This window comes from Vibrio phycocola (genome assembly GCF_053850235.1).
Genome location: NZ_JBSQDJ010000005.1, coordinates 173,015 through 273,718, shown reverse-complemented (window position 1 = coordinate 273,718; position 100,704 = coordinate 173,015). Strand labels below are relative to the sequence as shown.

Annotated in this window: 108 protein-coding genes and 1 other RNA gene (1 of these 109 running past the window's edge); 49 read left to right on the top strand and 60 right to left on the bottom strand. The window is 41.1% G+C overall.

Annotated elements, in window-relative coordinates; translation table 11 throughout:
• Nucleotides 1–1,007: IS110 family RNA-guided transposase (locus ACWU4D_RS08915; protein ID WP_456051056.1), on the bottom strand; the 1,007-nt coding region annotated here is incomplete at its 3' end.
• A gap of 71 nt (nt 1,008–1,078) precedes the next feature.
• Nucleotides 1,079–1,906 carry a hypothetical protein gene (locus tag ACWU4D_RS08910; protein WP_456051055.1) on the bottom strand — a complete coding sequence of 276 codons (828 nt, stop codon included), beginning with the start codon at nt 1,904–1,906 and terminating at the stop codon, nt 1,079–1,081.
• A 521-nt stretch (nt 1,907–2,427) separates the two neighbouring features.
• On the opposite strand from ACWU4D_RS08910, the gene ACWU4D_RS08905 reads away from it, so the two are divergent.
• Entirely contained in the window at nt 2,428–3,555 is a 1,128-nt protein-coding gene (locus ACWU4D_RS08905; protein ID WP_456051054.1) for a hypothetical protein, read from the top strand.
• A 71-nt stretch (nt 3,556–3,626) separates the two neighbouring features.
• On the opposite strand, the gene ACWU4D_RS08900 is transcribed toward ACWU4D_RS08905, so the two are convergent.
• From ACWU4D_RS08900 to ACWU4D_RS08855, 10 genes are all read right to left on the bottom strand, one after another.
• Nucleotides 3,627–3,977 carry a hypothetical protein gene (locus tag ACWU4D_RS08900; protein WP_456051053.1) on the bottom strand — a complete coding sequence of 117 codons (351 nt, stop codon included), beginning with the start codon at nt 3,975–3,977 and terminating at the stop codon, nt 3,627–3,629.
• A gap of 310 nt (nt 3,978–4,287) precedes the next feature.
• Nucleotides 4,288–4,920, bottom strand: a complete 633-nt coding sequence (locus ACWU4D_RS08895; protein WP_456051052.1) for a GntR family transcriptional regulator — start codon at nt 4,918–4,920, stop codon at nt 4,288–4,290.
• 172 nt (nt 4,921–5,092) lie between these two features.
• A complete protein-coding gene (locus ACWU4D_RS08890) occupies nt 5,093–5,554 on the bottom strand; it encodes an arsenate reductase/protein-tyrosine-phosphatase family protein (RefSeq protein WP_456051051.1) in 462 nt (153 codons plus the stop codon).
• 13 nt (nt 5,555–5,567) lie between these two features.
• Complete coding sequence (locus ACWU4D_RS08885) at nt 5,568–6,296, bottom strand: amino acid ABC transporter ATP-binding protein (protein ID WP_456051050.1); 729 nt, start codon at nt 6,294–6,296, stop codon at nt 5,568–5,570.
• 7 nt (nt 6,297–6,303) lie between these two features.
• Nucleotides 6,304–6,897 (bottom strand): protein-tyrosine phosphatase family protein, encoded by a 594-nt coding sequence (locus ACWU4D_RS08880; RefSeq protein WP_456051049.1) that lies wholly within the window; start codon nt 6,895–6,897, stop codon nt 6,304–6,306.
• Between the two features lie 24 nt (nt 6,898–6,921).
• A complete protein-coding gene (locus tag ACWU4D_RS08875; RefSeq protein ID WP_456051048.1) occupies nt 6,922–7,962 on the bottom strand; it encodes a hypothetical protein in 1,041 nt (346 codons plus the stop codon).
• A gap of 34 nt (nt 7,963–7,996) precedes the next feature.
• A complete protein-coding gene (locus ACWU4D_RS08870) occupies nt 7,997–9,040 on the bottom strand; it encodes an amino acid ABC transporter permease (RefSeq protein WP_456051047.1) in 1,044 nt (347 codons plus the stop codon).
• A gap of 8 nt (nt 9,041–9,048) precedes the next feature.
• On the bottom strand, nt 9,049–10,191 hold the full coding sequence (locus tag ACWU4D_RS08865) for an amino acid ABC transporter permease (protein WP_456051046.1): 1,143 nt from the start codon (nt 10,189–10,191) through the stop codon (nt 9,049–9,051).
• Between the two features lie 248 nt (nt 10,192–10,439).
• Nucleotides 10,440–10,536, bottom strand: an RNA gene (ffs, locus tag ACWU4D_RS08860) — signal recognition particle sRNA small type.
• A gap of 179 nt (nt 10,537–10,715) precedes the next feature.
• On the bottom strand, nt 10,716–12,731 hold the full coding sequence (locus ACWU4D_RS08855; RefSeq protein ID WP_456051045.1) for a transporter substrate-binding domain-containing protein: 2,016 nt from the start codon (nt 12,729–12,731) through the stop codon (nt 10,716–10,718).
• A gap of 162 nt (nt 12,732–12,893) precedes the next feature.
• Between ACWU4D_RS08855 and ACWU4D_RS08850 the strand changes: the two genes are divergently transcribed.
• Both ACWU4D_RS08850 and tesB read left to right on the top strand, forming a co-directional pair.
• Complete coding sequence (locus ACWU4D_RS08850; RefSeq protein ID WP_456051044.1) at nt 12,894–13,196, top strand: MGMT family protein; 303 nt, start codon at nt 12,894–12,896, stop codon at nt 13,194–13,196.
• Nucleotides 13,197–13,300: 104 nt separating this feature from the next.
• Complete coding sequence (gene tesB, locus ACWU4D_RS08845) at nt 13,301–14,167, top strand: acyl-CoA thioesterase II (protein WP_456051043.1); 867 nt, start codon at nt 13,301–13,303, stop codon at nt 14,165–14,167.
• 12 nt (nt 14,168–14,179) lie between these two features.
• On the opposite strand, the gene ACWU4D_RS08840 is transcribed toward tesB, so the two are convergent.
• On the bottom strand, nt 14,180–14,638 hold the full coding sequence (locus ACWU4D_RS08840) for an Lrp/AsnC family transcriptional regulator (RefSeq protein ID WP_456051042.1): 459 nt from the start codon (nt 14,636–14,638) through the stop codon (nt 14,180–14,182).
• 118 nt (nt 14,639–14,756) lie between these two features.
• On the opposite strand from ACWU4D_RS08840, the gene ACWU4D_RS08835 reads away from it, so the two are divergent.
• On the top strand, nt 14,757–15,812 hold the full coding sequence (locus ACWU4D_RS08835; protein WP_456051041.1) for a PLP-dependent cysteine synthase family protein: 1,056 nt from the start codon (nt 14,757–14,759) through the stop codon (nt 15,810–15,812).
• Between the two features lie 94 nt (nt 15,813–15,906).
• Here ACWU4D_RS08835 and ACWU4D_RS08830 read toward each other — a convergent pair whose 3' ends face one another.
• The gene (locus tag ACWU4D_RS08830; RefSeq protein WP_456051040.1) at nt 15,907–16,776 is read right to left on the bottom strand and encodes a Tim44 domain-containing protein; all 870 of its coding nucleotides are present in this window, start codon (nt 16,774–16,776) and stop codon (nt 15,907–15,909) included.
• Between the two features lie 192 nt (nt 16,777–16,968).
• Between ACWU4D_RS08830 and ACWU4D_RS08825 the strand changes: the two genes are divergently transcribed.
• The 3 genes from ACWU4D_RS08825 to ACWU4D_RS08815 all read left to right on the top strand — a co-directional run bounded on the left by ACWU4D_RS08825 (nt 16,969) and on the right by ACWU4D_RS08815 (nt 20,453).
• Complete coding sequence (locus ACWU4D_RS08825) at nt 16,969–17,559, top strand: TetR/AcrR family transcriptional regulator (RefSeq protein WP_456051039.1); 591 nt, start codon at nt 16,969–16,971, stop codon at nt 17,557–17,559.
• 9 nt (nt 17,560–17,568) lie between these two features.
• On the top strand, nt 17,569–19,419 hold the full coding sequence (locus ACWU4D_RS08820) for an MFS transporter (protein WP_456051038.1): 1,851 nt from the start codon (nt 17,569–17,571) through the stop codon (nt 19,417–19,419).
• Between the two features lie 110 nt (nt 19,420–19,529).
• Nucleotides 19,530–20,453, top strand: coding sequence for a YeiH family protein (locus tag ACWU4D_RS08815; protein WP_456051037.1), 924 nt, complete (start codon nt 19,530–19,532; stop codon nt 20,451–20,453).
• Between the two features lie 24 nt (nt 20,454–20,477).
• On the opposite strand, the gene ACWU4D_RS08810 is transcribed toward ACWU4D_RS08815, so the two are convergent.
• The 7 genes from ACWU4D_RS08810 to ACWU4D_RS08780 all read right to left on the bottom strand — a co-directional run bounded on the left by ACWU4D_RS08810 (nt 20,478) and on the right by ACWU4D_RS08780 (nt 28,064).
• A complete protein-coding gene (locus ACWU4D_RS08810; protein ID WP_456051036.1) occupies nt 20,478–20,654 on the bottom strand; it encodes a hypothetical protein in 177 nt (58 codons plus the stop codon).
• Nucleotides 20,655–20,729: 75 nt separating this feature from the next.
• Complete coding sequence (menE, locus tag ACWU4D_RS08805; protein WP_456051035.1) at nt 20,730–22,175, bottom strand: o-succinylbenzoate--CoA ligase; 1,446 nt, start codon at nt 22,173–22,175, stop codon at nt 20,730–20,732.
• Nucleotides 22,176–23,162, bottom strand: a complete 987-nt coding sequence (gene menC / locus ACWU4D_RS08800) for an o-succinylbenzoate synthase (RefSeq protein ID WP_456051034.1) — start codon at nt 23,160–23,162, stop codon at nt 22,176–22,178. It lies immediately after the preceding gene.
• A 201-nt stretch (nt 23,163–23,363) separates the two neighbouring features.
• Complete coding sequence (gene menB, locus ACWU4D_RS08795) at nt 23,364–24,230, bottom strand: 1,4-dihydroxy-2-naphthoyl-CoA synthase (RefSeq protein ID WP_456051033.1); 867 nt, start codon at nt 24,228–24,230, stop codon at nt 23,364–23,366.
• A 24-nt stretch (nt 24,231–24,254) separates the two neighbouring features.
• Nucleotides 24,255–25,052, bottom strand: coding sequence for a 2-succinyl-6-hydroxy-2,4-cyclohexadiene-1-carboxylate synthase (menH, locus tag ACWU4D_RS08790; RefSeq protein WP_456051032.1), 798 nt, complete (start codon nt 25,050–25,052; stop codon nt 24,255–24,257).
• Entirely contained in the window at nt 25,039–26,763 is a 1,725-nt protein-coding gene (menD, locus tag ACWU4D_RS08785; protein WP_456051031.1) for a 2-succinyl-5-enolpyruvyl-6-hydroxy-3-cyclohexene-1-carboxylic-acid synthase, read from the bottom strand. Before menD ends, menH begins: the two co-directional genes overlap by 14 nt.
• Nucleotides 26,760–28,064: an isochorismate synthase gene (locus ACWU4D_RS08780; RefSeq protein ID WP_456051030.1), complete on the bottom strand. Its 1,305-nt coding sequence runs from the start codon at nt 28,062–28,064 to the stop codon at nt 26,760–26,762. The genes menD and ACWU4D_RS08780 overlap by 4 nt, the downstream gene beginning before the upstream one ends.
• A gap of 204 nt (nt 28,065–28,268) precedes the next feature.
• On the opposite strand from ACWU4D_RS08780, the gene ACWU4D_RS08775 reads away from it, so the two are divergent.
• From ACWU4D_RS08775 to ACWU4D_RS08765, 3 genes are all read left to right on the top strand, one after another.
• Nucleotides 28,269–29,483 (top strand): pyridoxal phosphate-dependent aminotransferase, encoded by a 1,215-nt coding sequence (locus tag ACWU4D_RS08775; protein ID WP_456051029.1) that lies wholly within the window; start codon nt 28,269–28,271, stop codon nt 29,481–29,483.
• 133 nt (nt 29,484–29,616) lie between these two features.
• Complete coding sequence (gene yfbR / locus ACWU4D_RS08770) at nt 29,617–30,201, top strand: 5'-deoxynucleotidase (protein WP_456051028.1); 585 nt, start codon at nt 29,617–29,619, stop codon at nt 30,199–30,201.
• A gap of 57 nt (nt 30,202–30,258) precedes the next feature.
• On the top strand, nt 30,259–31,590 hold the full coding sequence (locus ACWU4D_RS08765; RefSeq protein WP_456051027.1) for an anti-phage deoxyguanosine triphosphatase: 1,332 nt from the start codon (nt 30,259–30,261) through the stop codon (nt 31,588–31,590).
• Between the two features lie 19 nt (nt 31,591–31,609).
• Here ACWU4D_RS08765 and ACWU4D_RS08760 read toward each other — a convergent pair whose 3' ends face one another.
• Nucleotides 31,610–32,230 carry a tRNA-uridine aminocarboxypropyltransferase gene (locus ACWU4D_RS08760; protein WP_456051026.1) on the bottom strand — a complete coding sequence of 207 codons (621 nt, stop codon included), beginning with the start codon at nt 32,228–32,230 and terminating at the stop codon, nt 31,610–31,612.
• On the opposite strand from ACWU4D_RS08760, the gene rrtA reads away from it, so the two are divergent.
• Nucleotides 32,231–32,776 (top strand): rhombosortase, encoded by a 546-nt coding sequence (rrtA, locus tag ACWU4D_RS08755; protein ID WP_456051025.1) that lies wholly within the window; start codon nt 32,231–32,233, stop codon nt 32,774–32,776. It abuts the gene before it with no gap.
• 73 nt (nt 32,777–32,849) lie between these two features.
• On the opposite strand, the gene ACWU4D_RS08750 is transcribed toward rrtA, so the two are convergent.
• Nucleotides 32,850–33,017: an entericidin EcnAB gene (locus ACWU4D_RS08750; RefSeq protein ID WP_456051024.1), complete on the bottom strand. Its 168-nt coding sequence runs from the start codon at nt 33,015–33,017 to the stop codon at nt 32,850–32,852.
• Between the two features lie 303 nt (nt 33,018–33,320).
• On the opposite strand from ACWU4D_RS08750, the gene ACWU4D_RS08745 reads away from it, so the two are divergent.
• On the top strand, nt 33,321–34,781 hold the full coding sequence (locus tag ACWU4D_RS08745; RefSeq protein ID WP_456051023.1) for an HD-GYP domain-containing protein: 1,461 nt from the start codon (nt 33,321–33,323) through the stop codon (nt 34,779–34,781).
• Nucleotides 34,782–34,837: 56 nt separating this feature from the next.
• Here the strand turns inward: ACWU4D_RS08745 and ACWU4D_RS08740 are convergent, their stop codons facing one another.
• Complete coding sequence (locus tag ACWU4D_RS08740; protein WP_456051022.1) at nt 34,838–36,430, bottom strand: ABC-F family ATPase; 1,593 nt, start codon at nt 36,428–36,430, stop codon at nt 34,838–34,840.
• 227 nt (nt 36,431–36,657) lie between these two features.
• Nucleotides 36,658–37,719: a protease SohB gene (sohB, locus tag ACWU4D_RS08735; RefSeq protein WP_456051021.1), complete on the bottom strand. Its 1,062-nt coding sequence runs from the start codon at nt 37,717–37,719 to the stop codon at nt 36,658–36,660.
• Between the two features lie 78 nt (nt 37,720–37,797).
• On the opposite strand from sohB, the gene ACWU4D_RS08730 reads away from it, so the two are divergent.
• Nucleotides 37,798–38,538, top strand: a complete 741-nt coding sequence (locus tag ACWU4D_RS08730) for a YciK family oxidoreductase (protein ID WP_456051020.1) — start codon at nt 37,798–37,800, stop codon at nt 38,536–38,538.
• A gap of 69 nt (nt 38,539–38,607) precedes the next feature.
• Here the strand turns inward: ACWU4D_RS08730 and ACWU4D_RS08725 are convergent, their stop codons facing one another.
• Nucleotides 38,608–38,895, bottom strand: coding sequence for a SemiSWEET transporter (locus ACWU4D_RS08725; protein ID WP_456051019.1), 288 nt, complete (start codon nt 38,893–38,895; stop codon nt 38,608–38,610).
• Nucleotides 38,896–39,221: 326 nt separating this feature from the next.
• Between ACWU4D_RS08725 and ACWU4D_RS08720 the strand changes: the two genes are divergently transcribed.
• The 8 genes from ACWU4D_RS08720 (at nt 39,222) to ACWU4D_RS08685 (ending at nt 47,295) form a co-directional block, all read left to right on the top strand.
• A complete protein-coding gene (locus ACWU4D_RS08720; RefSeq protein WP_456051018.1) occupies nt 39,222–40,448 on the top strand; it encodes a helix-turn-helix transcriptional regulator in 1,227 nt (408 codons plus the stop codon).
• Between the two features lie 214 nt (nt 40,449–40,662).
• Nucleotides 40,663–42,408 (top strand): arylsulfatase, encoded by a 1,746-nt coding sequence (locus ACWU4D_RS08715; RefSeq protein WP_456051017.1) that lies wholly within the window; start codon nt 40,663–40,665, stop codon nt 42,406–42,408.
• 68 nt (nt 42,409–42,476) lie between these two features.
• Nucleotides 42,477–43,616 (top strand): anaerobic sulfatase maturase, encoded by a 1,140-nt coding sequence (locus tag ACWU4D_RS08710; protein WP_456051016.1) that lies wholly within the window; start codon nt 42,477–42,479, stop codon nt 43,614–43,616.
• A 129-nt stretch (nt 43,617–43,745) separates the two neighbouring features.
• On the top strand, nt 43,746–44,573 hold the full coding sequence (locus tag ACWU4D_RS08705; RefSeq protein ID WP_456051015.1) for a helix-turn-helix domain-containing protein: 828 nt from the start codon (nt 43,746–43,748) through the stop codon (nt 44,571–44,573).
• A 55-nt stretch (nt 44,574–44,628) separates the two neighbouring features.
• Entirely contained in the window at nt 44,629–45,267 is a 639-nt protein-coding gene (locus ACWU4D_RS08700) for a LysE family translocator (RefSeq protein ID WP_456051014.1), read from the top strand.
• 122 nt (nt 45,268–45,389) lie between these two features.
• Nucleotides 45,390–45,815, top strand: a complete 426-nt coding sequence (locus ACWU4D_RS08695; protein WP_456051013.1) for a hypothetical protein — start codon at nt 45,390–45,392, stop codon at nt 45,813–45,815.
• Nucleotides 45,816–45,843: 28 nt separating this feature from the next.
• Entirely contained in the window at nt 45,844–46,251 is a 408-nt protein-coding gene (locus tag ACWU4D_RS08690; protein WP_456051012.1) for a GFA family protein, read from the top strand.
• A 66-nt stretch (nt 46,252–46,317) separates the two neighbouring features.
• Nucleotides 46,318–47,295 carry a 2-hydroxyacid dehydrogenase gene (locus ACWU4D_RS08685; protein ID WP_456051011.1) on the top strand — a complete coding sequence of 326 codons (978 nt, stop codon included), beginning with the start codon at nt 46,318–46,320 and terminating at the stop codon, nt 47,293–47,295.
• A 68-nt stretch (nt 47,296–47,363) separates the two neighbouring features.
• Here ACWU4D_RS08685 and uxuA read toward each other — a convergent pair whose 3' ends face one another.
• Both uxuA and ACWU4D_RS08675 read right to left on the bottom strand, forming a co-directional pair.
• Nucleotides 47,364–48,545, bottom strand: coding sequence for a mannonate dehydratase (uxuA, locus tag ACWU4D_RS08680; RefSeq protein WP_456051010.1), 1,182 nt, complete (start codon nt 48,543–48,545; stop codon nt 47,364–47,366).
• Nucleotides 48,546–48,629: 84 nt separating this feature from the next.
• Entirely contained in the window at nt 48,630–49,406 is a 777-nt protein-coding gene (locus ACWU4D_RS08675) for an FCD domain-containing protein (protein ID WP_456051009.1), read from the bottom strand.
• A 393-nt stretch (nt 49,407–49,799) separates the two neighbouring features.
• Here ACWU4D_RS08675 and ACWU4D_RS08670 point away from each other — a divergent pair, with 393 nt between their 5' ends.
• The 7 genes from ACWU4D_RS08670 (at nt 49,800) to ACWU4D_RS08640 (ending at nt 58,835) form a co-directional block, all read left to right on the top strand.
• Entirely contained in the window at nt 49,800–50,804 is a 1,005-nt protein-coding gene (locus ACWU4D_RS08670) for a TRAP transporter substrate-binding protein (RefSeq protein WP_456051008.1), read from the top strand.
• 101 nt (nt 50,805–50,905) lie between these two features.
• Nucleotides 50,906–51,400, top strand: a complete 495-nt coding sequence (locus ACWU4D_RS08665; protein ID WP_456051007.1) for a TRAP transporter small permease — start codon at nt 50,906–50,908, stop codon at nt 51,398–51,400.
• Nucleotides 51,397–52,710, top strand: a complete 1,314-nt coding sequence (locus ACWU4D_RS08660; protein ID WP_456051006.1) for a TRAP transporter large permease — start codon at nt 51,397–51,399, stop codon at nt 52,708–52,710. Before ACWU4D_RS08665 ends, ACWU4D_RS08660 begins: the two co-directional genes overlap by 4 nt.
• Nucleotides 52,711–52,795: 85 nt before the next feature.
• The gene (locus ACWU4D_RS08655; protein ID WP_456051005.1) at nt 52,796–54,277 is read left to right on the top strand and encodes a mannitol dehydrogenase family protein; all 1,482 of its coding nucleotides are present in this window, start codon (nt 52,796–52,798) and stop codon (nt 54,275–54,277) included.
• Between the two features lie 8 nt (nt 54,278–54,285).
• Complete coding sequence (locus tag ACWU4D_RS08650) at nt 54,286–55,371, top strand: class I mannose-6-phosphate isomerase (RefSeq protein ID WP_456051004.1); 1,086 nt, start codon at nt 54,286–54,288, stop codon at nt 55,369–55,371.
• A gap of 172 nt (nt 55,372–55,543) precedes the next feature.
• Nucleotides 55,544–57,964 (top strand): EAL domain-containing protein, encoded by a 2,421-nt coding sequence (locus ACWU4D_RS08645; protein ID WP_456051003.1) that lies wholly within the window; start codon nt 55,544–55,546, stop codon nt 57,962–57,964.
• 106 nt (nt 57,965–58,070) lie between these two features.
• A complete protein-coding gene (locus tag ACWU4D_RS08640; RefSeq protein ID WP_456051002.1) occupies nt 58,071–58,835 on the top strand; it encodes a hydratase in 765 nt (254 codons plus the stop codon).
• Between the two features lie 88 nt (nt 58,836–58,923).
• Here ACWU4D_RS08640 and ACWU4D_RS08635 read toward each other — a convergent pair whose 3' ends face one another.
• The 3 genes from ACWU4D_RS08635 to ACWU4D_RS08625 form a co-directional block, all read right to left on the bottom strand.
• Complete coding sequence (locus ACWU4D_RS08635) at nt 58,924–59,379, bottom strand: DUF302 domain-containing protein (RefSeq protein WP_456051001.1); 456 nt, start codon at nt 59,377–59,379, stop codon at nt 58,924–58,926.
• A 237-nt stretch (nt 59,380–59,616) separates the two neighbouring features.
• On the bottom strand, nt 59,617–60,204 hold the full coding sequence (locus ACWU4D_RS08630) for a phospholipid scramblase-related protein (protein WP_456051000.1): 588 nt from the start codon (nt 60,202–60,204) through the stop codon (nt 59,617–59,619).
• Between the two features lie 121 nt (nt 60,205–60,325).
• Nucleotides 60,326–60,673 (bottom strand): DUF3465 domain-containing protein, encoded by a 348-nt coding sequence (locus tag ACWU4D_RS08625; RefSeq protein ID WP_456051069.1) that lies wholly within the window; start codon nt 60,671–60,673, stop codon nt 60,326–60,328.
• Nucleotides 60,674–61,076: 403 nt separating this feature from the next.
• Between ACWU4D_RS08625 and ppk2 the strand changes: the two genes are divergently transcribed.
• The gene (gene ppk2 / locus ACWU4D_RS08620; RefSeq protein ID WP_456050999.1) at nt 61,077–61,889 is read left to right on the top strand and encodes a polyphosphate kinase 2; all 813 of its coding nucleotides are present in this window, start codon (nt 61,077–61,079) and stop codon (nt 61,887–61,889) included.
• An 81-nt stretch (nt 61,890–61,970) separates the two neighbouring features.
• On the opposite strand, the gene ACWU4D_RS08615 is transcribed toward ppk2, so the two are convergent.
• The 4 genes from ACWU4D_RS08615 to ACWU4D_RS08600 form a co-directional block, all read right to left on the bottom strand.
• Nucleotides 61,971–62,528 carry a hypothetical protein gene (locus tag ACWU4D_RS08615; protein ID WP_456050998.1) on the bottom strand — a complete coding sequence of 186 codons (558 nt, stop codon included), beginning with the start codon at nt 62,526–62,528 and terminating at the stop codon, nt 61,971–61,973.
• Nucleotides 62,529–62,580: 52 nt separating this feature from the next.
• Entirely contained in the window at nt 62,581–63,810 is a 1,230-nt protein-coding gene (locus ACWU4D_RS08610; protein ID WP_456050997.1) for a DUF711 family protein, read from the bottom strand.
• A 50-nt stretch (nt 63,811–63,860) separates the two neighbouring features.
• Nucleotides 63,861–64,349, bottom strand: coding sequence for an AAA family ATPase (locus ACWU4D_RS08605; protein ID WP_456050996.1), 489 nt, complete (start codon nt 64,347–64,349; stop codon nt 63,861–63,863).
• 197 nt (nt 64,350–64,546) lie between these two features.
• Entirely contained in the window at nt 64,547–65,161 is a 615-nt protein-coding gene (locus ACWU4D_RS08600) for a DsbA family protein (RefSeq protein ID WP_456050995.1), read from the bottom strand.
• 157 nt (nt 65,162–65,318) lie between these two features.
• Between ACWU4D_RS08600 and ACWU4D_RS08595 the strand changes: the two genes are divergently transcribed.
• Nucleotides 65,319–65,795 carry an LEA type 2 family protein gene (locus tag ACWU4D_RS08595; protein ID WP_456050994.1) on the top strand — a complete coding sequence of 159 codons (477 nt, stop codon included), beginning with the start codon at nt 65,319–65,321 and terminating at the stop codon, nt 65,793–65,795.
• Between the two features lie 61 nt (nt 65,796–65,856).
• Here ACWU4D_RS08595 and ACWU4D_RS08590 read toward each other — a convergent pair whose 3' ends face one another.
• From ACWU4D_RS08590 to glmS, 8 genes are all read right to left on the bottom strand, one after another.
• Nucleotides 65,857–67,200 carry an MATE family efflux transporter gene (locus ACWU4D_RS08590; protein ID WP_456050993.1) on the bottom strand — a complete coding sequence of 448 codons (1,344 nt, stop codon included), beginning with the start codon at nt 67,198–67,200 and terminating at the stop codon, nt 65,857–65,859.
• Between the two features lie 54 nt (nt 67,201–67,254).
• Nucleotides 67,255–67,569 (bottom strand): DUF6693 family protein, encoded by a 315-nt coding sequence (locus ACWU4D_RS08585; protein WP_456050992.1) that lies wholly within the window; start codon nt 67,567–67,569, stop codon nt 67,255–67,257.
• A gap of 50 nt (nt 67,570–67,619) precedes the next feature.
• Nucleotides 67,620–68,015 (bottom strand): ACT domain-containing protein, encoded by a 396-nt coding sequence (locus tag ACWU4D_RS08580; protein WP_456050991.1) that lies wholly within the window; start codon nt 68,013–68,015, stop codon nt 67,620–67,622.
• A gap of 31 nt (nt 68,016–68,046) precedes the next feature.
• Nucleotides 68,047–68,556, bottom strand: a complete 510-nt coding sequence (locus ACWU4D_RS08575; protein WP_456050990.1) for a DUF2301 domain-containing membrane protein — start codon at nt 68,554–68,556, stop codon at nt 68,047–68,049.
• A 123-nt stretch (nt 68,557–68,679) separates the two neighbouring features.
• Nucleotides 68,680–70,251 (bottom strand): AMP-binding protein, encoded by a 1,572-nt coding sequence (locus ACWU4D_RS08570; protein WP_456050989.1) that lies wholly within the window; start codon nt 70,249–70,251, stop codon nt 68,680–68,682.
• Nucleotides 70,242–71,453, bottom strand: a complete 1,212-nt coding sequence (locus ACWU4D_RS08565; protein ID WP_456050988.1) for a glutamate mutase L — start codon at nt 71,451–71,453, stop codon at nt 70,242–70,244. Before ACWU4D_RS08565 ends, ACWU4D_RS08570 begins: the two co-directional genes overlap by 10 nt.
• The gene (locus tag ACWU4D_RS08560) at nt 71,450–72,820 is read right to left on the bottom strand and encodes a hypothetical protein (protein ID WP_456050987.1); all 1,371 of its coding nucleotides are present in this window, start codon (nt 72,818–72,820) and stop codon (nt 71,450–71,452) included. The genes ACWU4D_RS08565 and ACWU4D_RS08560 overlap by 4 nt, the downstream gene beginning before the upstream one ends.
• Nucleotides 72,820–73,230, bottom strand: coding sequence for a methylaspartate mutase subunit S (gene glmS, locus ACWU4D_RS08555; RefSeq protein WP_456050986.1), 411 nt, complete (start codon nt 73,228–73,230; stop codon nt 72,820–72,822). The genes ACWU4D_RS08560 and glmS overlap by 1 nt, the downstream gene beginning before the upstream one ends.
• A gap of 152 nt (nt 73,231–73,382) precedes the next feature.
• On the opposite strand from glmS, the gene ACWU4D_RS08550 reads away from it, so the two are divergent.
• Nucleotides 73,383–73,862, top strand: a complete 480-nt coding sequence (locus ACWU4D_RS08550) for an RraA family protein (RefSeq protein ID WP_456050985.1) — start codon at nt 73,383–73,385, stop codon at nt 73,860–73,862.
• A 107-nt stretch (nt 73,863–73,969) separates the two neighbouring features.
• On the opposite strand, the gene ACWU4D_RS08545 is transcribed toward ACWU4D_RS08550, so the two are convergent.
• Nucleotides 73,970–75,157, bottom strand: a complete 1,188-nt coding sequence (locus ACWU4D_RS08545) for an amino acid aminotransferase (RefSeq protein WP_456050984.1) — start codon at nt 75,155–75,157, stop codon at nt 73,970–73,972.
• A gap of 345 nt (nt 75,158–75,502) precedes the next feature.
• Here ACWU4D_RS08545 and ACWU4D_RS08540 point away from each other — a divergent pair, with 345 nt between their 5' ends.
• Nucleotides 75,503–75,685, top strand: a complete 183-nt coding sequence (locus ACWU4D_RS08540; RefSeq protein ID WP_456050983.1) for a hypothetical protein — start codon at nt 75,503–75,505, stop codon at nt 75,683–75,685.
• A gap of 8 nt (nt 75,686–75,693) precedes the next feature.
• Here the strand turns inward: ACWU4D_RS08540 and ACWU4D_RS08535 are convergent, their stop codons facing one another.
• Nucleotides 75,694–76,062 carry a VOC family protein gene (locus ACWU4D_RS08535; RefSeq protein ID WP_456050982.1) on the bottom strand — a complete coding sequence of 123 codons (369 nt, stop codon included), beginning with the start codon at nt 76,060–76,062 and terminating at the stop codon, nt 75,694–75,696.
• Between the two features lie 74 nt (nt 76,063–76,136).
• Complete coding sequence (locus tag ACWU4D_RS08530; RefSeq protein WP_456050981.1) at nt 76,137–76,847, bottom strand: SDR family NAD(P)-dependent oxidoreductase; 711 nt, start codon at nt 76,845–76,847, stop codon at nt 76,137–76,139.
• A 297-nt stretch (nt 76,848–77,144) separates the two neighbouring features.
• Here ACWU4D_RS08530 and ACWU4D_RS08525 point away from each other — a divergent pair, with 297 nt between their 5' ends.
• The 3 genes from ACWU4D_RS08525 to ACWU4D_RS08515 all read left to right on the top strand — a co-directional run bounded on the left by ACWU4D_RS08525 (nt 77,145) and on the right by ACWU4D_RS08515 (nt 78,610).
• A complete protein-coding gene (locus tag ACWU4D_RS08525) occupies nt 77,145–77,579 on the top strand; it encodes a hypothetical protein (RefSeq protein WP_456050980.1) in 435 nt (144 codons plus the stop codon).
• Nucleotides 77,580–77,800: 221 nt separating this feature from the next.
• Nucleotides 77,801–78,310, top strand: coding sequence for a superoxide dismutase, Ni (gene sodN / locus ACWU4D_RS08520; protein ID WP_456050979.1), 510 nt, complete (start codon nt 77,801–77,803; stop codon nt 78,308–78,310).
• A 6-nt stretch (nt 78,311–78,316) separates the two neighbouring features.
• The gene (locus ACWU4D_RS08515) at nt 78,317–78,610 is read left to right on the top strand and encodes a S24/S26 family peptidase (protein ID WP_456050978.1); all 294 of its coding nucleotides are present in this window, start codon (nt 78,317–78,319) and stop codon (nt 78,608–78,610) included.
• Between the two features lie 54 nt (nt 78,611–78,664).
• Here ACWU4D_RS08515 and ACWU4D_RS08510 read toward each other — a convergent pair whose 3' ends face one another.
• Together ACWU4D_RS08510 and ACWU4D_RS08505 are read right to left on the bottom strand one after the other, a co-directional pair.
• Entirely contained in the window at nt 78,665–79,204 is a 540-nt protein-coding gene (locus ACWU4D_RS08510) for a DUF924 family protein (RefSeq protein WP_456050977.1), read from the bottom strand.
• 43 nt (nt 79,205–79,247) lie between these two features.
• Nucleotides 79,248–80,156: a LysR family transcriptional regulator gene (locus ACWU4D_RS08505; protein ID WP_456050976.1), complete on the bottom strand. Its 909-nt coding sequence runs from the start codon at nt 80,154–80,156 to the stop codon at nt 79,248–79,250.
• A gap of 104 nt (nt 80,157–80,260) precedes the next feature.
• Between ACWU4D_RS08505 and ACWU4D_RS08500 the strand changes: the two genes are divergently transcribed.
• Both ACWU4D_RS08500 and ACWU4D_RS08495 read left to right on the top strand, forming a co-directional pair.
• Nucleotides 80,261–81,022 (top strand): SDR family NAD(P)-dependent oxidoreductase, encoded by a 762-nt coding sequence (locus tag ACWU4D_RS08500; protein ID WP_456050975.1) that lies wholly within the window; start codon nt 80,261–80,263, stop codon nt 81,020–81,022.
• A 438-nt stretch (nt 81,023–81,460) separates the two neighbouring features.
• Nucleotides 81,461–81,652 (top strand): hypothetical protein, encoded by a 192-nt coding sequence (locus tag ACWU4D_RS08495; RefSeq protein ID WP_456050974.1) that lies wholly within the window; start codon nt 81,461–81,463, stop codon nt 81,650–81,652.
• Between the two features lie 138 nt (nt 81,653–81,790).
• Here the strand turns inward: ACWU4D_RS08495 and ACWU4D_RS08490 are convergent, their stop codons facing one another.
• From ACWU4D_RS08490 to ACWU4D_RS08475, 4 genes are all read right to left on the bottom strand, one after another.
• The gene (locus ACWU4D_RS08490; RefSeq protein ID WP_456050973.1) at nt 81,791–82,531 is read right to left on the bottom strand and encodes a helix-turn-helix domain-containing protein; all 741 of its coding nucleotides are present in this window, start codon (nt 82,529–82,531) and stop codon (nt 81,791–81,793) included.
• A gap of 16 nt (nt 82,532–82,547) precedes the next feature.
• On the bottom strand, nt 82,548–83,009 hold the full coding sequence (locus tag ACWU4D_RS08485) for a carboxymuconolactone decarboxylase family protein (RefSeq protein ID WP_456050972.1): 462 nt from the start codon (nt 83,007–83,009) through the stop codon (nt 82,548–82,550).
• 187 nt (nt 83,010–83,196) lie between these two features.
• On the bottom strand, nt 83,197–83,964 hold the full coding sequence (locus tag ACWU4D_RS08480) for a DUF1499 domain-containing protein (protein ID WP_456050971.1): 768 nt from the start codon (nt 83,962–83,964) through the stop codon (nt 83,197–83,199).
• Nucleotides 83,965–84,086: 122 nt separating this feature from the next.
• Nucleotides 84,087–84,953: a LysR family transcriptional regulator gene (locus ACWU4D_RS08475; protein WP_456050970.1), complete on the bottom strand. Its 867-nt coding sequence runs from the start codon at nt 84,951–84,953 to the stop codon at nt 84,087–84,089.
• 133 nt (nt 84,954–85,086) lie between these two features.
• Between ACWU4D_RS08475 and ACWU4D_RS08470 the strand changes: the two genes are divergently transcribed.
• Both ACWU4D_RS08470 and ACWU4D_RS08465 read left to right on the top strand, forming a co-directional pair.
• Nucleotides 85,087–86,031, top strand: coding sequence for a glutathione S-transferase family protein (locus ACWU4D_RS08470; protein WP_456050969.1), 945 nt, complete (start codon nt 85,087–85,089; stop codon nt 86,029–86,031).
• 50 nt (nt 86,032–86,081) lie between these two features.
• A complete protein-coding gene (locus tag ACWU4D_RS08465) occupies nt 86,082–86,669 on the top strand; it encodes an FMN-dependent NADH-azoreductase (RefSeq protein WP_456050968.1) in 588 nt (195 codons plus the stop codon).
• A 92-nt stretch (nt 86,670–86,761) separates the two neighbouring features.
• Here the strand turns inward: ACWU4D_RS08465 and ACWU4D_RS08460 are convergent, their stop codons facing one another.
• Nucleotides 86,762–87,910 carry an alpha-hydroxy acid oxidase gene (locus ACWU4D_RS08460; RefSeq protein WP_456050967.1) on the bottom strand — a complete coding sequence of 383 codons (1,149 nt, stop codon included), beginning with the start codon at nt 87,908–87,910 and terminating at the stop codon, nt 86,762–86,764.
• A gap of 331 nt (nt 87,911–88,241) precedes the next feature.
• Between ACWU4D_RS08460 and ACWU4D_RS08455 the strand changes: the two genes are divergently transcribed.
• Entirely contained in the window at nt 88,242–88,496 is a 255-nt protein-coding gene (locus ACWU4D_RS08455) for a type B 50S ribosomal protein L31 (protein ID WP_456050966.1), read from the top strand.
• The gene (ykgO, locus tag ACWU4D_RS08450; RefSeq protein WP_456050965.1) at nt 88,493–88,633 is read left to right on the top strand and encodes a type B 50S ribosomal protein L36; all 141 of its coding nucleotides are present in this window, start codon (nt 88,493–88,495) and stop codon (nt 88,631–88,633) included. The genes ACWU4D_RS08455 and ykgO overlap by 4 nt, the downstream gene beginning before the upstream one ends.
• Before the next feature lie 114 nt (nt 88,634–88,747).
• Here the strand turns inward: ykgO and ACWU4D_RS08445 are convergent, their stop codons facing one another.
• From ACWU4D_RS08445 to ACWU4D_RS08435, 3 genes are all read right to left on the bottom strand, one after another.
• Nucleotides 88,748–89,116, bottom strand: coding sequence for a VanZ family protein (locus tag ACWU4D_RS08445; protein ID WP_456050964.1), 369 nt, complete (start codon nt 89,114–89,116; stop codon nt 88,748–88,750).
• Nucleotides 89,117–89,195: 79 nt separating this feature from the next.
• Nucleotides 89,196–90,182 carry an acyltransferase family protein gene (locus ACWU4D_RS08440; RefSeq protein WP_456050963.1) on the bottom strand — a complete coding sequence of 329 codons (987 nt, stop codon included), beginning with the start codon at nt 90,180–90,182 and terminating at the stop codon, nt 89,196–89,198.
• A gap of 284 nt (nt 90,183–90,466) precedes the next feature.
• Nucleotides 90,467–91,417, bottom strand: coding sequence for an acyltransferase family protein (locus tag ACWU4D_RS08435; protein ID WP_456050962.1), 951 nt, complete (start codon nt 91,415–91,417; stop codon nt 90,467–90,469).
• 450 nt (nt 91,418–91,867) lie between these two features.
• On the opposite strand from ACWU4D_RS08435, the gene queC reads away from it, so the two are divergent.
• From queC to queE, 3 genes are read left to right on the top strand one after another with little or no spacing between them, the layout of a single operon-like run.
• On the top strand, nt 91,868–92,575 hold the full coding sequence (gene queC / locus ACWU4D_RS08430) for a 7-cyano-7-deazaguanine synthase QueC (RefSeq protein WP_456050961.1): 708 nt from the start codon (nt 91,868–91,870) through the stop codon (nt 92,573–92,575).
• Between the two features lie 2 nt (nt 92,576–92,577).
• Nucleotides 92,578–92,934, top strand: coding sequence for a 6-carboxytetrahydropterin synthase QueD (gene queD / locus ACWU4D_RS08425; RefSeq protein WP_456050960.1), 357 nt, complete (start codon nt 92,578–92,580; stop codon nt 92,932–92,934).
• Nucleotides 92,931–93,629 carry a 7-carboxy-7-deazaguanine synthase QueE gene (queE, locus tag ACWU4D_RS08420; protein ID WP_456050959.1) on the top strand — a complete coding sequence of 233 codons (699 nt, stop codon included), beginning with the start codon at nt 92,931–92,933 and terminating at the stop codon, nt 93,627–93,629. Before queD ends, queE begins: the two co-directional genes overlap by 4 nt.
• Before the next feature lie 43 nt (nt 93,630–93,672).
• On the opposite strand, the gene ACWU4D_RS08415 is transcribed toward queE, so the two are convergent.
• The 3 genes from ACWU4D_RS08415 to ACWU4D_RS08405 all read right to left on the bottom strand — a co-directional run bounded on the left by ACWU4D_RS08415 (nt 93,673) and on the right by ACWU4D_RS08405 (nt 95,349).
• Nucleotides 93,673–94,092, bottom strand: coding sequence for a GNAT family acetyltransferase (locus ACWU4D_RS08415; RefSeq protein ID WP_456050958.1), 420 nt, complete (start codon nt 94,090–94,092; stop codon nt 93,673–93,675).
• Between the two features lie 75 nt (nt 94,093–94,167).
• The gene (locus tag ACWU4D_RS08410; RefSeq protein WP_456050957.1) at nt 94,168–94,860 is read right to left on the bottom strand and encodes a cupin domain-containing protein; all 693 of its coding nucleotides are present in this window, start codon (nt 94,858–94,860) and stop codon (nt 94,168–94,170) included.
• A 120-nt stretch (nt 94,861–94,980) separates the two neighbouring features.
• A complete protein-coding gene (locus ACWU4D_RS08405) occupies nt 94,981–95,349 on the bottom strand; it encodes a VOC family protein (RefSeq protein WP_456050956.1) in 369 nt (122 codons plus the stop codon).
• Between the two features lie 319 nt (nt 95,350–95,668).
• Between ACWU4D_RS08405 and ACWU4D_RS08400 the strand changes: the two genes are divergently transcribed.
• Entirely contained in the window at nt 95,669–96,493 is an 825-nt protein-coding gene (locus ACWU4D_RS08400; protein ID WP_456050955.1) for a CmcJ/NvfI family oxidoreductase, read from the top strand.
• Nucleotides 96,494–96,676: 183 nt separating this feature from the next.
• Nucleotides 96,677–97,195 carry a TetR/AcrR family transcriptional regulator gene (locus ACWU4D_RS08395; protein WP_456050954.1) on the top strand — a complete coding sequence of 173 codons (519 nt, stop codon included), beginning with the start codon at nt 96,677–96,679 and terminating at the stop codon, nt 97,193–97,195.
• Nucleotides 97,196–97,371: 176 nt separating this feature from the next.
• On the opposite strand, the gene ACWU4D_RS08390 is transcribed toward ACWU4D_RS08395, so the two are convergent.
• A complete protein-coding gene (locus ACWU4D_RS08390; protein WP_456050953.1) occupies nt 97,372–97,809 on the bottom strand; it encodes a hypothetical protein in 438 nt (145 codons plus the stop codon).
• Nucleotides 97,810–98,105: 296 nt separating this feature from the next.
• Between ACWU4D_RS08390 and imuA the strand changes: the two genes are divergently transcribed.
• The 3 genes in view from imuA to ACWU4D_RS08375 are tightly spaced (at most 12 nt apart) and all read left to right on the top strand, a layout consistent with a single transcriptional unit that may run on beyond the window.
• Nucleotides 98,106–98,807 (top strand): translesion DNA synthesis-associated protein ImuA, encoded by a 702-nt coding sequence (imuA, locus tag ACWU4D_RS08385; RefSeq protein ID WP_456051068.1) that lies wholly within the window; start codon nt 98,106–98,108, stop codon nt 98,805–98,807.
• Nucleotides 98,808–98,809: 2 nt separating this feature from the next.
• The gene (locus ACWU4D_RS08380) at nt 98,810–100,267 is read left to right on the top strand and encodes a Y-family DNA polymerase (RefSeq protein WP_456050952.1); all 1,458 of its coding nucleotides are present in this window, start codon (nt 98,810–98,812) and stop codon (nt 100,265–100,267) included.
• Between the two features lie 12 nt (nt 100,268–100,279).
• Nucleotides 100,280–100,704, top strand: partial view of an error-prone DNA polymerase gene (locus tag ACWU4D_RS08375; protein WP_456050951.1) — the start only. It continues 2,692 nt past the right edge of the window; 425 of the gene's 3,117 nt are visible here — the first part of the coding sequence; its start codon is at nt 100,280–100,282; its stop codon lies off the right edge, out of view.

Genomic DNA, 100,704 nt, shown 5'->3' with positions numbered 1-100,704 from the left:
TCAGTATCATTTTTTATTAATGCAAATGCCGTTCTGACATTTTTATTGGCTAACGCAACAGCCGCACACTTTTTTCCGCGCCTATCGATCAGCCCTTTTAACCAACTTTCTTTATTCGTTCTCGGCTCTCGCTTATTCACTTGTTGAACCACTGACATCGCCCCTGTAATAAGCAAGCTTCTCAGGCTAGTGTTCTTACGTTTACCAATTGTACCGAGCTTTACTTTACCGCCGGAACTGTGCTGCATAGGGGTTAAACCAATACAAGCGGATAAATCGCGACCATGTTTAAACTCACCAAATTCCTCGTTAGAAATATTGATGTACAGGTAGATGGCATTTAGAAATCCAATACCTTCAATTTTCAATAATTTCCGACAATCTGGTGTATTTGATATCCAATCTTCCAACGCTCGGTTATAACTATTCAGCGTTAAACTAACATGTCGATATAGCGCTAATGATTGACTGAGCATTTCCCTAAAAATCGCACTAAATCCATTTTCAGCATCCTCTAAAACTAGCTCAATAGAAGCAATGAGTTGACTTTCCCCATACCCAACAGAAATATTAAACTCCCGAAGCAATCCACCCAGTTGATTTTTCAAAGCCGTTTTCTGTTTAACACATTGTTCTCGTAAACGCAGTATTGCTTGCGCTTGCTGCTGATGCGGAGTTTTACTGCTAACGAAGTTAATGTCCGGTAACAAACTTGCCTGAACAATCGCTAGTGCATCATTTTTATCCGTTTTTTGATTTTGACGTATCGCCATCACTAAACGTGTCGATATCAATTTTGCTTCGTGTCCGACTGATCGACAATATTGCGCCCAATAGTTTGAACCACTGCAAGATTCAAATACGACAGTGCTCGGTGATTGTTGAAGTAGGAATTCACTGAACTGCTGAGGTGTCAGTTCCTTGTTGGATTGCACCTTTTTATTGGTGTAAATACACACTTGAATAGCTTTAGTGCCTAAATCAACGCCGATAATTGCCGTATTCATCGTCTTCTCCCAAACTCATTTGCTCACCTTTAAGGTTAGCTTCGTATTAGAGCGGGAGTCCAATTATCTTGTTAAGCAGTTACAATTTGGCGCAATTTTGACGCACAATATTCTTTAATAAGTTTAACATCTCTATCATTAGTATATTTACAGACATTCATTGAAAACACACTATCATCAGCCTCAACAAAATTTAATAAGGAAGTAATTGATTCTTTAACTGCGGGGAATTTTTTTGAGGCTTCTTTTAATTTATTTACAGTTTCATTTACAGAGGGTTGCTTTAGCGCCAAGAATATATCAAATGAGTCCCTTGGCCTTTTAGTAACTTGAGCACTTTTACATTTTGAAAAAATAAGACCTGACTCATCAAGCAAAGGCACATTTACTTTTTGTGGCTTTCCATTGCACATGGAGTGCTCGAACTCTACATTACTAAAGAAACCATCAAATAGAAATTTAGAAGATGGTAAGACAATAGACCTTTGTATTTTTGGAGTACTAGATGTGTCGTCTTCCGTGAGACCGAGATCAAAATGGTCAACCATTAGTTCAGGGTGTCTTAATGTTTCTTGCGGGTGTAGAAGGTCAATGTGGTATACAACATTTTTACCTCTGACATTCAGAGTTTTAAACATTTGAAAGTCATGCTTTGCGGAGATCATAAACCCATGATCTAAAAATGATTCAACAGCGCTGGCTATCTTACCTTTTATATCGCCATCACTAAACAGGATATCTACATCTTTTGTTCCTGGATGAATATATTCTGTCTTGTTGCGTAAATATGGTGACCATCCTCCGACAATTAAGTAATCGAGGTTAGTTGATTCAATAGCTGAAATAGCCTCGACTAAAAGACCTTTTGAACCATCAAGTATACTATTATAGATATGCATAATTTCCTTACTGCTTACTGCTTAACATTTTTAATAATATGCCAGCTCGTTTTCACAGGCTTACTTTATAGCCGAATAAACCAACAAACACCTGTTTTATATTGAATAAATTTCAAATTCGCACCAATTTACTACCAGGAAAACGAGCCAACATAAAACATCTTTCAATTTTGGCACGTTATCCCAATGGTGCTCATACTTAACCTAATAATATGTAACATATTTCTTATTTTACTACTAGAAAATCGAGCCATTAAAGGTCGATCATATGTAGACAAGAAGATATGACATAGCAGAAACAACGAAGTGAATGGGTTAAAAATCATTATGGTTGATATGACAAACGAAGGCGCATTAGACACAAAAAACAGGCCAATAGGGCTTTCATAGTGCCAAGCTCTGCCTCTCCCCTCCATAAGCCTCAACATGTATCCCAATTTTTATTAATTTGTTGAATATTCTATTAAAAACTCAATTAAATTCTTCTATACTCGCTTAAGGACTAAACAGGATGTTATTAAGTGTTGATATACAGAAACCACTTTTCTCAGTTAAAAATTAAGCACTTGGCAATGTCACAAGGTTTCGCCATCGTTGCGTTTTGTTCATTTAACGCACATGCGACTAGTCAGTTAGGTAATATGGTTGCCAGTGGTGAGCAAGCCGAACAATTAACCCAAACCGACCAGCAAGACGCCCCCGAAATCGTTGATCAACCCAAAAGCGTATGGTTCGATAAGACAGAGCAATATCTTGCTGAAACCATCAACAACGTTGGTATTTATGTCGACCACAAGTTGACAAAATCTGACGCGGAATCTGATGCGGATGAACTAAATAAAAGTCACCTAAAAATTAAGCTCAAAGCAGAATATTCTCACCTTGGTTACTTCGACCCTAAAGAGCGCATTAATGCTCGCCTCCACCTTCCTAATGTAAGAAAAAACTGGAAAATCATATTTGAAACCGACCCCAATGATTACGACACGTTAGAAGCTAAACAACGGGGCTTAGAATCCGTAGGCGTTGAGAACCCAACCAAGGGCTCAATAGGCGGTATCCGACTTGAAGAGAAGTTGTTCAAGCATTGGAGAACAAACTTAGACTTAGGCGTTAAGCTTCGCGCTTCTTTGGATCCTTTTACGCGTGCGCAGCTATGGCGAGTTGTTGATATTAATGACGAGCAAACATTCCGCGTTAAGCAGCAGGTTTTCCATTATCATTCCATCGGTACTGGCTACAAAAGTGAGTTGGAATTTTATTATGATGCTTTCGAGAATAATGATAACTTTTTTAAATATGGCATCAGTGGCCAATACCTTTATGAAGATAGAGGATGGGAATTACTTTCTCAACTTACTTATTACGACAAAATGGGCCCCGAAGGATTAATGGAATATTCGATGGGCATCAGCGCAAGCCCTAAGGATGACGATCCTATCTCCAATTATTGGTTAACAGCGACTTGGCATAAGTCGATCTATAAAGACTGGCTGTTTTTCTCTCTCTCACCTCAACTAGAATGGCCGAGAGAATTTGACTACCAATTCAACCCCGGCATCGTATTGGGTTTAGAGGCTTTTTTCTCTAAAAACAGTAGCAGAGGGTATTTAAACCGCTCTATTCCAAAATCAACAACGCGATACTAATTTTTTACCAACCCCATTCACCATAACCGAAAAACTCGTTTTTCTTGCTCAACGAGTTGGTATAACGCTGACTATTTTGAATCTCCCGCTGCAGTAACAGGAACAATAACGGAAGGATCGATTTTAGTGTTGATAGCAACAGAGATAAGCGCTTCCATCTGTTCGGCTGGCGCAGCTAAGATAGCGGCTTGTGCAATCGTCGTAGCGTTGTTGGGATAAGTTTCAATCAAGCTTGCCAGAATATCTTCAGATAGTTCTGGTTTTTGTTCCATTAAAAGAACAACTAACTCTTCTGGAGCAAGGTTTTGATTGAGAACAATAGCAAGATCGATCGCCTTTTGCTCTTGGTGTGTGGCCGCTGTTACGGGAATCAGAACTGAACAAAGAAGTAAACAATGAAGAAACATCGCCCAAATTTTCATTTTGCAACTCTCCAATACGCTTACGATAGACGCCATCAAGCATAACGATTTAGAGGATAAATAGCTGTTTCAGAGTTGAGAATAAGCTCTGAGATATTTGTGAGTTAAGTTATGTGTGATGAGTACCTGTGGGATATGTTGGAGAAGAGTAATAACCCTTAGAAAAAATGGCAGTGGGGAAACCGATTCCCCGGTACCAGTCACTGCATGTAATAACGATAGAAATGCAATTGAAACGATTTAAACGATTTAAACGATTTAAACGATTTAAACGATTTAAACAACGAATAAACCCAGTCTGATCATATTTTCAACAAGACTCAAACATCATTATTTTTTTTAACCTTGAAATCGATTCGAATTTTTCAGTGAGAAGTTCATTCGAGGTTTTACACGCATTCGCTAAAACGAGCTCTTTTTCAAGATTGTCGATGAGAACATCAAGACGATTCTCATTTCGATAAATAACATGCCTATATATACGAAAACTAATTAAATTGTAGCTATCAGAAATGAGGTCGTGATCGATATGAAAAGAAATCAAATTGTTAAATTGATAAGCGATATCCCAATATAATGAGAGAGAAGGATTCTCGCGTAAGGAATTGAGTAAAACAATAAGCCCAGCCAAGGTGACCTGATCATTCACTCCTAAAGGTATGTCGGTCTCTTTATTCGAAATAGAGAGCAAACCTTGGCAAGTTTTCATGTCTTTTTCTAAATCAAAGCGATCGTTTTCTACAACAACGGAGCCGACACCCGTCTTCGTTTCTATAAAGTGCTGAATCACCAATTTATGCAAAACCTGCCTAATCGGTGTTCTGCTGAGACCAAATTCCTTACCTAAAGTATTCTCGTGTATCACACTCCCACCGGCTATTTCACCAGTGCAAATACGCCGTCGTATCTCATCGCAAATTGAATCGAGATTTTGCTTATTCATTTATATCTCACAGAGAAGGAACGCGTCCTATCGGTGCTCCACTAGTTAATAATTGGCTTTAAATATTGTTATTTATGCTAGTTAAACCAAACAAAGCCCTTAAGTATTTATTATAAGGTAGTCGTTATAAAAATACATTTTAGTTATCTTTTATAAGCAGAAAACTCATAGACTAACTAATTAAAAATTCGTCCATTTTATTTAATTTATAACCAATAAGATCTTTTAACTTAACCGCAAGACCGAGATAAATGTCATACCCTTTCCCTATTGGGTCGGCGATATCAAAAGGGCCATTAAGTAATAATACTTTTGGATGCATGTCGAGTGCATGGTCGGTAGCGTCTAGCATACTATTCACTATATTGATGTGTTTTCGTTCCATAGCAAAAACAACATCAGCATTAAATAAGTGCTCAGTTGTAAGCCTTTTACTTTTGTGATCATAGGCAACATTCAAATTGGTCAACGCTTGACCTGCCTCTGGAGTAATATCCCTACTGGTTTCTGCCGAAGTGCCAGCGGAAAAAACGCTTATTTCTAGCTCTTTTTCTGCTGCAAGTTGGATAGCGATTGCCTCTGCCATTGGTGAGCGACAAGTATTTCCAGAGCAAATAAATAGTATTTTCGTCATATATGTTATGCCTTTAATGTGAGAAAACTTGCCCCAAAAATTTACGTGTTCTTTCATGCTTAGGGTTTTCGAATAGCTCATTAGGTGTGTTTTCTTCGATGATTTCCCCTGCATCCATAAAAATAACTCTGTCTGATGCACGTTTTGCAAAGCCCATTTCATGCGTCACACACATCATCGTTATTTTCTCTTCGGCTAGACTAATCATTACATCCAAGACTTCTTGAATCATTTCTGGATCAAGTGCGGAAGTTGGCTCATCAAACAATATCACTTTCGGTTCCATACAAAGAGTACGAGCAATGGCAACACGCTGTTGCTGTCCACCAGAAAGTTGATTAGGCATCTTTAACGCCTGATCAGCAATTTTCACTCGTTCCAAATAAAACATTGCCCTTTCAATTGCCTGTTGTTTAGGGATTTTTCTGACCCAGATTTGCGCAAGCGTACAGTTTTCTAGCACCGATAAGTGAGGGTAAAGATTAAACTGCTGGAAAACCATACCGACTTCTTGACGTATTTGATGAATGTTTTTCGATTCAGAATTCACCGCAGTACCATTGAATTCCACTAAACCGCTTTCATGAGTTTCCAACGCATTAATACAGCGAATGAGTGTCGATTTTCCAGAACCTGAAGGCCCACAAATCACGACTCGCTCGCCTTCTTTCACTTCAAGGTTAATGTTTTTCAAAGCGTGATAATCATCGTACCACTTGTTCAATTCATTAATTTTAATCATGTTGTTTTCATTTACCCTTACCTTTACCCTTACAGAGTACTCTTGCGAATAACTCTTTACCTACCCAACTCTCTTGCTCGGCTGTTTCGATGGCGTCGGCTTCGTTGCTCCGAACGAAATTAATCGCTTCGGTCGGATCCATTCCAGTTTCGTGCAACACTCTTGCCGCGAATGTTCCCGAACGACCTTTCCCCGATAAACAGCTAAGACTGATAGAACTTCCTTGTGAGAGGATGGTGTGAACTCTGGTTCTTAAATCAATCCAAAGCGCCTCTCCTTCTTCATCAGGAATACTGAAATCCTGAACAGGTAAGTTCACGACTTCAATCTCTAGCTTTTCTGTTACTTGGAGCAATTCACACATTGCATTTGGCGGCAACTCACTGCTGCTCGTCAGAATAACGATCATCTTGACGGAATTTTCAGCCAGCGTGTTCAACACATCATCCATCTCAATGGGATGAATATAAGACTCACCATCAACAGCAATTTCAAGCCCAGGGAAACTGGTCATAAATATCTTCCCGTGCTCTGGGTGCTTCTCGATAGTGAGCCCGACAAACGTTATTGGGGCACTAGGCATAATGTCTTTACCTTTCATATGATTACCCCTTAACTGTCTGATTTATCGAATTGGACTAGGGTACATTAAGCCGCCTTCAGAGCTTAACGCGTTGTTCGTCCCCACACGATCCATTCCAAATGTTGTGCTAGGACCAAGGTGACGATTGTACACTTCTGCATAATTGCCAACTTGTTTAATAATGTTGTAGCTCCAATCTTCTGACAAACCGATTTGAGCACCCATTTCTCCCGCCGCAGATTTATTACTGAATAAACGTTTAACGGCTTTCGGTTGATTCTCAATATCCGCCATGATTTGGTCTATATTTTCAGAGGTAACCCCTAATTTTTCAGCATTTAGCATGACTTGAAAGCCCCAATAAACGGCGCTTTCTAATGCTTGGTCAGGTTGCGTGACAAGAGTTAAAGGTTCGTTTGATATCACCTCTGGAAGTACCATGTAATCGTCAGGGTTATCAGCCAATAGTCGGTCAGAGTTCAGCGCAGTTCTATCGCTTGCGAGAACATCACATTTACCCGTATAAAACGCCTGCAAGCGAGCGGTTTTATCGGCGATGTTTTCAATACGATATTCGATGTTTCTATCACCAAACCAATCCGCGATATTTAAAAGCGTTGTTGAGCCTTCTTCAGCACAAACCGTTGCACCGCTTAATTCAGAAGCCGATGTCACACCCAGTTTTTTCGGGATCAAGAAACCTTGACCATCATAGAAAGTCGTAGCGACGAAGCTCATGCCAGGGTTAGCATCACGCGTACCTGTGCGAGTAATACTACGAGAGGCAAGATGTGCTTTCTTTGCCACAATAGTCTTCATGCTATCTGAGAAGCCAATACCGCGAATATCGGCTTTCTCAGCATCCCCTAATATTGCAGCCGAAGCCATGCGACAAAAATCAGTATTAAAGCCCTGATACACGCCTTTGCTATCCGGTACAGAGAAACCAGGCGAGTTTGTATTCACCAGACAGATCAAGCTATCTTCTTTCTTGATCTCATCCATCGTTACACCTGCACTAACATGACTTGCTGCTAACAATGAAACACAAGCTGTGGTGATATAAGATATTGTTTTTTCCATTTTTAACTTCCTTTTAATAAACAAAAACCAACGACTATTGCGACGATCTTTTTTCTAACCATCGGCTATAAGACGATAGAATCCAACATGTGACGAGATACCAGATGCCGACTAACATGTAAGCTTCTAACCCATAGTTCTGCCAAAGCGGATCACTAAACGCCATTTTTGAGGTTGCCATAATGTCGTGAATACCAATTATGACGACGAGAGATGTGTCTTTATAAGCACCAAGAACCGTATTCATAATCCCCGGCAGTGATTTCTTTAACGCTTGTGGCAATATAATAAATCTTATCTTTTGAACGTAATTTAGCCCCTGACTATCTGCGGCTTCATGTTGGCCTTTAGCGACAGATTGGAGCCCTCCGCGAACCGCTTCAGCAAAGTAGGCAGAGTGAAAGAAAACGAGAGCAATCATGGTGGTAACCAATGGATCAAGTGTTATTCCCACCGGCATCATAAGTGGCAAAATAAACACACCGAGAAACAGCACCATGATCATTGGTACGCCCCTAATAATCTCGATGTAAAGTGTCGCCAACCCTTTTAAAACTGGAATGGTATTTTGAAAACGACATAGGGCTAATACGATTCCCAAAGGAAAGGCAAACACTAGGCCGAACAACGCCAACATAAGCAGAATCGGTAACCCATTCCAGTGTTGAGGTTGAACATATTCCAAGCCCAGAATGCCGCCACGCATGAGATATAAATACAGAGCGCCAACCATTATCCAGAAATAGATTAAGCCCACTTTTTGAAACTTAGGAACCATGCTGATTCCTACTGAAGTAAGCAATAAAACGCTGGCTAAAAGAGGCCTAACATGTTGGTCAAATGGGTACGTACCAAAAAGGATTAGCCGAAGCTTTTCTTTTAAAAAAGGCCAACACGCACCTGAATTTATCTTGCATACTTCACCGCTTGCCCACGGTGAAACGGCGCTAAAAAATAACCAATCAAACATAATTGAAATAAGAAAAACAGCAATGCCGCCAATAATAAGCGTAATGATTGTGTCTCTTATTCCGTTAAATAGACGCTTGTGCACTGTCTCTATGAAAGCTGTATTCATGATCATCACTATGAGTTCAAGTTAATGCGACTGTTGTATCGATTTAATAACGACGAAACAACCAAGTTAATAAACAAGTAGGTAAGCATAGTGATCGTCATTAACTCGATTGGGCGAAACGTTTGATTAATAGACGTCGTCATCACTGACACTAAATCTGAATACCCCACAGCAAGCGCTATAGACGTATTTTTTGAGATATTTAAATATTGATTACCCATTGGCGGAATAATAATTCGCAACGATTGCGGCAAAATGACCAATCGCATCATCTTGGTATACCCCAACCCGGATGCTTTCGCAGCTTCAAATTGCCCTTTCGGTACAGCTTCTATTGCACCTCGCACCAGCTCCGCAACTTGCCCGCCGTGATACAGACTGAGTGCTAACCACAACACTAGAAACTGAATCGAAATCCGCCCTCCACCAGTAAAATCAAACCCTTTAAAGACTGGATATGAGATGGAAAAGTGAACATCAAACACTAGGATTGCCAAACCAAACACCGTCACTAAAACAACGATCGATGGCCAAAACGTTGGATACATTCTTCCCGTTTTATCTAACGTTTTCTTCGCAATGCGGCGAGCAACCAACAAGCCAAAGAACCAAACTGAAATAAGACATAAGAGAAAAATAAACCCATTGCCCCATTCGAGAATAGGAAAATTGATTGAGCGATTGGAAATGTGGATATTTGAAAAAAACACCCAGTTTTCACGTATTGTTGGAAGTGTATTGATAACAGCAAGATAGAGCGCCAGTAGAATTAGGAGCTTAGGTAAATTCCGCATTATCTCAATATAGAAACCGGCAACCTTCGAACCTAACCAATGCGAACTGGTTCTTAAAATACCCACACAGACTCCGACGAGGGTCGCGCCAACAATACAAACAATCGACAATAAAATAGTATTTAAGAAGCCAGCAAATAAAACGCGGTAGTATGAATCTGAAGATGTCACTGGAATGATGCTTTCACTAATATTAAAGCCTGCACTTGAGTCCAAAAACAAAAATGAGGGTTTAATTCCGACAGCACTAAGGTTTAACTGGATATTCTGTACAAGAAAATACCCTGCAACTAAGAGGCTAATAATGATTACGACCTGCCAAGCGAGAATGGAAGTGGTCAACTTCTTATTTTGCATGGTTAAAACATTCCAATGTAAGGCAACATTGAAATAACTTAACCTGTATACAGCTATACATCAAGCTTTTCGAGACAACTATATTGTCACAATAAGTCGATTATTCTTAACAAGTAATGATCAAACACTATGTAGAAAAGTGGATAAAAGGAATAAACAAGAAGTCTAATACCTATTGTTCCATAAGGAATCGATAGTATTAATTCAGTGTTGATGGCTTGGGAAATTAGTATGCGTCAGATGGGTGGAAGCCCCAGCCACATCCCGGCACACACGTCATCTGCTGTGGCTGCTTCCTTCCGGATCTGACCAGGTTCACAAACTAGTGTTGCGGGAGGACCAGGGCCTCCATAGATTTTTTTCGTTTCAGCACTTACGTGTCGAAAGAGACGCTGATTATCAATCATCCCTATGGCGAATGCAAGCAACAGGATAAGAATTTGTTGCTTGTGAGAATCAAGCGCTTAAAGCTTGACCGTTATTAGTGTAAACACTCTCCCATAGCGAAAAAGATACACACTAAGTTACGTATTAATTGCGTTATTCCTGCGCTCTCTCTTCTTTCGGTACATTTCGACATCTGCAAGATGCAGCACTTCTTCCAATGACGTTGATACACGACGAGGCGACGAAATACCCACTGAAACGGAAATATCAAAATTCTTACTCTTTGTTGGATCGTTAAAAGCAAAGCATTCCAAATTTGACAGTATTTGTTTTAAGTCATCTTCGCTGATCACATCCGTCAGAATAAATTCATCACCACCAATGCGATAACTTCTTCCTTTCCAATGAGCTTTAATTTTTTCGGTGAGCTGCATTAATACCTTATCACCGGTATCATGGCCATTTGCATCATTTATCTGTTTAAAATTGTTCACATCTAAATAAACAAAAGTCACCCGAGGTGAAACGCCACGAGAATATCGGCGATACAGCGAGCGTCGATTGCGTAGTTTCGTTAGTCCGTCGGTATTTGATTGAATATGAAAATAGGTTACAAGCATTGCAAGCAACAATAGTGCACCGAGCAAAAGAAGTATTTCCTGACGTTTAACTTTCTTCTCTAGCAAAAGTTGCTCTCGCCAATTTGGATGGATATTGTAACGAGTCACTATTTGGTTAATATTGAGAATGCTCATTGCACTTGAAAACAGCTGTGCTAAAGCCAAACCGTCTTCTGTGCGTGGGAAGGCGACGGCAACTTCGTTAGTGTTGAAATAACCGACCTGTTTGTCTTCTTCAATATCTAGAAGCTCTTCAGATTCGCTTAGCAAGGTTGAAAAAAATGTATTTGAATAGGCGATATAATCCACTTCTTTGTTGAACAAGCCTTCCATCAATTCATGCTGAGTTTCGAAGGTATAGAGTTCTATGTTCGGAAGCATTTTTTCTAACAAGTGCTGATAATAGTCATCCCTAACGACACCAATTTTCTCCACAATGAGTTCAGACACATTGTTATAAACATTGTGCTTGTACCCTTTACGTTTTGCTAAAATCGCGGATATTTCATAGTAAGGGTCACTAAAATACATGAGGGCTGAGCGCTCTTCCGATATAATAATCGGGGCCAACATATCAATCTTATTATCGAGCAAGTCTTGATACATGCTAGACCAAGGTTCATTGGCATCACTCACAATGTCGCAGCGAATCGCCAGAATATCGCAGGTGCCCAACACAATATCAGCGCTGATTCCGGTCACGGACCCATTTTCGTGGTACTGAACATATTGCCCACCATTTTCCAATTTAATTCGGAACACTTTATTCCGATCGATACTGCTCTCTTCCATTTTGGCTCTGAGAGCTTGTCGACGAATATCAAGCTGATAGAGCTGTATCGATTTACTGAGTGTCTTTTGCATTTCTGCTGAATGAAAAAACGTTTCAAGTTTCTCCAACATATCAGCATTAGCGTGCTTCGTCGTCACAATAGAGACAGGCTGAATAGGCAAATAGTCATTTAACAACGTGGCTTGATAACCAGCACTAATCATTGGTTTCAACTGATTGATGGCATCAAGAACACCGTCTACTGCGCCTGAATTAAGTAATTCTAACGCTTTACCGCCCCCTTCATAACTAACTTGCTGAAGGCGAGGATAGTGTTTATTAATTAAGTCAGAATAAATTGTCCCAGAGGGAACACCAACTCGATTCAGTTGATCGAAACGTGCACCATCTTTTGAGAACAAGTAGGTGTATTCAATGTTGGTTGGATGAGAAAAATCAAAACGGTTTTCTCGCTCAGAGGTATAGGTCACATTTGCGGCAAAATCTACAGTCCCTGCTTCGACGGCATCTAAAATACTTTTGAAACTAGCATGAGTTTGATAGTTAACGTGAAAGTTTAATTTATTCGCGGCGGCATCGAATAACACACGACTAACAATATCATCGGCTTCTATCGCCACACTATAGGTTGGAGTTGAGGCATTATTGCTTTTTTGTGTACCGGCTTGCGCCCATGTACTTCCTATAAACCAACACAAACTCAACAGAGTAATTAAGCTTGAGGTAATATATCTAACCATTTTTATATGCGTTTGCGCCCCTGCAATAGTACTCAGTAACAGTGAGATGTATTACCATACATCAATCTCCATGTTACACCATCTTCATTTATAGACACTCAATATTAACTATGGTGCTGTTCAAAACAAATCATATTGCAATTATAGTCGGAAAAATCACTAATGAATGAATTCCTTAGCCAAATATATACCGTGATTTATCAAATCCCTGTCGGTCAGGTTTCCACTTACGGTGAAATCGCGACCATGGCTGGCTATCCGGGCTATGCTCGGCACGTTGGAAAAGCGCTCGGCCAACTGCCTAATGACAGCAAACTACCTTGGTATCGCGTTGTTAATAGCAAGGGTATGATTTCTCTCAAGGGAGAAGATCTAGTCCGCCAACGCTCTTTACTACTATCGGAAGGTGTTGATGTGAATAGTGCAGGAAAGATCAGCCTGAGGATTTATCGCTGGCGCCCCTAATTTGGTGACTGCATATTCAATCGCTGTCGATACAAAAAGCATTGCATAATACTCGTATTACACGTTACCGTATATTATTCATAACCCATTTTTAGAGAGAACCAATGAGCCAACCATTAAATAATTTGCTGGAACTACTACAACTTGAACGTTTAGAACAGGGCTTATTTCGTGGCGAGAGCGAGCATATTGGTTTGCCACAAGTTTATGGTGGTCAGGTAATTGGCCAGGCCCTTTCTGCTGCGAGATACACCGTTGAAGAGTCGCGAACAGTTCATTCTTTTCACAGCTACTTTTTACATCGTGGTGACCCTGAAAAGCCGATTATCTATGATGTAGAAAACCTTCGAGACGGCCGTAGTTTCAGTACCCGACGTGTAAAGGCGATTCAAAATGGACGCCCTATATTCTATCTAACTGCATCATATCAAGGCGAAGAAGAAGGGTTTGAACATCAAAAGAGTATGCCTCAAGCGCCCGCACCTGATTCACTGATGTCTGAGCGAGAGTTATGGCAAAAAATGGCGGACTTTTTCCCTCCCAAACTACGCGATACGCTTTGTGGAGAAAAAGCGATAGAAGTAAGACCAACATATGTGGTTAACCCGCTTAAACCCGAAAAAATCGAACCTAAGCAATATCTTTGGATCAGAGCAAATGGGGATTTACCAAACGATCAACTCATTCACCAATATCTCTTAGGTTATGCTTCAGATTGGGGATTTTTATCAACAGCGTTACATCCACATGGCGTAACAATCATGACACCGAAATTCCAAATCGCTACCATCGATCATTCGATCTGGTTCCATCGACCATTCAAAATTGATGAATGGTTGTTGTTTGCAATCGAAAGCCCGTCAGCCACTAACGGTCGTGGACTCGTACGTGGTGAGGTTTTCAACCAACAAGGTCAACTTGTTGCGAGTGCGATGCAAGAAGGCGTGATGCGTCACATCCAAAACGGATAACTGATTCACCAGTTACAATGGAAGTTCTGTTGTATATTTCAGTGATTCCATTGCGAATGTCGAGGTGACTTTGCTCAGTCCCTCGACCGTATTCACCAGTTTTTTATAGAACTCATCAAAGTCCCGCATATCTTTAGCAATCACTTTAAGCATGTAATCGTACTCCCCCGCCATGCGATAGAATTCCATTACTTCGTCATATTCAGACACTGAGTCTACGAAACGGCGATACCACTCATGGGAATGGTCGCTTGTCTGAATCATCACAAACGCGGTAAAGCTCAGTCCTATCGCTTCGGGATCGAGCAACATCACCCTCTTTTTGATCACCCCAGTTTCTTCAAGCTTCTTCAACCGCTTCCAACATGGCGTAGTGGTTAAATTTACCGATTCAGCTAAGTCATTTAAAGAAATGGCACTGTCTTGTTGAAGTAACTTCAGTAAAGCTTTATCGACTCGATCTAACTCCATATATTCACCATTGTAGAAAATTTTTCTATTAAACTGCCAAATAATGAAAAACAATGCAAAACATTTCCCCGTAATTAGAGATAAATTATTAGCCATAACGAGATTTAGGAACATCATCATGTGCTATGACCATCAATGGACTGACGAAGCAATTCGCCTAATAGAGGCCGATTACCAGCGCTCAGCCGACACTCATTTAATTAAGCTAAACCTGCCCTTCTTGGCTGATATCGATATCTATTTAAAAGACGAAAGTACACATCCCACGGGGTCGTTAAAACATCGCCTTGCCCGTTCACTCTTTCTTTATGGAATTTGTAATGGCTGGATTGGCCCAAATACTCCAATTGTTGAATCATCCTCTGGCAGTACTGCGCTTTCGGAAGCCTATTTCGCTCAACTGCTTGGATTGCCCTTTTACGCCGTTATGCCGCGATCGACTGCAAAAAGAAAAATTGAACAAATTGAGTTCTACGGTGGCATTGCTCACTTCATCGATCAGCCCGGAGAAATCTATCAAGCGGCAAAACAGCTAGCGAATGATCTCAACGGCCACTATATGGACCAATTCACCTATGCTGAACGTGCAACCGACTGGCGTGGAAATAGTAACATCGCCGAAAGTATCTTTAATCAGATGCAATGTGAACGCTTTCCAATACCTACATGGTTAGTGATGTCGGCGGGGACTGGCGGCACTTCAGCCACACTCGGACGCTACATCCGTTATCGTCGCCACAATACAAAGCTGTGTGTGGCAGACTGTGAACATTCAGTGTTTTTTGATTATTTCACTCATGGCGATAATACCGTAACAATCGACACAGCAAGCCAGATTGAAGGGATTGGGCGCCCAAGAGTTGAACCCAGCTTTATTCCCGGTGTAATAGATCAAATGCAATTAATCGATGATGCCGCAAGTGTTGCAACGATTCATTGGTTAGAAAAGAAAATTGGCCGAAAAGCCGGACCATCGACTGGAACCAACCTTTATGCGGCTCTTCAATTAGCGTATGAGATGAAACAGCGCGGAGAATCAGGTTCAATCGTCACCTTACTTTGCGACAGTGGAGAGCGCTACTTAGATACCTATTACAACTCTGAATGGTTGGATTGCCATATTGGCGACCTTACACCGTACCTCGACAAACTCGCGACCATGGAAGCATGGTAAGTATTCAGCCGATCTGAATACCAAAACAATCAAATAAAAAAAGCTCGAGCAATAAACTCGAGCTTTTCAATCAAGATGTAACGAGCAATAAGAGTTAGCCTTGAATACCCACGATAACCCATGGTGCGTTATCAACGCTCAAGTCACGCTCTAGATGCCAAATATCTTCAATATCTTCTTCAATCGCTTCAACGTTATCACGATAACGACCCGAGAACTGTAAGCTCAACTGAGCACGATTTGCATCGTAGTCAGCACGCACAACTTCCGCATCTACATACATTACATCGGTATGTTGCTCACCTTCCAGTTTGGCTCGTTCAGCAGATAAGTCATCAAACAAGCTTTCTGAAACATACTCACGAATAGTTTCAAGTTGATTGTGATTCCATGCGCCTTGAATAATTCGATAATGCTCACGTGAACCATTTATAAATGCAGCCTGATCAAAACCTGGAGGATAGTTATGTGGCACATCACTGTCGACCTTTGCACCAAAACCACCGCTTGGTTGCTCAAAGTTATGAGCATTATTTTGTTCGAACGACTGACGATTCATCCCCGGATTGTTTCCACCGAATGCTGGTTGTTGCTCATTCATACTCGCTTGTTTTGCGGCAAGCATATTACGTAGAAACTTAAATCCTATATAGGCAATCACACCCATAATGAGAATATCTAAAAATTGAATGCCTTCAAATGCACCGCCAAAAAACGCGGCTAAAAGACCACCAGCAAGTAAACCGCCGAGCAAACCACCCATTAGTCCTTTACTTTTTGAACCATTCGCTGCCGCACCTGGCTTATTGATTGAACTGGTATTGGTTGCATTATTTTTAGGTGCAGGAGCCGTTTTAAACGATTTACCTAATTTAAGACCACCGCCAAACTTCTTGGCTTCCGCGACTTGAACTGTGGCAAGCGACACCATCAGTATCATCATGAGGGAAACAAAACGCTTCATGTCATTCCTTAATCATCATTAGTAGAAAAATTAACTACGACTTTATCATAGCGACTACCTACATTGTTGCAAGAAGAACACGATAATAGACTTGTTTCAGAATATTGCAGGCGATAATGCTGGCTTTTAATTGACGTTATCAATGTACCTTTATAGAATAATGAACGTTGTTCATTAACGATTGAAAATATCATGGCCAGACGAAACGATCACACCAGAGAAGAGTTAATTAAACTTACCCTTGAACAAGTAAAATTGTTCTTGAGCTATAACTCATACCACGAGCTAAGCTTGCGTAAGTTAGCATCAATGATCGGATATGTACCAAGCACTTTAGTCAATGTGTTTGGTAGCTATAATCTACTGTTACTTCATGCGGTTGCTCAAACGCTCGACGAACTATCCGCTGAAGCACAAGGCCAAGTCAAAAATTGCACCGATCCTCGCGAAGCATTATTAAAGCTTGCTCACTGTTATCACAACTTTGCTCTTGCTCATCCATACCGTTGGCAGCTGATTTTCGAACATAATATGAACGGTGAGGCGCTGCCAGAATGGCAAAGTGAACGAATCGATAATATGACCGGAATGTTAGAAGACCTTTTAGCGACACTTGCTCCACAACGTAGCCACGATGAAGTCTTACGAGCAAGCCGAGTATTATGGTCTGGTGTTCATGGCATAACGTTACTTAGTGTCGATGATAAATTCTTTGCGAGCAAACCAATTGATGGTAATGAACTGATCGATAACCTCATCTCACAATACCTCCTGAATTGGTAACAACTATAAATGTCATCCTTGCTGACGAAGCGCCGCTTTCTGCCTTACTTTACCACGCAGTTTTTCGGCGCTTTTAACGACAATATATTTAAGAACACCCTCTTATTATTTGTCGCTTTTGCGAGTGCTGATAAGCTTTCGATCTCCAGTAACCTCTATATCAACCTTGCCGCAGGTCTCTTTATCCTGCCTTTTTTCCTGTTTTCTGCAACCGCAGGAGTAATGGCTGACAAATATGAAAAAAGTGGCTTTATTCGCAAGGTGAAACTGCTAGAAATTGCAATCATGTGCTGTGGAGCGGTTGGCTTTATTACTCAGAGCTACTCGCTATTACTGCTTTTACTCTTTTTAATGGGCACTCAATCGGCATTATTTGGCCCAGTTAAATATGCACTGCTCCCACAACAACTTAAATCGAATGAATTGGTCCATGGAAATGCATTGGTTGAAATGGGAACCTTTTTAGCAATTTTACTGGGAACCCTTGTCGCTGGAATTATCGCATCGCTGGATCATGCACACCTTTATGCCGCGAGCGCTGTGATAATATTTTCTTTAGTCGGCTATATGGCAAGCCGACAAATACCCCTCGCCGCGCCTAGTAACCCTTCTCTTCTTTTCGTTTGGCGACCAATATCTCAAACCAAAAATACACTTGCTATCGCACACCGCGATCCGACGATTCTTACCGTCATTCTTTCAATTAGCTGGTTTTGGTTTATGGGCGCGACCTATTTAACGCAATTTCCAAACTTTACCAAATTCTACTTAAACGGTGGGGAAACTGCGGTTTCAAGCCTACTCGCCCTTTTTTCAGTTGGCATCGCCTTAGGGTCACTCGCCTGTGACCGACTGTCAATGAAACGCGTTGAGCTAGGGATTGTACCTCTGGCGAGCTTAATGATTTCTATTTTTGGTTTTCTCTTGATTCAACACACGCCAACCCAACCGACGATTGAAACTTCATTTATACAATTTATTGGCAACACGGCTCTATGGCCCATGTTCTTTGATTTACTGATGATCGGAGTATCAGGAGGACTGTTTATTGTCCCACTCTACGCCTTTTTGCAAAAACGGGCTCAACCAACAGAACGGGCTCAAGTGATTGCCGCACTTAATATCTACAATGCATTATTTATGGTGACAAGTGCGATTTTGGGTATTGTTGTCCTCTCGCTTTTACAGTGGGAAATTAACGAACTTTTCTATTTGCTCTCTGTATTAAACCTAGTTGTTGCCGGCTATCTAATCTATCGAGTACCGATTTACACCGTTCGTTTTATTCTGTCCCTCTTAGCAAGGATCTTTTATCGTGTTCGCTTTACAAACCTTCAACATATCCCAGAGAAAGGCGGAACGTTGCTAATATGCAACCACGTTAGTTATATTGATGCTTTGCTATTAAATGTCGCTTCGCCGCGTTTGATTCGATTTGTTATGGAAGCGGACTATGCCAACCTACCTTTATTGCGTTCGTTTTTAAGAAAAGCGGGGGTCATTCCAATTTGTGCGAGAAATTCTACAACTCTAAAATCCGCTTTCGAAGAAGTAGAAGAAGCATTGAATAATGGTGATTTAGTTTGTATTTTTCCTGAAGGACGTCTAACCCCTAATGGAGAGGTCGGCCCATTTATGCGCGGTATCGATTTACTCATCGCGAAAAATAACGTCGTTGTGGTGCCTTTAGCTCTAAAAGGGCTTTGGGGCAGCTACTTTAGCCGATATAAGGGTAAAGCTTGTAAAGGATTGCCACAACGATTTCGCGCGGAGATTGAGCTCAGAGCGGGAGTTGCGATCGAACCCGATCAAGCGTCACGCCGCACTCTTCGCACTGCCGTTGTCAATTTGCTTGAGTAATCGATTTATGCTCACTAAGTTTTAATATTTGATAAAAAGAATATGACTTACTGAGCTCTCACGATGAGTTACAATACGCATATTCACACTGTTGAGACCATCTATTGTTTATGAGCACCTATCGCCAATACATTCCGTTTGTTTGCGCGCTTCTTCTTTGTGCAACTCCGTATATCACGTCTCCAACAGCCTTAGTTATCGGATTTTTTCTGTCCAGCTTTGGTTTAATTCCAGCACAATTACCCATTGCCAAATTTACTAAAAAGTTACTCGCGTATTCGATTATTGGATTAGGATTTGGTATACCTTTTCAACAGGCGCTCGTTGTCACCAGCCATGGTATCGGTTTAATCATAACAACCATTTTTATCACACTAATGCTCGGATGGTTTATCAGTGAAAGAATCGGCCTTGCGCATAAAACAGGGTACTTAATCGCATCAGGTACGGCGATTTGTGGTGGTAGTGCAATTGCCGCTGTTGCCCCGGCCATTGAAGCCGATGACGACCAAATAGGGTTGGCTCTCGGAACGGTATTTGCGCTTAATTCCATAGCTCTATTTATATTCCCAGCCATCGGCCACTGGTTTCATTTAACTCAACATGAATTTGGAACTTGGGCTGCGATTGCTATTCACGACACATCTTCTGTGGTTGGCGCAGCGTCGGCCTATGGCGAAGAAGCGCTAAAAACCGCAACCACCTTAAAACTGGCGCGCGCGTTATGGATTATTCCGGTCGCGTTTATTAGTGCATTTCTATTCCGTAGCGATTCAAAAAAAATCACTATTCCTTATTTTATTTTATTCTACTGTGTTGCCATCGGTGTCAGTGATGTACTGCCCGAATATCAAGATTTGTATAACGGAATATTTGGCGTGGCAAAACAAACACTAGTGGTATGTTTGATGTTGATTGGGTGCGGGTTATCGTTTGACCGATTGAAGGCTGCCGGAAGCCGCCCTTTACTGTTTGGTGTCGGGTTATGGGGAATGATATCGATCTCATCACTGGCGTGGATAATGCTGGGATAAATAGAAATCGGATGATAGAAGTCGTTAAGTTGTCATGTCGTTTACATTCGATTGTTGACGACGCCTATCACGACGAGAGAGAACCACTGAAACAATAACAAGAAAAGCCGCTAATTCTGCTAGCGAGCGAGTCGCACCCGTGGTAGTCAAGGCAATAAGTAATTGAATGACAACCACTGACATTAATAACCCATTTTTCATTGTTTCCGACCTATTCCGCTCAATTCATTTAATAATTATGACGAAAAGCGATTTAAGTACCAATTCTGTTTTGAACTATCTCATAACCAAATATTGGGTTTGTTGCGTATTGAACCACTCTTTCACGTGATAACGAGAAACTTTAATGCCCTGATTAAATATTGAATCTGGCAGAGCAAAATAGTCAATTGGCCATTTATATTTGTCTAAAGCCAGTGCTAACGATTGTTCAATATAGCAACGATCGATAGGCTGCTGACCGCAGTCAATAAATGCTACCGGGCGAGCACCATATTCTTTGTCCATAACCGCGAGTACAACCGCGACACGGATCAATGGAATAGCCACTAACGCTGCTTCGATTTCTTCACAATGGATGTTCTCTCCACCCGACACAAACATGTTATCGGCGCGGCCTAATATAACAAGTTCTCCATCACGCCATTCCCCTAGATCCCCTGAATCATACCAACCACGGTTGTCGACTAGTGGTGTCAAATGGCCGCAGTTGTAGTAACCAAGGGCAAGAGTGTCACCCGCTACTAAGATTCGCGCTCCTTCAACAATCAGTGAACGCCGTGGTAATACAGCTCCAACACCAACTTGAGAATCTGCTCGTTTTGCGGTTACCGTAGAGGCCGCCTCAGTCATCCCATAGCCAAGCCAAGTCTCAATACTGCGTTTCTCAGCTCGCTGGCAAAGAGCAGGAGGAATGTGACTTCCGCCGAGCAAAACGTGAGTTAAATTCAGACTGAGAGATGGATTATCTAAAAGACGGGCGAGTTGGACAGGCACAAGCGAGGCGTGGGTAACGCCGACAATCTCCTGCTCTAAATTTCCATTCCCTACTTTCAGGCAAGCGCCAACTTGAAGCCAACGATACACTATGGCCAATCCTGACACATGATACAGTGGCAAACTAAGCAACCAACAGTCCATTGGGGTAAAAGAAAAATGGTGTAATAGCCCATCTGCCGATGCGTAGTGCTGCTGATGAGAGTGTGCCACGACTTTTGGATTGCCCATCGAGCCAGAGGTAAACGTTAGCGTTGCGAGGTGGGTGGCGTCATAGTCACTAACGCATGAATGTGTCGGCGCGAGACTAATGCTACTTTGCAATTCTAATACTGGCTTCAGACTCTGAACATAAGGAAACTCATCAATACAGTGCGTACCTTGGTCATATAACCAAAGCTGTTGGTCAGATTGAACTAGCTGCCTTAATTTATTACGGATCACTGAAACTGGGCTTGACGCGATAAAGCTGACGCGAATATCGAGCATCATTGCCGCGAGAAATAGCCATAAATGATGGGGATGATTCTTCCCAAGAACCACTAAGGTATCACCTTTGACCAAACCATGTTGTCCGAGATAGCGTGCAACAGCAGCCGTTGTGTCTTGCACATCCTTCCAGTGATATTGACACGTGCCATGGATCAATGCGATCTGATTGGGCCGAGATTCAGCCCAATAATTAAATAAGCAATCTTGACTACTTTGAGTCGTACTTGTGCTCATTTATGCGCTCCAAATTAACTCCTGAGATTCCAAACTAACAAGTGGAAGCTCACTTCCAGGCCAAGGGGTTTCGAGTTGAACTTGGTATAAATTAATCGTGTCGAGGCCGGGGACTTCATCTGGCAATAGTAAATGTGCAACTCGAGCAAGTTGACATAACCCTAAGCTAGATTCCAAGCTTGAACTTATCACGGGTTTAATCCCCAAACGATGCGCTTTCTCAATCAAATATTGGCAACGTTGGATCGAGCCAATCATAGTTGGCTTGATTATGATGGTTTTAACACCGGTCAAATCTTCCAACCTAAAGTTGGGATCACGTAACGATGCTTGCAATGTTTCATCCCACGCAACGGCAATCCCAGTATCAATCGCAAACGCGATACTATCACTTGGCGATTGACAAGGTTCTTCAATATAAACAATACGTTGGCGATAAGAATGAGCAATACGGCTGGCAAAAATCTTTGCTTTTTCAGAAGTCCAAGCGCGATTCGCGTCTAAGCGCAGTTTTAGATCGGGAATGGATTCAAGCAATAAGTTAATAGTAAGACCGTCACGAATCGCTTCATACATACCTACTTTAATTTTTGCAACACGCTCCCCCGGCATCTCTTTTAATTTAGCGATCAATTCATCAGGATCGCCGACACCTAGTGGCGCAGCAAAAAAGTTACCATCTTGAGGCAACTCGTCGTTTAATTCCATGAGCGCCGCAGATAGACCAAACGCTACAGATGGATATAATTCATCATAATTTGGTTCATGACCTTGGCACCAAAGTGTCAATTGCTCTTGCGCCTGAATTCCGGCCTCTTCGACCGATTCTAAATTAAACGTTATAAGCGGAGCGACTTCACCGCGCCCGACTTTTTCATCATCATGCAGTTCGATAATAAAACCAACACGTTCAAGTAACTTTTCTTGACGAAGAATAACCCCGCTATCCATTGGTAGACGGTAGCGATACAGTTTTGCACTTCGCATAGCAATGTAACCCCTAAATGAGAAAACATCGATCTAAGCGATGTTTTCTATACCTACAAACCATGCACATGACGTTGCTTAGTTACGTTTTTTATTTTTGTCTAAACGAGGACACATCCATTGTACCCTCGTGATGTATTTCAAATGGCCATAATGTCTACAAGTGTTATGGCCGTCAATCAAATGATCTCGCTCTGAAGCTTATGGGTTTCGTGGAAACTTATTGAAATCTGGTCGGCGTTTTTCATTAAACGCGTTTCGTCCCTCTTGCCCTTCATCAGTCATATAGAACATCATTGTGGCGTTCCCTGCAAGCTCTTGTAATCCTGCTTGACCATCGCAATCGGCATTCAGCGCCGCTTTAAGACAACGCAATGCCATTGGACTATGTTGAAGCACTTCACGACACCAGCGAACGGTCTCTTTCTCTAACTCTTCTAATGGAACAACGGTATTGACCAGTCCCATATCCAACGCTTCCTGAGCATCATAGAATCGACACAAGAACCATATCTCACGAGCTTTTTTCTGGCCGACAATACGAGCCATGTAAGAAGCTCCCCAACCGCCATCAAACGACCCAACTTTTGGACCGGTTTGGCCAAATTTTGCATTGTCTGCTGCGATGGTTAAATCGCACATCATATGAAGAACATGACCACCACCAACAGACCAACCAGCAACAGACGCAATTACAGGTTTAGGACAGGTTCGGATATCACGTTGAAAATCGAGAACATTAAGGTGGTGAGTACCCGTATCATCTTTATAGCCACCATAATCACCACGGATTTTTTGGTCTCCACCAGAGCAGAAGGCATCTTCACCTAACCCAGTTAATATAATCACACCAACATTAGAATCATAACGCGCATCGGCCAACGCATTGAGCATTTCCTTAACGGTCTGTGGCCGGAATGCATTTCGGACTTGTGGGCGAGCAATCGTAATCTTTGCGATTCCGTCCGTAGATTTATGGTAATGAATATCTTCGTAGCCTTGATTGCATTCTTGCCATTCAACCGGCGCGTAAAGTTCTTGTTCTGTTATTCCAACTGTTATCGTCATCGTTTTACCTATGAGTTCTCATTTCTACACATCACAAGTGTGGGTTATGAATTTACGTAAACACGCCACATATGCGTTGGGTTGTTCTTTGTGTACGTTGTGCCCTGCTTTCGTAACTTGGGTATATGGCAACCCGCTTTTTTCAGCAAGCTGACTAAACTTAGAGTCTCTCGCACCACAGATATAATGTATCGGCAGCGACTGTTGCTTAAGCTCATCGAGAAGATAAGGCTGCTTCCCCAAAGAGGTGGCAATCAACATTTCTGCGACACAAACACCTAGATTATCACTCCGCAAGGTCACGAGTCCTTGTCTTTGCTCATCATTTAAATCAGAAAAAATCGGCTGATGGTACCAATCGGTTAATACATGCTCAATCGGCTCCAAAGAGAAGCGCCGTGCCCAGTTAAGATCAGACTCCATACGACGTTGACGCAATTGAATATCTTCAATTCCTAAGTTGCCGCCTTCAGAGATTAAGCCTACCAAGTTAATCCCATTCCAGAGTTGCTTTGCTAACCCATACATGGCGATTCGCGCACCCAACGAATACCCAACCAAAATAACAGGAACATTAGGTTCTAAACGATGAATAATGGTCTCTTTTATCATCTGACAAGTATCGTCAAATCCCTCACACTCTCGATAAACACTTCGACCATGACGACAGACATCGATGGTTAGACAATCATTCTCCTCAAGTTGCTCAACAACCTGATTCCATTCATTGCTATCCCCCAAAAATCCATGGAGAAACACAAATGTCGGCGATGGCTTAGAGTGAACACTTTCCGAGCTCGGGTAATACTTATTTGAGAGCATAAATTTTATTAACCTGTTGTTGAATCAGTGTTGATATCGACTGGTTTGCTGTCTTAACTTCGACAACCAAACCACCTCGACCTTGATCAATATGTTGCGTGACACTGTCGATTAAGTCGCGAGTGGAATTCGGTACAAAATAAGAGAGCCCAAACTGTGCTGCCGCATGCTGAAATTCAAAGCCATGTGGCATTTGATAGAGTTCCAGTTTTTTCTGTTCAGGGACCGGTAACATGTCGAATATTGCCCCCCCATCATTGTTGGTGACTATGATGATAAATGGTTGAGTCTGTTGTGCGACTAAGGCTAAAGAGTTTAAATCGTACAGAAGGGATGTATCGCCGATCAGCAAAATTAATGGGCAAGATCGGGCTTTCTGAACACCAACAGCACTGGCTACCAAACCATCAATGCCCGATGCACCTCGATTGCTAAAGGTCTCTCGGTTATTTAGCTGAGCAAACATATCGATAAGGCGAACAATCATACTATTGCCAATAAATAAGTCCGCCTCAGTTGGAAGGAGGTGAATGGCTTTCGCTAACATAATTTCAGAAACAGATTCATCAAGATCGAGCTTCTCTAGATTCTGTTTCGCTAAATATAAAGGTTCATCGAGAGCCTTTACCCAACCATGATGAAGAGCATTTGAAGGAGTATCACCTTGGTACCATTGTTCACATAGTTGATTGGCATTGGCAACGATATGGATTTGAGGTAAATGCTGAGGATTATCGCGCTGACTGAGCGGAGAAACATAGAAATAGTGCGCGGCTTGCTCTAAGACTTGCTGTTTGAACCACGCATGCAGTCGTTTGGACACAATTCGAGAACCAAATTGCACAATACAATCACATGCCGAGAGCTGCTTAGCGAACGGTGGATGCTGTAACCAAAGATCATAATGTGCCCAATCACTCGTCACTCCAGATTGAGGATCACACAACACTGGCCAACCTAAATTTTTAGCTAACTTGAAGGCTTTTTGTGCCTCTCCTAGCTCGAGCTGCCCTAAGACAAAAACACCTTTGCGTTGATTCAACCATTGAAAATCGATCTCATTACACCGATTTTCAACCACCAATTTATCGGGCTTAGTGAAGGCCTTATCGCTCTTAGACCAAGCAAGTAACTCTGAGTTGTAATAGTCAGAATATTCGATATCACTCTTACAGTATAACGGCTCAGGAAAAGGACAGTTTATATGTATCGCCCCACCTTCTAGTGCTTGCTTATGTAATAATTCATCGATTGAAGTCAGTAAATAGGGAAGTGAAAACGAGGCATTAGGAGATGGAAGATTAAGGGCTGCGGTAACATGGTTAGAGAAGATTCCGGGCTGAACAATGGCCTGATTGGCACCACACCCTACAAGTTCTGGTGGTCGGTCAGCCGTCAGTAAAATCAACCTTTCTTTGGTTAGGTTTGCTTCAGCAACAGCAGGTAACAAATTGGCGACCGCAGTCCCTGAGGTAACGATGACGGCGACAGGTTTATGGCTAGCTTTGGCAAGCCCAAGAGCTAAAAACCCCAAACCACGTTCGTCAAAATGAGAATACATCGTTAACTTAGGGTTGGCATCTGCTTCTAGGGTTAACGGTGTAGAGCGTGAACCTGGGGCAACGCAGACTTGGCTAACACCAATCCGACTTAGCTCTTCGAGTAAAACCTGACTCCAAACTCGATTTAACTGAGCTTGGTTATCACTCACGATACTGTCTCAAATGAACAGCTATCGTTAATTAAACTGAGTAATGTCGACATTTTTCGGTCTAACTCCTGCCATTCACACTCGGCTACTGAACCTGGGACAATTCCGGCTCCAGCGTATAATTTAACTTGATTTTCAGTGACTAAGGCACTTCGAATTGCAACACAAAATTGCGCTTCTTCATGACTGATGTATCCAATAGAACCGGCATACCAGCCACGGGGAAAGGGCTCATTTTCCGTAATAAACTCGAGTGCAGGTTCACGAGGGAACCCCGCAACGGCTGCCGTTGGTTGCAAGGCATCAAGCAGTTTAACGCCATTCACTCCTCTTTCTAGCTCAGCGGTGATTGAGCGTCTTAAATGCTGAACCTTACGTAATTTAATCAACTGTACTTGGTCATCTACCATCACCTGACTCGAGAGGGGTTTAATCCGTTCGACTAAATCATCAACCACATATTGGTTTTCAACTAGATTCTTAGTATCACTGCCCAACCAAGCTGACATTTTCTCATCTTTCTCTGCATCATCACTGCGCCCTGTCGTGCCGGCAAGCGCTTCTGAGCGTAATGTTTGATATTGACGATGATACAGGCGTTCTGGTGTCGACCCCATAAAACAGTGTTTACGATCTAAAACCAGCATAAAATGAAAGCTATTGTTATTGATTGCATAACTGGATTTCATCAATTGTGAAGCACTAATGTGTTGATCAAGTTCGACCCGAGTTTCGCGAGCCAGCACCACTTTCTTAAACTGGTTTTCTTCTATTTGACCAAGTGCTTTATCAACTAACTGTGACCATTCATCGTGATTAGGAAGATGTTCAAATTTTGTAATTTCGGTAGAGATCGCACCCAGCGGCTCTGCTGCCGCCTTTAATTTACGTAGCCCTTCTACTGTACGGCTTTTATCTTCGGTAAAGTTAGCCGCTAGCATCCATGAACCATCACGACAAATTAACTCGAACTGAGGTAAAAAGAACAGTGACGACATGCAACGAGGGTTTTTCTCACTACGCCCATCAAAAGAGCGACCACCCCATACTCGTTGACCGGGTGCGAGAATTTTATAGGCAGGCGTAGGGTCTAAAAACGTGTACAACTGCCCTAATGCGACAACTTGCTCTTGCCCATCACGTGAATGCCAGAAAAATTTTGGAAATAAAGGTTGGGCATCGAGCCAATCGATTAAATCTGTTTCAAATTCGGATGCTAAAGAAAGCGTAACGCGGCTCTCCTTTTCAGCAGAATTAATCATACTAATTAATTGATCGATAGCTTGATAGAAATACGACAAGGCAACCTCAAATAACTCGATAAAACGGATAATGCCGCTACTCTATTGACAGAAGAGTTTTAAATCAAGGTTCATCCGATAGGATTTTGTTTCCCATCTAAATTAATATAAATAAATTGACGAAACAATTTAGATTATTATTCTTTTAAACCTTAATTTAGTGTAACTTAATAAGAAATTTCATTCATTTTCAGGAATCTTGCAATGCAAAATATCGGGATGTCATCCAAACTCGATAATGTCTGCTACGACATTAGGGGCCCAGTACTGAAACATGCTAAACGCATGGAAGAAGAGGGGCAGAAAATCCTCAAACTCAATATTGGTAACACCGCCCCATTCGGTTTTGACGCCCCAGATGAAATCCTAGTCGATGTCATTCGAAATCTTCCAACATCGCAAGGTTATGGCGACTCCAAAGGGATCTACTCTGCTCGTAAGGCCGTGGTTCAATATTATCAGAAAAAGGGACTGCGCTCTCTCGATGTCGAGGATGTCTATATCGGTAATGGTGCATCTGAGTTAATTGGCATGTCGATGCAAGCATTACTCAATGATGGCGATGAGATGCTCGTACCTGCCCCAGATTACCCACTATGGACAGCCTCTGTTTCGATATCTGGTGGTAAAGCCATTCATTATATGTGTGATGAAGAATCAGATTGGTATCCTGACCTTGATGATATAAAGAAAAAGATTACCCCAAGAACACGCGGCATTGTATTAATCAACCCGAATAACCCAACGGGCGCCGTGTACAGTCGTGACTTCTTACTCGAAGTAATTGAAATCGCACGTCAGCACAAACTCATTATTTTTGCTGACGAAATCTACGATAAAGTTCTTTATGACGGAGCTGTACATACATCAATTGCAACTCTTGCAGACGATGTATTAATGGTGACATTTAATGGTCTTTCGAAAGCCTATCGTGTCTGTGGTTTTCGAACGGGTTGGATGTTTATCACTGGGCCAAAACATTTCGCTGAGGGATATATTTCTGGCTTAGATATGTTGGCATCGATGCGATTGTGCCCAAATATGCCGATGCAGCACGCGATTCAAACCGCGCTCGGAGGCTATCAAAGCATCAATGAGCTGATTCTTCCTGGAGGACGCCTTCTTGAGCAACGTGATCGTGCTTGGGAACTGATTAACCAAATTCCTGGGGTATCGTGCGTAAAGCCCAAAGGAGCGATGTATCTTTTCCCGAAATTGGATCAGAAAAAATTCAATATTCAAGATGACCAACAATTAGTGCTCGACTTCTTAATCCAAGAAAAAGTGCTTCTTGTTCAGGGGTCTGGGTTTAATTGGCCAAAACCGGATCATCTACGGATTGTCTTTTTACCTCATGTCGAGCTGCTCGAAATGGCGATTGGTCGTTTCGAACGTTTCTTAAGTACTTATAAACAATAGTATTATCGACCATAACACCTATCGACAGTATCACGAATGGATTCGGTAGGCAGAAAAGGCTCACTTCGGTACACTAGAAGTGAGCCTTTTTGTATATACCATTTTTATAACCTTATTAGGAATGCCGAGCTTTATGAAAGAGAGTCATTTTTTTGCACACCTAGCCAGAATGAAATTAATTCAGCGCTGGCCACTCATGCGTTCTGTTTCTAAAGAAAACGTTTCCGAGCACAGTTTACAAGTGGCGTTTGTGGCTCATGCACTCGCTCTGATTAAAAACAGAAAATTTGGCGGTTCAACGAACCCTGAGCGTATTGCAATAAAAGCAATGTATCACGACAGCAGTGAAGTGCTCACAGGTGACCTGCCAACGCCTGTCAAATACTACAATCCAGAAATCGCTAAAGAGTATAAAAAAATTGAAGCGGCGGCGGAGCAAAAACTCCTCTCTATGCTTCCTGAAGAGTTCCACGCTGATTTCAAACCATATTTGCTTTCAGATGCCGTGTACGAAGAAGATGAACTCATCGTAAAACAGGCAGACTGTTTGTGTGCGTACCTAAAATGTTTAGAAGAGCTCAGCGCAGGAAACCATGAATACGCACTGGCGAAAAAGCGTCTTGATGTCACGTTAGAGCAACGTAAATCACCTGAAATGACTTACTTTTTAGACACTTTCGCCCCCAGTTTTGAACTTACTTTGGATGAAATCAGCTAAACTAAGATCTTACAGTAAGAACAGGTTGGTAAATTAAGTTACGAATCAGGAGTAAATATGGACTTAACGATAAACCCACTTTGGGAATTGCGTCATAATGATGAAAACAAACTTCGCCTCAATGACCATCGAAGTCCATTCCAACGCGACCGCGCTCGCATTCTCCACTCTGCTGCTTTTCGTCGCTTACAAGCCAAAACTCAAATTCATGGTACTAACCTGAATGACTTTCATCGTACGAGGCTGACTCACTCCCTTGAGGCCGCGCAGATAGGAACTGGAATTGCCGCTCAATTAAAACTGAAACACCCAGAACTGAATTCACTACTGGGCTCAGATAGCTTAATTGATTCTCTCTGTTTAGCTCATGATATTGGTCACCCACCCTACGGTCACGGTGGTGAAGTTGCCCTAAATTATATGATGCGTGACCACGGTGGCTTTGAAGGCAATGCACAAACATTTCGAATCGTGACTCGCCTAGAGCCATATACCGAACACCATGGTATGAACCTTTCTCGTCGCACTCTACTTGGATTGCTAAAATATCCAGTATTGATTAGCCAACTAAGCGCTAAAACTCAGCCACACCCACCGATTAATCAACGCCAGCTCAAAGCCAAAGATTGGGCACCCGCGAAAGGAGTGTATGACTGCGATCAAACTAAGCTAACGAGCGTATTTGAACCGTTAAGTGATCATGATAAAAAACAGATCGCAACGTTACGTGACCCAATGAACGACAACCCAAATCGACATCAGAAAACTCGGTTTAAATCTCTCGATTGTTCCATCATGGAGCTGGCGGACGATATTGCTTACGGCGTCCACGATTTAGAAGATGCTATCGTGTTAGGCATGGTTAATCGCAATCAGTGGCGAGAAGCAGCCGAAGCTAACTTAACTCAATGCGGTGATCCTTGGTTTGAAACGAATCTAGACTCGATCAGTGACATGCTATTTTCCGGAGAGCATTTTAAGCGAAAGGATGCCATTGGAGGAATGGTGAACGCTTTACTAACGAACGCGCGAATTCAACCAGTAGATTGCCACTTTGACTCTCCATTGCTAGCGTATAATGCCATTCTCGAACCAGCGATGGCACAAGCTTTAGGTGTGTTAAAACAATTCGTCAGTCATTATGTGATTCAAAATCCTCAAGTTCAGCGCTTCGAATATAAGGGGCAGCAGATCATTATGGAATTATTTGAAGCATTAAATGCTGATCCTGAACGATTACTCCCTGAATCAACGCAACAAAAATGGCGACTGGCTGAACAGCAATCCGATCAAGGTATGCGTGTGATCTGTGACTATATCGCAGCCATGACCGATGCCTACGCACAACGTCTTCATCAAGAACTGTTTTCGAGTAATAGCATCCGATAAAAAACTAACGCCTTCCTGCTTAGTTTTTTTTGTTCAGATAATTGCGTTCAAAAACCCCAGCTGGCATTTGTGCAATTTGAAACTCAATCATCTTCTCAAATGTGGTGATCAGTGATGAAAAATCTCGTTCTGGATGCCATAAAGATAGCAAATGAAATCCTGCCTCAACCGTCGATAAAGCGTTGGGATCAGGCGCTTTCCGAATTCGATAATTTCCATGCAACTCGCTTGGTAACTTAACACAAGGCAAGCAATGTAGATTGCTCGACAACTGCCATATTTTGTAGGCTTTCTTCCATGTACCATCTAAGAGAATCGCACGTTGTTTTCGGCTATTGCTGTTCTTTGTAGGTTTATTTGAGAGTGCGATAGCGTATTCTCTCGGATATAATACAAAATGCTCATACTCTGCATCACCGAGAAGTCGATTTAGACCCTCGTGATTGGAGAAGTCCTCACCAATAAAGAGATGTGAGTTTGGTAAAGACAGTGCCAGTATTTTCGCTGTGCCCATTGGACGATGTTCTTCTGTTGGATGCTGAAGAATAACAAGTTCCAAATTAGAATTAAGCGTTTGAATTGTTGAGCAAATACATGCTCTTTTAGCCTTTCCACATTGAGAGCAATAACGAGAAGTCATATGTATCGAATCCTAATTTTAGCCATAATTACCCTAATCTGTATCTTTGCCCAGCACCCGGTAGTATCCCACGCTATGATATGGGATAGAGAACTTATTCTCGATGGCGAATGGTGGCGAATTTTAACAGGAAACCTTACCCATACAAACCTACCACACCTCATAATGAATGTTGCCGCATTATGGCTGATCGGAATCATTTTTCAATCGCACCCATTTCAACTACTAGTGATCACCATTGCTTTATCAATCATCGTGGGTGGAGCGTTAATACCATTCTCTAATATCGACCAATATGTCGGGCTTTCAGGAACATTACATGGTTTATTCGTCTACGGTGCGCTGCAGGAATTAATGAAAGGAAAAGCAAGCAGTTGGCTGTTAGTCTTAGGGATAATCGTAAAAGTTGGATGGGAGCAATGGGCTGGACCATTAGCCTCTACAGAAGAGATGATCGATGCACCCATTGCAATTGAAGCACATCTTATCGGCCTAGTTGCAGGGATATTCCTCGCCTTCATAACACCCAACCATCGACAACTATAGTGAATCTTGAGTCACACTGAAGTCAATCATTGCCTATCTATTTTGATGTGCTTGATTGGCTTTTGAGTTTATTCTACTCCGTCGCGTTGTGAATGGCCTCTCTTGTTCCATCAACCACTTCACCAGTCGTTGTTTTTGTTTGCTCCCATATTGTGGATGAATCCTTTTTTACGCCCTTTAGTGTTTCTGCACAACCAGTTAACAGCATAGCCATCGCGAATGTGACCAATGTTATTTTCATTATTCTTCTCCACTTATTCTATCGAATTGAAATATCGACTTTAGTTTCTCACTCTTTACTAATCATTAAAGACTTCGAGTACAAAGATGGCTTTTAAAAAAAGGAGTCAAAATTGTATCTCACTACGCATCGAATTTGTCACTCATTTATCTAGAGTTACATTTTTAAATATCGTAAATAAGACATTCTGACAGTTTGAACTACAATTTATGGATTAGAGCTTTTTTTAAAGGTAATGAGATCGCTTATTCCTCACGCAAGAATCGGTGTTGTCCCATAGGTATTCAATTCAAAGTGAAGCGCATGAATAAAATAAACTACGATCCTAATAAGACATTCCTCTACTATTTCACCGCCGCGGTCGTTTTTGGGACTTATGGGGGTAGAGTTTGCCCAATGCTTGAAACACTCACTGGATTAGAAATACTCTACCATGTGGGTTTGATATACAGCGTTTTATTTATCATTCGCCATATAGTATCTACACACTTCAACTTTTTAGGCATGAAAAACCTGGTCAATCTTGATGTTAGCCTAGCACTTTTAGCGAGTCTTCCATTTGCTGCTTATTACTCTATTAGCTATGATTTCCCTCTGGATAGCAATGCCAAAGTGATCTTTGGAATGGCCCTTTTTGGCTTCTTAACCGGCTTCATTCTTGATCTACAGGCCAAAATTTATTCTCTTGACGATACTGCTGCATCCGCCAGTATCCCATCGAAAGATGAAAGACGCTCTATGGTCACCCAAGCTATTGTTCTTGTCGTGCTTTTACTTGCATTTTTGACCATATCCCTGACCATGATTGGAGTTAAAGACGTTTTTTGGCTCGAAAATAATCCCCAAAAATTGCTCGATGGTAGTGGCAAGATTAGTGTTATTAAAGAGTTCGTTTATGTGTCTGTTGTTCTAATTGCTTATTCGATTTACATCATGACGATTTGGAGTTCGCTACTTAAACGTATCTTTGCTGGACATGAGGAAGCTCTAATACGAGTAACCTCCGGAGAAATCTCTAGCCGCCTTCCAGTATATTCAAATGATGAACTTGGGGCCGTTGCCTTAATGACTAATTCAATGCTCGACTATCTTGAACGCAGTCAAGAGGAGATACAAGTCACTCGTGATGCCGCCATTGTTGGGCTTGCAGCTCTCGCTGAATCGAGAGATAACGAAACTGGTGCTCACATCATTCGAACTCAAGAGTATGTGAAAATTCTCGCTATCGAAATATCAAAACACGAGAAACACCAGCAACAACTAACGCCTCACTACATTGACTTATTGTACAAATCCGCCCCTCTTCATGATGTCGGCAAAGTTGGCATTCCTGACTCTGTCCTACTTAAACCTGGAAAGCTCACAGACGAAGAGTTCGATATTATGAAAGGACACCCGCAAATTGGCGCTGATGCATTGTCAATTGCTGAGGACCAACTAGGAAATAGTTCATTCTTAACCGTGGCACGAGAGATTTCGCTAACACACCACGAAAAATGGGATGGCTCGGGTTACCCTAATAAGCTAAGCCACGACGATATCCCAATAGCAGGACGTTTAATGGCGCTGGCGGATGTTTATGATGCCTTAATTTCAAAACGTGTGTATAAGCCAGCGTTCAGTCATGAGAAAGCCAAGTCTATCATTCTGGAAGGTTCTGGGTCTCACTTCGACCCAGATGTTGTCGATGCATTTCTAGCGGTAGAATCAGGCTTTATTAAGATTGCTGATATGTATAGAGATCGTAGTGAACTAGAAGAATAGAACCAGAAACAAAAAAGCCACACATACGTGTGGCTTTCATTATCAATATCTAATAACTACCCGCTAATCCCCTGCGAACGAAGATATTCAGCATAACTGCCTCTAAAGTCAGTAATTTTATTGTCACTAATTACGATAACTCGCGTCGCCAGAGAATCAACAAAGATACGGTCATGAGAAACGAAAAACAACGTGCCTTTATATTGCTCAAGGGCCGTGTTTAATGACTCGATAGATTCCATATCCATGTGGTTGGTTGGTTCATCCATCAGCAGCATATTTGGTTTGTGCATCATAAGCTTACCTAAAAGCATACGACCTTGCTCACCACCAGACAGGACTTTAACTGACTTCTTAATATCGTCTTGACTAAACAGCATACGGCCTAAGAAGCTACGAATAACTTGCTCATCATCGCCTTCTTGACGCCATTGGTTCATCCAATCAAAAAGCGTCATATCTTTCTCAAAATCATGGGCATGATCTTGAGCGTAATAACCAATATTCGAGTTTTCAGACCATTGATACGTTCCGCTGCGAGGCGCTAATACGCCTGCTAATGTATTCAAGAGCGTGGTTTTACCTACGCCATTTTCACCAATAATTGCGACACGTTCGCCAACTTCAAAAATCGCCGAAAAATCACTAAAGAGATCATTGTCAAAACCTTGAGTTAGGTTTTCGACAACTAGAGCATTACGGAACAGCTCTTTTGACTGCTCGAAACGAATAAATGGATTTTGACGACTTGATGCTTTAACTTCATCTAGCTGAATCTTATCAATTTGTTTCGCTCGTGATGTTGCCTGCTTCGCTTTTGATGCATTAGCCGAGAAACGAGCAACGAAGGTTTGTAGCTCTGCAATTTGTGCTTTTTTCTTTGCGTTATCAGACAACAAACGTTCACGTACTTGAGAAGCTGCCATCATGTATTCATCGTAGTTTCCTGGATAAAGACGTAATTCGCCGTAATCCAAATCAGCCATATGAGTACAAACCGAGTTTAGAAAGTGACGGTCGTGCGAGATGATAATCATGGTGCAGTTACGCTGGTTTAACGTCTCTTCAAGCCAGCGAATCGTATCCATATCCAGGTTGTTGGTTGGTTCGTCAAGCAACATGATGTGCGGGTCTGCGAATAATACCTGTGCTAACAGCACACGCAGTTTCCAGCCGGGAGCAACTTCACTCATCAAACCATAATGCTGCTCAAGAGGAATACCCACCGCCAACAGTAATTCACCGGCTTTGGATTCGGCCATATAACCGTCCATTTCAGCAAATTCTGTTTCAAGGTCAGCCACTTTCATTCCATCTTCTTCGCTCATTTCAGCTAAAGAATAGATGCGGTCACGTTCTTGTTTTACTTCCCAGAGTTCTTTGAAACCCATAATAACGGTATCAACAACCGTATACTCTTCATAAGCAAACTGATCCTGATTCAGCTTCGCAACACGCTCGTTAGGGTCGTAACTCACGTTGCCACTGGTTTGCTCGAGCTCACCACTTAGAATTTTCATAAAGGTTGATTTACCACAACCATTAGCACCAATAAGACCGTAGCGATTGCCTTCGCCAAATTTAACTGAAATGTTTTCAAACAGCGGCTTAGCACCAAACTGTTGAGTAATATTTGCGGTTGAAATCAAAACCAGACCCTTTATAAAAATGTGATGTATGTAGAAAAACTGGCGTCACGTTACTTGTTCACGCCCTATTCTGCAAGTGAAGTTTGCCTGTTTTTATCTAACAGATTTATTTTTCTAGATTATTATCTCAATGAGCCATTTGCTCTTACGTTATTACGTAACCATCTAGCTCGCCTTAACAAAGAAAAACCCCGCAATTGCGAGGTTTATTATTCTCTGGGTCGTCATTAAACGATTGGTCGTTGTCCGCGGCTGAGCAATCTCATAAATACGTTTTCAGCAGCTTCTCCAGCAACACCGGATAGCTTATCAGTAAGCTTTTTCTTCTGTACATAACTGATCGCAAGCACGGTTTTCTCCTGACATGCATCTACAATCAAGTCATCAGACGTTTTTATCTCATCAACCAATCCAAGTTTGTGTGCTTGAGTTCCAAACCAATGCTCTCCCGTTGCAACCGAGTCCACATCTAAAGAAGGGCGACGTTCTCGAATAAAGTCTTTAAACAAGCCGTGAGTTTCTTCTAACTCTTGTTTGAATTTCTCACGCGCTTTATCTGTGTTTTCACCAAACATTGTTAAAGTGCGCTTAAATTCGCCTGCGGTAAGCTGCTCATATTCAATATCATGTTTCTTTAAAAGCTTACTAAAGTTAGGCAATTGAGCAATCACGCCAATTGAACCGACGATCGCAAAAGGCGCTGAGACTACATGATCGGCTATACATGCCATCATATAACCACCACTCGCCGCGACTTTATCAACGGCAATCGTTAACTTAATCTCTTTCGCTTTTAAGCGGTCAAGTTGTGAGGATGCCAAACCGTAACCATGGACCATACCACCGCCAGATTCGAGCTTAAGCAATACTTCATCACCTTCTTGAGCAATAGCGAGAATCGCAGTGATCTCCTCACGAAGTGCGCTGACTTCTTTTGCATCGATACTGCCGTTGAAGTTCAACACAAAAAGATGTGCGTCGCGCTTCGCTTCCAGTGTGCCAGCTTTAGCGGCTTTCTTAATTTCTTTAGTTTCAGATTTGTGTTTCGCTTTCTCGTCTTTCTTTTCCGCTTTATGACGAGCTTTAAGAAAGGCTTCATCGTGAATATGATGCTCTAAATGCTCAACGGTATTCTTATGTTTCTCTGTCAAGTTAACCACTTCCAACTCACCTTTTGATGATGGATGCTTTCCGTTAACCGACTTAATAATGATCAGTACAGCTACAATAGCCACGACCACAGTCGCAATCTTAGCTAAAAATAAGCCATAATCTAATAAAAATTCCACTGATGTAATCCTCTCATGTGCGATTTGGTGTATTGTACCCATCTTAATAAATAAATCATAACGATAAGGCGGTAGAGCGTGGATTATTCTGTTTCTTCGCAAGCTCTTAAAGGCAAAACCATTTTGGTCACGGGTGCAGGTGATGGCATCGGTAAACAAGCAGCAATCAGCTATGCTCAGCATGGCGCAACGGTTATCTTGTTAGGTCGAACCGTGGCTAAGCTAGAACAAACTTACGATGAAATCGAAAACCTGGGTGCGGCACAACCAGCCATCATTCCTTTAGATATGAATGGTGCCACCAAACAGAATTATCAAGACATGGCGGACACAATTGATGGTCAATTTGGTCAGTTAGATGGTATTTTGCACAGCGCAGGTCTATTAGGTGTTATTACCCCATTCGAACATATAGGCGAAGACGCTTACGATGAGGTGATGCAAGTCAATGTGAAAGCGCCCTTTCTAATGACACAAACCCTTTTGCCTTTGCTGCATAAGTCTGATGATGGACGAGTGATTTTCACCACATCAAGCGTCGGCCATGTTGGGCGAGCATATTGGGGTGTCTACGCGATGTCTAAGTTTGCAACAGAAGGAATGATGCAAGTTCTTGCGGATGAGTTAAGCAATACATCTGTTCGAGTCAATGCTATCAATCCAGGTGGCACACGGACCAAGATGCGTGCACAAGCCTTTCCAGCAGAAAATCCAGATAACCTGAAGACACCAGAAGATATTATTCCACTCTATTTGTATCTTATGGCACCAGAAGGACAAGCGATTCACGGTCAATGCATCGACGCTCAGCCAAAGTAAGCCATTAAATCGATGAATTACAGACGTGCTATGACAGCACGTCTATCAATATCAGCCTAAAACCAAACTCTAAGGTAGGCACGTCTCTTTACGTTTCGCAAACACGCTTCTAAGCTTAACAACCAAAATCACCGAAGCAAGACTCAGTGTTGCGGTATTGGCAACAATTATCGGTAGATTCCAATCAAATAGCCCATAGATTAACCACAACGCAACCCCAAATACAAAAAATAAGTACATCCCCAACGATATTGCATCCGTGTTTTTTGTCTTTAGTGTATGAATAACTTGAGGAATAAAAGAGCATGTCGTACAGAATGCCGCAGCATAGCCTAGATGAGATGGATCAATGGTCATTGAGTTTATATTAACCTTAAAAATTGTTTCGCAATATACGCTGATTAGTGAGGGGCGGTATTATAAAAGCGAGCTCGCCTATCAGCAATAGAATTAAGCCTTATAAATTCATTTGTCGGATAGATAATTCATCCGTAAATACGATCAACAAGAATGCCTACCTATTCACCACTTCATTTATGGAATCTCCCTTCCCGCATATGGAATGGTAATTTTAATGAAATGAGACTACCCACTGCGTCTTGTACTTAGCCATAAATTAGAATGCACTAACACAAATCGAAGCTCTTGATCCTTTCGTACATTTCAAATGGAGGACTCGAAACATGGAAGTACTGCTTTATATAGGCATCGTACATTCTCTGTTTATCATTCTATTTTTGCTTTCTAGAAAGCCAAGAAATACTGGCGATATGATTCTAGTTTTCTGGATGATGTTTCTAGCATTGCCGATGGTTTCTGATTTAGTGTGCCCTCAGGGTTTTGATCTCCCTATTCCACTATTAAAAGATAAACTGCCTTACGCGCTAACGTTTGGGCCACTACTGCTGCTGTACACCAACTATATAACCAATGGCTATAATTGGACAAAAAATCAATTTGTGGTCCATTCATTGCCCTTTATTCTCGCAGTCATATACAAGCTACTTTTTGTACCAGAGTTAACCTTCAACCCTAACCTTGATATCAACAACAGCCTATTAGGTAACCTACTTTCCACTGCAATTCTAGCCTCGTCTTTGGGCTACGCGAGCGTGACCTTAAATCGATTGAAGAAGCATAAACAGAACGTGTTGGACCAATTCTCTTCTCTTTCATCGTCAATATCTTTGAAGTGGTTAAGGTGGCTAAGCATTGGACTGATTGTCACTTCGATTCAACCCTTTATATTTATGCTGTTCTCTTTTCCCGAGCTACTGCACACTCGAATCTTCGCGTTACTCACCTTTATGTTTGTATTAAGTTTTTTTGGACTCAACCAGCTGCAAGTCTTCTACCCAATCCTTAGTCAAAAGAGTAATCCTAACCATGCATCGACTTCCTTTACTGAAGCCTCGTCACCCACATCAGAAACTCAAGAAGAACCCGATACTTTTGTGCTCAATGACGCTCAAAATGATATTTCTAGAGAGACATGTCACCATAAAGTACGATATGAACGCTCTGGGTTAACCCATGATAAAGCAAGAGAACTGCTTTTATTAATCGAGAGCTACATAGAAAAAGAAAAACCGTATTTAGACCCAAATTTAACTGCCGATAAATTGGCATTACAATTATCAATACCACGCCATTATCTTACTCAAGTATTCAGTGAAGAATTGGGCAAGAATTTCTATACCTACATTAATGAACACCGAATAAAAACCGTTCAAGCAATAATGCAAAACCCTAGTCAACGTTCACTGACACTGCTTGATATTGCTTACCAAGGTGGTTTCAACTCGAAGCCCACATTTAACCGTGTTTTTAAAGCGAACTGTAATATGACTCCGTCTCAATACCGTAAATCGTGTCGATGCACTGAGTCGATAAAGGAGAGTGTTGCTTAATAAAATTGTTTATTTTCCATAAGTTACGAACCAACATATTTATATGTCTTATGGCTCACAAATCTAATATGTATTGGTATTAACTGAGCGGTTGAGACGCTTCATCGAGCTCTTTCATGACTTAATAAGACCAGATAATTAACTGGAGTCTCTCTTTAAAATTGAGTTTGGCTCCTCCTAACAAAATGGTCTAACAATACAGAATGGAGCTTTTATGAAGTTATCAAAATGTACTATCGCAATAGCGGCAGGCTTAGCACTTACAGCAGGTTTTCAAGCAACCGCAGCCTCTGTAACACAAGCCGAAAAACCCAATATTATTCTTATCCTCACCGATGACATGGGCTATTCAGACCTCTCTTGTTACGGCGGCGAAATCCCTACTCCTAATATCTGTGCACTCGCAGAAAATGGGGTAAAAATGACCGACTACTATACCAACCCAATGTCGGCACCAACACGTTCAATGATCCTAACCGGTGTCGATAACCACAAGACAGGGATGGGTAATATGCCTCCGCTTCGTTCCGCCAACCAAGTAGGTCGAGCAGGATATGAAGGGACGCTAAATAATAAAGTCATGACAGTTGCCGAGATGCTCAAAGCCGGTGGTTACAATACTTACATGTCAGGCAAATGGCATTTAGGGAATACACCACAAACATCACCAAAAGGAAGAGGATTTGATAAATCATTCGCGTTCCTTGGCGGTGGTATTTCACATTATGCCGATCAGTTACCTTTAAATGGTTTTGAAGAACCACACTTTTTCTATTCTGAAGATGGTGTAAGACTTGATGAGCTACCGAGTGACTTCTACTCGACCGACTATTATACCGACCGAGCAATTGAATACATTGGTGATAAGGCAACTGACACCCCGTTCTTTACTTATTTGGCATACACTGCGCCGCATAACCCACTGCAAGCACATAAAGAGTGGATTGATAAGTTCAATGATGGTCGCTATGACGTGGGTTATGACGTTATCAGAAAACAAAGACTTGAACGCGTTAAAGAGCTCGGATTAGTCGATAAAAATGCTAAGGACGTCGTTGATAATAAAGACTTTAAACCTTGGGACTCCCTTTCTGACGAGGAAAAGAAAGTATCTGCTAAGTCAATGGCGATCTACGCAGCGATGCTTGTAGAGTTGGATAATAATGTTGGACGTTTAGTTCAGCACCTAAAAGACATCGGTGAATACGAAACAACCCGCATTATCTACGCTCACGATAATGGCACCAATCCAAAACCGGATACCAACTATTCAGGCAACGCACCGAAATTTTATGACGGATTCGATCTTTCATATGAAAATATGGGTCTGCCAAACTCATACGTATCTTATGAAGCAGGTTGGGCTGAAGCAGGTACGACTCCGTACGCTTACTATAAAACAACAACTGGGCAAGGTGGCGTAAGAGTTCCATTCATTGTTTCTGGTGCCGGAATCGTAAACAAAAACCAGTTCGTCACATCTGGCAACAGCATGGTGACCGATGTCACTCCGACCATTTTAGATTGGGCTGGCATTGAAAAACCAACAACTCGTAATGGTATCGAACTGCATGAGTTTTCTGGTAAATCACTGGTACCGTTCTTAGCCGGTGAAGAGAAACAAGTCCGCTCTCCAGAAGACCATATTTCGATAGAACTGAATGGCTACAAAATGTTGGTCAAAGGTGATTACAAACTGCGTGGTATGAATGGCCCACATGTGCCAAAAGTCGGGAAAGATTGGCAGCTATTTAACATCGCGAATGACCCATCAGAACAAGTCAACATTGCAAGTGAGCAACCAGAGAAACTGGCTGAACTGGTCGCATTGTTTGATGAGTATGCCGCTGATGTTGGAATGGTGGAAAAAGATTGGACGTATCCAACTCTTTACCATCGTCAAACTTGGATGCTCCGCGATGGAAAATTCGCTGATATTCCATTTCGAGAAGCAAAATAGCTATCGAAACTAAATGATAGAACCGCAGGCTAACGATTCTGTTAGCCTGCTTAGTTGAGGAGTACTAAATGAAATACCCATTTCACGCCATTATTAAGCCCGTCGGCGATGTGTGTAATTTGAATTGCCAATACTGCTTTTATAAAGAAAAAAGTGAAGATGGCGACCGAATGACCAACGAAACATTAGAGCTACTCACTAAAAAGTATATCGATGAACAACCGCAAGGCTGTAAAGAAGTTCAGTTTGTATGGCAAGGTGGCGAGCCGATGATGGCTGGCATCGAATTTTATGAACTCGCGGTCGAGTTACAACGCAAATATCAACGCCCTGGAATGACGATTACAAATGCGATTCAAACCAATGGCACATTAATTACCGATCGCTGGGCAGACTTTTTAAAGCAACACAATTTCTTAGTCGGCATCTCCATTGACGGGCCTCTTTCTATCCATGATGCTCAAAGAATCTATTATTCGGAGTCCGGTAGTCACGACAACGTCATTCGTGGATATAAAAAGCTTAAATCCAGAAACATAACCACCAATATCCTATGCGTTATCCACAACAACAACGTCACCCATGGTGCGAACATATACCGTTACTTCAATGAAGAACTAAATGCGACAAGTATCCAATTCTTACCGGTAGTAGGATCTCAGGGACTGGATTCTGCACATTGGGGGGAATTTCTAGTAACCGTATTTGATGCTTGGTTGAAAAATGGTCTCGGCCGAGTATCCATTCAACTTTTTGATGCTACTTTTACTCGAACCTCACAAGGGGTTGAAACATTCTGTGTGCATTCACATGAGTGTGGGCGTCAACTCGCCGTTGAACGTAATGGTTCGGTATATGCTTGTGACCACTATGTTGAACCGTCTTATAAATTAGGCAATATCGCCAATGATAATTTCGTAGATCTGTTAAATAGCGATATTCAACAACGATTTGTTAAAAACTCCACAAATCACGATGATGCATGTGCCGGTTGTAAAGTAAAAGGGTTATGCCAATCTGGGTGTCCTAAACACCGCGACACTTCAGGTAAAAACCGACTTTGTGAAGGTTATTATCGATTTTTCACATACTCGATGGCCTATAATTACGCCATAGCAGAAAGTCTTCGTCGTGGCTTAGATGTTTCAACTTACAAAACCTTCCTACCGCAAATTGAAGTGCAAGTAAAACAAGCACTGACGAATTAAAACTGAGTAGTGCGCCACTAGAACTGAGGTTGATTTCGTATCTGAATTGGAGGAGTTTATCATCTAGGTTGCTCCTTCTACTTAGATTCAATAAGATAGCTGCCAGATTAACCTTATGGAGCCAGCTCAGTGAATCATCACGTTCGAGATATCAGTCAGCAGTTTTGGGCCAGCCAACGCCTTCCCTACCTGACGATTCGATCAACGATGAACAGCGGACAAGGATATAAACCTCATAGTCATCCAGAGCTTTCAATCGGCATTATTCAAGCCGGTATAACGAACTTAACCATAAACCAACAACACAGCTTGTTGCATCCAAATGACATGATTCTCATCGAGCCAAATTGTGTTCACTCCTGCAATCCAGTTGAAGAGCTACCGCGAAGCTATCACATGCTTTATATTGACCAGCACTGGTGTTGCCAGCAACTAAGCAAATTATATGATCACCCAGTCAATCAATTTAGTTGTGAATCTTCACCTCTCAAAGCGTCATCCGCTACTTGGAACTTGCTTATCAATCAATTAATGGCTCACGATTTAGACATAACGGTACATGAGATTGAACCTAGGTTGGTCGCACTTATTCACCGCTACTGTATTCCGATTAATCCAGCGGCTAACGAAGATACACTAATACACAGTGTCCGATCTAAGTTACTTGAAGATATTATTCACCCACCTTCCTTAGACACACTTGCTGTGCAAATAGGGCGAACGAAAGAAGCTATGATTCGTAGTTTCAAGCACCAATTTGGCATTACACCAAAGTCGTTCTTGAATAACTATCGCGTCGAACGAGCGAAACAACTGTTAAAATCTGGCGCAACGATTGTCGATGCCGCAATTGAAGTTGGCTTCTCTGACCAAAGTCAATTGCACCGTGCGTTTATTAATTATACCGCATCAACGCCAAGACAATATCAACAAGCTCACATCAATTTTCGACAATAATTCACTAATTCAACCACCTATAGTCAGGGTTTCATTTGACAATAGGTTTTTATTTATGCAACTCAGCACCCTTCTACCTGCGGCTTTTCCTGCGCTTGCTCTCGCCCATTTTGTTGCGCTGTTAAGCCCAGGGCAAGATTTCTTCTTACTGATCGCCCATGCGATCCGCTACAAACTAAAAGGTAGCCAATTTATCTGCCTTGGTATCGCTTTGGGCAACGCATTTTATATTGCAATCACAATCGTGGGCTGGAGTTCTCTTAAGGACTACCCACTACTATTTTCGACCGTAGAATTACTCGGTGCCGTCTACTTGTTGTGGATAGGCTCACGTCTGGTCAAAAGCCAACAAGATGACTCTATGTTTCACACCTCCCATGTAGCGATTCCATCGGCGAAAAAACAGCTCTTACTCGGATTATATTCTGCCCTCCTCAACCCTAAAAACGCGTTATTCTACATGAGCCTGATGGCGGTTATTCTAGGCAATGAGGTCTCTGTAGTTCAGCAGGTTTCTTGCGGAGTATGGATGTTTTTTGCCGTCTTAGTTTGGGATTTAGTCATTGCCAGTATTATTGGTCAGTCTCGTGTTCAAAACTGGTTATATTCAGCGATTCATATCATTGAAAAAGGCGCAGGGATTATTTTAATATTATTTGGGCTTGCACTTTTCGTCGACTATCTACCCCATTAAAGCGATAGGCTTTAGAAGATATCAATCGATATCCTATCTAAGTCACAATATCGGGATTGGTATTGAATCGTAACCAATTTACACTATAAGATTGTTAACAATAGGTTACGAAGAGAATGATAATGAGATTCGCATTGCTTTCATTCGCGGTTATGTCATCAGCGTACGCCGCTCAATTTGACTCAGAAAACTACTCAACATCGCTCGATTTTGCTCAAGTCACTCATGTCGACGCTTTGCAAACCGATGATGGAAGTTGGTGCTTTAATACATCAGTTCGCCATAACGACCAAGGTTGGGATCATTATGCGGATGGTTGGGAAGTGATTGACTTAGACGGTAACCAATTAGGTTATCGATTACTCGCACATCCTCATGATAACGAACAGCCTTTTACTCGCCGTCAATGTGGTATTCACATTCCCGAAGCGGTAACCCATGTTGCCGTCAGAGCAAAATGTAATCAACACGGTTATGGTGGCAAAGCCGTCGTAATCGATCTCAATTCAACGTCGGGGCAACATTATTCAATTCGTCGCCAACACTAAGGCTAACAATCACACTAGGAGATAGGAAATGACACAAATACACAATGGTTCATGTTTATGTGGTGCTGTTCAATTTGAAGTTATCGGTGAATTCAAAAAATTCTTTTTATGCCATTGCAGTCGTTGCCGAAAAACATCTGGCTCTGCACATTGCTCAAACCTATTTGCTCCAGCAGCCAAGGTTAAATGGCTAAGCGGCGAAGACAAAATTAGCCATTATCGCCACCCCGATACCAATTTTGCGCGCAACTTTTGCTCGAGCTGCAGTTCACTTGTTCCACTTCATAACGTTGAAAGAGATATCGTTGCAGTACCAGCTGGTAGCTTGGATTCTGAAATAGATGTATCACCACAAGCGCACATTTTTACCGATAGCAAAGGCAATTGGGATGGCATCCTTAACGATATATCTTGCTTTGAAAAAATGCCCAATTAACCATTTAACCATGGGTATACAGTAATCATCGGTACATGCGTAACATTGTATTAGAAAGGCGTTAATATGAAATCTAAAATCGTTCTCTATAAACCCTTGCCCGAGTACCAACGTCAGAGATTGGAGGCGCTTTTTTACGTCACAGCATTTGATTATGTTAACGACCACAACCGAGCAGAGTTTATGGCTGCTTTGGAAGACGCGGAAGGTTTGATTGGCGCAGGCGATTATATGGGCCCCGAAATTCTTCAACACGCTAAAAAATTGCGTGCAGCGTCGACCATATCGGTGGGTACCGACCAATATGATTTGGAATACCTCGCGTCGAGAAATATTCCCTTGATGCATACGCCAGGTGTCATGAATAACACGACAGCAGACACAATTTTCATGCTAATGATGTGTGCCGCTCGGCGTACCGTCGAGTTATCCAATTTTGTTCGCAACGGAGAGTGGAAAGGTAGCATTGGGGAAGCATTTTTCGGCACAGACGTATATGGAAAAACACTCGGTATTATTGGAATGGGTCGAATTGGTTATGCCATTGCTCGTCGAGCACATTTAGGCTTTGACATGAATATCCAATATTACAATCGTTCACAACATGAAGAGGCGGAACAGCACTTAAGTGCCACTAAAATGAGTTTGAAAGAGGTGCTGTCTAGCTCAGACTTTATTTGTGTCATGGTACCTCTGACCAAAGAAACAGAAGGACTCATTGGTCAACCAGAATTTGAACTAATGAAAAGCTCCGCTATCTTCGTAAATGGTTCTCGAGGAAAGGTCGTTGATGAGGCTGCATTAATAGAAGCCCTAACTCACAAAACAATTCGAGCAGCAGGTTTGGATGTGTTTGAGGTGGAGCCTCTCCCAGGAGATTCACCACTGTGCCAATTGGACAACGCCGTGATCGTCCCTCATATCGGTTCAGCCACAACAGAGACTCGCCATAATATGGCCACTTGCGCTGTCGACAATCTAATTGCGGCTCTCAATGGCGATGTAACTAAAAACTGCGCCAACCACGCTCTGCTTAAGTCTTAAACGAAACATAAAAAAATGGCCTCATCTCGAGGCCATATTAAATTTAACTGGAAAATAGCGGCTTAAAGCTAGCTAAAAAATGCTCGCTTAAGTGCGGCTTCCATACCTCGAACTTCAGCTAAACCTTTTAAACGACCAATCGCAGAATAACCTGGGTTAGTTTTCTTTCTCAAATCATCCAACATTTGATGACCATGATCGGGACGCATTGGAATTAAACGTTCATCCCCCGTCCCAGAACGGCGCTGCTCTTCTGCCAAAATAGCTTTGACCATACCATACATATCGACATTCCCAGCCATATGAGAAGCTTCATGGAAACTCATCGGGTTTTCTTCACGCTGAGTTGAACGCAAGTGCGTGAAATAAACACGGTCGGCAAATGTTTCAGTCATGGTGACAAGGTCATTATCAGCACGAACACCATAAGAACCAGTACACATCGTAATACCGTTAGACTGACTCGGCACTTCTTCCGTTAACCACTGAATATCATCGATAGTAGAAACGACACGAGGTAAGCCCAAAATCGGACGCGGTGGATCGTCAGGATGAATCGCTAAACGTAAGCCGTTCGCATCACAAACAGGTGTAATTTCCTTAAGAAATGAAGCTAAGTGCTCGCGCAGACGCTGGCTATCAATACCGTTGTAACGATCTAACTGTTTCTGAAATTCATCCAGAGTGTAACCTTCTTCAGCACCCGGCAATCCCGCGATGATATTTTTGGTTAACTTGCTAACGTCTGCTGGAGTCATTGCATCATAATACTGCTTCGCACTTGCCTGCTCTGCTTCGGTATAATCCGATTGCGCATTAGGACGCTTCAAAATAAACAATTCAAATGCAGCAAAAGCAATTTGATCGAAACGCAACGCTTTAGAACCATCCGGCATTTCATACTCAAGGTCAGTACGAGTCCAATCCACCACCGGCATAAAGTTGTAGCAAATCGTATCGATACCACACTTCGCGAGGTTTTCTAACGTCGTTTTGTAATTGTTAATCCACGTCTGAAATTCACCTGTGCGCGTTTTAATTTCTTCATGCACCGGAACACTTTCCACCACGGACCAAACCATACCTTTAGCTTCAATTTCTGACTTCCGTTTCTCGATCTCATCTACTGGCCATACTTCACCATTTGGAATGTGATGTAATGCGGAAACGATACCGGTAACACCCGCTTGGCGAATGTCATCGAGTGATACAGGGTCATTTGGTCCATACCAACGCCATGTCTGTTCCATGTTATATCCTCTCTAAATATATTATGTCTATAGCTTGATAGGCCCATTGGCAGCTATGTTTTCCCAATGGGCATTGTTCTATTTCTAATCGGTAGGGTAATGAGTGATGGGATCAATATTAAACAAGTAACCATCAAACTGTGGATGGCTAATATCCGATAAACCAAGTAGTGTCTGTTTAACATTTTCCAAATGTTGCCACATTGCATCACGCGCTCCAGCAGGGTCTCGCCGCTGAAGACTCGCCAGAATCAATTCATGATCATGCAGCCAACGCTTACGGTAATTTTCATTGCTAATGTGTTTATGCAATTGCTGCCACATTGGGCTATTATTTCGACGGACCCAAAGGTCTCGCACCATATCACTGAGTACACTATTTTGTGTTGCGTCAGCGATGGCGATATGAAACATCTCATCACCATCGTAATCTTTACGATCGTTTTCGAGATTAATACGTTCTAATTCAAGAGAGTGACGCAGTTTTGAGATGTCATTTTTCGTAATCTGCCGAGCGGCAAACTCAGCAATACGACTTTCAAGAAACTGACGAGCTTGAAGCATTTCAAAAGGGCCGACATCATCGTTCACGTCATCACAATCTTCCTCTTTTCTAGATTGTGAATGCGTTCTTTCAGTAGGAATTCGAATTACGTAAACACCAGAGCCTTTACGTACATTCACGATGCCTTGAATTTCAAGCATGATCAACGCCTCACGTACTACCGATCGGCTCACGGTCATCATCTCGGATATTTCCCGTTCTGGTGGCAACTTGTCACCGACAGCAAACTCTCCTGCTGATATCCGTTCTTTTAATGCAGCACCGACCTCTTGGTATAAGCGCTTAGGTAAAGTCATTGATTTCAAGCCCTTGTAAATGCAAGTTATGAGCATTTAAACACACTGTGATTACTCTCATATAATGCGTATTTTAAGACATATTAATCATACTAATATGATTTAATTGGTCAGTCCAATTTTTATTAATTTAGTTTTATAAGGCTTATCTTGCGTAAAATTACCTCAATTTCAATCAAAATGTGTACATTTATTGACCCAACTCACACGATTAACCAAAAGATTGGTCAGGACACTTAATTGTGAGGTTCGTCATTTGGCCTTACCAAAAACATCTTTATACTAAGCTCCATGTCTTAAATATTACTTTTAAAATTTCAATCAATTTTGAAGACATGAGTTGCATAGTTTTAACTACCCTACAATCAAAAAATATAAACAAGGAAATGTCCTATGTTAATTAGTAAGAAATTTAAAAAGGTCCTTAAAACGACGGTAGCAAGCGTAACGTTTGCAGCTTTGGCTACTTCAGCAGCTTCAGTAAGTGCAGAGACACTTCGTGGCGCGAGCATGTTTGATGATAAACATACATTTACTAAAACAATGGTGAAATTCGCTGAATTAACTGAACAGTATTATAAAGGTGATGTTGAGTTCGATTTACGTCTCAACGGCGAATTAGGTGTTGAGAAAGACTACGTGACTTTCTTAAACCAAGGTGTGGCAATTGATTACACCATCTTAGCACCTTCAAATATGGCTCGTTTCGCTCCTTCAATTCCACTTATGGACATGCCATTTTTATTCCGTGACTTAGACCACTGGAACACAGTACTGTCTAGCGACACTCTTGCACCATTAGAGCAAGAGCTTGCTGATAAAGCCGATATCGTTATTGTTGGTTATGCTGGCGGTGGTACTCGTAACCTGATTTCAAATACAAAAATCAGCAATATGGATGAGTTAGCTGGCCACAAAATGCGTGTGATGGGCGCTCCAATTCAGGCTCAAATCTTTGATGCTATCGGTGCAGCCCCTTCTGCTATCGCATACAACGAAGTCTATAATGCGATTCAAACCGGTGTAGTTGCTGGTCTAGAAAATGAAGCGGCAAGTATCCAAAACCTTAAGTTCTACGAAGTTGCGCCTAACGTAACACTTACTGCTCACACAATTACCGTACGCCCAATCGTATTTAGTGGTAAAAGTTTCCGTAAGCTTCCTGAAGAACTTCAAGCTGCAATCATGAAAGCAGGTAAAGAAGCCGGTGATTACGGTCGTGAACTAGAATCTCGTGAAGACGGCATTAAACTTAAGCAAATGGCGGATGCTGGACAAATCCAAGTATCTGAGTTTGAAGGTCGTGAAAAACTGCTCGATATGGTTAAACCTGTTCAAGATAAATTCGCAGCAAGTATCAATGCAACTGAATTACTTGAAGCTATCCGTACCAAGTAATGCTTATTAATCTTTATTTTAGTTAATCATAAATATCTTTGAGGCCTAGATTGGCCTCAAGGATATTTTATTGTTTACGAAATAGTTGTTCGAGGTTCAATATGATCAAGCGCCAGCTAACGTCGCTTTGCACTGTGCTAAAAGTCATCTTAGGTGTCTTAACCGGCGCACTTATTATTCCCGTCGCAATGCAGGTTCTCGCCCGATATACAGGAATTATTCCAGTGTATCTTTGGACTGAAGAACTCGCGACATTCATTTTCGTTTGGGTCGTAATGATAGGCTCCGTTTTAGCTGTTTGGGAAAATACCCACTTTGATGTTCAAGTTCTGCCTGACAGTAAAAACCCACTTATCTTGCTGATTCAAAAATCCATTGTATACGTTGCTGTGGGTGGATTTGGTTTCCTATTCTCTTGGTATGGCATTGATTACGCGAAATTTGGTTCTATCCAACATTCAGTAATGATGAATGCAAATCTACTGATAACCCACATTACCATTCCGCTCGCTGGACTGCTTTGGGGGGTATTCTCATTGTTAAACCTTGCCGAAGCATTTCAAGAATACAAAACGAATAAAAGGGCGACATCATGATTCTTTCTACTGGAATAGCCTGCGCTTTATTAGTTGGCAGCTTCCTACTTCTGGTTATATTACGTGTACCTGTTGCCTTTGCATTAGGTATTGCCACCCTACCTGTCGTTGCACTAGATATCAGGTTGACTCCTTTTATTATCATCGACCGAATGTTCCAATCTTATAATTCTTTCATTTTGCTCGCCGTTCCATTTTTCTTACTCGCGGCAAACCTGATGAATGCCGGTAAAATTACCGATAAACTTATCGATTTGGCTCGAGTATTAACAGGTTGGATGCCCGGTGGTTTAGGCCATGTTAACGTTGCCGTATCAATGCTATTTGCTGGTATATCGGGATCATCAACAGCCGACGCAGCTGGTTGCGGTAAAATCCTAATTCCAGCAATGATTAATGAAGGCTATGACCGCCGTTTTGCTATTGCGATTACCGCTTGTTCTGCCGTTATGGGCGTAATTATCCCTCCAAGTATCTTAATGATTGTTTGGGGTGGTGTGATGCAAGTATCAGTTGGTGCTCTATTTCTCGCTGGAGCAGTACCTGGGTTTATGATCGGCTTTGCTCTCATGGCAACCGTATATGGATACGCGAAAGTGTATAACTACCCGATTGCCATGAAACCAACTTGGAAATCGGCTTGTACCGCGTTTAAAGGAGCAGCCGCTGCGATGTTAACGCCTGTATTCGTTATATACGGTATCGTTGCAGGAATCGTTACTCCAACAGAAAGTGCCATTATTGCAGCAGGTTACTCGTTGTTCCTCGGTATGGTGATTTATAAAACAGTAACACCACGCCAAGTCGGAACCATCCTTTATGACACCGGACGTTTTGCATCAATTTCACTGTTTGCAATCGGTACCGCTTCAGTATTTGGTTGGTTATTGGCGTACTACAACGTACCTCGCTTAATAATCACCTTTATGACTGATATGGAATTTGGAACAATCGGAACGTCGCTTGTTATTGCCTTCTTGTTTTTATTCTTTGGCCTGTTTATTGATGCGATTCCAACCATCATTATCTTAGGTACCGTATTATTGCCGGTGGCGGCTCAAGCAGATATATCTCCAGTAGTCTTTGCAATTATCGGAATTATCTCTTTAGCATTTGGACTGGTGACCCCGCCATATGGTTTGTGCTTGCTCATATCAGCCTCGATAGGTGGAATGAACGTCGTTCAAGTAATGCGAGAAGTCATCACCATTCTCTTACCGATGCTGCTTATTTTACTGTTGATTATTATGTTCCCAGAGATTGCATTATGGCTTCCACAAAAGCTGATGCCCGGCGCTTTCCCTAAATAACAGCTTCACCCTAAAAGAGCGCTTTAATTAGCGCTCTTTTGGTTGTATCACTCATTTCTTAATTTACATCCAATAGGATACTAACGTGGCTAAAAACATATCGAATACCCCTTTGAACTCACATGTCATAAATCCAAATTATGATCGTTCAAATCTTAAAACCCGCATTGTCCACATCGGCTTTGGTGCATTTCATCGCGCACACCAAGGTCTTTACACCAGTGAGATGATTGAGAAAACAGGGTCTGATTGGGGTATTTGTGAGATAAACTTATTTGGTGGCCAACTGATTAAACAGTTACGTGAACAGGACCATTTATATTCCGTACTTGAAAAGAATACCGACTCTAACGTATCTAAAATTAGTCGAGCTGTGATTGAATCCGTCCACCCGATTCATGATGGGAAACAGGCGGTATTAGATAAATTAGCTGAACCGCAAGTCGCTATCGTATCAATGACCATAACCGAAAAAGGGTACTGCGCAGATCTCAGTACTGGGCATTTGGATTTTAATAATTCTCTTATCATTTCTGATTTAGCTAACCCACAAACCCCCTCATCTGCCATCGGATATATTGTTGAAGCATTGAGAATTCGCAAGGAATCAAACATTACCCCATTTACGGTCATGTCTTGCGATAACATCCAGGAAAATAGCCATGTCGCCAAGCAAGTAATTCTTGATTACGCAAACGAACTTGATACTAATCTCGGTAACTGGATAGAAAAAAATGTCACATTCCCTTGTACCATGGTCGACCGCATTGTTCCCGCCATTACTGAGGCAAGCCTTGTGGAACTTACCGAGAGCCTAGGCGTTGAAGATCCTTGTGGTATTGTATGTGAACCGTTCAGACAATGGGTTATCGAGGATAACTTTGTAAACGGCCGCCCAGAATGGGATGCTGTTGGTGCTATGTTTGTTGCCGATGTCATTCCTTTTGAAAACATGAAGCTTCGTATGCTCAATGGCAGCCACTCATTTTTAGCCTATCTTGGTTATCTTGCTGGATATCGCTATATCTATGAAACCATGGCCGATGAAGCCTTTCGTCAGGCTGCGTTTCAATTAATGAGTGTTGAACAAGCCAGCACATTATCGATGCCAGAAGGTACTGATTTGGCGGAATACGCGAACTTACTGATTTCACGATTCTCAAATGCAAGCGTGAAACATGAAACATGGCAAATTGCGACTGATGGCAGTCAGAAATTACCACAGCGTATGTGTGAATCTCTGCGTTTCCATATCGAAAATGGAACCTCTGTAACTTGGCTTATTCTTGGCATTGCTGGTTGGATGGTTTACGTTGGCGAAACCGATGAAAAAGGTGAGCAAATCATTGTCAATGACCCAATGCTTGAACAATTAAGAGACGCTTATAAAGGGGCTGAAACCGCTGAAGAAATCGTATTATCACTACTTCGCCTCAGCAATATTTTTGGCCAAGATTTAATCGAGAATAAAACGTTCGTTACCGAGCTTATTTCAGCCGTTAACGAGCTTAAAACAAATGGCGCGAAAGCACTAATTACCAAAACATTACAACTTCAATCTGAGTAACTAGGCTAATGAATTATACAAATAAACTTGTTCGATTTACCTCAAATCGCGTTTGGCGGACCTATACTGGGGGTAAAATCCTCGACCAATTAGAGCAAAAGTCAGTACCTGGTGATACTCACTTTCCTGAAGATTGGATTGGCTCGACCACTCAAGCGGTCAACCCAGATCGAGAACACATCGTTGAAGGTATTTCACATGCTGTGGTTGGCGATGAATCCATTCGTTTTGACGAACTCCTCAAATCTGACCCAAGCTACTTTCTAGGTGAAAAGCATAATAAAGCGTTTGACCTTAACCCTATGTTGTTGGTTAAGTTTCTCGATTCGTCGGTACGTTTACACTTCCAAGCTCACCCTACCGCGGAATTTGCGCGTGAATACCTAGACAGTAATCACGGTAAAGCTGAGGGGTATTATATTCTTGATATTCGCGAAGAAGTCACTAACCCCTATGTCTATGTTGGATTTCAACATCCGCCATCTCGAGAAGCGTTTAAAGAGATGATTGAAACGCAAAATATCGACGCAATGGAAGAGTGCTTCGAGAAAATAGCCGTAAAACCAGGGGATTGTCTGTTTATTCCCGGTGGTTCACCTCATGCCATTGGTGAAGGTATTTTGATGGTTGAAATAATGGAGCCATCTGATTGGGCCGTTCGCTTTGAATTTACAAAAGCGGGTTATACGATGCCGGAAGAAGCTCGGTTTATGAGGCGTGGCCTAGATTTTTGTATGGATGTGTTTGATTTTGAAAAATTATCTGTAGAAGAGACCGTTGAGAAGTTCTTTCAACAACCTTCGGTGAACCATCGTTATTCGGATCAATCATTCCAAGAAACCTTGATAGATGAAACCGTAACCGATAAGTTCCGTGTGAAAAAATCGACAATACAAGGTAGCGTTGAAAAATCTGAAAACGATTTTTACATCGGCATCGTGGTTGAAGGTGAATGCACAATCAAAATTGGTGAAGAAACGACCCAACTCAACAAATTTGACCGTTTCTTCTGCCCTGCTGGTATCGAATCAGTAACGATTACCTCTGAGTCAGGCGTGGAAATTTTGGAAAGCTACCCTCCAAAAACCGCATAACTCTGCATTTTTAACCTTATAATACTCAAGTGCCATACTGAATGTTCAGTATGGCACTTTTATTAGTATTCTATGTAATATCAACAATATCGTATTAATTAGGAGAACTATCAACATGAGTCTCATTTATGAACTATAGTAGAAACAATGGATTAATTATTGAGAGAGACAGATGGTAGCTCGTCTAATCATATTCGCTTTATTCTGGTCTACTTTTTCATTCGCAAACTCAAGCATTCCAAATGTGCTTTTCCTGCATTCTTACGATGAACAAAATGGATGGGACCAAGGGATAAAACGTGGTTTTAACGAAATGTTAAACGCACATACCACAGTCAATGTTTACCACGAATACATGGATGCGAAACGATTTCCACACGTTGCTGAAAACGAAGATTTTTATCTCTATCTGACGAAGAAATACGAAAATAGAAAACTCACTGCAATGGTCATTGCCGATGATCCAGCAATGAGCTTATACTTGGATCATTCATCCAGTCAATTTCTGTCAATTCCAATATTTTTTATGGGCGTGGGTTATCCTGACCCTAGAATTTTTGCATTAAATCATGTTAAAGGTGTTCTTGAAAATAGAAACCTTGCACAAGCTATCATTGATATCAAATCTACCCTAAGTCAAGACGAATTGATTGTTTTAAGTGACAGTACTTCAACTGGAATTGCATATCGAAAAGAACTGCTTGATGCCAAGCAGTCTCCCAATGCTCCTCAAACTCTGCATTTCCTCACTGATATGACGGCAAAAGAACTCACCGTTGCATTGAGAGAATTCCCAGACACAACGCCAATTCTTGTTGCAGGGCAACTACGAGATCCTATTACAGACGAATTGCTTCCATGGGAACAAGCCTATATCGAATTAGGTATGAAACCACATAAAAAGCCTTATTTCGCACTACTACCCAGTGCATTACGCCACGGTGCTTTCGCTGTATTTACTCTCGATCCTATTGATCACGGCGGGCAAGCAACCCAGTTATTAATCGATTACCTCAATGGAACAAAAATTGAGCACATTCAATCAATTCTTAAAAGTCGTAATTCATGGGTATGGCATTTCGATCAACTTAAGCGGCGCAACCTCTCCCTAAAAGAATTACCTCAAGGTTCGAGTATCATAGGAAAAGAGAAACCTAAATATGAATTCAACCTAAGGGAAATCCTAGTTTATCTCGTTATCATGGCGTCATTTTTCATAATTATAGTTCTGTTACTAGTGATGATTAGAAACGGTAAGCGCTCAGAAGCCGCATTAACGGAAAAAGTCTCGTTAACAGAAAAGCTCGAATATGAAGCCAGCCACGATTATCTAACGGGTTTAGTCAACCGACGTACCTTCAACGCTCGCCTAAAGCGGTATGAAAAAAAACGTTTCTTATCTTTCCCAAATAGAAACATTTATATCGCATTTTTAGACTTAGATAATTTTAAAACAATTAATGATACTGCCGGACACATGGTAGGAGATAGCTTGCTTTCGGAGCTCTCCAAATTGATGTCACAACATTTATCCGAAATTGATGTTTTCGCAAGACTTGGCGGTGATGAATTTGGTTTGATTCTTCCTGATCGCACACTGCAAGAAATCGAACTCCTCTGTACAGACATGATCTCGACGGTGAAAGATTACCGTCTGGTCTGGAATGATGCCAGCTATGGTGTTGGAATTAGTATTGGTGTTATTCGATGCGACGAAGGAGACTGCCAAGAAGTCCTTATGAGCCTTGCAGACATCGCCTGCTACAAAGCAAAGGACATGGGTAAGAATTGCACTTACTTTTCCAATTCGCGCGATAGAGGCATGCAGACCGAGCAGGTGCAAATGGGATATATCGCTGATATCACTGGAGCACTTGAAAATGAACAATTTTTCCTAGCCAAACAGCGTATTCTCCCACTTTCACCTACGAATAATGCACCACACTACGAAATACTTCTTCGCTACAATGATAAAGATGGAAATCCGGTGCCTCCGGGGCTCTTTATCCCTGTTGCTGAGAAACACGGCCTTATTACATTAATCGATAAGTGGGTCGTTCAAACGATTCTCAGCCAATATACTGAACTTTTCGCTGACGAGAACCCAATTGTTTCCATTAACCTTTCTGGCGTTAGTTTAAGTAACGCAAGCTTCCTTAGTGATGTGCTTGAAATGGTTGCTAATTCTGACGTAGATATGGGGAAAGTGTGCTTTGAAGTCACGGAAACTGCGGTTGTTTCTCATATTAACCGAGCAATTACGTTTATCGAAGAGCTTAAAAAAACAGGGTGTAAATTTGCCCTAGATGATTTCGGTAGCGGTTCATCATCATATGGATATTTAAAAACTCTTCCGGTCGATTATCTAAAAATTGACGGCAGTCTTATTAAGTCCATTATCGATGAGCCGATCGATCAAACTATCGTTAACTCTATCAATGAAATTGCTCATGAGATGGGGATGGAAACGATCGCCGAATTTGTCGAGAATGATGAAATACTCTCAATTCTTCGCGATATAGGGATCGACTATGGTCAAGGTTATGGCATTCATAAACCACAAACTTGTATTAAATCAACGCCTCACATATAGAGAAATCTATGATTGGAATACACAACCCACAACTCTCTATTCATCATCTATTAAGATTCGTTGAAATATTGTATTATTGAGTTATATACACTTAAGGTAATATAATATGACAATCAATTATCAAGCAGCAGCTGCTGAACTCCTTAGTCGACGAGTAGCTGGAACAAAAGCACCACGATTAACTGAAGAACTACGCCCAAGCAACACTGATGAAGCACTCGCTATTCAAGCTGTAATGGCAGAGACAATTGACGATTCTATTGGCGGTTGGAAATGCTTATTACCACTTGCAGAAGATAAGTTTATTGTCGCACCGATCTTCTCCTCACTCATTGAAAAAGGCGACACGTGTAATTTATTCGCAGACAATGGCGTCGTTCGAGTTGAACCTGAAATTGCTTTTATACTGTCAAAAGCATTACCCGCTAATCCTAATGGCTATACTGACGAAGAAATCAACGAAGCTATCGGCTCTTGCCACATGGCGCTGGAGTTAATTCAATCTCGCTTTGCCGACGATAGTGATGCTGAGTTTTATGAACGACTTGCTGATGGTCTAGTAAACCAAGGGGTATTCATTGGTCCTGAGATTAACCGTGAGAAAGCATTTGCTGCGGCAAACATCGACATCACTATTACCCAAGGTGAACAGGTTCAAACATTTGCTGGGAAACACCCTAACCCGCTTCCTCAGCTGCCAATTTATTGGTTGATCAATTTCATGACTCGTCGCGGTGTTGACTTCAAGGCTGGAGAAGCCCTGATTACTGGCTCATATTGTGGTATTGCCGAAGTTGAGTTTGACCAACTAACGACCATTGATTATGCAGGACTTGGCCAATACCAGGTTCAATTTAGCGCTAAGAAATAACCAGTTAATAAAAGGGAAGCACATGTTTCCCTTTTCACTCTCTAAACTTAGAACCCAAATACTATTTTTTCTAATAAAGTGAGATACATTAATTTGTAGATGCAGCCTTAGCAAAGTTACCTAATGCTTTTTCAATGTTAGCCAACACTTTTTCACAGCCTTTGATGCCGTGCTTTTGTTCTAGGAAACGTGGATCATTATACGATATCCAAACCTTCTCACTTTCATCTTTCCAAATAAGCGCTTTCTGTGGAAGATCGATAGCAACACTCTGCTGACACTTCATCAAAGGACTGCCAGCTTTAGGGTTACCGAATATCAATAACTCAGTATCACGTAATTCAATGCCGACATCACTTGCACTTTGAGAGTGCTTAATGCGGTTAAATACCGTCATACCTTTCTCTTTTAAGATTCCTTCCAATCGATCAGTCGTCTCGACAACATCAAATGTACTTTCAACATTCACCATGCCTTCGACTGAAGCCGATGCAGGCATCGCAATCGGTAACAGAAGCAACGCAGAGAGGATTAACTTTTTCATTTTTTCTCCTTTGATCGGCTTTACACCCTTATTGTTGTAATTTTCGCTGATTTTCCTTTATCTATCATTACGATAAATGAAAGGCGAGCACACCTTTTGTAGAAATCAACGCAAAGGAATAGTACCTTAATGCGACTTCTTATCAAATAAACTGACTTATCCATTGACTCAAGGTCGCATTATTGATTCATTAACGATCACTAATTTACATTCTAACTGTCATAGAAGCGCATTTATCTATTCTTTTAATACCATGTCGATGCACATAACCGCAGCCAAAATTAGCTTTCTAATATCATCATTTTCTGGAACATCCTCTGAAATTTCGAGCATATAGTTATCAGCGCTGGTAAACATCTCTTTTCCCACCCCTGACCATTTTTTTGAAACATGAGCGTATTTTTTCCCTTCATGCTCGAAAGAGAAGTTCCAACCAGTCCAACTTCCGGCCAGCGTACAGATAACCTGTTCATTCTTATCATAGACATCAAATTTACCGCCAATCGAGTAGAACTTTTGAGCAAATCCACCAATCAAGTTATTGTCGTGATCTCTAACTTCAACTTTTGAAAGAAAAATCGACATCCCACGCTGTACACGTACCACTCTTTCATTGTCGGGTGTTCTGATTTGTACATCAAATGGCGTCATTCGCTTATAGTCGGTAAACCGCGCCAGCTTCGTTATGAACCCTAATGTCGGTTCACGACATTCCATAAGTATTTCACCCGTTTCAGGATCATAAATATCAAAGTTATTTGCCGCTTTAAATATGCCAACATGCTCTTTTACTAGAAACAAATTTCTATTCGTCACATTATTCATCGAAAACCTAATATCGCCTTCGGCGAAAAAATTCAGTCATTTAGGTGATAACAATACCAAGCTCACCAACCTAAGTGTGTTAGAGGTTACACAATCAATCTATTGCATTGATCTATCTAAATTACTCGTAGGTTTTCCCATTATGTCGGAGCCAACCACCTTCATGTTTACCCCTTGGGTCATGATGGGTCCAGTGAACAACGCCACCTTTATCATTCCACTCATATTCACCTGCGAACTCCAGCTGATCGCCCTGTTTAAGTGCATCAATTCTTGGTGCTAGATCGATATTATGAGCAAACAAAAGCTGCCTTCCAGATGCCAGCTTTAAAATGAACTTTTGGTGGCGGCTGCCTTTTAAATCGTCGGCTAATAGTTTAACAACAGTACCGACACCACTAACTTGAACATCACTTTTTTGACTCTTGAACGCGCTCTCAATAAGCTGATCTGAACTCGATGCATCTATTTTAACCTGAGCACTGTTCGCCGACTTATTTTGACTTTTACCAGAGCCAAAATTCTCTTGATAATAGGTAATGGCACTTAAGATACAGATGATGACGATTAATAGTTTTCTTTTCATTTTTTCCTCTTGCGCCACTCAAGGCAAAGGTTAGTGCGAATCAGCGTTCTAACGCCCAGCCACATCAAAATTTTGAGCTGTTAGAATGACATAGTTGGCACTTCCATTACCATAACTTCACGCGGTCTCATTTATCACGTTTCATATATGACACAAATACAAAGTGACGAACCAATTCAACCAAAAGAAACCCTTATCGGTCATTCCCCCTATAGCAGATTGCCGCTAATATAAGTTATCAGTTTATTCATTCGGCCAATTTCTATTCGCTCACTTGGAGAATTCAATGGGAAAAAACAAAAATAGCGCAACGGACACTGTCTCAAGAAGAATGAAGAACAAAGAATATGAGCCGGAGCTTCGAATACTTCATGGTGAGCTGGTTAAGTTGCAACAGTGGGTTGTTGAGAAAGGGCTAAAAGTTTGTGTCGTCTTTGAAGGCCGAGATGGTGCTGGGAAAGGGGGATCAATAAAAGCAATTACAGAGCGTGTCAGTCCACGTGTCTTTCGTGTCGTTGCCCTACCTGCTCCCACTGACAAAGAAAAATCCCAGTTATATATGCAACGCTATATTCAACATTTCCCATCGGCCGGTGAAATCGTGATTTTCGACCGCAGTTGGTATAACCGAGCTGGCGTTGAACGTGTAATGAATTTTTGTACCGAAGAAGAAACTGACCGCTTCTTAGACGTTGTTCCCACCATCGAAAAAATGATGGTCGATGCCGGCATTATATTAATAAAATATTGGCTTGAGGTTGACCCCGAAGAGCAAGCCCGCCGCTTAAATGACCGCATAGATGATCCGAGAAAGATTTGGAAGTTATCACCAATGGACATGAAATCTTTCGACCGCTGGGATGATTACACCAAGGCGCGGGACGAAATGTTTGCTCGCTCTGATGTACCTTGGGCGCCTTGGTACGTTGTCGACTCCAATGACAAAAAGCGTGCGCGGTTGAATATTATTAGTCACCTACTCGATCATATTGACTATAAGAAAATTGATACTGATAAAGTCAAACTACCTAAGCGAGAAGTGAACCAAACCTACACGCCTGCAGATTATCCATTCAAGGTGATTCCAAAGGTTTTTTAACTTGGAAGTGGTTTAAGATAGAGCTTTTCTTTGGCAATTAACGGCAATTCGTATTGATAACCAATGCGAATTGCCGTTTTTTTACTGACTCGTTTCACATGCCAATTTGTAATAGTGATTATTATTAAACTCAAAGTGCTTAATCACATTCAGCGGCGTTTTCTTGGTGTGAGCCTCGTATGACCTTGGGTTGATCTTATTGATGAAGGTTACCATGATCGGATAACGCTTCGACATCTCTGCCAAAGAGAAGTGGAAAACCTTCTCGAATACGCCAGAGCCTCTTACACTTTTATCAACACACACTGGCCCGTATTGATACGAGTTATCTTTAGTGATGACGTGTTCCGAATAAGTAGAATCGTCTAAGTTCGCGATCATGTATTGAAACATCGGCCATTGAGACCAAAAACTCCACGATGCTGCCATGGCATACGCGACGACTTTATTGTCTACAACAGCGATAAATAGACCTCTTTCATTCTCTATCAAATTGGTTAGATGCTCTTTCGTAAATGCCGTGGTAATAAACCCATCCGATTTATCTTCTTCACTGATCGAATCCACTTGATAGCGATAGTGAAGCTCCAATACATCGTCGATATGCGCCTTTGTTGCGATTTTTAGTTCAATGTTCATCTCAATTCCAATCTACGTTGATTCGTTTGTCTGATTTTTCTAAGCTTTACGATCAGGGCACGGCAAGCACCGTACAATTGCACAGATCATCACTTTCAAATTCGGTGATATCCCCCGCTTCCAATCCTGGAACTGGAAATAAACGAACCGTAAGCGGCTTGTTTAAGCGATAAGCCATCGTCCCGGTATCTCTCATTAATGCGGCAATTTTGTTATGCGGCGTATTTCCTGGTATCGGCACTGTATCGAGTCCGATGCCGCACACTGCGCTATAAGTCAGCAATGAGCGAATATCGAAATCGGCATTATTACTCCCTTTCGCAAGCCCTGTGTCTTCCGTCAAGGCCAGCATCAGCCCAGAGAATCCCACCAAATCAACCCCTTGAATCGACTTAAATACCTTGGTTAACAATGAAGAAGCTTCTACTGTCCCAGACGCGCCAAAATATTCGACACCTAACTGAGTGTAGATATCGGCCATACTTGAGCAGTACTTCGATGGTGCTGCTGAGCTGTCAAAACCCGCAAATGAATACGGTTTTTCAAACGAGGCGCTTTGAATCAATTGATGAACTTCGCCGATGTGAAATTGCAAAGCTTCACTCATCACATCAAAATAGCCTTTGAACTGACTGTTATGATCTTGTACTTGATGAGCAAGATTGTACGTTTGAAGCACGTTGACCAACAGATCTGGTGTTTCTAGCCCAATAACAAATTTATTACCGAGCCCTGAGTGATGATAACTCGCGGGAAAATAAGGAATCAGAGGCTGACAATTAAAGTTAACCGTGAAATTAAAATTACCTTCTCCTCTTGGAGTTATTTCACTGATTCGTTGCATTGCACTAACAGAGTGTTGAATCAGGCGGTTGTCTAGCACACCAAATTCATCTAGACCAACATTGACGCAAACATTACATAAATCCCCGAATTCGCGAACTAATTCTGGCAATAATTCAAGTTCATGCTCTGTTCTCGCCTCTCCAATTGCAAAACGAATTCTAAGTTTGGATTCATTAGAGGCATTAAGTATGTCGCTTAGATACGTCAAATCACTTTGTGCCGTTTCGAGCGATGTGGTATCGAGGTACTCTCCGAATGGATTGGTCACAATCCTGATAGACTGAACCTCATATCCAGCATGGTGAAATTGTTCAGCCAAGTTTAAACAAAATAAAGAGGCTTCATTTATTTGAGCATCCCATTGTTCTTTGCGTTTGTTCAATGAAATAAAGGTAGTAATAGTCCGTACTTTGCACAGTTTTTTATCTGTATACATTGCCGCTTAACGTCCTGATAAATTGAAGATTTAAATAGGGAAGCTCTGAGTTAAAGTTTGAAAATTCGATCGCACTCGCTTGCATCGGGCTCTTCAAAAAATTCATCGAAAAAGGCCACATCTTTCTCTTCAATTTTAAACGAGTGTTGGTCACTGCCCTGATTTCTCTTTTGATTTCTCTCGAGACGAATATCTAAAGGGATATCAAAATAATATTGGCGTACCTCAATACCTAACTCTTTATAAAAATCAGAAATGTCTTGGCGAGTTGAACACTCCCAAAAGCCCCAATCTAAATACACATCTACCCCGTTTTTGACCAAGGTTGTCGCTAAACGTTGTTGGTAATCTCGGCAACCTGAATACGTACTGTCGATCTGGTCACGGGTGGGTTGAGGACCGAATAGATCAAGGTGCATTTCATCAATAGAAAGAAAAACTGCGCCCTCTTCGCGCTCCATTTTTCGAGCAAATGTGGTTTTGCCACAAGCCACTTTCCCAATTAAAAGTACGACTTTTCCAAAAGACTGACTCGACATAATAAAACCCAGACTGTGTCGTTAGATGAACTGAATACGGAAATTTACATGTAATATTTCACGAATTCTACTTATTCACTAAGGTGCTTAACGTGATGGGTTCACTATAATTAGGCGGCAGTAACTATGTCAATCAAATCGCTTTGAACTAGTTCAATTATCGGATTGACATAGCTAGGAGTTACATTGGAAGAAAGTTATGCAATGCTTCGGATCGCATCGACGGTTGCTTGCGGATTTTGATAATCGACAGGTATATTATAAATCTTCTCTGAAGACTCCATGCAAACAGATGGGAATCCATTACCACCCAACATACGAGAAAAATTAATCTCTTCCAATAATGCTTGATGCACTTGTGGCGAAGTAAAGTCTTCTTTGAATTTTGTTATATCCAAGCCGATATTTTCAGCCAAGCCAATGAGAATATCGTTATCACTTGGATTCTGCGCATGTAGATAGTAAGCATGTTGAATGGCTTCTAGCATTTGCTTTTCAGCACCCTGCATACGAGCAGCTAACGTTGCGCGACAAGAAGGATACGTCGAACGACGAGGTGTGTTCTTTTCCCAAAATTCGTAGTTAAACTCTGTCCCTAGAAAATTCTCGATCTTCTTCCAATAAGACGCTATTTGCCGCTGCATTTCTTCAGGCATTGGCTCATCGGTATCTGGAGCCAACCCACCGAGAACGTAAATCACTTGCACGTCATTTCCGAGCTTGCGTTCAATCTCATTCCATACGGGTTTATAGCCCCAACACCATGAGCACATTGGATCATAGATATAATAAATTTTCTTCGACGGTAACATATTCTCATCCTTTAGTTATTACATTCAAACAGTAACAAAAATTTGCTGAAAAAATTAGCTTTTCTTTATCCAGACAACCAAAGAGTGCGTTAATCGATGAATATGTTTATTATAAACCTTGAATTCAATCGTAATATTTACTGTCTAAGGTGAACAAATGTTTGTATGGAAGTCACTGGTAATTGCCACAATTGTCTTACTCAGCGGATGTACCAACGTATTGAAACTACAAGATTTGGAGGTCGATCTAATCAACATAGAGCCTATAAGTATGACCGGGCTCTCTCCTCGTTTTGCGATAGAATTATCGGTATTAAACCCCAATGCCCAAGATTTTGAGATTAACGGGGTGAACATGCAGCTTAACATTGCCAATCAGAAAATTTTCACGGGTGTATCTAATCAGATACCACAACTAATGGCGTATAGTGAAACGCCCGTTACCATCGAGGCAAACGTGAACTTAGTCGAAACCTATAAGCTGTTTGCTTACTTAAGCCAGCATATGAATGATGATATTAAATACCTACTCACAACGACTATCGATCCCAAGGGGTTTGTCAGTTTTAATGTCAATAATGAAGGCATTTTAAATGAAGAGTTGATTCAAGATCTTATGGGTAAAAAACAATAGAGAGTCGATATCATCGCCATCCGCCGATACAACTTTCGGCGGATTATTTAAATCCAACCCATCACACCAAACTGCGCTTCCACTTTCCTCCGTGCATGCGTATATGAAACGGTACACCTTTAATTAACTCTTCCAGTAACATCAATCCAAATACCCAAACTGCACTCAAATCCCAATACAGAACAAATAATGCTGACAATGGGACAATGATAAACCATTGCGTAAGCGCATGTATTTTGAATACATGCTTGGCATCGCCACCTGCACGTAACACATTACCACAAAACGTATTTGATGCTCGGATATAAGGCAAAGCGACAAGAATAGGCATAAACAACCACAATGTCTCCAATGTCTCTGACTGCAGTTCTGGGTACATTAATTCAAAGAGATAAAACATACTCAAATAGGCAATGGACATCACGATGCTAATATAGAACGATACCGTCCACGCTTTACTAATAAATCGGTCGAGAATATCCCAAGATTTATTACCCAGCAATTGGCCAACAATAATACTGGTTGCTTGTGCCCACGCTGTTGATAAGTGCCCCGCCACCTTTATCCAAGGTGCAATAAGTGTTAACGCGGCAAATTGGTTCACACCAAGCTTTGCATAGATCAGCATACAAAGACTACTGGCCAAAACGCCACTTATGAACGTTCCCGCGATCGGAGTTGTATATTTCAAATGGTATTTGATGTCAGCAAAGGTTAATTGTTCAGAATTGACCTCATTACTACCGCCATCCTGAGGCTGATTTCTAAGATAGAACAGAGTAAGAAACAGCGTCCGACACGATACTGCCACCACGGTGCCTAGTGCGGCACCGGTCAATCCCATTTCTGGGAACCCTAAGAAGCCATATATCAGAACAAGACTCGTAATCACATTGACCGGTAACTCAACAATGTTCGCGTAAAATGGAATTCGACTATTTCCGATTGCGTTGAAATACACCGTGATGTTTTGACATAGCGCCACTCCAATAGTGACCACCGAGAATACCCTCAGGTAGTCATACGCCATATCAGCCATCGCATCCGTATCGGCAATCGAGTGAATCAATGGCTCAGCTAGTGTAAAAATAAACGCTATACCCATAGCAGAGATAATACCGTTTACCATTCGGCCAGAACGGAATCCACGACTAACAGCCAATGATTTACGTGCGCCAAATGCTTGAGCTAATATCAGTTGGCTGCCATTCGAAAACGCAAATAGAAGCCCTAATATGATACCGCCAATACTCGCGGCAAGCCCCATCGCCGATAAGGCTTCTTCACCCAACGGTGTCACCATGACCGTATCAATCACCAATATCAATTGAAGTAAAATTGCATTCATGGCAATTGGCCAAGCCAATGTAAACACTTTCTTTGTGCCGGGTTGCGCGTGAGTCATTTAGTTTTCTCTAAGGGTAAAGATAGGAAGACAAGCTAAAGGTCGTAACTTGATTTAATTCGATTCAGTATTATTTAACGCATAATTCCATACCTTATAAAAATAAAAGGCATACCCTAAACCTAGGGTGAGAATGGAAATGATCATCCACAAAATAATATGACCAATATTACCAAACATATTAATGTTACAGGTCATCTTTGTTGCTCTGCCCTGATCATCAACAAACTCTGAACGGTTTAAAATAAACTTCGAGAATGAATACGGATAAAAGAACAGCGCGATTCCGGCGGTTATCACCGTTAATATAAACCAAATAATTAAATGTCCTAAAATATCTAGCGTACCAACATCCGCTCTGATTTTCATACTAACTCCTAGTTAAACAATTGAATTATATTAATATTACAACTTCTGATTTATTCGTTAAATTCTTTCAATGCCGCCAGAGCCAATGTCGCATCAGCCACCGGCACAAAGATGTGGTCGTGATAATACGCCGCTATCACATTTGCACTTATCTCGTTCGACGCAAGCTTGGTTGCAACAGCGGCGGTAAGCCCTACCGCTTCTAAACTCGAATGAACCGTTAATGTAAGTTGGCGAAATGCGCCTTCAAAAGATAATTTCGCCTTTTCAGCTTCTGACTTTTCAAGAACTAACGTTAATCCTTCTGATTCAATAAAAGTCGCGATAGGGTTCAACCCTACACATTCGCTTAATTTTTTATCTACCGTACAAAACACAAATTCCTGATCCAATAGCTTCGGACTCATTGTTTGCAGCAGTTGATCTAAATCGGTAATACCTGACATCTTCAAACCTCTTAAAGTATTCGATAAGTCGTTATATCTCGTAACGAGTCTTATCACCCATATCAAAGTGCAACGGCATGCGCCATTTTGCGATGGTGACAATCAAAAATAACAATCCCGACAGCGATGCACTAACCTTGGCAACCAATTCCCAATCACACGCAAGCCCAAACCAAAGTAAGGCGACTAGAATCGGTTGTAAACGTAGCCCTGGGATTTGAAAACAAAAATACTCTTTGTAGCACAAGCCACCTAAGGTAATAAAAATCCCACCAAGTCCAAACATTGGTGCGCCAAGAATAAAACAAACAAGCCCGACCCAAGTCGCGAACTGCAACAATAGGCGAAAATTTTTCATATAAATGTGTAACGAAGAAGCACACATTGCACCACATAGAAACAGCAATGACTCAGCGGGAATAGGAAGCTGCCAACCTAATGCAATGACCATAGGTCCTGCTAGGGTGAAACCCAATCGATATATAATGATCGTTGTGTAGTCAAGCCAGTCCATTGGCGATTTAATGTGGGGATCTGCCATGTCACACTCCTAATATGATCGAATGAAAATGCCAAAGGTAGGCAATCAACAAAAAAGACCAAATACTCACTTTTCTAGTGAAATATTTGGTCTCTTTAAAGAGCACTCATCAATGGCGTAATACTAACCTGCTGATAGTTCTTTCTTTAAAGCATCTTTATTAACGCTAAGCTTGTCACTCTGCATTAATGGCAGCGAGCGCTTATAGATAACACGGGCAGGAATCATATACGATGCGAGGTGTTTCTTAAGCTCAAATAAAATTTCTTTATCACTGATTTCACTCGCCGCCGAATAAACTAACACGATCTCTTCTTCTATCTGCTCATTGCTGACACCAAATACCGCACATTGGGTAATCTGAGGTAAGTTTTTCGCCACAACAGATTCAACCTCTACAGGAGAGACACGGAAACCCCGGGTCTTGATCATGTCATCATGACGGCAGACAAAGTACAGGTAACCTTCTTCATCTTTGTAGACATAGTCACCGGTTGCCACAACCAATTCGTCGGTCAGTTGGCCTTCAATATTAATAACATCTTTTAATATTTGAACCGATTTGAAACGCTCTGCACTTTGTTCTGGCGCATTCCAATAACCACGATAAATATAGCCACCACGATGAATCAGTTCCCCTACTTCTCTTGGTTGGCACTCTTTACCCTCTTCATTCACCACATATAACTCAACATCAGGAATCGCTTTACCGATAGAGTCAGGGCGAATTTGAATTTGAGAAGGATCGAGATAGGTAGAACGAAATGCTTCGGTCAAACCATGCATCGAAAAGAAGTTCGCTTGCGTGAATGTACGTTTGCAGTAATTAATCATCTTCGCTGAAACATTGCCGCCGGAAGACGTAATTATGCGCAAGTTATCGAACAAATCAGCACTCGGAGTGCGATTTAAATCTTCATCAAATATCTCTGAAATGTGCACTGGCATCAACGCCAAAACCGTCACTTTGTCATCGATAAGATGATTGAAGAAGTCCGTAGGTAAAATAAAGCGATGCAAGGCTAGCGTCGCTTTCTTGAACAATGCACAAAATATCTGATTCAAGCCATAGTCGAGGTTGAAGATCAGCAATCCTGAAATAACGTCATCTTCCTGTAGACCCAAATATTGCGACACAACAGCTGCTGAATCAGTCAAATTGCGGTGAGAAATCACGATACCTTTCGGTTTGCCTGTTAAACCAAATGAATAGGTGATGACTGCATTATCGTAACTGTTTACCTGACACTGATAAGGCTTGTTGTAATACTTATAAATCTCTTCGAAACAAGGTATGTCTTGCTCGACGGGTTCATAAGCAATGACATGACCTTCGAAATTAATCTCAACCAGATTTTCTAACTTAAGCTTATCGGTAATCACACACTGAATATCGCAATCTTTAATGATGTACTCAACTTGCTCAGGTACGAGCATTTTAGTGAGCGGGACTAGAATGCAATCGGTCGATAAGATAGCGAGCGTTGCCACAACTTGTTCCAAGCACTTATCTGAGTAAATACCGATTCTTGCCCCACTAGGGAGATTCAATTCACTCAAATAGAAAGCGACTTGATTAACTCGAGTGAGTAACTCACTATATGTCATGCTTTTTTCATTAAGAACTAAGGCGTTTTTGTCACCATGACTCTTTGCCGCATCTTCAAGCAGTGCTCGTACCGTATTTATCGACATATGTTTTTCTCCTTCGCTCCAAGAGTCCAAATATCGTAATTACTATCAAGAATTGCAGTTGGCTTATGATCGGAATTCAAAATCTTCTTATAGAAAAACACAATAATGTCTTCCACTTCAGCAACCGACAGCACTTTCGTAATCCCGCCTGTAAACACTATCGAATTTATCGATTGCAGTTTGAGATTAATGTAGGCTTTACGATAATAAGACATCTTGCATAGCACCAAAAAGATCGCTAACTGCATCAGAATCTTGTTGGTTCGTTCGTCATTCTCGTTAAAAACGTTTTCCGTCACTTTCAGATGCATCAATAACTCGTAAACAAACTCGTTATTTTTTGCCGCAAAGATCAGAGATTGGCGAGATTTATACACACCCAGCTTCTTAAATACCAAACGATCGAACTCATTTTCCGTTACGATATTTTCATCAACCAAGTCTTTGGAGTAATGCACATCCGTCGTTGCTCCACCAATATCAAGCAGAATAAATGGGTTTGCGACGCTAAACTTACTGTCGATTAATGGCAATGCCTGATTAACGATATAAGGGGTCGAGAAAATTTGGTTAGCGGTTTTCTCGTATAAATCCTTGATGTCCTCTTTACCTTCAATATCTTGCTGATAAAGGTTGGTCAGGTAAGTCTTCAAGTGCTCTTCTACAATATGTAGACGCTCATCGATAACATTAGGAAGTATTTCGATATTTTTAATGTTTGCTTGAATAGACGGCACGTCCTTCTCAGTACCAACGTACACAATATTCGAATAGTTCAACTGCTCAACGTAGTTGTACAAGCTTTCATCAAAAATATTACTGTGTGAGTCAATGCCACCAACAATGATCACAACATCAATCAAGTCACTCGGAATGGAATACTCTTCAATATTCTGCAGCAACACGGTATCGATGATATTGATACCAGAGTTAAATGCGATATTAGTGGCATATTTTAAAGAAAACGAATTTGTGACACCAATGATTAAGGTACTTAACCCACCGTTAGCAGACGAACAAATATGCACATCCTCTTTGGCAAAACGATCGATTGTTGCGCCACACTTATACATTAAGTCATCTAAAATCGACTTATTAAAGTTTCGAAAATGCTGTTCGATCTTTTCCGGTGAACTCACCTTGAAATACGTGCTTCCTACATCGATAAACAGTTTTTCGCGGTTCTCGGGTTTATTACTCATTGCATAATTCCTATATCGTGAACGATGTCATTGACGATACTGGTGGTATCTTTGGTTAAATCACATTGGGCTTTTTCATACGCATAACAACGGTCTGGGATCGGCACATTGCCACGATCAATAATACGAATGTTCTTCTGCGCATCACGGATAGTAATCATATTATTGTGATTAATAATATGTGGTGAGAATGGCACATCAACCGTTCCGTTCTTAATGGAGTTAAACACCTTTCGCCATAATGTATCCGCTGGATCATTAAATACCGCTTCCATAATGGCTTTAACTTCTAGCGTTAGAATCTCTTCTTCTTCTGGATCTACATAAGAAGGTAAACCGTGAAGCATCCCCAATGTGTATTGAGTGTTTGCTACCGTTTTAGCGTTCGCTTCCTTAGTTGGGATGCCTGACGCTTCTTCACGCGTCTTAGTAATAATTTTATCTGCGCCAACCATTGCAGCAATAACCGTAGAGGTATTAATTAACTGCTCTGCGAAATTTTTATTGGTTGGGAATGCCCCCATCCACTGGTGATAAACTAAGTGAATCGCTGCATCACCACAGTTAATCTGTTCTGCGTAGTATCGAGCAAGTTTTTTCAGCACTTCGGCAGTCACGATGTCTTGCATCATAGACCCTTGCTGAGCAAACGATACCGAGAACGACTTAACACCTTCTTGTAGTGACAGCATCATTTCCAGCAACTGAATAACAATGGTAATCGACGGTGGAACCAAGGTAGCCGTTAGTGGGCCAAATGATTCACGGTTAATCGGCTCATTAAGCTCTGAATAGTTCGCACAAATACGCTCAACATATTTCCAATAAAGGAACGCTTTATCCAGTGGGAAGTTTTTAGAATAAGGCAATAGATAGGTGATCGGACCGCCTTCAATATCAAAGATACCTGACGCTAACGCTGTTTCAATCAACAAACGTGCATCTGGTGTACCGTGACGTAAACTCACTGGCTTGTTGAAATGTGTCACCATTTTTCGGGTGGTACGATAGCCATGATTGATCAATGGATACCCGTTAAGCATATCAACGTCGTTTTCTTCACTAAGGCGCAGCATCTTGCTTGCGGTTGCGTAATCATTCAAACGAGTATTTGAATCGACAGTCAGTGGCAACACATCCACATTTGAATTCACAAAGAATTCGCTCAATTCAAATTGCTTTTTATACGTCGGAAAGCCACCACGCGGCTGAACCAGCATTTTGTTTTTCGCTTTGGTTTTAAAATGGTGCGAGATAAACAGATCTTTACTGGCACCAGTAATGAATTCCTTCACTTCTGCAAAATCAAAAGAATCTACAAATTCGTTACTAAGAATGATTTCTCGTTCTTCCTGCAAAAGACTCATTATTTATTTCTCTCTTCAATCAAATCTTCTAACATATCAATCCCTGTGTTTAAGTCGATTTGATGACACACGATATCAAATCCATAATTTTTATAGCGCGGGACAATATCTTCAGCATTGCCCGTACCCACCACAAGGTTGCCTCCGATCATCATGATCAGATCGTCTATATTTTTGTATTTCGATTTGATCGCTTTGACTTCGCGACCCCAACCTTCCGCTTCACCATTGAGGGAAGAAATCAACAATACTTCGGCGCCCGTTTCTACTGCGGCATCAAAAAACTCTTCCAAATACGTATTTACACCAAGGTTAAACACTTCATAACCTCGAGCTCGTAACGAAAGATCAATCAATCGATTGGCTACTACGTGAATGTCGTTACCCACGACGCCTGTTACTACCTTCATCGCTCTACGTGCCCTTTACGTTTATATGGTTAATTTATATGTGTTAATATTACCAATATTCTTGACCGAGCAACAGTCGATACTCGCTTGCTTAGGGCATATATCATAAATAAATCATTCTCGGCGAACCTAACTTAGAAAAGGAAACAGTGATGACATTTTTTACCGCGGACATCTGTGATGAGAACAGTGAAAGTACTTTTGTTGTTGAAGGCAACTATAAAAATTATGGCGGAATCGACAAATGCCAAGGCGAAATTGTCACCATCAAATTGGATAAAAATAATTCTGGTCTTATTTCTTTATTGCGGGATGAAGATGGCACCGGAAAGGTCGTAGTAGTTGATGTCGACAAAGAGTACTACGCCGTAGTGGGTGAGAATCTCATGAAATTCGCGCACAACAATAACTACGCGGGGATCGTGATTAATGGTTACGTTCGTGACACCTTTCAAATCAAAGATATCCCTGTCGCCCTTTATGCTCTCGGCACTTGTTCTCGAAAGTCCATTCCCGTAACTGATTGCGAAAGAGGTATCACGCTTTCATTTGGTGGCGTCGATTTTAATCAAGGAGAGTACTTATATGCTGATACTGACGGCATTATCGTTACCGCCAGTAAAATCGTGTAATTCACCCTCTAGCGTCAAGTTCAAACTTAAGTGTAAGTAGCCCATAAAAAAGCCCCACCATCAATGATGGTGGGGCTTTCACTATATGGAGTTAAAGCAAAATACTGTTAAAGTACTTTCGCAATAGATTGTGCAAGATAATCAACATTACTTGGAGAAATACCTGCAATCGAGATACGACTCGAACCTACAATATAAATGCTCGATTCTGTTTGCAGTCTCTGAACTTGATCTTTATCGATACCAAGGAAAGAGAACATCCCATTCTGACGAGTGATAAAGCTGAAGTCTTGAGTCACACCGTTCTCAACCAGTTTATCGACTAACAGCTCACGCATTCCGTTAATACGATTGCGCATTTCAGCTAATTCGAAATGCCATTGCTGTGTCAATTCGCTTGAATTCAATACCGTTTCAACAATTGCTGCACCATGTGCAGGAGGCATAGAATAATTCACTCGTACAATTGCAGGTAAAATTGAACCAACAATTTCGCTCTCAATTGCAGATGCACTAATTACAGAACAAGCACCAATACGCTCACGATACAAACCAAAGTTTTTAGAACATGAACCACAGATAATCATGCGATCAACAACATCCGCCATCAGGCGTAAGCCATAAGCATCTTCTTCTAACCCTGTACCGAAACCTTGATAAGCCATATCCAATACTGGAGTAAAGCCAATATCTTTTGTAAGAGCAGCAACTTGTAACCACTGTTCATTGTTTAAATCCATGCCACTTGGGTTGTGGCAGCATGCGTGAAATAATACCGCATCTTCTTTAGGAATCTGCTTCAACGCTTCAATCATGCCTTCAAAATCAAGACATTTATTTTCATAATCATAATATGGGTAGGTTTTTACCTTAAGGCCAGCTGCGGTAAATACACCAGTATGATTTGCCCAAGTCGGGTTACTTACCCAAATCGTCGCGCCCGGTTGACAGCTATTGATGAACTCACCCGCAGTGCGAAGTGCACCAGTTCCACCTGGAGTAGAAAGAGTACGAATACGATTTTCATTAATAACGCGATGTTCACCTAACATTAACTCGGTGATTTTCTCATTAAACAATCCAGAGCCCATCGAGTTGATATATTTTTTGGTACTTTCGTTATCAACGCGGAACTGTTCCGCCTCTTTAACACAAGTTAAAACAGGTGTATTACCCGCTTCATCTTTATAGATTCCGGCACCTAAATCGATTTTTTTCGGATTAGTGTCGGTGGCAAATTTAACGGAAAGTCCTAAAATTGGGTCAGCGGGACGGGGCTTTAATTGTGAAAACATAACGATTGATAACCTTTTACGTAGTAACGAAACAGAATGAACAGTACCAAACTAGACATAGAACATAGCAATACTACTCAATGCCTACTTTTATAACGATAGAATATACATGAATTAACGAATTAATGCCGTGATATCAACATTATTTCCACTATTTTCAATCTAACAAAAACAACAAACGGCGAGCATTCGTCTTCCTTGCTATTTCAATTTTTACTCAGCTCAGAAAGCACCGTCTCACTTTTTAGACTAGGGTTAATTAACGTTTTTCAACATAGAGCATTCCATAGCTCTCAATTATAATTTCTATTCTTAAGTCTAAGATTATTGCCTGAGATAGCTGGAATGAATAGAAAGATCGCATTGCCTTATATCACTGATACTGTTCTCGTTGAAGGTGTGTATCATGCTGAACGTCGTTTTCGCACAGAACGAAGAACTAAAAAATCGTCTCGTGTTCTTTATGAACGTCGCTCAAAAGCCGATCCTCGTTTAAAAAACGTTCGTTCTATTAGCCATTACGTTTAATAGCGGTATTAGTCTGCCCGTTCTTGAGATTCCGACCATACAGCAAATTCATTGCCACTTGGCTCATTAAAATGGAAACGACAACCTCCCGGAAACTCAAAAATAGGGCGAGTTATCTTCCCTCCATGTTCGATAATCTTACTCAATGTCATCTCGATATTTGAGCTGTAAAAAACAAGCAGCGCACCACCAACATACGTTTGATTGCAAACTTCCGCCTTAAAAAAACCGCCATCTAATCCTTGATTTGAAAATGCTGTGTATTCTGGACCGTAGTCCACAAACTCCCAACTAAATACGGACGAAAAGAACCGTTTCGTCGCTTCAATATCACGAGCAGGAAATTCAACATAATTCAATTTTTCATGCTGATTCATTTTACTCTCCTTTCCGAATAATCAGAGTTTTTTACTCTCATAATGAACAAGAAAACCATCAAGTCTTCAAAATTTTACTCCACAGAATAACGAGTGTGGTTCACCATACCAGCAGCTATTTTTTTTATCAGGTCAGATGCAACTGACTCTGGCGTGCGAAGCTTTCCACTCTCCTTGAAATCAATAAATCGCTCTTTATCAGGAAAGTGTGATACATCAGAATCACGAATCGTAGCCTGCATATTCGTATCCATCACATTCGGATCGTAGTTCACCGCAATAAAAGGAAATTCTTTAGACTCTTCCTCAACGGCCGCGGCATTGATAAAGTTATCGCACGCTGCTTTTGATGCACAATACAGAGACCACCCAGCATAGCCTTTACGCGCGGCACCAGATGACAGATTGATGATGGTTTTACGTCCTGAATAATTCCGAAAAACAGCCATAAACACAGAAATGAGAGTCAGGGAGGAAATTTGATTAACGGTAATATTACTTCTGATATCACTCGATTTTAGATTTCCAATCGAGGTTATAGGGTTTAAGTCACCGGCATTGTTGATGTACACAATTTCATCCCACGACCGAGCCGCCAGTTCCAAAAATAAAGTGTGACTTAATGCATCAACGGATTCAACATTCGCCAGATTGCAATAAACATTATGCTCAGTTGTACCAGAACGAGATAATTCAATAACCTCCCACCCAAAGCTCTCTGCATATTGTCCAACAAGTGCCTTTCCTAACCCTCGAGAGCCGCCCGTAATTATTGCTAATTTCATTACTTATCTCCAAGACATACCAACCCAGTTGAGTCCTAGCATTCACACACTATGAAATACACGATTTAACGTGAACTCAAAACAGGGCAAACCTATTGATAAAGGTAACATTTCTCTTGTGGCTTTTACGAGATCATTCTCCTGATTTTTCTCCTTCACATTTTAAATATGTTATCCCTAATCGGTTATTTGGTGCGTCATACGAAGCTTATGCTTAAGAAAGTACTTTACAACCCCCGCAACAATAACGATAATCATTCTCATTATTATTTACATTAATGATTAGCAGGGATCATTATGGAGACATGGCAGGCCTTGATGGTAGAAGGTAACCGTCTATTTGATCATCAAAAATGGACAAGAGCATTAAGTCACTATCAGAGAGCAATTGCTCTTCTAGAGAAGTCTTCTCGTAGTGAAATGGTAAATATTCAGCAGTTAATTCAAGGATGGGTATGTGGCTATCACAACATAGCGGCAACTTACGAACGCCAAGAGTTAACTGAACTTACCCGAGATGCTCTAATGATTCCGTTTCGCCGTATGTTAACACTTTCAAATGATCCAAGTGCCTCACAAGAAGTGAAATTTGCTGCAAGTTCTGCTTTAAAAATCACCTTACCGCCCTTGCTAGAATTCGCAAACAATCATCCTGAAGAATCGAAATTTATAAATGACGTTATAAAACAGGTAATCACATACGAGAACGTCGGTGTTCGAACACTACATTAATTAGGGGTATCCAATGCTTAGAAACATAAAAAACACCTGCATATTCGCTGTACTGTACGCTGCATCATCTAGCGCTTTTGCTCATGCTGGTCACGATCACAGCTCAAATACATCCTTTTTGATCCATGCTCTATGGATTGCACCAACTGTTTTTGCAAGTTACATAGCGTTTCTTGCGTTCAAAAACAGAAATCGTAAATCACCAACAAAGGGGCATAAAAATGTTGCATAGTATTATTCAGTATTTAGACCATAAGAAACCACTCACTACGGTTTCTGCACATTGTGATATTCCGTGCAAAATTTATGATCCTAGCGCCGCACAAATCGCAGCCCTGACGATAATCCGTATGGTCGACCTCATTGGTGAAATCGAAGCAACTCATAAAACGTTAGATGTACCAACATTGGCGGAATACCAACGTCTTATTGCTCAAAAAGAAGAACATGGAATTAAGGTAAAGCAAGAAATCATCACTATTTGGGGTGACTATATTAAAGCACCGCAACTAGAAGCCTTCCCTGAACTGCATGAGTTGACTCACTCGATTATGTTGCTAAGTTCAAAAGCCAAACAAACCATTAATAAAGATGTGAGTCTTGAGCTTCTGGATAAAGTGAACCGCTTTGCAGAAATCTTTTGGGAAACTAAAGGCGTGAAGACCTTTAGCGCAACGTGCCCTTACCCACCTCAACAAGTGGTGGTTTATCCTGACTTAAAGGAAGCTTAACCTTTGTTGAGCGTTAATAGAGTTGCCGGGCTGAGTATGTCTCCACGTATTCCAGACGGCAGCTACCTTATTTTTCACCACTTTATTTACCGTTCTCTCATAACTATTGGCAAAGTCGTTAAAGTTGACCATCCTCGTTATGGATTGATTGTCAAAAAAGTCATCAATATCGATCCACAGGGCAACTATTGGCTTGAAGGTTTGAATGGGCATAGTGTGAGTAGCCTCGAAATTGGAGCCATCAAACTTGAAATGATTGTGGGTATTTCCGTTTACAACATTAAAAGTAAGTCTTGTTAATCACCACTCTCATCGCTTTTCATTTCACCTCACTTATCTGTCACATGATCAGATTTAAAATGACGAACCGGGTTCATTTAGGAATGCAATTTCAGCCTCAGATGAAATTCGACCTAGTATTTCATTTCGATGAGGATAGCGACCAAATCGTTCGATGATTTCTTTATGCTTAATTTCGAACTCAAGATTCGATGGAATACCATTGTTTTCAAAAAGCTTAACGGCAACGTTATGAATCGCCAATGACTCACTATGCATGTAAGGCATATATAAAAAGCTTCGTTCGATTGGACTCAGCTCCAAGTGTGCATTCACAGCGATAGCCTCCTGCGATAAGACTAATGCCATCGGGTCGGAAGAAAACGATCGAGGGGTATCTCTAAACATATTCCGAGAAAATTGGTCCAAAATGATCACTTCGGCTAAGCGACCATATACCTGTTTTCTCCACTCAAACAATTCACCTCGACATGCTGATTCGTATGTGTCGAGAAATCGATGTTGGATCAAGTTATCGAATTCTTCATCTTTCACCCACCACTTAGCAGGCTCGGTTTCTTCAAACCAAAAAGATAGAATGTCTTCATATTTCATAACACTCTCCTTGTTAATGTCGAGGCTGAAGATGTAATGTAATTTATTCTACATGGTCAGGCTCTCGATTGCGTTTATCAAACTCTTCTTTAGCAAAACTTATAAAGCTTCTTACTTTAGGTGCCATGTTTTTATGGCGATAATAAAGCAGAGAGATCTGGCGTGTGCCGAGCTGCCATGACGGTAGAACTTGAATTAAGTTCCCTTCGGAAATATCCCTCTCAAGCAAAATCGCGGGTTGAATAATGATCCCTAAACCTGATTTAGCCGCGTTAACAAGCGCCTGTCCACTATTAACTGTCAGTCCACATTTAGGAATAACATCGACGGTAATATCGTTACTATATAGGCGTAATGAACTTCTCACCGCTTGAGCAAAACGAACCACTTCGTATTCAGTCAGTTCACTAGGATGCTTCGGCACACCATGCTTGGCTAAATAGCCAGGAGATGCGCATGCAATCATTGTGTAAGGCATCAGAGTACGCTGAACAACACGGCTATCTGGTATCGTTCCAATTCTAAATGAGACATCGATACTTCCTTCAACCATGTCCACATTTTCGTCAGTTAAAATGACATCCAAGTTAACCAAAGGGAAATCTTTTCTATACTTAGCTAGTGCTGGCATTAGTAGAACTGACCCAAAGGTTACGGGAGCGGTAATACGTAGTAAACCCTGAGGTGCAGTCAATTGCGCTTCAGCTTCCGAGTCAGCAATAGCCACCCGCTCTAGAATGTCTTTGCACTGCTCAAAATACGTTTCACCATAAGGGGTTAAGCTTTGTCGCCGAGTCGTTCTATTTAACAATCGACTTCCAAGTCGAGTCTCTAGTGCAGCAACATGTTGACCAACCATCGCTGGCGTCATCGTTAATAATGAAGCAGCTGCACTCATAGAACCAGATTGAACCGTTGTAACAAAGGCTTTCATCGATTTAAACAAATCCATTTGATAGCATCACTTTAAAGTTCATAAAATATAAGAGCGATTATAAATAATAAATTATGAATTATCATGAATTTCTTACGTAACATAACCACAAAGAGAGCATTATGATTAATTCACGACTCAGAAATAAAACCATTCTAATTACGGGAGCAGGAACTGGTATGGGACGAGCTACAGCCATACGTTTAGCACAAGAAGGGGCTCAGCTTGTACTCATGGGGCGAAGAGCGATTCCACTCCAAGAACTAGTATCTGAAATTGAATCTTTCGATGGCAAAGCAATGGCATTACCATGTGATATAGCGCAACAAGAATCATTGTCGGTTGCGATTGAGAAGGTAATTGACACATTTGGTCAACTCGATGGATTGTTCGCAAATGCAGGAGTTTTGGGTGAGTTCACAGCGTTGGCTGACACAGAGTTAAACCAATTAGATGACGTAATCAGCATCAATCTTCGAGGCACTTTTTCTACCATAAAGTCATGCCTACCTTTCTTGGAATCTGGGTCAATTGTAATAAACGCGTCATGGACAGCCAATGCCGTCATGCCAGGTGCAGGGGCTTATGCCGCGACAAAAGGAGCGCTTTTAAGCATGATGAAGACTCTGGCCATCGAACAAGGACAACGTGGCATAAGAGTCAATGCGATAAGTCCAGGAATTATCTTAACACCCATGGCAGAAAAAGTATTGGATGCCGAGTTATCACTCAAGCTTTCCAATCAAGCCGCCCTGAAGCGTAATGGGACACCGAATGATATATCTGGAACCGTCGCATGGTTACTCTCTGATGATGCTACCTTTGTGACAGGCCAAGAAGTGCTCATTGATGGTGGATACACCCTTGGCGGCATTCGGCTTTAATTGCGTAATTAACAATACCTACAACATGAATTTTGTTAACTGAAAAGTTATCGAGGAACTATTTCAAATAGAAAATAACAGCGATGAAGTTCATGCTGTTTATTTATATTCTAAATTTTTCATAATATTGAGAAAATAATATTAACCTAACAAAACATGGTTTTTAGGGCGTACAGTATTACTTGTAACATATACAGGTAATTCCTAGAAACCATGTGGTAAGGACATTGCCTATAAATGCATGCACAGTGACAATTAGTTATATGCTATTAATATAAAAAGGATTAAATATGAATCCCCATCGCACTTCACTGAACAAACCCTCAATCACATAAGCCGGTTTAACCGGTTTGCTCGCCGCTTACTAGTTGCAACATTAACGCTTCGAGTCAGAAAACCCCAGCTGAACTGTTTAATTTAACGCGTTGAAAAGTCACTATGTCTTTCGATGCTAACAACAGTCGTAAGGCGGATAAATTTGGCGCGATTGACGGTAAACTCAGTGCGACTCCGAAAGTAAATGCGGTATCACTACATTCAGGTCATCCTGACAAACAGCCCGCTTATACTATCGTGATTGCCGAGTTCTACTCGAACAAAACCAAAGAGCAATCAGCCACGATGAACTAACTCTGGCTTGTGAGATAAACTTAGATTCAATACTCAAATAATTAATGCCTTTAGCACGAGAAAATATTTCTCTTGTTTGCACAAAGACATTAGCTATTTTTATTTAAAATGGTACATATATCGCGACATATTATTACTTTATAATTGTCCCGGCGTAATACAAGCGATACACCGGAACTCTCGTGTCATATGTGCTTGATCGCTAAACCCAAAAAGTTGAGCAACATTCGCGAGATTCGCATCTCGATGCTGTCGTAAATAACAAATGGCCTTTTTAATTCGCAATATCCGCTGGTAATACTTAGGTGTCATACCAAGCCATTGTTTAAACAAGCGTTCTATTTGACGTTGGCTCAACACATTGATATCGTTTAGCTCGCCTAATGCTATATCTTGCTCAATGAACTCAAGTGCCTTCTCCAACGAATCGGGAATTAGATGAACCAAATCTAAATGCTTCTCTGCCCAACAATGCAATACTTCAATCTGCTTTTCATTGTCTTTTAATGCACTCAAGCAAGCATATAACTCATAAAAGTTATACTGTTGGTCATTCTTCGCTTCCAATAAGGTTGGCTTCTCGTAACGTCGCCCAAATACCCCATAACCAATGGCTGGATAAAAACGAATTCCTGCAAGCATTGCTCCTGAATCCAATATAATGTTTTGAGCTTGCTTGTTGGTTGGAAGCGCAATGACGCCTTCTGGCAACACGTCATCACCAATAACGATGTCACCAGAGAAATTAAACATGATGCCACTACCTGCATCGGAATACAGTGGTTTAATAACCGGATCCGGATGAGATACTGAAACCGACCATATCGCCTGTACAAAAGCTGACAGCTGCCCTTTCGGTTTAGACAGCTGTACATTCAAACTGTGGGTAAATGAATTATTGGGGTTTATAACATCCGACCTCAGGCTTAAAAGTTTTGCTTATTCGATTCCAACTGTTAATGGCATTAACAGCAATAGTCAAATCGACCGTTGCTTTCTCTCCTAAACATTCGACCGTTTTTTGGTAACTTTGATCATCAATTTGATGCCCTGCTGTTAATAATTCGGCCCAAGCAACTGACGTTCGTTCAATTTCAGAGTAATGAGGCATGTCCCGCCACGCACTAAGACCAATAATACGCTCGAGCGTTTCCCCCAAATTTAATGCATCTTTCGAATGCATATCGATACAAAACGCACACTGATTTATTTGAGAAACTCGAAGCTTAACAAGCTCCCATACGGTTATCGTTACAGTATCTGACTGGGTAAATTGCGCACGTAAATATTGTTCCTGATTCATTAGAATCGGCATTGCATCAGCTGCTAGGCTAAAATAATTCGCTCGTGGTGTCATCGGTTATCTCCTCAATCAATGTTTACGAGAAGATAACGCATGCACTAAAACAAATATTGAATATTTTCGACATCAGTAAAAAGTCGATGTACAACCAAAACAAATTTGGTTCTTAATAACATCATTTCGATAAAAAAATACCCAACATCGCCTGCCTGCGACATTGGGTATTTCGACTTAACAGGAATTAATATGTTGAGATAAATGTTCTCACGCGTTCGGCATTTTTACCTTGGTCTCCACGTCCTACTCGTGAATGCGAACGAATATCCACAATGCTAGAGTTGGCTTCATCACCGCTAACTCGAATCACAACATCATCTTTGAAACCAAAGAATAGTGTGGAATCAATTGCTTCGATAGTCCCAGAAGCACTGTCTTGATGAACAACCTCCCACCCTAGTTTTTCTGCAACTTCAACAGCACGGTTAAAAGCATCAGTCGGTGAAAGCGTGGATTTAATTGGCGCAATATCAGGGAATAACTGCGCTTGTAGTTTAGGTCCATTCTCTGGATACACTAAAGTATTGCTTTTTTCAGGGCGCATCGAAACCACAGCAACATATTGCGGAGGATTAAGAGTATCGGTCGAAATATCATTTAGCGGTGGTGTTCTTCCCGCACCAGGAGGTGGTCCACCGGCAGATTCACCTGCAAAGAGAGGCATTCCTTTTGGTACAACGAGAGTTGCAGTACCAAGTGGTATCGCAATCAGCACAACCGCTAACACAGAAAGCACAACACTTGAACGACGTTTTAACGCAAAAAGTAGAACCAATACAGCGAAGGGAAGAACTCCAAGTAGGCCAACCTGAATTATCGAGCGCAATACGCCTGTAGCGTCTCTAAATCCCATACTTCCCATTCTTACTGACATAAGCGGATAGACAGCCGCAATAAGGAATAAGATGCTCACAATTAACGCTAGCCATGACCATAACTTAGGGGTTTTCATTCATTTTCTCCATAAATATTTAATAGTTATTATTCTCAACATCATTACATAAATTTATTAAGGATGAACAGCACCTTATTGAGTCTTTGCGAAATTTTTTCAATTTTCATTTACTGTAAAGATTAGAACGAGTTCCAGACAAATTCCGCTACTTTACCTTCCATTCGATTTTTCTTTTTCGCGATATAAATCGGTGTTGTATCATCGTCTTCTAACCAATCCAATGCCACCAACTTTCCAGTCTCTAAATCTTCTTGGATCAGTGGTAATGGTAATCGTCCCCAACCCAATCCATGCAGAATAATGTCACGCTTAGAATTGGTATCAGATACTTTCCATTGCAACGATTGACTGTGAACTCCAACACCATAGTCATCTTCAGGAATGGTACTGCGCTGTATGATTTGCGGATAAGGGTATAAATCACGAATGGATTGCTTTGCTCTTGGAATATCAAGAAACGGATGATTCCCCGACACGGTCAAAACCATTTTCACTTCATCAATGAGTTTGTAATCCAGATCTTTTTTATTGCGAATCGTTTCAAAAATGGCCAAATCCACTTTATCGGAATTGAGCATTCGCTCTCCACTTAAAATTTCTCTCTCCAGTTGAATCTGCGTTTGAGGGAAGGCTTTCATCGCATTCGCAATGATAGGGTGCACAACCTCCATGCCATAAATACCCGTAATGCTCAACCGCAAGCACGACTCAATATGGGATTCTAATTGTGAGCACTTCACCAGTAAATGATCGTATTCATCCAATAAGGTTTTCGAGCTAGTTAAGAAGTCTCGACCTTTTGCCGTCAGTTGGCTTTTATACCCACTACGTTCGATCACTTTAAAACCCAATTGTTCTTCAAGGCGTTTAATTGAATAGATCAAAGCAGACTTAGCTTTGCCTTGTTTTTCCGCAGCCATCGAAAAACTGCCCGCCTCGACCAACGCTTTAAGGCATTGGATTTGTTCAATTGTAATATGATGCATGGTCTAAATTTAGCACAAATAATACCAAAAATAAGGCTTTTTTTTATTTAATAAAACTCTATGATTTACCTAAGTCACGCGATAAAACCGCCAACGAATGACTTCATTTACACATAAGGTTTAAGGGGAAGATATGGGAAAGTTAATAGATGGCCAATGGGTCGAAGGCAGCATTATTTCAAGTAACAATAGTGGTGCTTATGACCGTATACCACGCTCGTTCCGGGATATTATTTCAAATGATCATCATACATACACACCGGATTCTGGACGCTATCATTTGTACGTTAGCTACGCGTGCCCATGGGCGCACCGAGTGCTAATTTATCGAGAATTAAAAGAGTTACAAGCACATATTAGCGTCAGTGTCGTGCACCCCGATATGCTAGATAAAGGCTGGGGCTTTGCGAAATCATTCGACACAAATATCGACGGTGCAACCGAAGACCATTTATTCGATAGTGCTCAGTTATATGAAGTCTATCAAAAAGCGCAACCCGATATTTCAACCAGTGTTACTGTGCCTATCTTATGGGATAAAAAAAACCACACCATCGTCAATAATGAATCTTCTGAAATCATTCGTATTTTGAATGTGGCCTTTAATGACCTTACCGGTAATCATGACGATTATTATCCTCAAAACCACCAAGCTGACATTGATTCACTTAATGACACGATTTACGAAACCGTAAATAACGGAGTTTATCAGTGTGGGTTTGCAACAACTCAGGAGGCGTATGATTCTGCGGTCAAACCTCTGTTCGCCACACTGGATACATTAGAAAAACGTTTGGAAAACAGAGATTTCCTCGTTGGAGATCAACTCACTGAAGCCGATATCAGATTGATTCCAACACTTCTACGTTTTGATCTTGTCTACTATATCCACTTCAAGTGCAGTCAAAGACGTATCGCCGATTATCCGAATTTATCGCGCTATATGAAACAGTTATATCAATTGACCGCGGTGAGAAACACCACCAATTTTGAACACATCATGCGCCATTATTACTACTCGCACGAAGGAATCAATCCACACCGTATTATTCCCTTGGTCCCAACCTTTGGTCACTAAATGTAGTTAAATAAAAACAGGCATTAAATCAGCAGCAATTGGAGAAGAAAATGAAAGTGTGGCACATTGATTCAAGTGGTAGAGCGCAAACTTCACACAGTAGAAAACTCACTCAACAGTTCATCGAAAGTTTGTCGAACAAAACAAAGATCTCCACTCAGGCGCTCGATGTCTCAGATGGTCTCCCTTTTCTGACAGATACCATGATTCAAAGCTATTTCACGCCCGATGACCAACGTACCACTGAGCAACAAGCGGCTTTAGCCGTTTCAAATAACATTGTCTCGCTCGCCAAAGAATCTGACGTGTGGATTATTGGTGTACCGATCTACAACTTTTCGATGCCTGCTGCCTTTAAAGCGTTTATCGATCTGCTATTACGCTCTAAAGAAACATTCACTTATGGGGAAAATGGACCCATTGGTTTGTTGGAAAATAAACGCGTTTTTATCGTAGTTACGTCCGGTGGTACGGAAATTGGCAGCGACTACGACTTTCTCACTCCTTGGCTAGTTCATTGTTTAAACTTCATTGGTGTTAGTGATGTGCAATTTATCCATGCTGATCAATATCGCCCCGAAAAAGATCAAGCAATCACCGATCAAATCGAAACGATGACCACAGAACTCGCTCTCTAGTTTTCAGTATTAAAAACGCAAAGCACCCACAAAACTAATGGCTTGATACACCATTAGTCTTGTGGGTGCTTCTTTAATAAGTAATGACTAAATTACGAGCGAAAACGTAAGTTCTCTCTCGATAATTGATCAATACTGGTTTTCCCCATCAGCTTCATATCGCGCTCAAGCTCTGCTTTCATCAAACCAAGCGCTCTTTCGACACCAGGTTGTCCTGCAGCTGCAAGTGGATAAAGATACATTCGCCCAATCCCGACGGCTTTCGCACCTAATGATAGTGCTTTAAGAACATGTGTTCCTCGCTGGACGCCACTATCAAAAATGACATCAATCTCATCGCCGACTTCATCGACAATTTCAGCAAGTTGATCAAACGAGCTTCGAGAGCCATCAAGCTGTCTGCCTCCATGATTCGATACGATGATGCCAGTACAACCAATTTCTACCGCTTTTCGTGCATCTTCTCTGCTCATTACACCTTTTAAACAAAACTCTCCGTCCCAAAATTTCACCATTTCAGCCACGTCATCCCAGTCCATCGAAGGATCGAGCATATTGGTGAAATAGTCGCCAATCGACATCGCGCCATTGCTCATGTCAACATGTTCATCTAACTGAGGTAAACGAAATTTTTCATGCGTCACATAGTTGATACCCCACATTGGCTTAATCGCAAATTGCAGCATGCCATTAAGGGTGAGTTTAAAAGGAATCGAAAAACCCGTGCGTAAGTCACGTTCACGGTTTCCTCCAGTAATCGAATCGACTGTTAGCATCATGACTTGAATGCCAGCTTTCTTTGCCCGCTCCATCATCACTCGATTAAGTGCGCGGTCTTTATGGAAATAAAACTGATAAGCCTGTGGCGTATCTACTTTTTGAGCGATCTCTTCCATACTCACAGTACCGAGAGAAGACACGCCAAAAAGTGTTCCATATTTCTCAGCCGCCCCTGCTACCGCGCGTTCTCCTTCATGGTGAAACAAGCGCTGCAATGCAGTTGGAGAGCAATAAACCGGCATGTCCAACTTCTGCCCCATGACCGTGACAGATAAGTCGACATCTTTAACACCAGTCAGTACATTTGGAATCAAATCACAGGTTTCAAAGGCCTGAGTATTGCGGCGATAAGTTGATTCATCATCAGAACCGCCATCAATGTAATTAAATATAGGGCTAGGTAAGCGCCTTTTAGCGAGCTTGCGAAAATCGTGAAAATTATGGCAGTCATTAAGTCTCATAAAGTAATTCCGTAATTGGTTAAAGCTGATATTTATGCGTATTTATTATTGTTATGTGCTCCCAAACTTTAACGCGTCACACTTCATTTGTTGAATTTTTGTTAAAAAAAAGAGATCTATCACGATAAAAACATAACTTCGTAAATTTGTTGTATACACTGAACCACCTTCGTTATTGCCACTCTCACAAATCCACAACCGTTTCATCTCACTAGAGTCTTACAATTCATTCACCTCCAAAAAATGGTAATGATAATTAATTTCATTTAAGTTGAAGCAATCAGCTTAAAATGATAATGTTATGTTATAACATCACAACTAAGGATTTATTATGAAACATAATATTCACCCAGATTACCAAGACGTTGTTTTCCACGACACAGCAGCTGATAAATACTTCATCATAGGTTCAACCCTTAAAACTGAGCGTACTGTCGAATACCAAGGTAAGACCTACCCATACATGACACTTGATGTGTCCAGCGCCTCTCATCCGTTTTATACTGGTGAGCAGCGAATCGTGAAGCAAGACGGACAGGTGTCTAAATTCAACAGTCGTTTTGGTAAAATTGGGAGTCGTTCATGAAAGTATTAAGTTCTTTAAAGAGTGCAAAAAGCCGCAGCCCTGATTGCCAAATCGTCAAACGTCGTGGCCGAGTCTATGTGATTTGTAAATCGAACCCCAGATTCAAAGCAGTACAAGGGAAAAGGAAGAAACATTAGTGTGCGGATATTGCATGCTAGGAGAACTTTACATAATTAAAGTGGTTCATAAAAATATAAGCCAGAACGAATGCTTTTCTGAACCACTTATTATATCTAAACTCGCCTTGAGATTTAGTCACCTTTGGGCTTAGTAAGAATAGATTGATTAACTAACTGCGCTATCAACGCTCCAATACTCATTCCGGCAACATTTGCCATCAAATCAAACCAGTCACCATATCGGTTAACATACGGTTGTACTAACTCGATACCACCACTCCAAAGCACAAAAAACACACCAATAAGTAACCAGTGTTTGGGTTTACGCAATGCAACAGGAAACATCAATGCCGCATACGCGATAAAATGGTGAGTTTTATCATTTCCAGGAACCGGAGGTAAAACGTCTAATGGGTAGAGTGAGAGAAACGTAATTACAGCAAGAATAACAAGTGTAATATAGAGCCAATATGTTTTAATAATGGAAATCAATGAAGTCATCTACTCGCTTCCTTAATGATAGTCATACTTAAACATAGCATAGCTTGGTGATATCACTACGTTCAGTATTATTAATAACCTAAAGCATAATCTTCAATTTTGAATTAGCTTTTATAATAAAATACGATAAAAATACTGAGACTAATATTGCAACGAGAGTTAGTAGTGTAGCTTCCAAATCAGTAAACTTACGAAAAACACTTAATACAAAGGAATGAATGAAGTATATAGCTGAAGAGTATAAAGCTATATTTTTGCTCTTTCCTGGAATATTTGATTTAATAAACAAGATAAAAATAAAAGGACAAACAAGGATAAGAGAAACTAAGTTATCAACTCCTCCATCACGATCTTCATGGTAATAATTAGCATAGGATTCTCCCAACAACATCAGCATTCCAATTATGCTTAATCCAAATGAAAACTTAAGTGAAACAATATTTTGTAGTGAATATTTATTTATTAAATAGCCTATACAAAAAAACGGATATGAAAAAAACAACATATTTCTATGAGACCAATGTTCATTAAATACTTCATCTAAATAGCTGTTATCAAGAAGGTGATAATTTCCTATATATTGGATTAATACTCCACAGGAAAAAAATATAAAAATAGAACTCATTAAAATATTCATTGATACTTTATGCAACATCAGTAATATGACTGCTGCTCCAATCATCCCTGATATATACCATAAATGATGGTATCCAATAATAATATCTTTTACGATTGAGGCTATACCTGCCAAGGAAAAATCTGGAATTGAGAACCAAAAATAGGAATAGAAGACCATCCAAAATACATATAAAACACAAACTCGTTTAAACCAACTCGATTGACTTTTTTTGAGCAGTACTGGATAAAAATAAAAACCATTGATAATGAAAAAAATGGGCACAGCAATTCTAAAAATACCATTCACTGTAAGATACTCACCCAGTTCAGTATATTCACCTAAGAATCCAGCATGAAGCCCAACTATCATAAAAGCCATCGTTAGTTTAAGGATATCTAATGCTATATTTCTACTCAATTTCAAACTTCTCCAACGTTGGTCAAACACCCACAACTGTTCGTTGTTGTAGGGTTATCAATATTAGTAATTATGCAACTCTCATTAATTATGATAATAGTACTCGAAAAGAATAGTTTCCATCTTCTCACCCAATAAAAACTAAGAGTGGATGAGCAAGTACCGAGGCAGAACAACCTCCTTCGACATAACGTAACATCTTAAACTTAACTCGATGCTTTCTACGGCAAATGAGCCAGGTACAATTTTTTCATTACTCAAGCGTGGAGAAACATCTTCTCTTCTTTCTAGCCGTGAGTTACTTAATTGCTTACCTAAAGTATAAATTTTAACCTACTGTTCAGTTTTATTACAAAATACGAAAAAAGTACTGCGCTAGATATAGTTATAAATGTTAAAGCCGTACCGCTTAAGTCTGTATAATCTCGATATAGGTTCAATATAAATAGATGGACAAAATATATAGATGAAGAATATAAAGCTAATGTCTTAGTTTCATGTAAATAATTTAATTGTAGAAATAGTATAAAAATAAAGGGGCAAGCAATGATTAATGATAATAAAATGTCAAACCCTCCATCTCTTCCATCTTGATAAAAATTTATATATGATTCACCAATTAAAATGCATAACCCAACAACACTCAATATCGATGTATATTTTAATGATATTTTTTTATGTAATGAGTGTTTATTAATTAAAAATCCAGAAGCGAAAAATGGATAAGCAAAAAATAACACATTTCTATAAATGAACTCATAGGATAATATCTTGTCGATAAAGCTTCCTGAGAAGACATGATAGGTTCCAACATATTGCATTATTACACCACATAAGAAAGATATAATAATGGAAACAACCAAAGTCGTTGTGGATGCTTTTTTAACTAGAGCTAAAATAACTCCAGAACCTAACATTGCAGGGAGGTACCACAGATGATAATAGCCAATAAATACATTCTTAAAAACAACAATCGCTAGAGAAAATTCAGAATTATCAAGCCAAAAGTATGAATAAATTACAGTCCAAAATATATGTAAAATAATAATTCGTTTAAACCAATCTATAGGGTTATTTTTCAATATTACCGAGTAGAAGTAAAACCCATTAATAAGAAGAAAAATTGGCACCGCTATTCTAAATACACCATAAACAGTAAGGTAACTGCCCAACGGAGTGATATCTCCTAAAAATCCAGCATGTAACCCTACAATCATTAGAGCCATTGATAATTTAAGAATATCCAGCGCTATATTTCTGTTCATTTAAATTTCCCAAAATCTGAATCTATTAATAACGACAGCTAGTAGCATCTCACAGCAATGTTCGTCAAAGCCAAGAATGGTTTGACGAGTCGTCCATATATTTTTAATGCGAAGCAATTAACATGTAAATATTAACGTTTCCATTCCTTCTCCATCGAATCACGAGGCGAAAAATTCAGCGTCATAACTGATGCAGGTTAGAATAGCATTACATTACTATATTTATACTCGCCATGTACTTTAACTCGTATCACTTCTGCGACACCATTGGCTTTAGTATAGTATTCACTCAACCATTATGGAGTACGATAGTCGCCAATATTGAAAATATAGAGCGAGTTTAACGCCAAGCAAAAATAGACTATTTCACTGAACCTATGATATAAATCCCCACTATTTTATACATTGGCTACTCGTAGCCCCCTGTCGTAGCACCAGGTAAAAAACACTATGAAAGCAATGATCGTTTGTTCCGGCGGGCTAGACTCTGTCACGCTCGCTCATAAAGTCGCCGCAGAAGCGGAGCTTACCTCTCTTGTCTCATTTCATTATGGCCAACGCCATGACAAAGAATTGGACTACGCTGCACGTTGTGCAGAATACTTTGACGTTCCTCATCACATTATCGACATCAGCAATGTTGGCGCACAGTTAACTGGATCTGCCCTCACCGATGATGTAGATGTGCCTGATGGCCACTACGCCGAAGACAGCATGAAACTCACCATTGTCCCGAATCGTAACGCCATTATGCTCACTATTGCTTATGGTATGGCAGCCTCACAAGGCGCTGATACCGTCGCGATAGCCGTTCACGGTGGTGACCACTTCATCTACCCTGACTGTCGTCCTGAATTTATTGAGCAATTCGCAAAAATGCAGAAAATGGCCTTAGATGGCTATGCTGATATTGACCTCTACGCACCGTTTTTACACGGCAGCAAAGCCGATATTGTTACTACGGGCGCTGCCGTCAGCGTTCCTTTTAATGACACGTGGTCATGCTATAAAGGTGGTGAAAAACACTGTGGCCGTTGCGGTACTTGTGTCGAGCGTCAAGAAGCTTTTAGTGATGCAGGCATTGTAGATCCAACGGACTACGCCGATCCTGACTATTGGAAAAACGCGGTGAAAAACCACGTTCACAGGGAGGCCTAAGCATGTTCCGTATCAGCAAAGAATTTCAATTTTCAGCCTCTCATCAGCTCAAACAAATGCCTGCGGATCATCAGTGCGCACGACTGCATGGACACAACTATGTCGTGGTCGTTGAGCTCTGTTCAGAGTCACTAGATCAATACGGTTTTGTCCGTGATTACAGCGAACTAAAGCTGCTAAAAGACTACATTGATGACACCTTAGATCACAGACACTTGAATGATGTGTTAGGTGATGACTGTGCAACCGCAGAATTGTTGGCTAAACACCTATACGATTGGTGTAAGCCACACTGGCCTGAAACCACCGCAGTAAAAGTAAGTGAAACCCCAAAAACATGGGCGGAATATCGACCATGAGCCAACTGATCATTAGCGAAGTATTTGGCCCCACAATACAAGGGGAAGGCGCACTTATTGGCAAACCTACGGTATTTGTTCGTAGCGGTGGTTGCGACTATCGTTGCAACTGGTGCGACACACTTTATGCGGTTGAGAATAAGTATAAAAGTGAATGGAAAACTCAGAGCACTGAAGATGTTTGGGCAAAAATACAAGCGCTTAGTCCGACACCGATACTCGTAACTCTCTCAGGCGGCAACCCTGCCCTTCAAGATTTTTCCGATCTGATTCGTATCGGCCATAAAGCAGGTTACACCTTTGCTATGGAAACACAAGGCAGTATCTCAAAGCCATGGTTTAGCCAAGTGGATTATTTAACCCTAAGCCCTAAACCGCCGTCATCTGGTATGGAGACCCGCTGGGACAGGTTTGACAAAAGCTTAGCATTAGCCAATAGCCACAGAGCGATTAGCATTAAGCTAGTAATAGCGGATGATATTGATTTTGCGTGGGCATGCGAGGTACAAAAGCGCTATCCAAACTATCCATATTATCTACAACCCTGCAATCTTGACGCTGAAGAAGTGACTTTAGAACAAGGCTTGCAGTCTACTCGCGATCTGATTGATCGCGTGGTTAATGTCGGTTGGCATCAAGCAACGGTGTTGCCACAGCTTCACAATATTCTTTGGGGTACACAACGCGGCGTTTAATATTGATTGCTGTAAAATGGAAGAGGGCGAGTCTATTCGTACACTATGAGTCATGTACGAGCCTTTTTCCTAAACCAACAACGTTATCATTACCGTATCCTAGGGCTTCATAAAACGCGAGTACGTGGTCGTTTGTACTTCTGACTTGTAGGTTTATTTTAGGGCAACCTTTGTTCGAAATTTTCTGCTCTACCGCTTCCATTATTGCCTTACCATATCCGTTTCTTTGAGCATCAGGGCTAACAGCTAAATAATTTATCCATCCTCTATGCCCTTCGTAGCCCCCCATGACAGTCGCCACAATACGCCCTTCGACCACACCAACCAAAAATAAATCAGGATCTACCTTCAATTTACGGTCTATATCATTTCCAGGATTATTTTGAGGTGCAACTAAACCACATTCTTCCCAAAGAGAAATCACAGGATTTCGATCTTTAATTTCGTATTCTCTAATTTTCATATTGTTATTTCTATTGAATATTAAACCCAGCGCAGTTATGAGCAATAAGCAAAATTTTTGTTTTGTAACGCTAACCTAGGCATTTTTTAGTCTGTCGATTTGGTTATGTACATCTGACAAATGCCCCATTTTCATCCAGACTTTTGCCCCTTCTGTGCCTGCTTTCCCATTTATGGTAGAGCCTAACGGTAGACGCAGCCAACTGTGTTTTTCTAGTCGCTCATTGTTTTCGACAAAACAGCCATGAAGAACAAATAACTCAGCCCCATTTGCCACATTTTGTTTAAAAACAGCATTTGGTGCAATATGTAGCAAGCTGACTTCTTCATACTTATCTTCAAATAATGGCGCGATTGATACACCGGGCATGTTTTCATCGGCACAAGGTACAGCGTCATTCATCTGAATATTGACATGAGTTCTATCGCTTGGCTGAAACTGCCACAGTTTAACAAATATTATACAGCCCTCATTTGAACCTGGTTGATGACTTGATTGTGGAGGGTTTCGCACATATGAGCCTGCGGGAAAATCACCATGCTCATCTTGGAATACCCCTTCTAATACAATAAATTCTTCACCTCCAGTATGTACATGAGGTGAAAAATGACTTTGGGGAGCATATTTTACAATACTTGTGGCACGAGCAACTTCGTCCCCTACCCGCTCTAGTAGACGTCTTTCCACACCTTGCATAGGTGATTTTAGCCAAGGTAAAGAGTCAGAGTGAACGAATACTCGTTGCTTAAAATTTGCTGCAATTTCCATAATTTACCTCTTAGTTTATACTGCCATGTATTATCAACCCAGCAAACTCTGAGTAATAAATAATGTGCAAAAAAGTAAGGCCGGCATATAGCCGACCTCACAAACATGAATGACTTACCATTAGGTCATATGAAAAAAGCAAAGCTTGTTCCCATCTAGATCATAAACGTAAGCACCGTAAAAGAAATCAAAACGTTGCCCAGGCTCACCCCCATCAGTAGCCCCCAATTCAATCGCTTTATTATAAAGAGCTTGAGCACCCTCTATAGAACCACCGGGAATAGCGATTTGTTGACCATTACCGGCTGTTTGTGGATTGTTGTCATGAGGGGTACACACCGCCAGCATAGCACCACCAGCGTCTGTTCCATAAAATTTAATGCGGTCCATTTCCATGACTCTTTTTCCACCGACTAGATCAAGTAGTGCATCGTAAAAAGACACCGCTTTATCCAGATTCTTTGAACCAATTGTCGTGTATCCAATCATTGTTTTAATCCTCATATTCTACGTTTAATTTTTCATTCATATTTGAAGACAATTCATCTATCTGCTTGCAAATACATTATGTTTCGAACGAGACAAACAATACCTACCTACCAGAAGGTAGTCAAACTGTTTTTCACAAATATTTTTAATTTAATTTTTAAGATGTTGATTTTAATTAATTTTTATATTCTTAGTATGAAAGGAAAAGTATCTATAGGTATTAGCAACGACAAAATTAATTGACAGTTAACGAAATACGACCATAGAATACCTACCAGTAGATAGATTAGTTATATATAAAGATAAAGCAGAGGCAGCCATGAAATACAATATAGAAAAAACGACACTTCATTTCATTAGAAAAGAGTCCACCAGTACGCCTGTTATTCAGTATTCAGGGTTTAATGAAACGCAAGAATACAGTGAGGATTATCTATTCCAAGATGCCGATATTATTGACGCACGTTCATTACCTGATGCTACGTTCAATGTGGATAAGCATGGTTTTGAGCTCGCAACCTTTCAACCCAGCCAAGTCGATTACTTAGATCCTCTAGCTGTAAAAGAATTCTATTATACAGAGGTCGAGGCTTTGGTTAAAAAGCAACTGGGAGCAAACCATGTAGTGGCTTTTGACCATACTGTACGCCGTGGTATTGAAAACTCTAACCGCCATCCCGCCTACCATATTCATAATGATTACACTGACGAAACTGGCTTAATTCGTGCTCAATCTGAACTGGATGAAGATTTGATGCGCTCATATGCTGGAAAAAGAATGGTACAAATCAATGTTTGGCGCTCTATTGCAGGTGTTGTGCAAAAAGATCCGTTGGCCTTTATGGACTATCAATCATTAGATAAAAACGATCTTGTAACCGCACATATCGAGTTTAACGATATGCATACAGGTGAAAAACATCGAGGTGAGATTTTTGCAGTCAAACAAAACCCAAATCAGAAATGGTATTTCTACTCACAAATGGACTCAAGTGAAGCCGTGCTCATTAAAGGTTTTGACACAGATAAATCTAAAGCTGGTTTTGCGATGCATACTGCTTTTCCATTGTTAGAACAAGGCGCTAACTGTGATCCACGACAAAGTATAGAAACGAGAACTTATGCTTTTTTTGATGACGAGTAGATAGTCAATATACCGGTACCTAGCCAAATATATTGTTGGCTAGGTCATCTTATTAATGCCCATATTCTGATCTTTTTTAAACTAAACGAATGTTGAATGATTGGATTACATCATAAAAATGAAAGCGCTTGTATTGAGGTATCTGCTATTAGATAATTACGTCCGCAGATGTAAGGGGTAATCATGAGCAAGAAGGAAAAACTGTTAAAAATCGCTGAAGATAAAGTACGTGCTGGTGGATACAGCAACTTTAGCTTTAGAGAGCTAGCAAATGAAGTGGGTATAAAAAGTGCCAGTGTTCACTACCACTTTCCGACTAAAGCTGACTTAGGTGCCGAATTAGCCCATCAATATACAGACGCATTTTTGGCAGCATTAGGGGATGTTGACCAAATCAAAGCGCAAGGTAAAAACCCGATCGATATCTATACAGCAATTTTCAAACATGCATTATTGACTGACGATAAAATGTGTTTATGTGGTCTTTTGGGTGCTCAAAATGAAAGCTTACCAGAAAAAGTACAAATAGAAGTTAAGCGCTTTTTTAGGAAAAACCTGGCTTGGTTAACAGCCGCGCACACCGCAAATGGCGAAGCAGACCCTGAGCATGCCGCCATCACAACCGTCAGTTTGCTTGAAGGCGCAATGATGATTAGTAAAGCGCTTAATGACCACAGTTATTTCAAACTTGCGACTCAATAAGACTCATTATATGACACTATATTAATAGGACATTTTCCTCTACAATTCTAAGCGACTCGATGAGCTGCTCTTACAAGGCCACCTATACACTCTTTCTGAAAGTGCTCTGGCACAAAAAAGACCCGTAGCTCATATTAGCTAACGGGTCTTTTTGTAGATAATGCATCTTGGGTTTATTAAACTCCGGTGATGCCCATCTTAATAAATGCTTGTTTAGCCAACACAGCCACAACAAGGTAAGCAATCATCCATACAACCGTCATAACAACGGTCAACCAATACGGTTGCATATCAAACTCTTTCGAATCATCAATTTTATCACGAGTTAACTGATACTTATGCGCAATGAACATCGTAGGGAATAAATACAGTAAAGGAATAATGCTGCTTGAAAGGTGGAGTGAAAGAAACGGAACCAAAAGAATCAAGCAAAGTACAATAAGAGAACCATAAAATAATGTTCTATTCGAGAACTGTTTCTTGCCTAACGTATCAAAATTCACTTTTAAAAAATAGATTGCCGCAAGTGGTCCACCTAAATAGGTGCCAATTGATATTTGCATTGGTGAATATACTTTCTTTGATTTTTCTTCTTTTTTTACATCGTTGCTCATACATAATGCTCGATAATGTTGTACTTACACAGCGTAGTGCTGAAAATCGTCACTCATTATAACTCACCTCACCAACAAGACTGAAATAGAACCCCTGTATTTTATGTAAAAACGTGTGATGTGAACAATTCATTGGCCGAATACTCATTCTTATTCCATTCAATCACTAAAATAAAACACTCTTAAATATCAATAAATTAGACTCAAACCACTCTACTTCATCGATCTTTTTCTTGCATAATTAGACTGCAATTTATACTGTATATATATACAGTTATTTTATATGTAAATTGATGATGAATGAATTTATTGAGCAGTTAAAACAGAAGCAATGGCTATGGCAAGGAAACAAGCCTAGCGCATTAATGATGCCTGAATCACTGGCTAGCACTGGTTTTTCTGAATTCGATCAAAAGCTTGAAGGTGGGCTACCTGAACATGGCGTGATTGATTTGCAATCGCTGGGCGGTATTGGCGAACTGCGTTTACTTTTTCCTCATTTGCGACACGCCGATGATGGTCGTTTGATTGTCTTTATTCAACCACCAGCGCCATTGCATGCTGAAGCTTTGGTTTCGGAACAACTCGACAGTAACCGCGTAATATTGATTCAACCTGATAACAAAAAACACGCATTTTGGGCCGCAGAGCAATGCCTAAAAAGTGGTGCTTGCAGCCATGTGATGTTGTGGTGCGGTGACGTAGAAATTCATCAGGCTCGACGTTTTCAAGTGAGTGCAGAAGCAGGCCGATGTCGTCAATTTTTATTTCGTAGCGAACAAAAGTGCGGTTTTTCATTACCGGTTTCCTTATCGATGCAACTTGCTCCCCACCCTCAAGGAATTAAAGCAAAAATAACAAAACGAAAAGGTCGCTGGGAACCAAACCCGTTCACCATCAATATGGCGCAACAATGGCCGCAACTCGTCTTGCAAAAACAACCACAAGTCGTCATTCCATTCCCTTCTAAACAAAAAGTGACTTGGCAGCGAGGTTAATCATGCAATTATGGCTTTATCTCGATTTTCCTTACCTTCAGCTCGATACGCTTTTTTCGACACAGCAAGAAGATACGCAAACGAGTAATGATGAAAATAGTCAGCAGAATGACGAACCACTCGCGATTGTCGATGGAAAGAATTTTAGTATCGTACAAGCGAATCAAGCCGCCCTCGGTCAAGGTATCCAAATCGGGATGGGCATGGGCAGTGCTTCCGCGATGTGTGCTCATTTACAAGTTCATCCATATCAACCTGAAATCGAACAAACACAGCTTAGCGAAATCGCACAATGGCTCTATTTAGTAACGTCCGATATTGTCTTGTTTCCACCACAAGGGATCTTACTTCGGGTATCAAACATGCTCACACTTTATCAAGGGTTAGAGCATTACTGGCAATGTATTGAGCAACACATGCAACCCTGGAAACTACGTTACCAATTTTCCTGCGGGTTTTCCCCTTTATCGGCGATGTTATTAGCTAAGTCTGGGATGAATTTGTTAAGTGAAAATCGATCGAAGTTCATGGAAAAATTGAACCATTTTCCGATAACCGCCACTGAACTCGACCATAAACAGGTTGACGCTTTACGGCGAGTGGGTGTAACGAAATTAAGTGAGCTGTTTGCCTTACCGATGGCAGATTTGGCTCGGCGCTTTGATATAAACCTCGTCAATTATGTCGGTCGATTGTTGGGGCAATTTAAGCACCCTCTCAACTTCCACTATCCACCAGAAAAATTCAGTACCGACTTGGAATTACTTTACGACATTGATAACAGCCAATGGTTACTCAAACCACTGGCAATCTTACTCAAACGACTCGAGCAGTTTCTATTACTCCGAAATCAAGTTGTCTATGAACTAGAGCTTTGCTTGATACAACGAGCCAATCATCAACAAACACCGCCTCAAAAGCAAGTGACCTTTACCTCGGCAACTGGGGAATATCGTGCCGACCGTTGGTTAACGCTGGCGCAGTTATCGCTTGAAAGTCTCACTCTCACGCAAGCCGTCCATCACTTACAGCTCAACGTTATTCGCAGCGGTGAACAACCTGCTCACGCCGATGATCTCTTTTCAGGCACACAAGGAACACTTCAACCATTAGAACTGATCTCTTTACTGCAAGCGAAATTAGGCAAACAAGCCGTGTCTAAAGTCATCATGAGTAATGATCCACGCCCGGAAAAATCGTCTTATTTTCTCGATGCAACTCAAACAATCACCACGAGCGAGCGTTCAGCTCAATTACGTCCAAGCTTATTACACCCAACTCCTGAGAGACTAACAAAGAAAGTGGATTTAATTCATGGGCCTGAACGAATCGTAACCGGATGGTGGGATGGGCAGCCAATCACGCGAGATTACTACATAGCGTATAGCAATACCGGTTGCTGGCTTTGGGTGTTTCGCGATGTGCATAAACATTGGTATCTGCATGGCCAATTCAGTTAATTGGGGGATTAAATGAGTTACGCTGAACTCTTTTGTCAGAGCAATTTCTCCTTTCTTAAAGGCGCGTCTCACCCACAAGAGTTGGTGATTCAAGCCGATTTTTTACGTTACCATTCTATTGCCATTACCGATGAGTGTTCAGTTGCGGGGATCGTGCGTGCGCATGCGGCAATTAAAGAGCATCAACTCTCGGTGAAACTGATTGTTGGAAGCCTGTTTGAGCTCAATCCCGCATGCCGATTTATTGCGTTAGCACCAAACCGAGAAGGTTATGCGGAGTTGTGCCGAATTATTACTAATGCTCGTCGCCGCGCCGGAAAAGGACAATATCAACTCTCAGAATGGGATGTGATGTCATTAAAGCACTGCTTAGTGATTTGGCTGCCGAGTATAGACAACAATGCGAGTCAGCAATGGGGAGAATGGCTCACCCAACA

Excerpts from the sequence above, each read along its gene's own strand:
- ACWU4D_RS08405 (WP_456050956.1), bottom strand. The coding sequence starts at position 95,349 with ATGATTGGATACACGACAATTGGTTCAAAGAATCTGGATAAAGCGGTG.
- ACWU4D_RS08470 (WP_456050969.1), top strand. The coding sequence starts at position 85,087 with ATGGGAAAGTTAATAGATGGCCAATGGGTCGAAGGCAGCATTATTTCA.
- ACWU4D_RS08715 (WP_456051017.1), top strand. The coding sequence starts at position 40,663 with ATGAAGTTATCAAAATGTACTATCGCAATAGCGGCAGGCTTAGCACTT.
- ACWU4D_RS08590 (WP_456050993.1), bottom strand. The coding sequence starts at position 67,200 with ATGACTCACGCGCAACCCGGCACAAAGAAAGTGTTTACATTGGCTTGG.
- ACWU4D_RS08485 (WP_456050972.1), bottom strand. The coding sequence starts at position 83,009 with ATGACACCACGAGCGAATTATTTTAGCCTAGCAGCTGATGCAATGCCG.
- ACWU4D_RS08895 (WP_456051052.1), bottom strand. The coding sequence starts at position 4,920 with ATGAATAAGCAAAATCTCGATTCAATTTGCGATGAGATACGACGGCGT.
- ACWU4D_RS08565 (WP_456050988.1), bottom strand. The coding sequence starts at position 71,453 with ATGAGTAATAAACCCGAGAACCGCGAAAAACTGTTTATCGATGTAGGA.
- ACWU4D_RS08690 (WP_456051012.1), top strand. The coding sequence starts at position 45,844 with ATGACACAAATACACAATGGTTCATGTTTATGTGGTGCTGTTCAATTT.
- ACWU4D_RS08435 (WP_456050962.1), bottom strand. The coding sequence starts at position 91,417 with ATGAACAGAAATATAGCGCTGGATATTCTTAAATTATCAATGGCTCTA.
- tesB (WP_456051043.1), top strand. The coding sequence starts at position 13,301 with ATGAGCCAACCATTAAATAATTTGCTGGAACTACTACAACTTGAACGT.
- ACWU4D_RS08540 (WP_456050983.1), top strand. The coding sequence starts at position 75,503 with ATGAATAGAAAGATCGCATTGCCTTATATCACTGATACTGTTCTCGTT.
- ACWU4D_RS08630 (WP_456051000.1), bottom strand. The coding sequence starts at position 60,204 with ATGAATAATGTGACGAATAGAAATTTGTTTCTAGTAAAAGAGCATGTT.
- ACWU4D_RS08685 (WP_456051011.1), top strand. The coding sequence starts at position 46,318 with ATGAAATCTAAAATCGTTCTCTATAAACCCTTGCCCGAGTACCAACGT.
- ACWU4D_RS08400 (WP_456050955.1), top strand. The coding sequence starts at position 95,669 with ATGAAATACAATATAGAAAAAACGACACTTCATTTCATTAGAAAAGAG.
- yfbR (WP_456051028.1), top strand. The coding sequence starts at position 29,617 with ATGAAAGAGAGTCATTTTTTTGCACACCTAGCCAGAATGAAATTAATT.
- ACWU4D_RS08600 (WP_456050995.1), bottom strand. The coding sequence starts at position 65,161 with ATGTTACCGTCGAAGAAAATTTATTATATCTATGATCCAATGTGCTCA.
- ACWU4D_RS08710 (WP_456051016.1), top strand. The coding sequence starts at position 42,477 with ATGAAATACCCATTTCACGCCATTATTAAGCCCGTCGGCGATGTGTGT.
- ACWU4D_RS08550 (WP_456050985.1), top strand. The coding sequence starts at position 73,383 with ATGACATTTTTTACCGCGGACATCTGTGATGAGAACAGTGAAAGTACT.
- menB (WP_456051033.1), bottom strand. The coding sequence starts at position 24,230 with ATGACGATAACAGTTGGAATAACAGAACAAGAACTTTACGCGCCGGTT.
- ACWU4D_RS08900 (WP_456051053.1), bottom strand. The coding sequence starts at position 3,977 with ATGAAAATTTGGGCGATGTTTCTTCATTGTTTACTTCTTTGTTCAGTT.
- ACWU4D_RS08480 (WP_456050971.1), bottom strand. The coding sequence starts at position 83,964 with ATGAAAACCCCTAAGTTATGGTCATGGCTAGCGTTAATTGTGAGCATC.
- ACWU4D_RS08465 (WP_456050968.1), top strand. The coding sequence starts at position 86,082 with ATGAAAGTGTGGCACATTGATTCAAGTGGTAGAGCGCAAACTTCACAC.
- ACWU4D_RS08505 (WP_456050976.1), bottom strand. The coding sequence starts at position 80,156 with ATGGATTTGTTTAAATCGATGAAAGCCTTTGTTACAACGGTTCAATCT.
- ACWU4D_RS08635 (WP_456051001.1), bottom strand. The coding sequence starts at position 59,379 with ATGAAAAAGTTAATCCTCTCTGCGTTGCTTCTGTTACCGATTGCGATG.
- queC (WP_456050961.1), top strand. The coding sequence starts at position 91,868 with ATGAAAGCAATGATCGTTTGTTCCGGCGGGCTAGACTCTGTCACGCTC.
- ykgO (WP_456050965.1), top strand. The coding sequence starts at position 88,493 with ATGAAAGTATTAAGTTCTTTAAAGAGTGCAAAAAGCCGCAGCCCTGAT.
- ACWU4D_RS08765 (WP_456051027.1), top strand. The coding sequence starts at position 30,259 with ATGGACTTAACGATAAACCCACTTTGGGAATTGCGTCATAATGATGAA.
- menE (WP_456051035.1), bottom strand. The coding sequence starts at position 22,175 with ATGAGCACAAGTACGACTCAAAGTAGTCAAGATTGCTTATTTAATTAT.
- ACWU4D_RS08460 (WP_456050967.1), bottom strand. The coding sequence starts at position 87,910 with ATGAGACTTAATGACTGCCATAATTTTCACGATTTTCGCAAGCTCGCT.
- ACWU4D_RS08890 (WP_456051051.1), bottom strand. The coding sequence starts at position 5,554 with ATGACGAAAATACTATTTATTTGCTCTGGAAATACTTGTCGCTCACCA.
- ACWU4D_RS08700 (WP_456051014.1), top strand. The coding sequence starts at position 44,629 with ATGCAACTCAGCACCCTTCTACCTGCGGCTTTTCCTGCGCTTGCTCTC.
- ACWU4D_RS08560 (WP_456050987.1), bottom strand. The coding sequence starts at position 72,820 with ATGAGTCTTTTGCAGGAAGAACGAGAAATCATTCTTAGTAACGAATTT.
- ACWU4D_RS08585 (WP_456050992.1), bottom strand. The coding sequence starts at position 67,569 with ATGAAAATCAGAGCGGATGTTGGTACGCTAGATATTTTAGGACATTTA.
- ACWU4D_RS08810 (WP_456051036.1), bottom strand. The coding sequence starts at position 20,654 with ATGAAAAATGGGTTATTAATGTCAGTGGTTGTCATTCAATTACTTATT.
- ACWU4D_RS08595 (WP_456050994.1), top strand. The coding sequence starts at position 65,319 with ATGTTTGTATGGAAGTCACTGGTAATTGCCACAATTGTCTTACTCAGC.
- queE (WP_456050959.1), top strand. The coding sequence starts at position 92,931 with ATGAGCCAACTGATCATTAGCGAAGTATTTGGCCCCACAATACAAGGG.
- ACWU4D_RS08410 (WP_456050957.1), bottom strand. The coding sequence starts at position 94,860 with ATGGAAATTGCAGCAAATTTTAAGCAACGAGTATTCGTTCACTCTGAC.
- ACWU4D_RS08775 (WP_456051029.1), top strand. The coding sequence starts at position 28,269 with ATGCAAAATATCGGGATGTCATCCAAACTCGATAATGTCTGCTACGAC.
- ACWU4D_RS08415 (WP_456050958.1), bottom strand. The coding sequence starts at position 94,092 with ATGAAAATTAGAGAATACGAAATTAAAGATCGAAATCCTGTGATTTCT.
- ppk2 (WP_456050999.1), top strand. The coding sequence starts at position 61,077 with ATGGGAAAAAACAAAAATAGCGCAACGGACACTGTCTCAAGAAGAATG.
- menH (WP_456051032.1), bottom strand. The coding sequence starts at position 25,052 with ATGCTCTCAAATAAGTATTACCCGAGCTCGGAAAGTGTTCACTCTAAG.
- uxuA (WP_456051010.1), bottom strand. The coding sequence starts at position 48,545 with ATGGAACAGACATGGCGTTGGTATGGACCAAATGACCCTGTATCACTC.
- queD (WP_456050960.1), top strand. The coding sequence starts at position 92,578 with ATGTTCCGTATCAGCAAAGAATTTCAATTTTCAGCCTCTCATCAGCTC.
- ACWU4D_RS08525 (WP_456050980.1), top strand. The coding sequence starts at position 77,145 with ATGGAGACATGGCAGGCCTTGATGGTAGAAGGTAACCGTCTATTTGAT.
- ACWU4D_RS08660 (WP_456051006.1), top strand. The coding sequence starts at position 51,397 with ATGATTCTTTCTACTGGAATAGCCTGCGCTTTATTAGTTGGCAGCTTC.
- ACWU4D_RS08910 (WP_456051055.1), bottom strand. The coding sequence starts at position 1,906 with ATGCATATCTATAATAGTATACTTGATGGTTCAAAAGGTCTTTTAGTC.
- ACWU4D_RS08380 (WP_456050952.1), top strand. The coding sequence starts at position 98,810 with ATGCAATTATGGCTTTATCTCGATTTTCCTTACCTTCAGCTCGATACG.
- ACWU4D_RS08570 (WP_456050989.1), bottom strand. The coding sequence starts at position 70,251 with ATGTCGATAAATACGGTACGAGCACTGCTTGAAGATGCGGCAAAGAGT.
- ACWU4D_RS08825 (WP_456051039.1), top strand. The coding sequence starts at position 16,969 with ATGGCCAGACGAAACGATCACACCAGAGAAGAGTTAATTAAACTTACC.
- ACWU4D_RS08880 (WP_456051049.1), bottom strand. The coding sequence starts at position 6,897 with ATGAAAGGTAAAGACATTATGCCTAGTGCCCCAATAACGTTTGTCGGG.
- ACWU4D_RS08695 (WP_456051013.1), top strand. The coding sequence starts at position 45,390 with ATGAGATTCGCATTGCTTTCATTCGCGGTTATGTCATCAGCGTACGCC.
- ACWU4D_RS08445 (WP_456050964.1), bottom strand. The coding sequence starts at position 89,116 with ATGACTTCATTGATTTCCATTATTAAAACATATTGGCTCTATATTACA.
- ACWU4D_RS08495 (WP_456050974.1), top strand. The coding sequence starts at position 81,461 with ATGTCTTTCGATGCTAACAACAGTCGTAAGGCGGATAAATTTGGCGCG.
- ACWU4D_RS08750 (WP_456051024.1), bottom strand. The coding sequence starts at position 33,017 with ATGAAAATAACATTGGTCACATTCGCGATGGCTATGCTGTTAACTGGT.
- ACWU4D_RS08875 (WP_456051048.1), bottom strand. The coding sequence starts at position 7,962 with ATGGAAAAAACAATATCTTATATCACCACAGCTTGTGTTTCATTGTTA.
- ACWU4D_RS08580 (WP_456050991.1), bottom strand. The coding sequence starts at position 68,015 with ATGTCAGGTATTACCGATTTAGATCAACTGCTGCAAACAATGAGTCCG.
- ACWU4D_RS08835 (WP_456051041.1), top strand. The coding sequence starts at position 14,757 with ATGTGCTATGACCATCAATGGACTGACGAAGCAATTCGCCTAATAGAG.
- ACWU4D_RS08870 (WP_456051047.1), bottom strand. The coding sequence starts at position 9,040 with ATGAATACAGCTTTCATAGAGACAGTGCACAAGCGTCTATTTAACGGA.
- ACWU4D_RS08530 (WP_456050981.1), bottom strand. The coding sequence starts at position 76,847 with ATGAAATTAGCAATAATTACGGGCGGCTCTCGAGGGTTAGGAAAGGCA.
- ACWU4D_RS08885 (WP_456051050.1), bottom strand. The coding sequence starts at position 6,296 with ATGATTAAAATTAATGAATTGAACAAGTGGTACGATGATTATCACGCT.
- ACWU4D_RS08455 (WP_456050966.1), top strand. The coding sequence starts at position 88,242 with ATGAAACATAATATTCACCCAGATTACCAAGACGTTGTTTTCCACGAC.
- ACWU4D_RS08500 (WP_456050975.1), top strand. The coding sequence starts at position 80,261 with ATGATTAATTCACGACTCAGAAATAAAACCATTCTAATTACGGGAGCA.
- imuA (WP_456051068.1), top strand. The coding sequence starts at position 98,106 with ATGAATGAATTTATTGAGCAGTTAAAACAGAAGCAATGGCTATGGCAA.
- ACWU4D_RS08545 (WP_456050984.1), bottom strand. The coding sequence starts at position 75,157 with ATGTTTTCACAATTAAAGCCCCGTCCCGCTGACCCAATTTTAGGACTT.
- menC (WP_456051034.1), bottom strand. The coding sequence starts at position 23,162 with ATGCGAAGTGCAAAACTGTATCGCTACCGTCTACCAATGGATAGCGGG.
- ACWU4D_RS08840 (WP_456051042.1), bottom strand. The coding sequence starts at position 14,638 with ATGGAGTTAGATCGAGTCGATAAAGCTTTACTGAAGTTACTTCAACAA.
- ACWU4D_RS08720 (WP_456051018.1), top strand. The coding sequence starts at position 39,222 with ATGGAAGTACTGCTTTATATAGGCATCGTACATTCTCTGTTTATCATT.
- ACWU4D_RS08395 (WP_456050954.1), top strand. The coding sequence starts at position 96,677 with ATGAGCAAGAAGGAAAAACTGTTAAAAATCGCTGAAGATAAAGTACGT.
- ACWU4D_RS08850 (WP_456051044.1), top strand. The coding sequence starts at position 12,894 with ATGAATGAATTCCTTAGCCAAATATATACCGTGATTTATCAAATCCCT.
- ACWU4D_RS08815 (WP_456051037.1), top strand. The coding sequence starts at position 19,530 with ATGAGCACCTATCGCCAATACATTCCGTTTGTTTGCGCGCTTCTTCTT.
- ACWU4D_RS08615 (WP_456050998.1), bottom strand. The coding sequence starts at position 62,528 with ATGAACATTGAACTAAAAATCGCAACAAAGGCGCATATCGACGATGTA.
- sodN (WP_456050979.1), top strand. The coding sequence starts at position 77,801 with ATGTTGCATAGTATTATTCAGTATTTAGACCATAAGAAACCACTCACT.
- ACWU4D_RS08725 (WP_456051019.1), bottom strand. The coding sequence starts at position 38,895 with ATGACCATTGATCCATCTCATCTAGGCTATGCTGCGGCATTCTGTACG.
- ACWU4D_RS08535 (WP_456050982.1), bottom strand. The coding sequence starts at position 76,062 with ATGAATCAGCATGAAAAATTGAATTATGTTGAATTTCCTGCTCGTGAT.
- ACWU4D_RS08745 (WP_456051023.1), top strand. The coding sequence starts at position 33,321 with ATGAATAAAATAAACTACGATCCTAATAAGACATTCCTCTACTATTTC.
- glmS (WP_456050986.1), bottom strand. The coding sequence starts at position 73,230 with ATGAAGGTAGTAACAGGCGTCGTGGGTAACGACATTCACGTAGTAGCC.
- ACWU4D_RS08830 (WP_456051040.1), bottom strand. The coding sequence starts at position 16,776 with ATGAAGCGTTTTGTTTCCCTCATGATGATACTGATGGTGTCGCTTGCC.
- ACWU4D_RS08865 (WP_456051046.1), bottom strand. The coding sequence starts at position 10,191 with ATGCAAAATAAGAAGTTGACCACTTCCATTCTCGCTTGGCAGGTCGTA.
- ACWU4D_RS08855 (WP_456051045.1), bottom strand. The coding sequence starts at position 12,731 with ATGGTTAGATATATTACCTCAAGCTTAATTACTCTGTTGAGTTTGTGT.
- ACWU4D_RS08675 (WP_456051009.1), bottom strand. The coding sequence starts at position 49,406 with ATGACTTTACCTAAGCGCTTATACCAAGAGGTCGGTGCTGCATTAAAA.
- ACWU4D_RS08670 (WP_456051008.1), top strand. The coding sequence starts at position 49,800 with ATGTTAATTAGTAAGAAATTTAAAAAGGTCCTTAAAACGACGGTAGCA.
- ACWU4D_RS08645 (WP_456051003.1), top strand. The coding sequence starts at position 55,544 with ATGGTAGCTCGTCTAATCATATTCGCTTTATTCTGGTCTACTTTTTCA.
- ACWU4D_RS08640 (WP_456051002.1), top strand. The coding sequence starts at position 58,071 with ATGACAATCAATTATCAAGCAGCAGCTGCTGAACTCCTTAGTCGACGA.
- ACWU4D_RS08390 (WP_456050953.1), bottom strand. The coding sequence starts at position 97,809 with ATGAGCAACGATGTAAAAAAAGAAGAAAAATCAAAGAAAGTATATTCA.
- ACWU4D_RS08475 (WP_456050970.1), bottom strand. The coding sequence starts at position 84,953 with ATGCATCATATTACAATTGAACAAATCCAATGCCTTAAAGCGTTGGTC.
- ACWU4D_RS08575 (WP_456050990.1), bottom strand. The coding sequence starts at position 68,556 with ATGGCAGATCCCCACATTAAATCGCCAATGGACTGGCTTGACTACACA.
- ACWU4D_RS08610 (WP_456050997.1), bottom strand. The coding sequence starts at position 63,810 with ATGTATACAGATAAAAAACTGTGCAAAGTACGGACTATTACTACCTTT.
- rrtA (WP_456051025.1), top strand. The coding sequence starts at position 32,231 with ATGTATCGAATCCTAATTTTAGCCATAATTACCCTAATCTGTATCTTT.
- ACWU4D_RS08665 (WP_456051007.1), top strand. The coding sequence starts at position 50,906 with ATGATCAAGCGCCAGCTAACGTCGCTTTGCACTGTGCTAAAAGTCATC.
- ACWU4D_RS08820 (WP_456051038.1), top strand. The coding sequence starts at position 17,569 with ATGTCATCCTTGCTGACGAAGCGCCGCTTTCTGCCTTACTTTACCACG.
- ACWU4D_RS08510 (WP_456050977.1), bottom strand. The coding sequence starts at position 79,204 with ATGAAATATGAAGACATTCTATCTTTTTGGTTTGAAGAAACCGAGCCT.
- ACWU4D_RS08650 (WP_456051004.1), top strand. The coding sequence starts at position 54,286 with ATGAATTATACAAATAAACTTGTTCGATTTACCTCAAATCGCGTTTGG.
- ACWU4D_RS08605 (WP_456050996.1), bottom strand. The coding sequence starts at position 64,349 with ATGTCGAGTCAGTCTTTTGGAAAAGTCGTACTTTTAATTGGGAAAGTG.
- ACWU4D_RS08760 (WP_456051026.1), bottom strand. The coding sequence starts at position 32,230 with ATGACTTCTCGTTATTGCTCTCAATGTGGAAAGGCTAAAAGAGCATGT.